Source organism: Baekduia sp. (assembly GCF_035996765.1).
Classification (GTDB): Bacteria; Actinomycetota; Thermoleophilia; order Solirubrobacterales; family Solirubrobacteraceae; genus Baekduia.
In genome coordinates, this window is record NZ_DASYJG010000041.1 from 1 (window position 1) to 112,593 (window position 112,593).

The 112,593-nt window shown below is 70.7% G+C and carries 110 protein-coding genes and 1 riboswitch (1 of these 111 only partly in view); of the genes, 46 read left to right on the forward strand and 64 right to left on the reverse strand.

The features are described 5' to 3' along the window. Positions 1-156: 156 nt before the first annotated feature. From VGO10_RS09475 to VGO10_RS09485, 3 genes are read right to left on the reverse strand one after another with little or no spacing between them, the layout of a single operon-like run. On the reverse strand, positions 157-450 hold the full coding sequence (locus VGO10_RS09475; RefSeq protein ID WP_327467559.1) for a hypothetical protein: 294 nt from the start codon (positions 448-450) through the stop codon (positions 157-159). A 12-nt stretch (positions 451-462) separates the two neighbouring features. Continuing rightward, complete coding sequence (locus tag VGO10_RS09480) at positions 463-1,080, reverse strand: sterol desaturase family protein (protein WP_327467561.1); 618 nt, start codon at positions 1,078-1,080, stop codon at positions 463-465. Between the two features lie 60 nt (positions 1,081-1,140). Beyond that, positions 1,141-2,262 (reverse strand): hypothetical protein, encoded by a 1,122-nt coding sequence (locus VGO10_RS09485; protein ID WP_327467563.1) that lies wholly within the window; start codon positions 2,260-2,262, stop codon positions 1,141-1,143. A gap of 45 nt (positions 2,263-2,307) precedes the next feature. Here VGO10_RS09485 and VGO10_RS09490 point away from each other — a divergent pair, with 45 nt between their 5' ends. Further along, positions 2,308-3,612, forward strand: coding sequence for an aminotransferase class I/II-fold pyridoxal phosphate-dependent enzyme (locus VGO10_RS09490; protein ID WP_327467565.1), 1,305 nt, complete (start codon positions 2,308-2,310; stop codon positions 3,610-3,612). Between the two features lie 386 nt (positions 3,613-3,998). Continuing rightward, complete coding sequence (locus VGO10_RS09495) at positions 3,999-4,322, forward strand: hypothetical protein (RefSeq protein ID WP_327467567.1); 324 nt, start codon at positions 3,999-4,001, stop codon at positions 4,320-4,322. Positions 4,323-4,405: 83 nt separating this feature from the next. Here VGO10_RS09495 and VGO10_RS09500 read toward each other — a convergent pair whose 3' ends face one another. The 15 genes from VGO10_RS09500 to VGO10_RS09570 all read right to left on the reverse strand — a co-directional run bounded on the left by VGO10_RS09500 (position 4,406) and on the right by VGO10_RS09570 (position 21,697). Then, positions 4,406-4,864, reverse strand: a complete 459-nt coding sequence (locus VGO10_RS09500) for a VOC family protein (RefSeq protein ID WP_327467569.1) — start codon at positions 4,862-4,864, stop codon at positions 4,406-4,408. Further along, positions 4,861-5,358: a hypothetical protein gene (locus VGO10_RS09505; RefSeq protein WP_327467571.1), complete on the reverse strand. Its 498-nt coding sequence runs from the start codon at positions 5,356-5,358 to the stop codon at positions 4,861-4,863. Before VGO10_RS09505 ends, VGO10_RS09500 begins: the two co-directional genes overlap by 4 nt. 32 nt (positions 5,359-5,390) lie before the next feature. Then, positions 5,391-5,921, reverse strand: a complete 531-nt coding sequence (locus tag VGO10_RS09510) for a hypothetical protein (protein ID WP_327467573.1) — start codon at positions 5,919-5,921, stop codon at positions 5,391-5,393. Positions 5,922-5,978: 57 nt separating this feature from the next. Next, positions 5,979-6,671: a hypothetical protein gene (locus VGO10_RS09515; protein ID WP_327467575.1), complete on the reverse strand. Its 693-nt coding sequence runs from the start codon at positions 6,669-6,671 to the stop codon at positions 5,979-5,981. Further along, complete coding sequence (locus VGO10_RS09520) at positions 6,668-7,396, reverse strand: TlpA disulfide reductase family protein (RefSeq protein WP_327467577.1); 729 nt, start codon at positions 7,394-7,396, stop codon at positions 6,668-6,670. Before VGO10_RS09520 ends, VGO10_RS09515 begins: the two co-directional genes overlap by 4 nt. Further along, entirely contained in the window at positions 7,393-10,098 is a 2,706-nt protein-coding gene (locus VGO10_RS09525) for an efflux RND transporter permease subunit (protein WP_327467579.1), read from the reverse strand. The genes VGO10_RS09520 and VGO10_RS09525 overlap by 4 nt, the downstream gene beginning before the upstream one ends. A gap of 78 nt (positions 10,099-10,176) precedes the next feature. Then, a complete protein-coding gene (locus VGO10_RS09530) occupies positions 10,177-11,694 on the reverse strand; it encodes an MlaD family protein (protein ID WP_327467581.1) in 1,518 nt (505 codons plus the stop codon). 1 nt (position 11,695) lies between these two features. Beyond that, positions 11,696-13,045 (reverse strand): MlaD family protein, encoded by a 1,350-nt coding sequence (locus VGO10_RS09535; protein WP_327467583.1) that lies wholly within the window; start codon positions 13,043-13,045, stop codon positions 11,696-11,698. Then, entirely contained in the window at positions 13,042-14,706 is a 1,665-nt protein-coding gene (locus VGO10_RS09540) for an MlaD family protein (RefSeq protein WP_327467585.1), read from the reverse strand. Before VGO10_RS09540 ends, VGO10_RS09535 begins: the two co-directional genes overlap by 4 nt. Next, positions 14,703-16,127: an MlaD family protein gene (locus VGO10_RS09545; RefSeq protein ID WP_327467587.1), complete on the reverse strand. Its 1,425-nt coding sequence runs from the start codon at positions 16,125-16,127 to the stop codon at positions 14,703-14,705. The genes VGO10_RS09540 and VGO10_RS09545 overlap by 4 nt, the downstream gene beginning before the upstream one ends. Then, complete coding sequence (locus VGO10_RS09550) at positions 16,127-17,704, reverse strand: MlaD family protein (RefSeq protein WP_327467589.1); 1,578 nt, start codon at positions 17,702-17,704, stop codon at positions 16,127-16,129. Before VGO10_RS09550 ends, VGO10_RS09545 begins: the two co-directional genes overlap by 1 nt. Beyond that, on the reverse strand, positions 17,701-19,035 hold the full coding sequence (locus VGO10_RS09555) for an MlaD family protein (protein WP_327467591.1): 1,335 nt from the start codon (positions 19,033-19,035) through the stop codon (positions 17,701-17,703). Before VGO10_RS09555 ends, VGO10_RS09550 begins: the two co-directional genes overlap by 4 nt. A 154-nt stretch (positions 19,036-19,189) precedes the next feature. Then, positions 19,190-20,152: an ABC transporter ATP-binding protein gene (locus VGO10_RS09560; protein ID WP_327467593.1), complete on the reverse strand. Its 963-nt coding sequence runs from the start codon at positions 20,150-20,152 to the stop codon at positions 19,190-19,192. 7 nt (positions 20,153-20,159) lie between these two features. After that, the gene (locus tag VGO10_RS09565) at positions 20,160-20,957 is read right to left on the reverse strand and encodes an ABC transporter permease (protein ID WP_327467595.1); all 798 of its coding nucleotides are present in this window, start codon (positions 20,955-20,957) and stop codon (positions 20,160-20,162) included. Beyond that, positions 20,957-21,697: an ABC transporter permease gene (locus VGO10_RS09570; protein WP_327467597.1), complete on the reverse strand. Its 741-nt coding sequence runs from the start codon at positions 21,695-21,697 to the stop codon at positions 20,957-20,959. Before VGO10_RS09570 ends, VGO10_RS09565 begins: the two co-directional genes overlap by 1 nt. 258 nt (positions 21,698-21,955) lie before the next feature. On the opposite strand from VGO10_RS09570, the gene VGO10_RS09575 reads away from it, so the two are divergent. Next, complete coding sequence (locus tag VGO10_RS09575; RefSeq protein ID WP_327467599.1) at positions 21,956-22,546, forward strand: hypothetical protein; 591 nt, start codon at positions 21,956-21,958, stop codon at positions 22,544-22,546. Between the two features lie 135 nt (positions 22,547-22,681). On the opposite strand, the gene VGO10_RS09580 is transcribed toward VGO10_RS09575, so the two are convergent. From VGO10_RS09580 to VGO10_RS09590, 3 genes are read right to left on the reverse strand one after another with little or no spacing between them, the layout of a single operon-like run. Next, positions 22,682-23,932, reverse strand: coding sequence for a helix-turn-helix domain-containing protein (locus VGO10_RS09580; protein WP_327467601.1), 1,251 nt, complete (start codon positions 23,930-23,932; stop codon positions 22,682-22,684). Between the two features lie 15 nt (positions 23,933-23,947). Further along, positions 23,948-24,316 (reverse strand): P-II family nitrogen regulator, encoded by a 369-nt coding sequence (locus tag VGO10_RS09585; RefSeq protein ID WP_327467603.1) that lies wholly within the window; start codon positions 24,314-24,316, stop codon positions 23,948-23,950. Continuing rightward, positions 24,313-25,887: an ammonium transporter gene (locus VGO10_RS09590; RefSeq protein WP_327467605.1), complete on the reverse strand. Its 1,575-nt coding sequence runs from the start codon at positions 25,885-25,887 to the stop codon at positions 24,313-24,315. Before VGO10_RS09590 ends, VGO10_RS09585 begins: the two co-directional genes overlap by 4 nt. Before the next feature lie 152 nt (positions 25,888-26,039). On the opposite strand from VGO10_RS09590, the gene VGO10_RS09595 reads away from it, so the two are divergent. The 7 genes from VGO10_RS09595 to VGO10_RS09625 all read left to right on the forward strand — a co-directional run bounded on the left by VGO10_RS09595 (position 26,040) and on the right by VGO10_RS09625 (position 35,003). After that, a complete protein-coding gene (locus VGO10_RS09595; protein ID WP_327467607.1) occupies positions 26,040-28,184 on the forward strand; it encodes a glutamine synthetase III in 2,145 nt (714 codons plus the stop codon). A gap of 357 nt (positions 28,185-28,541) precedes the next feature. Further along, positions 28,542-28,901 (forward strand): hypothetical protein, encoded by a 360-nt coding sequence (locus tag VGO10_RS09600; RefSeq protein WP_327467609.1) that lies wholly within the window; start codon positions 28,542-28,544, stop codon positions 28,899-28,901. Between the two features lie 31 nt (positions 28,902-28,932). Next, a complete protein-coding gene (locus tag VGO10_RS09605) occupies positions 28,933-29,517 on the forward strand; it encodes a hypothetical protein (RefSeq protein ID WP_327467611.1) in 585 nt (194 codons plus the stop codon). A gap of 87 nt (positions 29,518-29,604) precedes the next feature. Next, positions 29,605-30,168, forward strand: coding sequence for an RNA polymerase sigma factor (locus tag VGO10_RS09610; protein WP_327467613.1), 564 nt, complete (start codon positions 29,605-29,607; stop codon positions 30,166-30,168). Then, entirely contained in the window at positions 30,165-30,941 is a 777-nt protein-coding gene (locus tag VGO10_RS09615; protein ID WP_327467615.1) for a hypothetical protein, read from the forward strand. Before VGO10_RS09610 ends, VGO10_RS09615 begins: the two co-directional genes overlap by 4 nt. A 53-nt stretch (positions 30,942-30,994) precedes the next feature. After that, a complete protein-coding gene (locus VGO10_RS09620) occupies positions 30,995-31,351 on the forward strand; it encodes a hypothetical protein (protein WP_327467617.1) in 357 nt (118 codons plus the stop codon). A gap of 61 nt (positions 31,352-31,412) precedes the next feature. Continuing rightward, positions 31,413-35,003 (forward strand): homocysteine S-methyltransferase family protein, encoded by a 3,591-nt coding sequence (locus VGO10_RS09625; RefSeq protein ID WP_327467619.1) that lies wholly within the window; start codon positions 31,413-31,415, stop codon positions 35,001-35,003. A 41-nt stretch (positions 35,004-35,044) separates the two neighbouring features. Here the strand turns inward: VGO10_RS09625 and VGO10_RS09630 are convergent, their stop codons facing one another. After that, positions 35,045-35,944 (reverse strand): aldose 1-epimerase, encoded by a 900-nt coding sequence (locus VGO10_RS09630; protein WP_327467622.1) that lies wholly within the window; start codon positions 35,942-35,944, stop codon positions 35,045-35,047. A gap of 105 nt (positions 35,945-36,049) precedes the next feature. Between VGO10_RS09630 and VGO10_RS09635 the strand changes: the two genes are divergently transcribed. From VGO10_RS09635 to VGO10_RS09655, 5 genes are all read left to right on the forward strand, one after another. Next, positions 36,050-37,291 (forward strand): S1C family serine protease, encoded by a 1,242-nt coding sequence (locus VGO10_RS09635; RefSeq protein ID WP_327467624.1) that lies wholly within the window; start codon positions 36,050-36,052, stop codon positions 37,289-37,291. Positions 37,292-37,376: 85 nt separating this feature from the next. After that, a complete protein-coding gene (locus tag VGO10_RS09640) occupies positions 37,377-38,348 on the forward strand; it encodes a VWA domain-containing protein (RefSeq protein ID WP_327467626.1) in 972 nt (323 codons plus the stop codon). A gap of 45 nt (positions 38,349-38,393) precedes the next feature. Continuing rightward, positions 38,394-39,422, forward strand: a complete 1,029-nt coding sequence (locus VGO10_RS09645; protein ID WP_327467628.1) for an AAA family ATPase — start codon at positions 38,394-38,396, stop codon at positions 39,420-39,422. Positions 39,423-39,484: 62 nt separating this feature from the next. Next, positions 39,485-40,342: a DUF58 domain-containing protein gene (locus tag VGO10_RS09650; RefSeq protein ID WP_327467630.1), complete on the forward strand. Its 858-nt coding sequence runs from the start codon at positions 39,485-39,487 to the stop codon at positions 40,340-40,342. Continuing rightward, on the forward strand, positions 40,339-41,313 hold the full coding sequence (locus VGO10_RS09655) for a VWA domain-containing protein (protein WP_327467632.1): 975 nt from the start codon (positions 40,339-40,341) through the stop codon (positions 41,311-41,313). The genes VGO10_RS09650 and VGO10_RS09655 overlap by 4 nt, the downstream gene beginning before the upstream one ends. A 399-nt stretch (positions 41,314-41,712) precedes the next feature. On the opposite strand, the gene VGO10_RS09660 is transcribed toward VGO10_RS09655, so the two are convergent. After that, positions 41,713-42,003, reverse strand: coding sequence for a DUF4333 domain-containing protein (locus tag VGO10_RS09660; protein WP_327467634.1), 291 nt, complete (start codon positions 42,001-42,003; stop codon positions 41,713-41,715). After that, positions 42,000-44,363 (reverse strand): lysylphosphatidylglycerol synthase domain-containing protein, encoded by a 2,364-nt coding sequence (locus tag VGO10_RS09665; protein WP_327467636.1) that lies wholly within the window; start codon positions 44,361-44,363, stop codon positions 42,000-42,002. The genes VGO10_RS09660 and VGO10_RS09665 overlap by 4 nt, the downstream gene beginning before the upstream one ends. Positions 44,364-44,438: 75 nt before the next feature. Between VGO10_RS09665 and VGO10_RS09670 the strand changes: the two genes are divergently transcribed. Next, complete coding sequence (locus VGO10_RS09670; RefSeq protein WP_327467638.1) at positions 44,439-45,128, forward strand: chlorite dismutase family protein; 690 nt, start codon at positions 44,439-44,441, stop codon at positions 45,126-45,128. Positions 45,129-45,142: 14 nt separating this feature from the next. On the opposite strand, the gene VGO10_RS09675 is transcribed toward VGO10_RS09670, so the two are convergent. Continuing rightward, positions 45,143-46,153, reverse strand: coding sequence for a hypothetical protein (locus VGO10_RS09675; protein WP_327467640.1), 1,011 nt, complete (start codon positions 46,151-46,153; stop codon positions 45,143-45,145). 260 nt (positions 46,154-46,413) lie between these two features. Beyond that, on the reverse strand, positions 46,414-46,800 hold the full coding sequence (locus VGO10_RS09680; protein ID WP_327467642.1) for an iron-sulfur cluster assembly accessory protein: 387 nt from the start codon (positions 46,798-46,800) through the stop codon (positions 46,414-46,416). 35 nt (positions 46,801-46,835) lie between these two features. Between VGO10_RS09680 and VGO10_RS09685 the strand changes: the two genes are divergently transcribed. Further along, on the forward strand, positions 46,836-47,075 hold the full coding sequence (locus VGO10_RS09685; RefSeq protein ID WP_327467644.1) for a BolA family transcriptional regulator: 240 nt from the start codon (positions 46,836-46,838) through the stop codon (positions 47,073-47,075). After that, complete coding sequence (grxD, locus tag VGO10_RS09690; RefSeq protein ID WP_327467646.1) at positions 47,072-47,470, forward strand: Grx4 family monothiol glutaredoxin; 399 nt, start codon at positions 47,072-47,074, stop codon at positions 47,468-47,470. Before VGO10_RS09685 ends, grxD begins: the two co-directional genes overlap by 4 nt. A 12-nt stretch (positions 47,471-47,482) precedes the next feature. On the opposite strand, the gene VGO10_RS09695 is transcribed toward grxD, so the two are convergent. Next, on the reverse strand, positions 47,483-49,222 hold the full coding sequence (locus VGO10_RS09695; protein ID WP_327467648.1) for a hypothetical protein: 1,740 nt from the start codon (positions 49,220-49,222) through the stop codon (positions 47,483-47,485). A 57-nt stretch (positions 49,223-49,279) separates the two neighbouring features. Here VGO10_RS09695 and mtnA point away from each other — a divergent pair, with 57 nt between their 5' ends. Then, positions 49,280-50,293 (forward strand): S-methyl-5-thioribose-1-phosphate isomerase, encoded by a 1,014-nt coding sequence (gene mtnA, locus VGO10_RS09700; RefSeq protein WP_327467650.1) that lies wholly within the window; start codon positions 49,280-49,282, stop codon positions 50,291-50,293. A 516-nt stretch (positions 50,294-50,809) separates the two neighbouring features. On the opposite strand, the gene VGO10_RS09705 is transcribed toward mtnA, so the two are convergent. Beyond that, complete coding sequence (locus tag VGO10_RS09705; protein WP_327467652.1) at positions 50,810-51,874, reverse strand: NAD-dependent epimerase/dehydratase family protein; 1,065 nt, start codon at positions 51,872-51,874, stop codon at positions 50,810-50,812. Between the two features lie 46 nt (positions 51,875-51,920). Here VGO10_RS09705 and VGO10_RS09710 point away from each other — a divergent pair, with 46 nt between their 5' ends. Continuing rightward, a complete protein-coding gene (locus VGO10_RS09710) occupies positions 51,921-52,796 on the forward strand; it encodes a DegV family protein (protein WP_327467654.1) in 876 nt (291 codons plus the stop codon). Between the two features lie 65 nt (positions 52,797-52,861). Here the strand turns inward: VGO10_RS09710 and VGO10_RS09715 are convergent, their stop codons facing one another. The 7 genes from VGO10_RS09715 to VGO10_RS09745 form a co-directional block, all read right to left on the reverse strand. Beyond that, on the reverse strand, positions 52,862-54,019 hold the full coding sequence (locus tag VGO10_RS09715; protein WP_327467657.1) for an AI-2E family transporter: 1,158 nt from the start codon (positions 54,017-54,019) through the stop codon (positions 52,862-52,864). 54 nt (positions 54,020-54,073) lie between these two features. Next, positions 54,074-54,307, reverse strand: a complete 234-nt coding sequence (locus tag VGO10_RS09720) for a DUF3618 domain-containing protein (RefSeq protein WP_327467659.1) — start codon at positions 54,305-54,307, stop codon at positions 54,074-54,076. Continuing rightward, positions 54,307-54,729, reverse strand: a complete 423-nt coding sequence (locus tag VGO10_RS09725) for a phage holin family protein (RefSeq protein WP_327467661.1) — start codon at positions 54,727-54,729, stop codon at positions 54,307-54,309. The genes VGO10_RS09720 and VGO10_RS09725 overlap by 1 nt, the downstream gene beginning before the upstream one ends. Then, entirely contained in the window at positions 54,726-54,974 is a 249-nt protein-coding gene (locus VGO10_RS09730; protein ID WP_327467663.1) for a hypothetical protein, read from the reverse strand. Before VGO10_RS09730 ends, VGO10_RS09725 begins: the two co-directional genes overlap by 4 nt. Further along, positions 54,971-55,108 carry a hypothetical protein gene (locus tag VGO10_RS09735; RefSeq protein WP_327467665.1) on the reverse strand — a complete coding sequence of 46 codons (138 nt, stop codon included), beginning with the start codon at positions 55,106-55,108 and terminating at the stop codon, positions 54,971-54,973. Before VGO10_RS09735 ends, VGO10_RS09730 begins: the two co-directional genes overlap by 4 nt. A gap of 95 nt (positions 55,109-55,203) precedes the next feature. After that, on the reverse strand, positions 55,204-55,818 hold the full coding sequence (locus VGO10_RS09740; protein WP_327467667.1) for a TetR/AcrR family transcriptional regulator: 615 nt from the start codon (positions 55,816-55,818) through the stop codon (positions 55,204-55,206). Then, on the reverse strand, positions 55,818-56,642 hold the full coding sequence (locus VGO10_RS09745) for a carbon-nitrogen hydrolase family protein (protein WP_327467669.1): 825 nt from the start codon (positions 56,640-56,642) through the stop codon (positions 55,818-55,820). The genes VGO10_RS09740 and VGO10_RS09745 overlap by 1 nt, the downstream gene beginning before the upstream one ends. Positions 56,643-56,703: 61 nt before the next feature. On the opposite strand from VGO10_RS09745, the gene VGO10_RS09750 reads away from it, so the two are divergent. Together VGO10_RS09750 and pepT are read left to right on the forward strand one after the other, a co-directional pair. Beyond that, a complete protein-coding gene (locus VGO10_RS09750) occupies positions 56,704-57,507 on the forward strand; it encodes a DUF2804 domain-containing protein (protein WP_327467671.1) in 804 nt (267 codons plus the stop codon). A 27-nt stretch (positions 57,508-57,534) separates the two neighbouring features. Then, complete coding sequence (gene pepT / locus VGO10_RS09755) at positions 57,535-58,848, forward strand: peptidase T (protein ID WP_327467673.1); 1,314 nt, start codon at positions 57,535-57,537, stop codon at positions 58,846-58,848. A 34-nt stretch (positions 58,849-58,882) separates the two neighbouring features. Here the strand turns inward: pepT and VGO10_RS09760 are convergent, their stop codons facing one another. Further along, a complete protein-coding gene (locus VGO10_RS09760; RefSeq protein ID WP_327467675.1) occupies positions 58,883-59,773 on the reverse strand; it encodes a DNA-3-methyladenine glycosylase family protein in 891 nt (296 codons plus the stop codon). A gap of 70 nt (positions 59,774-59,843) precedes the next feature. Here VGO10_RS09760 and VGO10_RS09765 point away from each other — a divergent pair, with 70 nt between their 5' ends. From VGO10_RS09765 to VGO10_RS09775, 3 genes are all read left to right on the forward strand, one after another. Continuing rightward, a complete protein-coding gene (locus VGO10_RS09765) occupies positions 59,844-60,956 on the forward strand; it encodes a glycosyltransferase family 4 protein (protein WP_327467677.1) in 1,113 nt (370 codons plus the stop codon). Between the two features lie 84 nt (positions 60,957-61,040). Then, on the forward strand, positions 61,041-61,403 hold the full coding sequence (locus VGO10_RS09770) for a TA system antitoxin ParD family protein (RefSeq protein ID WP_327467679.1): 363 nt from the start codon (positions 61,041-61,043) through the stop codon (positions 61,401-61,403). After that, on the forward strand, positions 61,400-61,975 hold the full coding sequence (locus tag VGO10_RS09775) for a zeta toxin family protein (protein WP_327467681.1): 576 nt from the start codon (positions 61,400-61,402) through the stop codon (positions 61,973-61,975). The genes VGO10_RS09770 and VGO10_RS09775 overlap by 4 nt, the downstream gene beginning before the upstream one ends. A gap of 17 nt (positions 61,976-61,992) precedes the next feature. On the opposite strand, the gene VGO10_RS09780 is transcribed toward VGO10_RS09775, so the two are convergent. Then, the gene (locus VGO10_RS09780) at positions 61,993-64,176 is read right to left on the reverse strand and encodes a glycosyltransferase (protein WP_327467683.1); all 2,184 of its coding nucleotides are present in this window, start codon (positions 64,174-64,176) and stop codon (positions 61,993-61,995) included. Between the two features lie 42 nt (positions 64,177-64,218). On the opposite strand from VGO10_RS09780, the gene VGO10_RS09785 reads away from it, so the two are divergent. The 3 genes from VGO10_RS09785 to VGO10_RS09795 are packed head-to-tail and all read left to right on the forward strand — an operon-like array spanning position 64,219 to position 67,626. Further along, positions 64,219-65,355 carry a glycosyltransferase gene (locus VGO10_RS09785; protein ID WP_327467685.1) on the forward strand — a complete coding sequence of 379 codons (1,137 nt, stop codon included), beginning with the start codon at positions 64,219-64,221 and terminating at the stop codon, positions 65,353-65,355. Continuing rightward, on the forward strand, positions 65,352-66,395 hold the full coding sequence (locus VGO10_RS09790) for a hypothetical protein (RefSeq protein WP_327467687.1): 1,044 nt from the start codon (positions 65,352-65,354) through the stop codon (positions 66,393-66,395). Before VGO10_RS09785 ends, VGO10_RS09790 begins: the two co-directional genes overlap by 4 nt. A gap of 46 nt (positions 66,396-66,441) precedes the next feature. Further along, entirely contained in the window at positions 66,442-67,626 is a 1,185-nt protein-coding gene (locus VGO10_RS09795) for a glycosyltransferase (protein ID WP_327467689.1), read from the forward strand. Here the strand turns inward: VGO10_RS09795 and VGO10_RS09800 are convergent. Then, positions 67,623-68,399 carry a tyrosine-protein phosphatase gene (locus VGO10_RS09800; protein ID WP_327467691.1) on the reverse strand — a complete coding sequence of 259 codons (777 nt, stop codon included), beginning with the start codon at positions 68,397-68,399 and terminating at the stop codon, positions 67,623-67,625. The genes VGO10_RS09795 and VGO10_RS09800 overlap by 4 nt on opposite strands. Positions 68,400-68,554: 155 nt before the next feature. Then, a riboswitch (cyclic di-GMP riboswitch) is annotated at positions 68,555-68,629 on the forward strand. 43 nt (positions 68,630-68,672) lie between these two features. On the opposite strand from VGO10_RS09800, the gene VGO10_RS09805 reads away from it, so the two are divergent. Beyond that, complete coding sequence (locus tag VGO10_RS09805; protein WP_327467693.1) at positions 68,673-70,295, forward strand: hypothetical protein; 1,623 nt, start codon at positions 68,673-68,675, stop codon at positions 70,293-70,295. Here VGO10_RS09805 and VGO10_RS09810 read toward each other — a convergent pair. The 4 genes from VGO10_RS09810 to VGO10_RS09825 are packed head-to-tail and all read right to left on the reverse strand — an operon-like array spanning position 70,259 to position 75,601. After that, a complete protein-coding gene (locus VGO10_RS09810) occupies positions 70,259-71,710 on the reverse strand; it encodes an O-antigen ligase family protein (RefSeq protein ID WP_327467695.1) in 1,452 nt (483 codons plus the stop codon). The genes VGO10_RS09805 and VGO10_RS09810 overlap by 37 nt on opposite strands. A 9-nt stretch (positions 71,711-71,719) precedes the next feature. Next, positions 71,720-73,336, reverse strand: coding sequence for a polysaccharide biosynthesis tyrosine autokinase (locus VGO10_RS09815; RefSeq protein WP_327467697.1), 1,617 nt, complete (start codon positions 73,334-73,336; stop codon positions 71,720-71,722). Further along, positions 73,333-74,469: a glycosyltransferase gene (locus VGO10_RS09820; RefSeq protein ID WP_327467699.1), complete on the reverse strand. Its 1,137-nt coding sequence runs from the start codon at positions 74,467-74,469 to the stop codon at positions 73,333-73,335. Before VGO10_RS09820 ends, VGO10_RS09815 begins: the two co-directional genes overlap by 4 nt. Positions 74,470-74,521: 52 nt before the next feature. Beyond that, complete coding sequence (locus VGO10_RS09825) at positions 74,522-75,601, reverse strand: glycosyl hydrolase (protein ID WP_327467701.1); 1,080 nt, start codon at positions 75,599-75,601, stop codon at positions 74,522-74,524. 57 nt (positions 75,602-75,658) lie between these two features. Between VGO10_RS09825 and VGO10_RS09830 the strand changes: the two genes are divergently transcribed. Then, entirely contained in the window at positions 75,659-76,777 is a 1,119-nt protein-coding gene (locus VGO10_RS09830; RefSeq protein ID WP_327467703.1) for a glycosyltransferase family 4 protein, read from the forward strand. Here the strand turns inward: VGO10_RS09830 and VGO10_RS09835 are convergent. Genes VGO10_RS09835 through VGO10_RS09845 form a run of 3 tightly spaced genes read right to left on the reverse strand, consistent with a single transcriptional unit; the run spans position 76,723 to position 80,380 of the window. Next, on the reverse strand, positions 76,723-77,982 hold the full coding sequence (locus tag VGO10_RS09835) for a glycosyltransferase (protein ID WP_327467705.1): 1,260 nt from the start codon (positions 77,980-77,982) through the stop codon (positions 76,723-76,725). The two genes, VGO10_RS09830 and VGO10_RS09835, sit on opposite strands and share 55 nt — an antisense overlap. A gap of 22 nt (positions 77,983-78,004) precedes the next feature. Continuing rightward, on the reverse strand, positions 78,005-78,895 hold the full coding sequence (locus VGO10_RS09840) for a beta-1,6-N-acetylglucosaminyltransferase (RefSeq protein ID WP_327467707.1): 891 nt from the start codon (positions 78,893-78,895) through the stop codon (positions 78,005-78,007). A 3-nt stretch (positions 78,896-78,898) separates the two neighbouring features. Then, a complete protein-coding gene (locus VGO10_RS09845; RefSeq protein ID WP_327467709.1) occupies positions 78,899-80,380 on the reverse strand; it encodes a glycosyltransferase family 39 protein in 1,482 nt (493 codons plus the stop codon). Positions 80,381-80,506: 126 nt separating this feature from the next. Between VGO10_RS09845 and VGO10_RS09850 the strand changes: the two genes are divergently transcribed. Then, positions 80,507-81,136, forward strand: a complete 630-nt coding sequence (locus tag VGO10_RS09850) for a serine O-acetyltransferase (RefSeq protein WP_327467711.1) — start codon at positions 80,507-80,509, stop codon at positions 81,134-81,136. Positions 81,137-81,151: 15 nt separating this feature from the next. Here VGO10_RS09850 and VGO10_RS09855 read toward each other — a convergent pair whose 3' ends face one another. From VGO10_RS09855 to VGO10_RS09885, 7 genes are all read right to left on the reverse strand, one after another. Further along, on the reverse strand, positions 81,152-82,645 hold the full coding sequence (locus VGO10_RS09855; protein WP_327467713.1) for a flippase: 1,494 nt from the start codon (positions 82,643-82,645) through the stop codon (positions 81,152-81,154). Then, entirely contained in the window at positions 82,642-84,474 is a 1,833-nt protein-coding gene (locus tag VGO10_RS09860) for a hypothetical protein (RefSeq protein WP_327467715.1), read from the reverse strand. Before VGO10_RS09860 ends, VGO10_RS09855 begins: the two co-directional genes overlap by 4 nt. 78 nt (positions 84,475-84,552) lie before the next feature. Continuing rightward, the gene (locus VGO10_RS09865) at positions 84,553-85,866 is read right to left on the reverse strand and encodes a cellulase family glycosylhydrolase (protein ID WP_327467717.1); all 1,314 of its coding nucleotides are present in this window, start codon (positions 85,864-85,866) and stop codon (positions 84,553-84,555) included. 34 nt (positions 85,867-85,900) lie between these two features. Then, positions 85,901-87,070 carry a Fic family protein gene (locus tag VGO10_RS09870; protein WP_327467719.1) on the reverse strand — a complete coding sequence of 390 codons (1,170 nt, stop codon included), beginning with the start codon at positions 87,068-87,070 and terminating at the stop codon, positions 85,901-85,903. 80 nt (positions 87,071-87,150) lie between these two features. After that, on the reverse strand, positions 87,151-87,858 hold the full coding sequence (locus tag VGO10_RS09875; protein ID WP_327467721.1) for a MerR family transcriptional regulator: 708 nt from the start codon (positions 87,856-87,858) through the stop codon (positions 87,151-87,153). Next, complete coding sequence (locus tag VGO10_RS09880) at positions 87,855-89,090, reverse strand: CaiB/BaiF CoA-transferase family protein (RefSeq protein WP_327467723.1); 1,236 nt, start codon at positions 89,088-89,090, stop codon at positions 87,855-87,857. Before VGO10_RS09880 ends, VGO10_RS09875 begins: the two co-directional genes overlap by 4 nt. Then, the gene (locus VGO10_RS09885; RefSeq protein WP_327467725.1) at positions 89,087-89,989 is read right to left on the reverse strand and encodes a 3-keto-5-aminohexanoate cleavage protein; all 903 of its coding nucleotides are present in this window, start codon (positions 89,987-89,989) and stop codon (positions 89,087-89,089) included. The genes VGO10_RS09880 and VGO10_RS09885 overlap by 4 nt, the downstream gene beginning before the upstream one ends. 351 nt (positions 89,990-90,340) lie before the next feature. On the opposite strand from VGO10_RS09885, the gene VGO10_RS09890 reads away from it, so the two are divergent. Continuing rightward, on the forward strand, positions 90,341-90,637 hold the full coding sequence (locus tag VGO10_RS09890) for a hypothetical protein (protein ID WP_327467727.1): 297 nt from the start codon (positions 90,341-90,343) through the stop codon (positions 90,635-90,637). Between the two features lies 1 nt (position 90,638). Here VGO10_RS09890 and VGO10_RS09895 read toward each other — a convergent pair whose 3' ends face one another. The 8 genes from VGO10_RS09895 to VGO10_RS09930 all read right to left on the reverse strand — a co-directional run bounded on the left by VGO10_RS09895 (position 90,639) and on the right by VGO10_RS09930 (position 97,323). Then, positions 90,639-91,004, reverse strand: a complete 366-nt coding sequence (locus tag VGO10_RS09895; RefSeq protein ID WP_327467729.1) for a hypothetical protein — start codon at positions 91,002-91,004, stop codon at positions 90,639-90,641. A gap of 222 nt (positions 91,005-91,226) precedes the next feature. Beyond that, positions 91,227-91,664: a hypothetical protein gene (locus VGO10_RS09900; RefSeq protein WP_327467731.1), complete on the reverse strand. Its 438-nt coding sequence runs from the start codon at positions 91,662-91,664 to the stop codon at positions 91,227-91,229. Positions 91,665-91,782: 118 nt separating this feature from the next. After that, positions 91,783-92,460, reverse strand: a complete 678-nt coding sequence (locus tag VGO10_RS09905; protein ID WP_327467733.1) for a zinc metallopeptidase — start codon at positions 92,458-92,460, stop codon at positions 91,783-91,785. Between the two features lie 41 nt (positions 92,461-92,501). Next, positions 92,502-94,088: an acyl-CoA carboxylase subunit beta gene (locus tag VGO10_RS09910; protein WP_327467735.1), complete on the reverse strand. Its 1,587-nt coding sequence runs from the start codon at positions 94,086-94,088 to the stop codon at positions 92,502-92,504. Positions 94,089-94,135: 47 nt separating this feature from the next. After that, positions 94,136-95,092 carry a Kiwa anti-phage protein KwaB-like domain-containing protein gene (locus tag VGO10_RS09915; protein WP_327467736.1) on the reverse strand — a complete coding sequence of 319 codons (957 nt, stop codon included), beginning with the start codon at positions 95,090-95,092 and terminating at the stop codon, positions 94,136-94,138. Further along, positions 95,046-95,537 (reverse strand): hypothetical protein, encoded by a 492-nt coding sequence (locus VGO10_RS09920; RefSeq protein ID WP_327467738.1) that lies wholly within the window; start codon positions 95,535-95,537, stop codon positions 95,046-95,048. Before VGO10_RS09920 ends, VGO10_RS09915 begins: the two co-directional genes overlap by 47 nt. 165 nt (positions 95,538-95,702) lie before the next feature. Beyond that, positions 95,703-96,488, reverse strand: a complete 786-nt coding sequence (locus tag VGO10_RS09925; protein ID WP_327467740.1) for an arginase family protein — start codon at positions 96,486-96,488, stop codon at positions 95,703-95,705. Between the two features lie 49 nt (positions 96,489-96,537). Beyond that, positions 96,538-97,323 (reverse strand): enoyl-CoA hydratase/isomerase family protein, encoded by a 786-nt coding sequence (locus VGO10_RS09930; protein WP_327467742.1) that lies wholly within the window; start codon positions 97,321-97,323, stop codon positions 96,538-96,540. A gap of 191 nt (positions 97,324-97,514) precedes the next feature. On the opposite strand from VGO10_RS09930, the gene VGO10_RS09935 reads away from it, so the two are divergent. The 5 genes from VGO10_RS09935 (at position 97,515) to VGO10_RS09955 (ending at position 102,768) form a co-directional block, all read left to right on the forward strand. Next, positions 97,515-98,111, forward strand: a complete 597-nt coding sequence (locus VGO10_RS09935; RefSeq protein ID WP_327467744.1) for a TetR/AcrR family transcriptional regulator — start codon at positions 97,515-97,517, stop codon at positions 98,109-98,111. Between the two features lie 53 nt (positions 98,112-98,164). After that, positions 98,165-99,361 (forward strand): acyl-CoA dehydrogenase family protein, encoded by a 1,197-nt coding sequence (locus tag VGO10_RS09940; RefSeq protein WP_327467746.1) that lies wholly within the window; start codon positions 98,165-98,167, stop codon positions 99,359-99,361. 6 nt (positions 99,362-99,367) lie between these two features. Next, positions 99,368-100,516: an acyl-CoA dehydrogenase family protein gene (locus VGO10_RS09945; RefSeq protein ID WP_327467748.1), complete on the forward strand. Its 1,149-nt coding sequence runs from the start codon at positions 99,368-99,370 to the stop codon at positions 100,514-100,516. Positions 100,517-100,611: 95 nt separating this feature from the next. After that, complete coding sequence (locus tag VGO10_RS09950) at positions 100,612-101,865, forward strand: MFS transporter (RefSeq protein ID WP_327467750.1); 1,254 nt, start codon at positions 100,612-100,614, stop codon at positions 101,863-101,865. A 117-nt stretch (positions 101,866-101,982) separates the two neighbouring features. After that, positions 101,983-102,768: an SGNH/GDSL hydrolase family protein gene (locus tag VGO10_RS09955; RefSeq protein ID WP_327467752.1), complete on the forward strand. Its 786-nt coding sequence runs from the start codon at positions 101,983-101,985 to the stop codon at positions 102,766-102,768. Here VGO10_RS09955 and VGO10_RS09960 read toward each other — a convergent pair. Beyond that, the gene (locus tag VGO10_RS09960) at positions 102,765-103,955 is read right to left on the reverse strand and encodes a helix-turn-helix domain-containing protein (RefSeq protein ID WP_327467754.1); all 1,191 of its coding nucleotides are present in this window, start codon (positions 103,953-103,955) and stop codon (positions 102,765-102,767) included. The genes VGO10_RS09955 and VGO10_RS09960 overlap by 4 nt on opposite strands. Before the next feature lie 86 nt (positions 103,956-104,041). Here VGO10_RS09960 and VGO10_RS09965 point away from each other — a divergent pair, with 86 nt between their 5' ends. From VGO10_RS09965 to VGO10_RS09990, 6 genes are all read left to right on the forward strand, one after another. Beyond that, positions 104,042-104,869 carry an SDR family NAD(P)-dependent oxidoreductase gene (locus VGO10_RS09965; RefSeq protein ID WP_327467756.1) on the forward strand — a complete coding sequence of 276 codons (828 nt, stop codon included), beginning with the start codon at positions 104,042-104,044 and terminating at the stop codon, positions 104,867-104,869. Positions 104,870-104,949: 80 nt separating this feature from the next. Further along, positions 104,950-105,423, forward strand: coding sequence for a GNAT family N-acetyltransferase (locus VGO10_RS09970; protein WP_327467758.1), 474 nt, complete (start codon positions 104,950-104,952; stop codon positions 105,421-105,423). Then, positions 105,420-105,797 (forward strand): cupin domain-containing protein, encoded by a 378-nt coding sequence (locus VGO10_RS09975; RefSeq protein ID WP_327467760.1) that lies wholly within the window; start codon positions 105,420-105,422, stop codon positions 105,795-105,797. Before VGO10_RS09970 ends, VGO10_RS09975 begins: the two co-directional genes overlap by 4 nt. Continuing rightward, on the forward strand, positions 105,794-106,183 hold the full coding sequence (locus VGO10_RS09980) for an ACT domain-containing protein (RefSeq protein WP_327467762.1): 390 nt from the start codon (positions 105,794-105,796) through the stop codon (positions 106,181-106,183). The genes VGO10_RS09975 and VGO10_RS09980 overlap by 4 nt, the downstream gene beginning before the upstream one ends. Before the next feature lie 83 nt (positions 106,184-106,266). Next, positions 106,267-106,929, forward strand: a complete 663-nt coding sequence (locus VGO10_RS09985) for a hypothetical protein (RefSeq protein ID WP_327467764.1) — start codon at positions 106,267-106,269, stop codon at positions 106,927-106,929. Then, entirely contained in the window at positions 106,926-107,573 is a 648-nt protein-coding gene (locus tag VGO10_RS09990) for an RES family NAD+ phosphorylase (protein ID WP_327467766.1), read from the forward strand. Before VGO10_RS09985 ends, VGO10_RS09990 begins: the two co-directional genes overlap by 4 nt. A gap of 15 nt (positions 107,574-107,588) precedes the next feature. On the opposite strand, the gene VGO10_RS09995 is transcribed toward VGO10_RS09990, so the two are convergent. Then, positions 107,589-108,524 (reverse strand): VOC family protein, encoded by a 936-nt coding sequence (locus VGO10_RS09995; RefSeq protein WP_327467768.1) that lies wholly within the window; start codon positions 108,522-108,524, stop codon positions 107,589-107,591. Between the two features lie 50 nt (positions 108,525-108,574). Beyond that, the gene (locus tag VGO10_RS10000) at positions 108,575-109,144 is read right to left on the reverse strand and encodes a hypothetical protein (protein ID WP_327467770.1); all 570 of its coding nucleotides are present in this window, start codon (positions 109,142-109,144) and stop codon (positions 108,575-108,577) included. Positions 109,145-109,174: 30 nt separating this feature from the next. Here VGO10_RS10000 and VGO10_RS10005 point away from each other — a divergent pair, with 30 nt between their 5' ends. Next, complete coding sequence (locus tag VGO10_RS10005) at positions 109,175-110,071, forward strand: N-acyl homoserine lactonase family protein (RefSeq protein ID WP_327467772.1); 897 nt, start codon at positions 109,175-109,177, stop codon at positions 110,069-110,071. A 252-nt stretch (positions 110,072-110,323) separates the two neighbouring features. After that, complete coding sequence (locus tag VGO10_RS10010; RefSeq protein WP_327467774.1) at positions 110,324-110,761, forward strand: hypothetical protein; 438 nt, start codon at positions 110,324-110,326, stop codon at positions 110,759-110,761. A 51-nt stretch (positions 110,762-110,812) separates the two neighbouring features. On the opposite strand, the gene VGO10_RS10015 is transcribed toward VGO10_RS10010, so the two are convergent. Then, positions 110,813-111,400: an NAD(P)H-dependent oxidoreductase gene (locus VGO10_RS10015; RefSeq protein WP_327467776.1), complete on the reverse strand. Its 588-nt coding sequence runs from the start codon at positions 111,398-111,400 to the stop codon at positions 110,813-110,815. A gap of 162 nt (positions 111,401-111,562) precedes the next feature. Here VGO10_RS10015 and VGO10_RS10020 point away from each other — a divergent pair, with 162 nt between their 5' ends. Further along, positions 111,563-112,593: the 5' portion of a hypothetical protein gene (locus tag VGO10_RS10020; RefSeq protein ID WP_327467778.1), read on the forward strand. The gene runs 583 nt beyond the window's last position; only the first 1,031 of its 1,614 coding nucleotides appear in the window; it begins with the start codon at positions 111,563-111,565; its stop codon lies off the right edge, out of view.

The window sequence follows — 112,593 nt, forward strand, 5'->3', positions numbered from 1 at the left end:
GCGACGGCTGCGCGACGGCCACCACGACCTGTGCGTACTCGACGTGCAGCAGCCGGATCAGCCCGTCGCCACGGCGCCGCAGCAGCCCATCCATCGACGCCCGCCCGAGCCGGAACGGCCCGTTCGGCCGCACGACCTCCCGCGCGAGGACGGTGTTCAATCTCGGCGCAGGAGGTGGACGTCGACGAGGAACGAGTTCGAGGACACGATCTCCCCGAGCGCGCCGACCTTCTTGCGCCGCCGCTGAGCGGCCTTGCGGTGGCGCCGGCGCGTGACCACGGCGGCGGTCGTCACCCCGACCGCGAACCCGGTCGCCGCCAGTGCCGCGGCCTGCACGGCGGGCACGGGCAGGCGGGCCTCAGGCGCGGCCGTGACCGCTCCAGGCTGCTCCGCTACGACCGGTAGGCCGTCGACGATCTCGGCGTCGACTTCAGCGTCGTCATCAACCACGAAGGACAGACGTTACCGGCTGCGCCGGACGTGCATGGTGCCGAACACGCGATCCCAGTACGGGGCGCTGATGCCGAAGCCGCGCTCGTCGTCCTGGAAGTGATGGCGCATGTGCAACTCGCGCAGCTTGTGCCCCAGCGCCGTGCGTGGCGTGTGGTGGTGCACGTGGTAGTGGAGCATGTCATAGGCCAAGTAGCCCACGAAAAAGCCGCCGCCGAAGACCAGCGCCGCGTCGTAGCCCAGCACCAGCCAGAACGCGCCGAGCACCACCGCGCCCAGCGGCACGCTCACCGACGGCGGCATGACCAGGCGCAACGGGTCGTTGGGGTGGTCGTGGTGGACGCCGTGGATCATCCAGTGCAGCCGCATGCCCAGCGGGCTGGAGTACGGCTCGAAGTGAAAGACCACGCGGTGCAGCCAGTACTCGAACAGCGTCCAGAAGACGTAGCCGGCGACCAGCAGCAGGACGCCCGCCAGCGCGCTCATCCGGCCCAGGCCGGTCACGAGCAGGACCGCGATGACCGGGCCGAAGATCAGCGGCGGCACCGACGGGTGGACCCGCGTGAAGCGATCCAGCAGCCGACTCTCGAACATCGGCGGTGAGGCCTTGAGCTCGTCGGACCGTGCCATTAGGTCAACCTTATCGCGCGCGGCAACCTGATTGCACGCGCAACCTGAAGTTCAGCCGCGCTAGAGCTCGCGCCCGTAGACGCGGTACTTCTTGACGATCCGGCCGTTCATGGCCTCCATCCCGCGGTTCATGGCGCGGTTGGTCTCCAGGATCCAGCCCATCTCGCCGCCCTTGATCCGGGCGTGGCGCGCTGAGGTGTCGAAGTGCTCCACGTACAGCGCGGCGGCCGCGCCCGTGTGCTGGAACTTGGGCTTGACCCCCAGGAAGCCGACGCGCACCCGCGTCATGCTCTTGGAGCGGCGCAAGAAGCGCCACCAGCCCAACGGCAGCAGCCGGCCGTTCATCCGGCGCAGCACCTGGTTGAGATCGGGGATCGTGATGGCGATCGCGACCGGCTCCTCGCCGACCTCGGCGATCATGAACCAGTCCTTGTCGAACGCGAGCTGGAGCTCCAGGCCGTACTGGTCGAGGTCCTCCTTCTCGTAGGGCACGAACCCGAAGTTGCGCCGCCAGGCCCGGTTGTAGATCTCGGCGAAGACATCGAGATCCTTGCGCAGCCGCAGCCGCGACATGCGGCGGATCGTGACGCCGTGCTTCTCGCGGGCGTCGGCGGCGAGCTCGGGCAGGATCGGGAGCATCTGCTCGCGGTCAGAGATGTCCAAGGCCCACATGAACAGGTCGACGACCTTCTCGAACCCGGCGCGCTCCAGCAGTGGCTGGTAGTAAGGCGGGTGCCAGGGCTGGCGGATCATCGGCTCGAGCTCGTGGCCCTCGATGACCAGGCCCGACTCGTCGTTCATGGTGAAGTCGGCGGGACCGTCCATCCGCTCCATCCCCCGCTCGCGCAGCCAGGCGCCGGCGGCCTCCAGCAGCGCGGCCGCCGCTTCCGAATCGTCCTCGCACTCGAAGAAGCCGAACCACCCGCGGCGCTCGTCGTGATGGCGGTTGTATGCGTGATCGATGTGCGCGCTCACGCGGCCGACCGTGCGCCCGTCGCGCTCGGCGATGAGCAGCTCGTAGTCGACGCGCTTCGCGTAGGTCCCGAAGCGGCGGCTGAGGAACAGGCGCCGCTCCAGCTTCAGCGGCGGGACCCACGGCGTGCCGGCGTGCAGACGGAACGGGAGGTCGATGAACGCTCCGACATCGCGAAACGATCGGGCGGGGCGCACGTCCACAGGCATCGGCGCATCAACCTAGCGGGCGGACGGTGCCGATAGGCTCATCGCGTGACGGCCAAAGCGCAAACCGACGTCTTCGGGAAGGCTCGCAACCACGAGCGCCTCGAGATCCTGAAGGCGGCCCGTGCGGTCGACATGGTGCCCTACTTCCGGGTGATGGAGAGCCCGGCGCGGCCCGTGGTCGAGATGGAGGGTCAGCCGCGGATCATGCTCGGCGGCAACAACTACCTCGGGCTCACCGAGGACGAGCGCGTCATCGCCGGCGCGCGCGACGCGCTGGACACCTACGGGACCGGCATGACCGGCTCGCGGCTGCTCAACGGCACGACGCGGATGCACCTCGAGCTCGAGTCCGAGATCGCCGACTTCATGGGCACCGAGGACGCCATCGTCTTCACGACCGGCAACCAGGCCAACGTCGGGACGCTCGGCACGATCCTGGCGCCAGGCGACACGGTGATCGTCGACTCCGGCGACCACGCGTCGATCCTCGACGGCTGCATCCTGTCGCGCGCCAAGCTGCGTCCCTTCCGCCACAACCGGCTCGACAAGCTCGAGAAGATGCTGCAGCGTGCGGCCGAGGACGGTGGCGGCGTCCTGGTCGTCGTCGACGGCGTCTTCTCGATGGAGGGCGACATCGCCCCGCTGCCGGCCATCTGCGACCTCTGCGAGGCCTACGGCGCCCGCCTGATGGTCGACGAGGCCCACGGCACCGGCGTGCTCGGCCATCGGGGCGCAGGGGCCAGCGAGCTCTTCGGCGTCGAGGATCGCGTCGACCTGCGGATGGGCACCTTCTCCAAGTCGCTGGCCTCCTGCGGCGGCTTCGTCGCCGGCAGCGCCGACGTCATCGAGTTCCTGCGCATCCAGTCGCGGACGTTCCTGTTCACCGCGTCGGCCGTCCCCGCCGCGACGGGCGCTGCGCTGGCCGCGCTGCGCGTCCTGCGCACCGATGAAGGCCGTACACTGTTAGGACAGGTCCAGGACAACGCACGCTACTTCCGCGACGGCCTGGAGGAACGGGGATTCGCGGTCGTCGCGCCCCAGGGGCTGCCGGCCGGCCACCCCTACGGCGCGGACATCGTCACGCCGATCATCCCCGTCCTGATCGGCGACGACTGGCAGGCGGGCCTGATGTGGAAGGGCCTCTACGAGGCCGGCATCTTCGTCAACACCGCGCTGCACCCCGCGGTGCCACCGGGCGGCGCGCTGCTGCGCACGAGCGTCATGGCGACCCACGACCGGCCGACGCTGGATCGCGCGCTCGAGGCGTTCACGACGGTCAAGGCCGGCTTCGAGGCCGAGCATGGGCCGCTGCCCGGGCCAGGCGAGCACGGTCGTCGCCGCGCCGCCTGAGCGGCCGCCCACCATTCACCGCTCAGGTCGATTTAAGCAACGCTCCGTAGCACGTCGCCGGCGTTCGGTGACGGCTGCTCAACGGCTCGGCAGGGCCGCGGACATCGAGCCGATCCGACCAGAAGAAAAAAGGCGCTCTGAGCGTATGTTGCGCTCGTTCACACCTTGAACGAACCTGCCGCCCTGGCATACGTTCGACACGCGTTGGAGGCAGACGCACCGTGGGCAGGATGTCCCGGATCGAGGAGTGGAGTCGTTTGAGGAGACGCCCACCCGTCGCCCCGTGGCACGTGGTCGACCACGGTGACGGCTGCCGCAACGCTTTTCCACGCACCAACACAACGATTTGCCGTCTCACGCTGAGGGTGAGCCGGTAGGGAGGACAGATGAACGCAGCAGCGACGATCGCCCCTGCGCCACAGCACCTGCGCGCATTGGCTCGAGCGAACGAGGTCCGCCTCGCCCGCGCAGAGCTCAAGCGTCAGGTGGCGGAGGGCGAGATCATTGCCGCGCACGTCATCCTCGAATGCCCGTGGGAGGCCGCCTCGATGACGGTCTCCGACCTCCTGACGAGCCAGCGGCGGTGGGGAAGCACCCGGTGCCGCAAGCTCCTGCAGTCGATCCCCATGTCCGAGAACAAGACCGTGGGATCGATGACCGAGCGCCAGCGTACGGCGCTCGCCGGCCTGTTGGAGGGTCTTCCGGCCTAGAAGGACGATGCGCAGCGCGCGGCGGACGTCCGAGCGGGACGTTCGCCGCGTCGCGGCCCACGAGGGCCGCAGCGACTGCAGGCCTAGACCGTCGCGACCTCGAGCAGGTTGCCGTCCGGGTCGCGGAAGTAGATCGACCGGAAGCGACCGCGCTCGAAGACCTCCGAGCACGGCACCCCGCGCGCCCGCAGGTAGTCGCGCCAGGCGACCTGCTCGTCGGCCGAGCCGACGCCGAAGGCGAAGTGATGGACCCCGCCGCGCCCCTCGCGGGCCTCGTCCAACTGCGGGTACTCCATGAACGAGACGAGCGTGCCGGGCGTGCCGAGCGCGTCGCCGAACCAGAAGTGGCGCGAGCCCGGGTCGTCGGCGTTGTCGGCCTCCTCGGTGAGGGCCAGGCCGAGCACGTCGCGGTAGAAGGCGGTGGTGCGGTCCAGGTCGGCGACGATCGCCGTCACGTGGTGCAGACCGCGCAGCTGCATGCGGCGCTCGGGGTCGGGCGCCGGCGCGGCAGGCGGCTCGGGCGGGGACGCGTCGTCGGTCACGCGCGGAACCCTACGCCGCCACTACGACGCATGAACGCGCGGCGGAAGCCGAGCAGGCCCAGCACGTAGACGACGATGCCGACGACCAGGACGATCTCCTGCGGGATCGGCGCCAGCCAGAAGGGCACCGCGGCGATGATGGCGCAGATCCCCGCCAGCAGCGATGAGTGCGAGCGGTAGCCGGCAAAGTGCTCGCGCACCGACAGCTCGCCGGCCGCGAGCGTCACCAGGACGAAGCCGCCGCCGAGCAGGACGCCGCGGCGCTCGCCGCCGGCGAAGAAGAAGCCGATGGCGAGCAGGACGATCGACAGCAGGATGCAGAGCTCGGTCAGCGGGAACGGCGCCCACGGCGGCTGCGGCGCGTCTTCGCGGCGCGACTTGTAGGTCGCCGTGCGCGGCGCGGCCGGCATGGGCGCCACGGGACGATCGACGTCCGCGCGCGGCTCAGGCGGCGCGACCGGCGTGCTGGCGCGCTTGCGGCTGCGGCGACCCATCGACGTTGGATCCTAGTGTTCGCGGGCCGGCCTCACGCCGGGGCGGGTTTTGGACAGCCCGAGGAGAGCTTGATGTGCCACCAGCCCATCAGCATCCCGATGATGCCGAGGCGCGGGCGCACCTGGTAGGCGCCGCAGCCGGGCTCGCCGAGATCGGCGACGGGCAGGCGGACCCGCTTGTAGCGCGCCGGCTCGCGGAGCATCTCTTCCAGCAGCGCGCGCGAGTCGGCTTCGAGCTCTGCGCGATCGGCCACGACGACGCGCGCGCGGCGGATGCGCTCGGCAAGGTCGTCGCGGACGCGCTCGAGCTCGCCGAGGCCGAGCAGGCGCGGGCCGGTGCCAGAGCTCAGCGGTCCGGCGATGCGGAACGGGGCGCGCTCGTTGAACGCCACCGTGTCGGCATCGTGGACATGCGGGAAGGCGGCGGCGATGGTCTCCCCCAGCTCGCGCTCCAGACGGGCGATCTGCGCCCGCAAGGTCCGGCGCGCGCCGCGCTCGTCCACACCGCCCGCATGGCGGACGTCAAGGGGTGCGTCAGGGCTGAGCTGATCGATCAGGACCACAGCAGTTCCTCTCCTACGCAGGCGAGGATAGCTCCGGATCGCGCCACAGTCGAATGCCTATGCGCCGTCCTGCGCCAGAGCGCCGGCGGCCAGCCACAGCGCCTCGTCGACGTGGGCGCTCGGCACCCCCGGAACCTGGACGGCGACGAGCCGCACGCGCGAGCATCCGCGCTCGGCGGCATGGCGGTCGGAGACCCGGCCGAAGAGGATGGCGACGGGGCCTCGGTCGTCGGCGAGCACGAGCCGGCCGCGGGGCACGTCGTGGGCGTAGGCGCCGGCGGGCAACTGCTCCCCGGGCCCCGCCGCGCGCAGGATGACCTCGCCGGCGAGCGTCGCATCGTCGAAGGCCACGACCGGCACGCCGGTCTCCATCACGGCGAGGATCAGCGCGTCGGAGACGCGATCGCCGGTGTAGAGCTCGCCGTGCACGAGGCGCTCGACCGCCACCTGCTCGACCGGGGTGCGATCGACGTCGGGGTCGAGGCCGACCTGGCGGAAGAAGACGCGATAGGCGCGCGGCACCGGGCGCGTGCGCAGCGCGATCGCGTTGGCGCCGCGGAAGCGGTTGCTGACGTCCTCCAGCCGCTGGCGCAGCGCGCGCGGCGTGCGACCGGCGGCGCCGTCGACGGTCGTGACGCGCAGCCGCAGGCCGGGCAGCTCGGCGGCGAGCTCGGGCGCGACGACGCCGTCGACGGGGTCATCGCCCGGGTCGGGTGGGTCCGGCTCCCTCGGGGCGGCCGGGTCGCTCACCCCAGCCTCCGCGCCTTGGCCACCAGCGCCGCCGGCGCCAGCGCGCCGAAGGTCGTCTCCACCACCCGGCCGCCGCGGCGCGCGAACGTCAGCTGCGGGCAGACCTGTACGTGGTAGGCGTTCGACAGCGCGCCGTCACGGTCGTAGCCGACCGGGAAGCTCCAGCCGTGGCGACGCACGAGCGTGCGCAGGTCGCCACGGTCGCCACGGATCGCGATCGCGGCCAACTGCACGCCGGGCAGCTGCGCGCGCACCCGCTGCATCGCGTCGAGCTGGGCGATGCACTCGCGGCTGCGGATCGCGAAGAAGGCCAGGACGACCGGCCCGGCCTCGCGCAGCGCGCAGCCGTTGAGGATCTCGGGCCCGCGGACGGTGCAAGCGGCGCGCTTGCCCGCCTGCCCCTCGCCGGCGTGGGTGGCGATGTTGGCGTCGGCGTCGATCGGCCCCAGCGCCGTCGGCACCGCGAACGGCGGCATGCGCTGTCCGGCCGGAACGCCACGCGCGCCGCGCTCGGTGCCGTGGCGCAGCGTCGTCACCAAGAGCAGCAGCACCAACACGATGGCGGCCGCGCCGACGACCCAGAGGTAGCGCGCCCCATCGCCGGGACTCGATCGCGGTGGTGGGGCGGTCGTGGGCACGCGATCGGCCGGCCGCGCGCCGACGGCCGCCGAACGCCGCGGCGGCGCCTCGCCGTCGGCGTCGTCGAAGTCGAGCGGGCCGCTCACGCGACGGGCTTCTCGCTGCGCCGCGGCAAGCTTGGCCGCGGCAACCGCACCCGCGGACGGCGCACCCGGACGTCGGCCGGCCGCCAGCGCTCACCAAGCACCAGCGCCGAGGGCAGCACTAGCAGCACACCGAGCAGCGACACGGTGAGGTCGATGACCGTCACCGCGCCGAAGTCGCGCAGCATCCGGATGTCGCTCAGCGTCAGGACCGCGAAGCCGGCGATCGCGGTGACGCCCGAGGCCAGCACCGCGGCACCCGTCGAGCGGTAGGTCCGCTCCAGCGCCGCCGCCGGATCCAGCCCGCCGCGGCGCTCGGTCCGGTAGCGCTCGGCCAACAGCACGCTGAACTCGGTCGAGATCGCGATGACCAACGCGCCGAGCGTGACCGACATGGGGTTCAACGGCACGCGCGTCGCGAAGAGCACGAGCGCCGACCAGCCGGTGGCCAGCGCGATCGGCACCAGCGGCGTGAGCGCGCGGCGCCAGGAGCGGAAGGCCACCAACAACACCGCGCCGACCGCCAGCAGGCCGAGCACGAGCGTCAGCAACCGCCGCCACGGCGAGGAGACCGCGGCGTTGGCGTCGGCCGCCAGCACCGGCAGACCGGCGAGCTGCGCCGAGACGCCCTTGGGCGGGTGGAGCTCGGAGCGCATGATGTCCAGGACCTGCTTCTGGCGATCCAGCGGCATCAGCCGGATGCCGAACGCCATCGTCGCCGTCTTGCGATCGTGCGTGATGACGCTCTGGGAGAAGTACGGCGGCACGACGTCGAGCAGCTCGTTGACCTGCGCCTGCGAGGTGATCTTGCCCTTGCCGTCATCGCCGCCGAAGAGGTCAGGCAGCGAGAACGCCGGACACAGCTCGGCCTTGCCGCAGCCGCGCTTGTCGCTGTAGCCGAAGCGCTTGAGCAGCCGCAGTTGGTAGGCCGACATCCAGTTCAGCGTCGCCGGCGTCGTGAGCTTGTCGCTGCGGACCAAGACGTCGATCTGGCCACCGACGCTCGTGGACTTCTGCAGCGCCTGCAGGTCGGCCAGCGCCGGCAGGCTCTGGGGCACGAGCTTGGTGACGTCGGACTCCACCTTGGTCTGCGTGTCGGCGACCCAGCCGACGACGGCGATCGCCAGGCCGATCGCCAGGACCCGCTCCGGACGGCGCACGGCCGCGCCCAGGGCCGCCGAGCGGAGCGTGCGACCGCGACCGCTGACGCCGCGGGCAACCGGGTTGTCAGTCAACAGCTCACCGGCGCCGCGCCCTGCGGACGCGACGATCTCGCCGGCAGCGACCACGGCGCCGGGCAGGCGAAGAGAAGACGGTTTCCCAACCGTCCCGACCAGCGCGGCCGTGCCGAGCGTGATCGCCGTCGCCAAGGCGATGAAGATGCCCGCGACCAGCAGCAGGCCGAAGCCGCGGACCATCGGCACCGGTGAGACGCCGAGGACCAGGAAGCCCGCCGCGGTCGCAGCGGCGGCGACCGCCACCGCGGGCGCGCCCGTCCGCGCCACGTGCCCGACCGCGGAGACCACCTCGGCACGGGTGGCCCGCGGCCCGGCGCGCTCCTCGATGCGCGCCTGCAGCTGGATGGCGTAGTCCACCGCCAGGCCGATTAGCACCGGCACCACCCCCACCGACGCCATCGTCAGCGACGCGCCGATCGCCGACAGCGCCCCGAAGGTGATCGCCACGGCGGCCAGCGCAACCGCGAGCGGCAGCAGGCGCCGGCGCGCGCGGAAGACCACCGCGAGGACCAGCGCCATCACGAGGATCGACGCGATCAGCAGCGTCACAATCGCGTCGGTGATCTTGGTGGTCAGATCCGACAGCACGACCGGCGCGCCCGTCACGACGAAGCGCCCGCCGTTGAGCAGCTGCAACTCCTTCACCTTGGTCGCGGCGCGGATCTGCGTGATCGCGTCCTTGCGCGCCGCATCCGACAGCCCCGGCTTGAGCCGCACCTGGATCAGCGAGCTGTCGGCGTTGGGGAAGAGATAGGCGAAGCGGGCCTTCGGCGTGCCCGCCGCCTTGCCGCCCGCGAACACGAGCTGGGAGACGAAGCCGGGGTCGTTGACCTGCGGCGCCTTCAACAACCCGTACTTGAGCGCGAGCTGGACAGACTGGCTCAGCGCCTGGTAGCTGGCGAGGTCGGCGGCCTTCTGGGCCAGCGCCTTGGCGCGGGCGACCGAGTAGTGCTTGCCCCGCGCCAGTTGGTAGGCCGCGTTGTACTGCTTCTGCGCGTCGGCCTTGATGCCCGCCAGCTGGGAGTTGTACTGGTCGCCGATCTGGCGGACCGACTCGTTGATGAACGTGCCGGGACCGAAGACGACCTTGGCCGGCTTGGTCTTGCCCAGCCGCCCGCACGGGCCCGACCAGCCGCCGACGGGCGTCGCGCCCTTGGGCACGTTGCCGCCGAGGCAGCCCTCCAGCGCGATCAGCCGCTCCAAGTCAGAGGTCAGCACCAGCTTGGAGACCGCTCCGCGCACCAGCACGTAGACCGCGTCCTCACCGAACAGCTGATGCTCACGCTCGGTCGCTTGGTAGGACGCGCTGGAGGAGCCGACCAGCGTCTTGGAAGCCGTCGTCGGCGAGAGGCGCAGCGCGAGCGCGGCGCCCGCCAACGCGAGCACCGTCACCAGTAGTCCGACCGCCAGCGGGCGGCGGGCGGCCGTTCCCATGGCGGCGCCCAGGATGCGCGGCAGCCGACCCATCAGGGCGCTGAGGCTACCGGGCCTACGGCGCGGGCGCGCCGGGCACCGGCAGGAAAGACCGCCGGGGTTTCACCGGCTTCACGGCGCCGGCGCGCCGGCTTGCACGCCCTTGACGTTCGCCCGCAGTTGCGGGAACTGCGTCAGCGTGCCGCCGAGGTTGAAGCGGTCCTGCTGCCGGCAGGGCGGCGCGACGATGTTGCCGTTGTTGAGGGCGAACTTCAGGATGCCGTCGCGCAGCGTGTCCGACAGCACGCCGGGGACCGCCGGGCCCAGCGCGGGCGTCAGCGTCTGGCCGGTGCACTGACGCGTCTCGAAGGAGGCCAGCCCGCTCTTGAGGCTCAGGCCGTCGCCCGGGAACGGGTACGGGTTGGTGCGGTTGGTCGACAGCCGCTTCGGATACTGCGCCAGCATCTCGGGGTTCAACGGGTTGGAGGTGCGCAGGTAGTGCGCGGGCTCGCCGCCGCCGAAGGAGGCCGCTGTGGCCTGCGTCGCCGCCGTGGTGTTGGCAAAGAACGCGGTCAGCTCGCTCTTGTAGAGGCTGGCACCGTCGAGGATCGGGTTGAGCTGCTTGAGCGGCCCGTCGAAGTTCGCCAGCAGCGGATGGAGCTGGTCGAGGAACTCGGTCGTCGCCGGCAGGCCCTGCTTGGACGCGGCGACCAGCGGGTCGATCGAGCGGAAGAGCGCCTTGAGGTCGGGCGCGATCGCCGAGAGCTCCTGCAGCGTCGGACTCAGCTGCTTTGCCGCTGGCCGCAGCTCGGTGACGACCGGGTTCGCGTTGGCCGAGAACTTCGACAGGCGCTTGAGCGTCGTCTGCGACTCCTGCTCGAAGGTCGGCAGCGCCCTGAAGGTGGCCTGCAGCTCCTGGTCGCGCGCCGCGGTCGTCGCGAAGACCTTGTTGGAGTTGGTGATGAGGCCGGCGAGCTGGCCGTCGCGCTCCGACAGCGCGTCAAAGACCTCACCGGTGTTGCGCACGAGCTGGCGCACGCCGGCCTTCTGCGAGTTCAGGATCTCCAGGACCTTGGTGGTGTCCTGCGCGAACGGCGCGAGGTTGCCGAGCGCGGCGTTGAGGTCCTGGCCGCGACCGTTGAGCGCCTGGGCTTGGGTCTGGATCCAGTTCTGGAAGGCGGCGCGCGTCTGCGGGTCGAAGGCCCGCAGGATCTCGTCGAGCTCGACGGTGTCGGCGACCTGGCCCGTCGCCAAGCGCCCGTTGTCGGGCACCTTCTTGGCCGTCGGACTGCCCGGCGTCAGCTCCACGTAGGTCTCGCCCAGCAGCGTCTTCTGGCGCAGGATCGCGTGGGCGTCGATCGGGATCGGCGCGTACTCGGGCTTGAGCTCGATCGTCGCGTCAGAGCGGCCGGTCTGCTTGTTGGCGACGATCGCCTTGACCTTGCCGACAGGCACGCCGGAGATGCGGACGTCGGCCTCGTGGGCGAGCTGGGTCGCCTCCCCGAAGGAGACCTCGAAGCGATACCCCTTGGGCTTGAACGGCGTCGCGCCGCCGAAGGCGAGCCACAGGTACAGCAGCAAGCCGAAGCAGGACAGCGCGAAGCCGACCATGATGAGGATCTTGCCGAGGCTGGGGACCTGCTTGTTCACCTCAGCCTCCCGCGTTCGTGTTCGGGGCCTGGGCGCTCGAGGCGCAAACGTCGGCCTTGGTCGGCGCGTTGGTCAGGCCGATGATCGTGCCGAGCTGCGGGTTGACCGTCTTGAGCGTGTCCAGCAGGCCGAGGCCGTCGCAGCTGAAGAAGAGCGCGCCTCGCCGGATCGGGCCGTGCGCGTCCTGCGTGCTGAAGACCGTCGGGCCGATGTGGTTCAGCCAGGAGATCCAGAAGAGGTAGCCCTCGTCAGCGCCCGGCGGGTTGTAGGCCGCGGTGTTGAGCAGGTAGTTGGCGGTCTTCAGGACCGAGGTGAAGTCCGGCGTCAGGTCGGCGAGGTCGCGCGCGGCCGGGCGCAGGATCTTGACCGTCGGCAGCGCGTCGCGCGCGAACGGGCGCAGCTGCTTCTGGATGACCGGCGTCGTGGTCTTGAAGAACGGGCGGCTCTGCTTCAGCGACGGGCCCAGCGCGCGGGCACCGGGGCGCAGGGCGCCGAGCGTCGGGCCCAGCGCCTTGCCGAGCTTGTCGGCCTTCTGGACGGCGACGTTGGTCGTCTTGAGCGTGTCGGGCAGCAGGCTCAGCGTCTGGCGCAGCTTGGCGTCCTGGTTGGCGAAGGACTTGAAGACGGCGTTGGAGGCGTCGACCAGGCTGGAGAGCTGCTGGTCCTTGTCGCCGACGGCGGCCGTCAGCTCCTTGAAGTTGTGGATCGAGCGCGCGATGTTGTCGCGGCGGACCGCCAGCGCCGTGGTGATCTTCTCGATGTCGCGGTTGGTCGGCTCGAAGCGGCGGAAGGTCGCCGACAGGTTCTTGCCGTTGCCGCCCAGCGCCTCGCCGCCGCCGGCGATGAGCAGTTGCAGGTAGCTGCGCGTGTCGCCGTCGAGCGCCGCCAGGAACTCGTCGGTGTTGACGTTGGGCAGCGTCTGGGTGATCGGGATGATCTGCTTGGCGTGGTCGATCTCCCCCGCCCGCCGCGTGCCCGGCGTCAGCTCCACGATCATGTCGTTGAGGCCGGTCTTCGGGCGCAGCAGCGCGGTCGCGTCCTTGTAGACGTGCGCGTACTTGCGGCGGATCTTCATCGTGATGATCGCGCGGCCATCCTTGAGCTGCACGTTGGAGAGCTCACCGACCGGCACGCCGGCGATGTTCACCGTCTGGCCCTGGCCCGGCGTGACCGACTGCGCGGTGGTGAACTCGGCCTTGTAGGAGACGAAGTCGGTGCCCACGACCGGAACCCACTTGGGCAGGTAGAAGCGCTGGTGGCCGAGGATGAAACTGCCGACGACCAGCGCGACCAGGAAGATGCCGATCACGGCCAGGAAGTCCCAGCGATGCTTGCGGATCGCCGTCCTCATGGCTTGCCGCCTGACGCGCGGAAGGGGTTGAGACGGTCGACGAGCTGCGCCGTGAGGCTGTCCTTGCTCGAGGAGCCGGCCGCCAGCGCCGGAAGCGGCGTGGTCGTCGACGGGATCGTGCCGACCGGCGTCGAGACCGCCGGCGTCGTCGCGGCGGGCGCCGGCGTGACCGTCCCGCCACCGTCGGCACCGCCGGTCTTCGCGCCGTTGAGGTCGGGCAACCGCTGGTCCTTGCAGCGCGCCGTGTTGTTATAGGGCGGACGCTTGCCGGGATAGGCGGGCCGGGTGCCCAGCGGTGGGTCGTTGACCCGGCCGTAGAGCTTGCTTCCGGCGTTGCCGCCGTACTTGCCGGTGGAGATCGTCTGGTCGCCGCCGCCGACCGCGAAGCGCACGTAGTGGCCGTTGCCATCGAAGTTCTGGGCCTCGCCGGCGAGGCCGACCATGGAGTACCAGAACTCCTTGTAGTTCTCCTCGTTGGAGGTGAACTGGCCGTCGGCGATCTTGACGTCGCCGGTTGGCAGGATCGTGTGCGTCACGCACTGGGCGACAAGATCGGCTTGGGGCAGCGCGGTCAGCGAGCCGTTGACGAGCTTGGCGAGGTCGACGGTCGTCGGCTTGAGCTCCCGGGTCAGGCCGCCGAGCTCAGCGGGCGAAACGAGCTTGCGCGCCTGGGCGATCCACGGCAGCGCGGCGTCGATCGTCGCCGGCGTCTCCTTGACGCCGGGCAGGATCTCCTTGGCGAAGGCGCGCGTGTTCGGGAAGGAGGCGTTGAGGTGCGTCAGCGCGCTGTCGGTGTGCTGCAGCGTCGGGCCGAGCAGCGCGATCGTCTGCTTGAGGTTGGACTGCTCGGCGGCCAGCGCGCCCAGCGTCGTGTTGAAGTTGGTGACGACGTCCTTAAGCGACTGCTCGTTGCTGGAGAGGGCCTTGGTCACCTTGCCGGCGTTGAGCACCAACCCCGACAGGTCATGTCGCTGCAGGCCGAGGAAGGCGTTGTTGACGATCGCCACGTTCTTCAGCGCGCCGGGCGCGTAGTCGATGGAGCGGTTGAGCGACTGGGCGGCCGATTTGCCCTTGACGGCGGGGTCCTGCCCGACGTCGTCGGCGGCGGTGGGCTCGTAGGTCAGCGCCGTGCCGTAGCCCTCCAGCAGCCGCTTGAGATCCTCGCGCGTGTCGCTTTGGAGTGCGGTGAGGATCTGGTCGAACTGCACCGGGGCGGCGGTCTGGGTGGCGGGCAGCGTGTCGCCGTCGTCGATCGTCGGCGCCGACGGCGTCCCGGGCGACAGGTCGACGAACTCGTTGCCCTCCAAGAAGATGCGCGGGCGGACCTTCAACGTCGCGTCCTTGTGGATCGGCAGCCCGGCCTTGTCGATCTCCATCGTGACCAGCGACATGTTGCCGTCGCCGCCCTTGTAGGCCGTGACCTTCTTGACCTTGCCGATGTTCACGCCCGCGATGCGCACCGGCGAGTTGGGCCGGATGTTGTTGGCATTGACGAAGACGGCCTTGACGCGGAAGCCGTGGGTGAACGGCACGTGCTTGGAGAAGCCGGCGTAGACCACGATCGCGCAGACGCCGAGCACGAGCAGGCCGACCGTCAGCGGGTTCATCCCGTGACGGTCCTTGCGCAGGATGCGCTTGCGCTTGTCGGAGTCCGAGCTCATGGGGTCGGGGTGTCGCTGGAGGTGACCGTCTTCTGCGTGGTCTTGCCCTGGTTGCCCGGGTCGTTGCCGATGACCTGCTTGCCCGCCTTGTAGACCTCGTTGCCCGCCTCGCACTCCTGCGTCTGGCCCGGCGCGGCCGTGTTCGGGTAGGGGTTGCTGTGCAGGTAGTTGTCGGCGGTCGGGCCGTTGGCCGGCGCTGAGGACGGACTGCCCTCGTTGTTGGGGCCCTGGGGCGCGGCGACGATCATGAACCGCTGCCCGGTGCCGTTGTTGTCGCCCTCGCTGAGCAGCGAGGCGACGTTGCGGAAGAGCAGGGTCCAGTAGTTGCAGACCGTCTGGGTCGGCGCGAGCGTGGCCAACAGCGGATTGGCGATCTGCGCGGTGCTCCCCAGATCCTGGACGCCGAGCGCGACCAACGGGTCCTCCGCAAAGCGCTGCAACGCGGTGAAGGTCGGCACCAGGCGCTTGTTGAACGCGACGGAGTGGCGCAGCGCCGGCTCGCCGACGGTGAAGGCGTCGGCGAGGTCGGATGCGGCGCCCGACAGCGCCTTGACGCCCGGGCGCAGGTCGTGGAAGAGGCCCTCGCTGTTGGCGAGGAACGGACGCTGCTTGGGCAGCTCCTCGATCGCGGTCTGCAGCGCCGGCGGGCCGCCGCTGATGCTGTCTTGCAGGTAGGGGCGCGCGATCGCGGCGAAGGCGCCGAAGGTGGTGTCGAGGTTGCGGAAGAGCGCGGCCTGGGACTCGGCGACCGGGGCGACGATCGCCGACGTGCGGCCGAGCGCTTCGGACAGGCGGCCGAGCTTGGTGCGGTCGTCGGCGAGGTTGGCCATCGCCGGGCCGAGCGCGAGCAGCAGCGGGTTGAGCGACTGGATCGCCTGGTTGAGATCCTGGCCGCGCCCGGCCAGCGCGTTGCCGAAGCCCTCGAGCTGCTTCTGGGCGCCGATGCGCGTCTTCTCGTCAAACGTGCTGAGGAACTCGTCGAACTCGACCGGCGTCGGCGTCGCTGCCTTCAGCGGCAGCGTGGCGCCCTCGGCATAGCCCTTGGTCGACGTGCCCTTGGTGAGCTCGACGTACTTCAGGCCCAGCGCCGAGCGCGACCGGACGAGGATCGTCGAGTCGACCGGCAGCGGCCGGACGGCGGTCTCGAGCTTGAGATGCAGCCGGGCGATGACCTTGCCCGAGGCCAGGCGCTTGGGGGTGATCTGGTCGACGACGCCGATGCGCGTGCCGCCGATGCGGACCTCGTTGCCCTTGACCAGGTTCGCGGCGCTCGGGACGTCGGCGTTCAGCGAGTAGGTCGGGACGAACGGCAGGCCGTTGTTGGCGTTGTAGGCCAGGAAGACCGCGACGAGGACCACGAGCGTGGTCGCCGCGCCGATCAGCACGGGGTTGGCGGCGATCGATGGCGATCCGCGCCGCATCAGCCACCCAGGAGGTAGTCGAGGAGGGTCTGGGACGCACCGCTGGACGGCGGCGTCGTGCTCGTCGCGCCGCTTGACGGTGTGGTCGTCGAGGCGCCGGTGGGCGCGTCGGTGGCCGGCGCGGCGCTGCTGGGCTGCTGCTGCGTGGTGCCACCGCCGGCCGCGGGCGTGGTAGTCGCCGGCGCTGCGCCGGACGCCGGCGCGCTTGGCGCGGCCGGCTGGCCCGGGAAGAGGCTGGCCGGCAGGTCGACCTTGGCGGCCGGCGCGCTGCGCTTGGCGCGTTTGGCGCGCTTGGACGTGGCACGCGCGCTCGCGGCCGACGCCGACGCGGCCGGCTTGGCGAAGTTCGCCGCGCAGCCCGGCGTCGGCGTGGTCGCGTAGGTCGTGCAGGACGTCAGGACGAAGACGGCGCGCAGGTAATGGCCGAGCGAGTCATAGCCGTTGGTCGACGTGCCCGAGAAGTACAGGAAGTCCATCAGCCGCTCGATGCCGCCGGTGGACTTCAGGCTGGTCAACAGCGCGTCGAGGTTCTGGACCGTCGGCTTGGCCTGGCCGGCGAAGTCGCGCAGATCGCCGGCGATCGGCTTGGCCTTGATCAGCGCCTGGTCGCCGACATCGGCCGCGTCGCCCAGCGACGTCAGCGCGGGCGTGCCTGCCGCGCTGAACGGCCCCAGCTGCTTGATGAACTGGTTGATCTGCGGCGCGGCGGCGTGCAGATCGGTCAGCACCGGCGTCATCTGGTCGGCCAGCCCACCGAGGCGCTGCATCGTCGGCTTGAGCTCCTGCAGGAAGGCGGGAAGCTTCTGCAGGCTCGCCTCGATGTCGCTGCGGCGCTCGGCGCTGGCGACCGCCGTCTTGTCGGCCTTGACGATGAAGTCGGCGACGTGGGCCTTGTCGCGGGCCAGCGGGCGCAGGACCTCGTCGCCGTTCTTGGCCAGCTGTGCGAGCGTCTTGTTCTGGTCGGCGAGGATCGCCAGGACCCTGTCGGTCTGCTGGAGGGCCGGGTCAGCCTGCTTGACCGCCTGGCGCAGCTGCGCGCCGTTGGCCGCCAGCCCGGTGCCGAGCTCGTTGATGATGATCGAGAGGCGCTGGCGGTAGGGCAACCGCATGATGTTGCCCACCAGGTCGAGGTCAACTGGCTTGATCGTCTGCGACGCGGGCAGCAGGTACTCGCCCTTGCCCGCCCCGTGCTTGATCTGGTTGAGCTCGGGCGCCTGGGCGTCCCCGTCGGCGCGCGGCTGCGTCGGGGTGCACTCGACGAAGCGCTCGCCGATCAGCGACTGCGGGCGGATCGTGCAGGTCGCATCCTTGCGGAAGTCCTTGAACCCGGCCTCGGTGATGTCCAGGACGACCGCGGCCTTGTTGTCGGGCGTCACATCGAGCGCGGAGATCTTGCCGACCTTGACGCCGGAGATCTTGACGTCCTCGCCGGGGATGACCGTGAAGGCGTTGGTGAAGATCGCGCGGACCTTGTAGTCGCCCTTGTGGTCATCGCCCGCGCCCGTGCCGAAGACGACGAGCACGAGGACGGCGGCTGCGATGGCTGCGACCGCGGCGATGAGGCGCGCGCGCATCATGGGCCGGGCGGGACGATGCTCGGATCGCAGTCCGAGCCCTCGGGGGCGTAGGGGTTGGAGCCGTCGGCGGCGGCCTGGGTCGCCGCGCCCGGACAGCGGCGGATCTTGCCGGACTGCAGGCCGACCTGGCGATCAGCGGGCGCCAGCGCCGTCAGCGTGCCGCCGGCCGGCGTGTCGGTGAACTGGAAGGCGTTGACGATCGGCGAGATGCGGGCGAAGTGGCCGTTGGCGTCGTAGTTGGCCGTGGACTGGCCGAAGTCGCGAAACCAGCCGATGAGGTCCGGCGCGTAGGGCCGGATGAACTGCAGCACGGGCGTGCTCTGCTGCAGGCCCTTGATCGTGTGCTGGAACGCCGGCGTCGCGACCTTGGTCAGCTGCGGCTGCTGGCGCAGCAGGTCGGTCAGGTCGTTGCCCGCGCCCGGGCGGCTGATCAGCGTGCTCAGGTCCCTGATGGTCGGGCGCGCGTCGCGCAGCAGCGGACGCAGCTGGGCGAAGAACGGAGCGAGGCGGGGCGCGACCGGCTTGGAGGCGTTGACCAGCGGGTCGAGGTCGTCGAGCGTGGCGCGCAGGTTGACGAAGGTCGTGTTGGCCTGACGCAGGGTTCGCGGCAGCGCGGTCAGCGCCTGATCCAGCGACGCGCTCTCGGATGCGATGGCCCCGGAGGCCGTGTTCGCATTCCCCACCAGGCTGGAGAGGTCATCGCGGCGTGAGGCCAGCGCGGTCGTCGCGCGCGCCGTGTAGATGATGAAGTCCTGCAGCGACTGCTGGTCGCGGTCGAGCTCGTTGACCAGCCGCGAGGTCGTGCTCAGCGCCGGGTTGAAGTACTTCAGAGCCTCGTTGGCCTGGGCGCCCTTGCCGTCGTACTGCGTCGACGAGCCCTTGATGACCTTCTGCAGGTTCGCGCGCGTCTCGGGGTCGAGCGTGTCGAAGAGCTGGTCGAGGTCGACCGAGGTGGTGGTCCGGTCGAGGCCGAGCGTCGCACCGTCGTCGAGCTTGGGCGCCGAGTTCGGCCCGGGCGAGAGCGAGATGTAGCGGTTGGCCACCCCCGAAAGCGAGCCGGAGCGGATCGTCGCCGTCGTACCGAGGTGCAGCGGCGCGTAGGGCTCATCGACCTGGATCCGGACCTCGGCGAGGTTCTTGTCGGAGAGCTTGATGTCGGCGACGCGGCCGATGCGGCGGCCGCCCACCTGGACGTCGTTGTCCTTGACGAGCTGGCCCGCGCTCTGGAAGACGAGCGTGTACTCGTGCTTGCTGGAGCCGGTCACCAGCAGCACCGCCACGACGACGGCCACGACCAGCGCGCCGGCGGCGAGCCCGCGCGTGAGCGTCATGCGGCGACCGCGCTACGCGCGACGACGACGAAAGGACAGGACGAAAGGTGTGACAGGACCGTGTGGGGTTCGGTACTCGCCGGAGACCCGGCCGATGTTCTTGCGGAAGTGGTGAGATGCTGGCCCCGCCGAGCGTGCCCGGCAGGGCCTTGCGCTACTCCATACCCAGTGGCCCCTGTGATTCGCCGCTGAGGAACTGCCGGACGAACGCGTTCTCGGAGTTAAAGAGCTCCTCGGCCGGTCCGGACTCCACGATCCGCCCCTTCCACAACACGCTGATGAACTCCGCCACGCGGCGCGCGCTCATGATGTCGTGGGTGATGACCGTGTAGGCCCCGCCGTTCTCCTCGTGGATCTCCTGGATCAACTCGCACAGCAGCGCCGTGCGAACCGGGTCCAGGCCAGAGTCCGGCTCGTCGAAGAGGACGATGTTGGGGTCCAACACCAATGCCCGCGCGAACCCGGCGCGCTTGCGCATCCCCCCGGAGAGCTCGTTGGGCATCTTGTCGTAGGCGTCGCCGAGACCGACCTCGTCAAGCCGCTTGCGGACGATCTCGAGGATCTCGTCCTCGGACTTGTCGGTGTGCTGGCGCAGCGGGAACGCGACGTTGTCGATCAGGTTCATCGAGCCGAAGAGCGCGCCGTCCTGAAACAGGACGCCGAACTTCTTGCGCATGGCAAAGAGCTCGTCGTCGGTCATGTTCGGGACCGACTCGCCGTGGACCAGGACGTCACCCTCGTCCGGGTACAGCAAGCCGACCATGTGCTTGATGCAGACCGACTTCCCCGTGCCCGAGGGGCCGAGGATCATCGAGATCTTGCCCTCGGGCAGGCCCATGTTCAGGCCCTTGAGGATCTTGTTGCGGCCGAAGGCCTTGTGGACGTCGACGAACTCGACGGCATCCGGCACGCCGGTGGGCCGGTTCAGGCCCGTGTGCCACTGGTACTCATCGTCGTCGTCGCCGCCGGCCGGCGGGGCCTCGCGCACCACGGAGGCGCGCGTCGGCGGGGCGTCGGCGGCCAGGCGGTCAGCAGCGGGCGCCGCCGGCGCCGGCGTCTCCTCGAGGCCGTCGCCCTCGTAGCCGTCGGCGTAGGGATCGCGGGGGGTCTCGCTCATGTCTTGGTCAGCCTCCGATTGGGGCCCGGGGATTGGCGCCCCAGAACACCTGTGTTCCCAACATCCCGATGAGATGCACCAAAACGATGTTCATAACCATCGATTTTGCGGTGGCTGTCCCCACGCCGACCGGTCCGCCGCCCGCGTGGTAGCCGTAGTAACACCCCACAAGGACGATGGCCGTCGCCATCACCATGCCCTTGATCACGCTGTAGAGCAGATCGGGAGGGTTCTGGAACATCCAGAAGATGAGGGAGAAGCCGCCTGAGCTCACCTCCCCGATCTGCTGCACGACGGCGAGGTAGCTGGCGAAGAAGCCGGCACCGACCGCCGCCATGTACATGAACGGCAGCACCAGCCACGAGGCCAGCAGGCGCGTCGCGCAGAGGAAGAGCACGGAGTCGATGCCCATGACCTCGAGGGCGTCGATCTCGTCGGAGATCCGCATCGAGCCGAGCTCGGCCACGATGCCGGTGCCGACCTTGGCGGCCATCATGTAGCCGAAGCCGTAGGGCACGATCTCGCGCAGGTCGCACCAGGCGGCGAAGACACCGCTGTAAGCCGGGGCGCCTTGAGCGCGCGTGAAGTAGGCGCCCTCGATGCCGCACTGCAGGCCGACGATGAAGACCAGGCCCCAGATGACGATCGTGGAGCCGAGGATGAGCACGCCGCACTGGCGCAGCGTCTCGCCGAAGAACCGCAGGACCCGCAGGCTGTAGACCTGCCCGAGGATCTTGCCGCTGAACTTCGCGATCTCACCGAAGGACGAGATCCACTCGCGCGGAAGGGCGAACCAGCCGGCCACTAGCGGATCACCGTGATCTCAGGATGGGTTGCGAGCAAGGTCTGGGTGAACACGTAGTTGAAGGCAAACACGCCCAGGAACGTAATCACGACCGCTTGGTTGACCGCCTTGCCGACCCCTTCGGCACCACCGCTGGCCGTCATCCCCTTGTAGCAGCAGACGATCGCGGTGATCGCCCCGAACATCGTGCATTTCAACAACGAACCCCAGAGGTCCGTCGTCGAGGCGTTCGTGAAGAAGGTCGCCCAGAACGGGCCGAGCGGCGCGCCGTTGACCATCGTCGCGATCAGGCCGCCGGTGATGCCGAAGATGATGGCGAAGATGTCGAACAGGCCCGTGACGAGCATCAGGGCCAAGAAGCGCGGGACGACGAGGTTCTTGACCGGGTCGACGCCGAGGACCTGCAGCGCGTCGAGCTCCTCGCGGATCTTGCGCGCGCCGAGGTCGGCGGTGATCGCGGTGCCCGCCACGCCGGCCACGATGATCGCGCAGACGAACGGCGCGAACTCGCGGATGACGGCCAGGACGAAGAACCCGCCGAGGCGGTCCAGCGCGCCGAAGAGGATGAGGAAGTTCGCGGCCTGCAGGCCCGGCGCGCCGTAGGAGACGGCGACGGTGGAGATCAACAGCGGCAGCCAGCAGAGGCGCAGCGCAAAGAGGAACTGCCCGACGAACTCACTGCCGTACGGGTACGGCGGACGGAGGGCAGACACCATCGTCTTCCCCGTCAAGATCATCATGTCGCCTACTTCTTCGAGCAGGCTCTTCGCCGGGGCGAATGCCCGATCGGCAACCGTGCTGACCACGCGTTCTCGGACCTCTCCTCTAGCAACCCTCGGGTGCACCCGCACACGCAGGCCACCCGCACGGCCGGCAGTCTATGTGACCGCCGTCACCCCTGCCAACCAGGAACCCGACGTGCTCTTGAGTTTCCACCTGCGCTACGTGACACCTCCCTCTGGTACGTTCCCGCCGCAGTGGAGGGGTGCAGAAGAGCGTTGTGGGCGACGAGCGTCGCCGCGATCGTCGCGGCCGGCTTCGTCGCGGGCTGCGGCGGTGGCGAGCGCCAAGACGCCAACGAGCCGTCGGGCACCTTCAAGGTCAAGGTCCTCAAGGCCTCGTTCCCGCCACATCAGCGGCTCGCCAACTCGGCCGTGATGCGGGTGGTCGTGCGCAACGACTCCGGCAAGACGATCCCCAACGTCGCCGTCACCATCACCTCCGATGACGACGCCAAGGGCGGCGCCGGCTTCACCACCCGCTCCACGAGCCCCGACCTCGCCGATCCGACGCGCCAGCTGTGGATCGTCGACCAAGGCCCGCACGGTGGCGACACCGCCTACGTCAGCACCTGGGCCCTCGGCCCACTGGCCGCCGGGCGCACGCAGAGCTTCGAGTGGCACGTCACGCCGGTCGTCGCCGGAACGCACCTGCTGCGCTGGCACGTCGCGGCCGGACTCAACGGCAAGGCCGTCGCCCGCACCGCCAATGGTCAGGATCCTGCCGGCATCTTCCGCGTCCGTGTCGCCAGCAAGCCCCCGGCGGTGACCGTTGATCCGAAGACCGGCGACATCGTCAACGCCAGCTAACCCGCGCCAGTAGGCGCGGTTTGCGGCCCGAACGGTCGTGGCTGAGGGTCGACGGTGCAGTGCCGGCGGGCGCCAGCCCGTCAAGCGCGCCGGCGGCCCTCAGGCGCGAGCGGGCGGCCCGCAAACCGCGACTGCCTACTTGGGTAGGCGCGGGGCGATGATGCGATAGGCCTTCAGGCCGAGGCCGAGGCGCTCGCGATCCTCGGAGAGCATCGGATCGAGCGTCGTCAGCTCCTTCACGCGCTCGAGGCGATAGGCCACGGTGTGGCGGTGCGCGTAGATCGCCGAGGCGGTCGCGTTCATGTTGCAGTTCTGCTCGAGGTAGGCCTCGAGGGTCCCGACGAGGTCGGTCCGGTACTGGTCGTCGTAGCGGACGATCGGCGCGACGGTGTCCTCGTAGAAGCTCCGCACCTCCTCCGGATGCGACGCGAGCACGCGGAAGAGCAGCCGGTAGGTGCCTGTGCCGATGTCCTGGACGCCGTCCCAGCCGCCGCCTTCGCCCTGTTTGAGGACGTCGAGGACCAGCTCGGCCTCCTGGATCGCGCGCGGGAGCTCAGCGGGATCGGAGTAGAAGCTCGAGACGCCGACGGTCCCGTGGCGGCGCAGTCGCGTTGCCAACGCACGACCGCGCGCCGTGGTGGTGTCTGGCGCATCATCGCCGCCGGTGCCCGGCAGGATCGCGTAGACGCGCCCGTCGAGGTGCTCGGCCAGCGCGCCGGGCTCGTCACCGGTGATCGTCGCGATCACGTGGCGCGGGCGGTCGGTCGTCAGCTCGGCGCAGAGCACGACGGCACCGCGCGCCAAGTCGCAGCCGAGCCGTGCGGCGCGCCGCACGACCTCGCGCGGCTCAAGATCGGGCCGCGAGCGCAAGTCCTCCAAGAAGGAGCCGCGCAGGTTCTGCTCGACCTCCTCTTTGGCCTCCTCGACGGCCACCTCGGTCAGGCATGCGACCGCCGCAAGGTGCAAGAAATCTGCGGCTTCCGGGTGCGGACCGGGCTTGGCGGGGTCCGGATCGCGCAGCAGCACGACCGCCCCGACGACATCGTCGCCCGACTGGATCGGCACCTCGGCCGCCAGCGCCTCGGGGACCTGCGACGGCCGGTCGCGGACGCGGTCGGCGACATAGCGCCGGACCTCTTCGAGGACCTGCTCGCGCACGCCCCCCTCCCCGCCGGCCGCAGCCGCCGCGTCCAGCCGCGGGACCACGATCGCCACTGGGGCGCCCGCAGCCTCCGCGGCCAGCGCCGCGACTTGTTGGAGGCCATCGCCGCCCAGCACGGCGTCGACCATCTTGAGGTGGACCGACCGCAGCCGCTCCACCAACGAACCGGCCGGGGAGGCGGCAGACTGGGATGCAGGGTCCATGTTGCCTGCCGCCTCGCCCATGGGTTTCTCGATCTCCTAAGCGGCCGGCGCGGCGTCGGGGTGGGCCTGGAGGATCTCCTCGCCCGCCTCCCCCGTCCGCACGCGGTAGGCCTCTTCGATCGGCATGACGAACACCTTGCCGTCACCGACGGCACCGGTGCGAGCGTGCTTGAGGATCGTGTCCACGATCGTCTGCACGTCACCCGAGGCCACGACGCACTCCAGCTTGACCTTCGGCCGGAGGTAGTTCGTGAGCTCGGCGCCGCGATAGCGCTCGGTGATGCCCTTCTGACGCCCCGAGCCCTTCACCTCGCTGATGGACAGCGAGGGGAACCCGAGGTCGAGGAGCTCCGTGCGAATCGGCTCGAACGCCTCGTGGCGGATGTATGCCACCACCATCTTCATGTTGCGGGAACCTCCGTCGGGGTTGCGATGGGCCCGGCGCCTGCTGCGGCGGTCCCTTGGGGGGCCGCACCGTAGCCGACGAGCTCCGGAGCCGGAATGAACTGCTCCGGGTACCCGTACATGCCGTGCTCGGAGATGTCCAGACCGGCCAGCTCCTCCTCCTCGGAGACGCGCATCCCGTAGGTCGCCTTGATGATGCCGAAGGCGATGTAGCTCAACGTGAACACGAACGCGAACACCACGACCACGCCCAGGGCCTGGCGGCCGAGCTGGTTGAAGCTGCCCGTGTAGATCAAGCCACCGCTACCGACCGTGTTGAACGCGGCCAATGTCGGGTGCGTGAAGATGCCGCAGGCGAGTGTGCCCCAGATACCGGCCATGCCGTGTGCCGAGAGCGCACCCACCGGATCATCGATGTACTTGTCGACGAAGTAGACGCCGAGCACCACGATGACACCGGCAACCATGCCGATGACGAGCGCGGCCCAGGGAAGCACGTAGCCCGACGGCGCCGTGATCGCGACCAGCGCGGCGATCGCGCCGTTGCCGGCCATGCCGATGTCGATCGACTTGGTCTTCCAGTAGGCCGTGAGGACCGCGGTGAGCACGCCGCCGGCGGCGGCGATGTTCGTGGTCAGCACAACCTCAGGGAAGCGACCATCCAGGGCATTGAGCGTCGAGCCCGGGTTGAACCCGAACCAGCCCAACCACAGGATGAAAATGCCCAAGCCGAACAAGGGCATGTTGTGGCCGGGGATCGCCCGTGGCTTGCCGTCAGGGCCGTACTTGCCCTTGCGCGGTCCCAGATGCAGCAGGGCCGCGAGCGCGCCGGTGGCGCCGATGAGGTGGACCGCCGTGGATCCGGCGAAGTCCTGCATGTGGACGTTGACCTGCAGCCAGCCACCGCCGAACACCCAGCCCGAGGCGATCGGGTAGATGATCGCCGAGAAGACGATCGCGTACAGGGCATAGACCCCGAACTTGACGCGCTCCAGCGTGGTTCCCCAGACGATCGCCAGCGACACCGCGCAGAAGACGAACTGGAAGAAGAACTTCGATTCGATCGTTGCGTCCGAGAACCCCATGATCGGGAATGCCGTCAGCGGATCGCCATAGTCGCGTAGGAAAAACCCGTGCGTGCCGATGATGAGGTTGCCGCCATCACCGTGGCCGAAGGCAAACGCGAAGCCGACGGCCCAATACAGGATTGCCGCGATCGAGAAGTTCACGAGGATCTTCGCGACGATGGTGCCTGCGTTCTTGCCTCGAGAGAAACCGATCTCCAGGAACGCGAACCCGGCCTGCATGAACATCACCAGCACACCGGCGGTGATGACCCAGATCGAGTTGATGCCGACACTTTGGGGCAAGCCCTTGCCGGCGGCGTCAAAAATGTCTGCGGATGCCGTTGCCGGCACCAATAGGGCGGCGAGCGTGCCAAACATCAGCGCGCGGGCCGTCAGGGAACGTCTCATGTGACCTCCTAGTCGAGCGTGCCTCGGCAGTCTCTTGCTCAGGAGGTCGAGGGTCCTTAGCCCGATGTCGAAAGATCGTCCACCGTCCTTCGCCATCTGGTCGAGATGGTCTGGGCGGGCGGGCCTACTTCAGGGCGAAGCGCCTTCATCGGAGTTTGGACATCGGTACAAGGTGTCCTACGCGCGCGAGAAATAGGCTCGGCGTGCCCGCCGGGCCCCGAATACGCACAGGAGGAAGTTCCCGCCCCATGAGTTCCCGTCAGCAGAACGTCACGGCCGCCCAGTGGTCGGTCAACGGCGGCGCCCTCGGCACCACCGATCTGACCGCCCCCGGCGCCAACGCCTTCGGCGCCAACGTCTTCACGATCGACGAGCAGCGCGCTCGCCTGCCGAAGCATGTCTACAAGCAGTTGCTCGCCACGCTGGAGTCCGGCACGCCGCTGGACCCCACGCTCGCCGACGCGGTCGCCCAGGCGATGCGCGAGTGGGCGATGGAGAAGGGCGCCTCGCACTACACGCACTGGTTCCAGCCGCTGACCGGCCTGACGGCCGAGAAGCACGACTCCTTCTACAACCCGACCGGTGATGGCCACGCGATCGCGGAGTTCTCGGGCAAGGAGCTCGTCCAGGGCGAGCCCGACGCGTCGTCGTTTCCGACCGGCGGCATCCGCGCGACCTTCGAGGCCCGCGGCTACACCGCGTGGGACCCGACGTCGCCGGCGTTCATCCTCGACAACCCCAACGGCACGTTCCTGTGCATCCCGACCGCCTTCGTGTCGTGGACGGGTGAGGCGCTGGACCACAAGATCCCGCTGCTGCGCTCGATGGACGCGCTGTCCAAGAGCGGTCTGAAGGCGCTGAAGCTGTTCGGCGAGACCGACGCGCAGCGGATCTTCACGACGGTCGGGCCCGAGCAGGAGTACTTCCTCATCGACGAGCAGTACTACTTCGAGCGCCCCGACCTGTACACGACGGGCCGCACGCTCTTCGGCGCCAAGCCGCCCAAGGGCCATGAGCTCGACGAGCACTACTTCGGCTCGATTCCCGAGCGCGTCCTCGCGTTCATGATGGAGTCCGAAGAGGAGCTGCGCAAGCTCGGCGTGCCGGTCAAGACCCGCCACAACGAGGTCGCCCCCGCGCAGTACGAGCTGGCGCCGATCTTCGAGAACTCCAACGTCGGCTCTGATCACCAGCAGCTGACGATGCAGGTCATGCAGAACGTCGCACGCCGTTACGGCTTCGTCTGCCTCCTGCACGAGAAGCCGTTTGCCGGCGTCAACGGCTCGGGCAAGCACAACAACTGGTCGATGGGCACCGATACCGGCCACAACCTGCTCAACCCGGGCGATACGCCGGACGAGAACGCGCAGTTCCTGTTCTTCTGCGCCGCGGTGATCAAGGCGGTCAACAAGCACCAGGCGCTGCTGCGCGCGTCGGTCGCCAACGTCGGCCAGGACCATCGCCTCGGGGCCAATGAGGCGCCGCCGGCGATCATCTCGATCTTCCTGGGCGCCGAGCTCGAGCAGGCGTTCACGATGATCGCGACCGGCAAGGGCCGCCGCGTCAAGAAGGGCCTCATGGGCCTGGGCGCCGAGGTGCTGCCGCACCTGCCGCGCGACGGCGGCGACCGCAACCGCACCTCGCCGTTCGCGTTCACCGGCAACAAGTTCGAGTTCCGCGCCCTGGGCTCCAGCATGTCGCTGGGCTTCGTCAACACGGTGCTCAACACGATCGTCGCGGAGTCGATCGACGAGCTGACCAAGCAGTTGGAGAAGGAGCTCAAGGCCGCCAAGGGCGACCTCGGCGTCGCCGTACCGGCGGTCGTCCGCGGCGTCTGGGAGTCCGACAGCGCGATCATCTTCAACGGCGACGGCTACTCGGAGGAGTGGCACGCAGAGGCCAAGGAGCGCGGCCTCTACAACCTGCCGACGACGCCCGACGCGCTGCCGTGGATCGTCAACAAGCAGACGGTGAAGGCCTTTGAGGCCTACAACGTCCTCTCCTCGAGGGAGCTCGAGTCGCGCTACGACGTCTTCGTCGAGCAGTACGCGACCAAGCTCAACATCGAGGCCGAGACCGCGGCCTCGATGGCCCGGACGCTGATCCTGCCCGCCGCCGTGCGCCATCTGACCGAGCTCAAGGCCAGCGGCGTCGCCGGCCTGGCCGAAGAGGTCGAGCCGCTCGTCGAGGACCTGTACGCGGCCATCCTGGCGCTCGAGCAGGCCAACGACCACGAGGGCCCCGACGGCGGCATCAAGCACGCCAAGTACATGCGCGACACGGTCATCCCCGCGATGACGGCCGTCCGCACCGTCGCCGACAAGCTCGAGCGCATCGTCGCCGACGACCTGTGGCCGCTGCCGAAGTACTCGGAGATGCTGTTCATCAAGTAGCCCCGTCGGCGCAGCGCGCAGACGTTGTTCAGAGGCCCCGTGGCGCACGCGCCACGGGGCCTCTGTCGTTCCTGACGGCGTCAGGAGCTTGGCGCCCGGGCGTCGTTCCTAGGTTCCTGCCAGCTGGCAGGGTCGACGGACGCGCAAGCGTGCGCTTCGCCTTCGAGAACCTCCATAAATTCCGCTGTGCGGTCCCACGCGGGTGGCATCCGGTATTGATTCTAACTCCTGAGCGCTTTTAAACCGCTCAGCGCGATTATCATCACCTACACCTTCGGCCATCGGGCCGGAAGGGAGTCAAACATGGAAGTTCTTGTCTCAGCCTCGCGCGCCCCGAGGACGAGGGTCCGGCGCGGGATGATGGTCTGTGCGGTGATCGCCGTCGCGCTGCTCAGCGCGGTGGCCACGGCACTGGCAGGCGCCGACCACTGGTTCAGCGGCACGCTGGTCCAGGGCTACGGCTACGCCAGCGTGGACGCCCACTCGATCAGCTACATCGAGGCGACCGGCAACCACAACGGGTTCTGCGTCGCAAAGGACACCGGAACCACCGGCTACGCCTCGGCGACCAAGACCACGGCGGGGACGCGCGCCTGCTCGACCAGCGGCGGCTTCGCCGCGCGCGTCGAGAACAGCGCCTGCTGCTACCACGGCTGGGTCGACAACTCGACCGGCAGCGACATCATCTTCGACACGTCCACCCACTACTCGTACTAAGGAGCGCAGCAAAATGAGAATCTCTAAGCGTATGGCTGCGGCTCTTGCGATCGCCACGGTCGGCGGGGTCGGCGGCCCTGTAGCCCTCAACCTGGCGCAAGCCGACGATCCCCCACCCGCCCCGCCCACCAGCACTGAGGCGGTGCCGGCCACGGAGGCCCAGAAGACTGCGTTCGCGGTGCTCGACCAAGCGCCGAGCACTGCTGACACTGCCAACGGCCTCGTCACGCAGCTCGCCGATGCGGCCCAGCGCGGCTTCGCCCCCACCGACGCCCGCGTCGTCGGGTCCACCGCCACTGGCCCGATCTGGCTGGTGCCGGCCAACGGCGCGCTCTGCCTCGCGCTCGAGGACACCAGCGACGGCTCGCTGGGCGCCTCCTGCGAGCCGAGCGATGCCGTCATCACTCGTGGCATCACCGTCGGCGACGGCACGGAGGTCTACGGGCTCGTGCCCGATGGCGTCACGACGGTCGACGTCACCGACGCCACTAGCGCGACGACGACTGTCGGCCTCCCCTCGGGCACCAGCGTCTACACGCTCGACACTGGCGATGTCACGGTCGCCCTCAACGGTCCGGGCGGCTGGAAGTCGTTCGCCGTGGCCCAGGGCGGCTGACTCGCGGCCACCGGCGGCGCACCCGGAGACTCGTCCGGGCGCGCCGCCGATCGGTCACACTCCGGGCGCAACCGGATTCATAAGGACATGGGGCCACGGGCCAACGCCACCGACGCCGAGCTACTGGGCCAGACCAAGGACGATGCCGAGGCCTTCGCCGTCTTCTACGAGCGCTGGGAAGGGCCGATTCTCGCCTACCTGCTGCGCCGGACCCGGAACCCTGAGGTCGCCGTCGACCTCAGCGGCGAGGTCTTCGCCTCGGCGCTCGGCGCCGCTCATCGGTTCATCGGCGATGCGCGTGGCTCAGCCGCCGCGTGGATCTTCACGATCGCCCGCAACACGCTGCTGACCAGCATCCGGCGCGGAAAGGTCGAGGAGCAGGCCCGGCGGCGTCTCGCCTACTGGGAGCCCGTGGCGCTGGTCGACGTCGACCTCGACGCGATCGCCGCGTTGGAATCCGACGGCCCGGCCCTCATGGCGGCGCTGGCGCAGCTGCCCGTCCGGCAGCGCGACGCCATCCGCGCACGCGTGCTCGAAGAGCGCCCCTACGACGAGATCGCCGAGCAGCTGCAGTGCTCCGAGCTCGTCGTGCGCAAGACCGTCAGCCGCGGGCTCAAGGCCTTGCGCAACACCGTGGAGCCGAGCGAATGACCTACGTGCCACAGCAGAAGACCAACTTGGTCATCGCAGCGGCCGCCATGCCGCAGACGGCGCCATCAGGCAGCGCCAACGGGCGGCCGGCCGTGACCGCGCAGCCCCAGGCCCCGGCCCGCCCGGCCCCGCGCTGGCGCCGCGTGCGCCGACGCACGCTGGTGCTCGCCCTCGTCGCCGCCGCCGTCCCGGTCACCGTCACCGCTGCCGTCGTCGAGCTGACCGGTGACCCCCCACCGCCCCAGGCGCCGCTGCCGACGCTCGGTGTCGGTCCTGGTGGCCACGTCGTTCCCCGTGAGGCGCTGCCGGCGCTCCCGACTGCGCTCGGCGACGCCTACGCACGGCTCGGCAGGCCCGCGACCGCCGACGATCGCGACAACGCCGTCGTGCGCAAAGCCGCTGCCCATGCGCGACAGTTCGGCCTCTCCCCTGATCAGGCCCGCGTGATGGCGACCGTCAACGGCCACCGCGTCTGGCTGATGCCGGGCAACGGCTTTGTCTGTGTCGGCCCCCAGGCGATCGGCGACGACGCGATGGACACCGGCTGCGAGACCGAAGCCGTCGCGCGCAAGTACGGCGTCAGCGTCTCCGACGGCGACAACATCTACGGCGTGCTGCCCGACGGCGTGCACCAGATCGAGGTCACCGACGACAACGGCTTCCACCACGTCGAGTCGGTCAACGACAACGTCTACGTGCTGCCGCCGGTCAGCGCGACGATCCGCTACCGCACCGCGACCGGCGACACGGTGGCCTTCCGGGTCATCGCCTGATCCCCCTCGTCCGGCTAGGCACCGTCGCGACGGTCTGCGCGACCCTGAAGGCGATGAAGCGAATCTCGGGAGTCGTCGTGGTGATGGTCGCGCTGGCGGGGCTCGCCGTCGGGGCCTCGGGCGCCAGCGGCAAGTCGTCGAAATGCCAGGCGGGCTTCACCGAGTCGCGCAGCCCGGCGCAGCTCACGGTCTCTGGCGACACCTGCGCCAACGCCCGCAAGGTCGCCGAGCGCGCCGGGGCCAAGGCGCCGGTCGGCTGCATCAAGCTCCTGGACCGCAAGGGCCATATCGGCTTCCGCAAGCCGTGCTTCCAGCTCGGCTACAGCTGCGCGGCCGTCCAGCGCAACCAGCGCCGCGCGCTGCGGGTGACCTGCACGCGCGGAGCGCGGCAGATCCGCTTCACCTACTGAGGCCCTCGCCGCACGCCATACCCTGACACAACTGTGTCAAGGTTGCGCTACCCTTCCGGGCATGCGCGATTTCCTGGCCGCCGCCCGTGACCATGTCGTCGTCTTCGACGGCTCGATGGGCGCGACGCTGGAGGAGTTCGAGCTCTCCCAGGCCGACTACGGCGGGCTGGAGGGCAAGTGCCACGAGGCGCTTGTCCTGCACCGGCCCGACGTCATCCAGGAGCTCCACGAGTCGATGGTGCGCGCCGGCGCCGAGGTCGTCGAGACCGACACCTTCCAGGCCTCCCGCCTCAAGCTCGAGGAGTGGGGCCTCGGCGAGCACACCTTCGAGATCAACCAGAAGGCCGCCGAGATCGCCCGGCGCGCGGTCGGCGAGGACCGCTTTGTCGCGGGCTCGATCGGGCCGACCGGGCACCTGCCCGCCTCCGACGACCCGACGCTCGGCGCCATCACGTTCGCCGAGCTCGTCGAGATCTTCACCCAGCAGGCCCAGGGCCTGGTCCGTGGCGGCGCCGACCTCATCATCATCGAGACCGCTCAGGACATCCTGGAGGTCAAGGCCGCGGTCTTCGGCGCGCGCGAGGCGTTCAAGCTGGAGAACCGGGTCCTCCCGATCCAGACGTCGGTCTCGCTGCTGCCCAACGGCGGCAAGATGCTGCTGGGCACCGACATCTCCGCCGTGCTCGCCACGCTGGAGGCGCTCAAGGTCGACGTCATCGGCCTGAACTGCTCCACCGGCCCCAACGACATGCGCGACGCGATCCGCTTCCTCGGCGAGTTCTCCGCGACGCCCATCCACTGCATCCCCAACGCCGGGCTGCCCCAGCAGGGTCGCAACGGCGAGACGATCTTCCCCGAGGGCCCCGACGAGCTGGCGGCCGTCCTGGGCGAGTTCGTCGAGCAGCACGGTGTGTCGATCGTCGGCGGCTGCTGCGGGACGACCGTCGACCACATCACCGCGATCGCCGAGCGGGTCAAGGACCATAAGCCGGGCGTGCGCCCCGCGCCGCGCCAGCCGCACCTCTCCTCGATGATCGCGGCCACGCCGCTGGTCCAGGAGCCGGCCCCGACGCTCGTCGGCGAGCGCGTCAACTCCCAGGGCTCGCGCAAGGCCAAGGAGATGCTGCTGGCCGACGACTACGACGGCCTCGTGCAGATCGCCGAGGACCAGGTCGAGGGTGGCGCGCACGTGCTCGACCTCTGCGTCGCGCTGACCGAGCGCGTCGATGAGGACGAGCAGATGCGGATGGTCGCCAAGCGCGTCTCGCTCTCGCAGCCCGCACCGCTGCAGATCGACTCGACCGAGCCCGACGTCATCAAGCTCGCGCTCGAGCAGACGCCCGGCCGCGCGATCGTCAACTCCATCAACTTGGAGGCCGGCCGCGAGAAGGCCGACACCGTCATCCCGCTCGCGATCCAGCACGGCGCCGCGATCATCGCGCTGACGATCGACGAGGTCGGCATGGCCAAGACGGCCGAGCGCAAGGTCGAGATCGCCACGCGCATCAAGGAGATCGCCTGCGACGAACACGGCCTCGACCCCGAGCTGCTGATCTTCGACGTCCTGACGTTCACGCTGACGACGGGCGACGACGAGTGGAAGCCGTCGGCGATCGAGACGATCAAGGGCATCACCGCCGTCAAGACGGCGCTGCCGGGCGTCAAGACGTCGCTCGGCGTCTCCAACGTCTCCTTCGGCGTCGGCCAGCCGGCCCGCGCCGTCCTGAACTCCGTCTTCCTGCATCACTGCGTCGAGGCCGGCCTGGACCTCGCGATGGTCAACCCCAATCACATCACGCCGTACGGGGAGATCAGCGAGGAGGAGCGGGAGCTCGCCGACGACCTGGTGTACAACCGCCGCGAGGACGCGCTGCAGCGCTTCATCGAGCACTTCGAGTCAGCCGGCGGCGAGGCCGAGGTCGAGGTCGCCAACCCCACCGCGGGGATGGAGCCCGAGGAGGCGCTGCACTGGCACATCCTGCGCCGCAAGAAGGACGGCGTGGAGGCCCAGATCGACGCGGCCGTGCAGAAGCTCGGCGCCGTGCCGGTGCTCAACGACGTGCTGTTGCCCGCCATGAAGGAGGTCGGCGACAAGTTCGGCGCCGGCGAGTTGATCCTGCCCTTCGTGCTGCAGAGCGCCGAGGTCATGAAGCGCTCGGTCGCCCAGCTGGAGAAGTACCTCGACCGCATCGAGGGCTACACCAAGGGCACCGTCGTCCTGGCGACCGTCTTCGGCGACGTGCACGACATCGGCAAGTCGTTGGTCAACACCATCCTCACCAACAACGGCTACACGGTCGTCGACCTCGGCAAGCAGGTCCCCGTGTCGACGATCATCGAGGCGGCCAAGGAGCACGAGGCGACGGCGATCGGGCTCTCCGCGCTGCTGGTCTCGACGTCGAAGCAGATGCCGCTGGCCGTCAAGGAGCTGGAGCGCGCGGGCCTCGAGTACCCCGTGTTGATCGGCGGCGCGGCGATCAACCGCGCCTTCGGCTACCGCGCGCTGCATGTCAATGGCCTTGACGACAGCGCGTTGTATGGCCCCGGCGTCTTCTACTGCAAGGACGCGTTCGAGGGCCTGCACGTGATGGACAAGATCGTGGAGGCCGAGCCGCGCGCCGAGTTGCTGGCCAAGCTCAAGGTCGACGCCGACGCCTTCCGCGAGAAGGGCGAGGAGATCGAGGTTCTGATCACGACCGGCACCGACCGCTCCGCCGCGGCCACCGATGTCCCGGTCCCCGAGCCCCCGTTCTGGGGCGTGCGCGAGATTCCCGTCGACCTCGATGAGGTCTACCCGCACCTCGACACGCACGTGCTCTTCAAGCTGCACTGGGGCGGCAAGGGTGTGAAGGGCGACGCTTGGAAGCAGCTGCTAGAAGGCACCGACGAGGACGAGGGCTTCCGCCCGCGCCTGGAGCGCATGTGGCGGGAACAGACCTACCTGCATCCGCGCGCGTTGTTGGGGTACTTCCCCTGCTACAGCGAAGGCAATGACATTGTGGTGCTCGACCCGAGCGACCGCGAGACGATCCTGCAGCGCTTCGTCAACCCGCGCCAGCCGGGCAACGACCACGTGTGCCTTTCGGACTTCTTCCGTCCGAAGGAGAGCGGCCAACTTGATGTAGTTGCCTTGCAGACCGTCACCGTCGGCGACGAGGTCACCGAGCTGATGGCCCAGCTGGAGAAGGACGGCGAGTTCGCCGAGCAGCTGTTCGTGCACGGCCTCGGCGTCCAGACCGCCGAGGGCCTGGCCGAGTGGCTGCACAGCAGGGTCCGCGAGGATCTCGGCATCCCCGCCGTCCAGGGCCGCCGTTACTCCTGGGGCTACCCGGCCGTGCCCGACCAGTCCGAGCACGAGAAGGTCGACGCGCTGCTCGACCTCTCCCAGATCGGCATGGAGCTCTCAGACGGCTACGCGCCGGTGCCCGAGCAGTCCACGCTCGCGCTCGTCGCCCACCACCCGCAGGCGTTCTACTTCGGGATGAAGCAGGGCAAGCTCAAGCCACTTGACGCGGTCTCGCCCGACGACATCATCAAGGGCTCAAAGCGCGACCCCTCGCTCTTCGCCGAGGCCGATGCGCAGGAGCTCGACTCCGATCCGCTCGACGGCGGCGTAGCCGAAGAGGACGCGCGGGTCGCCGCGCAGGCGTAGCGGGCCGTCTCGACGCGATTCGGGCCGCTACGCCTACGCGGTCAGGCCGCTTCGACGAGGTCGAGCTCGAAGACCGCGCGGAACGGCTCGGTCACCAGCCGCAGGCCGTCGCCGGAGCGCAGCGCGTCGGTGGGCGCGGTCATCGGCTCGATCGCCACGGCGGGGCTTCCGGGTGGTGTGAAGAGCTGCAGGTGCGTGTAGCCCTCGAGGAAGCGCATGGTCAGCTCGTGGCCGCCGCCGGCGAGCGTGAATTCGGGGGCTGGGCCCAGATCGCAGAAGTGGTCATCGAGCTCGGTGTCACCGATCGCGCCACGGCGCGCAGCCACCGACGCGCGCTCGCCGGTCGGGATGCCGCGACCGTCGGTCAGGATCCGCGTCATCGCCGGCGCGCGCAGGACCAGACGCTCGCGCGGCACGCCCGGCAGCGTCAGGTAGGGATGAAAGCCGAAGCTCACCGGCACGGGTTGGTCGCTGGTCGGCGTCAGCGTCGTCGCCACGGAGAGGCGGCGCGCGGTCTGCTCGATTTCCAGCGTGAGCCGGTGGGGGAACGGGAACGCGCCCAGCAACTCGGGGTCGGCGCCGAAGTCGAGCTCGGCCACCAGCGTCTGCGCGCCCACCTCGCGGACCTCCCAGCCCTTGTAGGCGGCCAGCACACCATGGATGGGGAGCCCGTGGTCGTCGACGTGCAGCCGTTTCGTGGCCGCGTCCAGCACCACGTCCCGCCCGGCAGCGGCATAGGCGAAGCCGCTCAGCCGGTTGGCCCACGGGTGCAGCAGCGGAATGCCGAACGAGGATCCGCGCGCCGCATAGGCGTCGAGCCCGCCGAGCTGACCGAGCAGTTCCCGACCTGCGCCAAAGAGGGACACTCCGACCATGCCCACCGACGGCACCCACCGCGAGGTCCACGCACCGTCCCGCAAGGTCACGACGTCGCTTGCCATCGCGTCATCCTCTCTTACCCAGCCTTTATCCGCTCAACAGCCCAGCATCAGGAACCTGTCTAACTCTGTCGACATGCGCACGAGCCGGTCCGAGGAGTCATCGTCATGACGCCCAAGCACATCTGGAGTGGCGGGTGGGAAGCCGAGTCCGAGGAGGACGCCCGCCGGCGCGCAGAGGCCGAGGCTGAGCGCCTCGCCCATCCCGAGCGCTACGAGGCGCCGACCACCGTCCACCCGACGGCGACCGGCGCCGACGAGGAGCGATCCGGCCTCGGCCGCAACCGCATCATCGCGCTGGCAGCCGTGACCGTCCTGGCCGTCGGCGGTGGCGCCTTCGCCGCCGGCGCGCTGCTCGACAACAACGACTCGTCCTCCAAGGGCATCGCGCGGCCCGCTGCGCTGCCGGCCGTCTCCTCCAAGCCGATCACGCCGACGCGTGGCCAAACCCGCGCGGGCACGATCTACGCGCAGGACAGCCCGGCCGTCGTCTCGATCAGGACCAGCAGCGGCAGCGGCACCGGCTTCCTCATCGACGGCGACGGCACGCTGGTCACCAACGACCACGTCGTCGAGAGCGCCACGAGCGTGCAGGTCAAGTTCGGCACCGACGGCCGCACGCTGCGCGGCGACGTCAAAGGCGTCGACCCGTCCAGCGACCTCGCGGTCGTGCACATCGACCCGTCGGCGGTCCCGTCGGGCGTCAAGCCGCTGCAGTTCGCCGACTCCACCGGCGTCAGCGTCGGCGACGTCGCGATCGCGATCGGCAACCCCTTCGGCCTCGATCGCACGGTGACCGAGGGCATCGTCTCCAGCCTCGGCCGCACGCTGACAGCGCCCAACGGCTTCCAGATCGACGGCGTCATCCAGACCGATGCGGCGATCAACCCCGGCAACTCCGGCGGGCCGCTGCTCGACGACGGCGGCAAGGTGATCGGCGTCAACTCGCAGATCGCGACCAACGGCCTCTCGGCCGGCAACGTCGGCATCGGCTTCGCCGTCCCGTCCAACACCGTGCGCCAGGTGCTGCCCGGGCTCAGGCTCGGCAAGACCGTCAGCCACGCGTGGCTCGGTGTCCACATCGAAGCTCCGAGCGGCCTCAGCCCGTCGACGCCGTCGGGCGCGGCGATCACGTCGGTCACCACCGGCGGTCCCGCCGATGATGCGGGCCTGCAGGCCGGCGACATCGTCACCGCCGTCGACGGCCAGCCCATGGACGACTCGACGGACCTGTCGACCTACATCAACTCCAAGGCGCCGGGCGACAAGATCACGATGACCGTCAAGCGCAACGGCCAGACCCAGAAGATCGATGCCGTGCTCGCCGACCAGCCTCCGAAGGTGCCGTGACCTTGCGCAAGACCTCGCCCAGAGGGCTCGGCTTGCGTGCGCGAGCTCGCCAGAGGCTCCCTCGCGCGGCCGGGGAGGCCCGACCGTGAGTTTTGGAGCCCCACTCGTCCTCCTCGCGCTCGTCGCCGTCCCGGCGCTGGCGGCCGGTTACGTCGCCCTGCACCGCGACCGCGGCCGTGCGGCTGCGGCCTTCGCCGCCCCCGCGCTGGCGGCCTCCGTGGCCCCGCGCCGCCCGCGCTGGCGCCGCCACGTCCCGCTGCTGGCGTTCCTGGCGGCGGTCGCGATCCTGATCGTCGCCGCGGCCAAGCCGCAGCGCACGGTGGCGGTGCCGGTCGAGCACGCCCAGATCATGTTGCTGACCGATGTGTCGGGCTCGATGCTGGCGACCGACGTCAAGCCCAACCGGCTCGTCGCCGCGCGGCGTGCGGGCAAGCGCTTCATCGACCGCGTGCCCAAGCAGGTCAACGTCGGCGTCGAGGCCTTCAACCAGACGCCGCAGGTGCTGGCCAACCCGACGACCGACCGCGACGCGCTGGCGCTGGCCCTCGGCCGCCTGAGCTCCAGCGGCGGCACGGCGACCGGCGAGGCGATCCAGACCGCCACGCGCGTGCTGCGCCAGACGCCATCGCTGAACGGCAAGAAGCCGCCGTCGGCGATCGTGCTGCTCTCCGACGGCGCCTCGACCAAGGGCGTCGACCCTGTCGCCGCCGCCCAGGCCGCGGCCAAGGTCAAGATCCCCGTCTACACCGTCACGCTCGGCACTGCCAGCGGCACGATCACCGTGCCGCGCTCAGAGTCCAACCCGGCGGCCGGGACGATCGTCAAGCCGGTCCCGCCCGACGAGGCCTCGCTGCAGGCGATCGCACGCGCCTCGGGCGGCAAGTCCTTCACCGCCGAGTCGGCCGACGATCTCTCTGCCGTCTACGAGCGGCTCGGCTCCCAGCTCGGCACCAAGAAGGAGCCGCGCCAGATCACCGCCGGCTTCGCGGGCGCGGGCCTCGTGCTCCTCGCCCTTGGCGCGGCGCTATCGCTGCGCTGGTTCGGCCGCTTGATCTGATGACCCCTCACCCCACGCCGCAGAACTTGTTATAGGAGAACACTGATGGACGAGACCACCGAGATCCCCCACGACATCCACGACGACCCGCGCCGCGCGCTGGGCGAGGCGCTGCACGAGATCAAGCGCGTCATCGTCGGCCAGGACGCGATGCTCGAGCGGCTGCTGGTCAGCTTGCTCGCCGGCGGCCACGTGCTGCTGGAAGGCGTGCCCGGCCTGGCCAAGACGCTGACGGTCCGCACGCTGGCCGATGTGGTCGGCGGCACGTTCAAGCGCGTGCAGTTCACGCCCGACCTCGTCCCGGCCGACCTGGTCGGCACGCGCATCTGGCGCCCGGACACGGGGCGCTTTGACATCGAGCTGGGCCCGGTCTTCGGCAACGTCCTGCTCGCCGACGAGATCAACCGCGCGCCGGCCAAGGTGCAGTCGGCGTTGTTGGAGGTCATGCAGGAGCACCAGGTGACGATCGGCGGCCAGACCTTCCCGGTCCCGCGTCCGTTCCTGGTGCTCGCGACGCAGAACCCGATCGAGTCCGAGGGCACCTACCCGCTCCCCGAGGCGCAGGTCGACCGCTTCTTGATGAAGTTGGTCGTGGACTACCCGACGGCGGGCGAAGAGGCCGCGGTCGTGGGCCGGTCGCTGGGCGCCGCGGCGGTCGTGCGCCAGCGCCTTGAGCTGCCCGACCTCGAGCGCTATGCGGCGGCGACCCACACGATCATGGTCGATCGCGACATCATCGCCTACGCCGTCGCGCTGGCCGACGCCACGCGCCACCCGCAGGCCCACGGCCTCGGCGACCTCGCCGGCATGGTCGAGTTCGGCGCCTCGCCGCGCGGGCCGATCGGCCTCGTCCACGCCGCCCGCGCGCTGGCGATGCTACGCGGCCGCGGGTACGTCAACGCGACCGACGTGCGCGACCTGGCGCCCGACGTCCTGCGCCACCGGCTCGTGCTCTCCTACGACGCGCTGAGCGAAGGCGTCACCGCCGACGCGATCCTCGGGCGCGTGCTCGACGCCGTGCCCGAGCCCGACGACCGCTACCTGCACCGGACCACGCGGAGCGCCGCTGCGTAATGAGCGACGGCGGTCGACAGATCCCGTTGGCGCCGCCCGCCGCCCGGCAGGGTCCGGGCCCGATGCCGCCCGCGCTGCTAGACGCGCTGGCGATCGCCGTGACCCAGCGGGTCGCCGGCGCGCTGCCGGGTGACCGGCGCGCCGCCGGCGTCGGCGCCGGCACCGAGCTCGCGCAGATCCGGCCCTACGTGTTCGGCGACGATGTGCGCCGCATCGACGCGGCGGCGTCCGCACGGACCGGCGAGCCACATGTCCGCCTCGAGGTGCCCGAGCGCACGCTGACGACGTGGCTGGCGATCGACGTCTCCTCCTCGATGGCCTTCGGCACGGCCACCCGCCTGAAGGCCGACGTCGCCGAGGGCGTCGCGCTCGCGCTCGGCCGGCTGGCCCTGCGCCATGCAGGCCGCGTGGGCATCCTCACCTTCGGCGCGGGCGAGCCGCGCCTGCTGCCGCCGCGCGGCTCCAAGGCCGGGCTGGTCGCGCTGCGCCGTGCGCTGGCCGACGGCGTCGCGGTCGACGGCGGCCACGACCCGCACGCGCTGGCCGACGCGCTGGGCCGCGTCGGGCGCATCGCGCGACAGCCGGGGCTGGTCGTCGTCATCTCCGACTTCCGCGAGCAGCACGACTGGGCGCGCGCGCTCGGCGCGCTGCGCGCTCGCCACGCCGTGCTCGCCGTCGAGGTCCACGACCCGCGCGAGGCCGATATCCCGTCCGTGGGCCGGATCGCCGTCGTCGACCCCGAGACCGGACAGCGGATGGAGGTCGACACGTCGCGGCCACGGGTGCGTGAGCGCTTCGCCGCGCTGGAGGCCGAGCGCCGCGGGACGCTGGCCGCCGAGCTACGCCGCTTGCGCGTCGACCACGCGCCGCTGAGCACCGGCGAGGACTGGCTGCTGCACCTGGGGCGGCGACTGCGATGACCGCCACGCCGCTTGCGCTGAGCTTCGGCGCGCCGCTCGGGCTGTTGGCGCTGCTTGCCGTACCGGCGGCGCTGCTGCTGCTCTTGGCCGCGCGCCGGCGCCGGACCACGTACGCGATCCGCTTTCCCGCGGCCGCGACGCTGGCACGCGCCGCCGGCGCCGTGTCACCCTGGCGCCGCCACGTGCCGACCGCGCTGGCGCTGGCCGCGATCGCCGCGCTGGCGCTCGCGCTGGCCAAGCCCCAGCGCACGGTCGCGGTGCCGGTCGAGGGCGCGTCGGTCGTCCTGGTCACCGACCACTCCGGCTCGATGTCGGCGACCGACGTCGAGCCAGACCGGCTGTCGGCCGCCGAGGCCGCCGCCGAGACGTTCTTGAACAAGCTGCCCAAGCCGACGCGCGTCGGCGTCGTCGCCTACTCCGACGGGCCGGACGGCACGCTGGCGCCGACGACCGACCGCGACCGCGTGCGCGCGACGATCGAGGCCCAGAGCGCCGCCGGCGCGACGGCCACCGGCGACGCGTTGCAGGTCGCGCTCACCACGCTTGCGCCCAACGGACGCAAGGCCGCACGGCCCGCCTCGGCGATCGTCCTGCTCTCCGACGGCAAGACGACCACGGGCCGCGACCCGGTCGAGGTCGCCCGCATCGCCAAGCGCCTGCACGTCCCGATCTACACCGTGGCGCTCGGCACCGACGACGCGACGATCCCCAACCCCGTCAGCCCGCAGAGCCCGCCGATCTCCGTCCCGCCCGACCCCGAGACGCTCAAGGAGATCGCCGACGTCTCCGGCGGCCGCGCGTTCACGAGCGACGACGCCAACCAGCTGCGCTCGATCTACTCCACGCTGGGTTCGCGGCTCGCGACCAAGCACGAGCAGCGCGAGATCACCGCGGGCTTCGCCGGCGCCGGCCTCATCCTGCTGCTGGCCGCGGGGCTGCTGTCGCTCCCGCGCGTGGGCCGGCTGCCGTAGGGAAGGCCGCGCGGCGTCACGGTCGCGGGGCGTTCGTGGTGGGTAAGCAGTGCGAGGCGCTGGTCGTGGTGCGCCGCGTGGTGTGTCGGCACCGAGGGAGCGAGCGGAGCGGGGCTTCGCGGCGTTGGTCGGTCGTCCGCGGGGGTGCGGGGGAGTCGGTCTCGACCTATGCACCGTATAGGTGCTTTGCTCGAGATCGAGTGGCATCCGTGTCGAGCAACGGTTGTCATAGACCCTTTGCTCGACACGGACCGGCGGCCCGGGCGTCAACGGACGACCGGGGACGCCTCGAAGCGCCAACCCGACTCGCTCTCCTCGGTGACGACATGCCAGGCAGCGCGCCACGACCGGCGCCCCGCACTGCTCACCCCAGCGCCCGCGCCACCAGAAGCCCTCCACCTAGGGGTTCTGCAGCCGCGTCTGGGTGATGCGGAACTTGCCCTTGGCGGTGAAGAGGATGTCGATGTCGGTGTTCGCTCCCGACAGGACGGTCGTGCAGCGCACCCGGGTGCCCTTATCGGGCTTGACGCCGTTGGGGCAGTGGACGGTGATCGTCGTCCCGGTCTGGCGATGAACGAAGTCGGCGATCTTCGTCTCGAGGTCCTGGCGATCGACCTTCCCGCCGCAGGCCCCCAGCGCGACGGCCGACAGCGCTCCGCAGAGCACCAGCGGCGCCGCGCGTGCTGTCACGCGTCGACCTCGACGGCGGCGTCGCCGCGGCGAGACGGCAACGGCGGCAGCTCGACCGGCGAGGCGTGCATGGCACGCAGGCGGACGTCGCGCCAGCTGACGCCCTCCTTGAGCAGCGCGGGCGCGCCCATGACGAAGGCGGTGGCGATCTCGACGGCTTGCAGGATGATCCCGTAGCCGAGCGCATCCTCGACGCTGATCCCGTAGCCCTTGTGCAGCACGAAGACGCACGCGGCCTGGAAGACGCCGAGGTTCGACGGCGTCGCCGGCAGCACGGCAGAGACGTTGACGGCGAAGAGGATCGCGGCAGCGGCACCGATGCCCGCGCGGTCGTCGAGGCCGAAGGCCACCAACAACACGTAGCACGACAGCCACTGGATGACCCAGGCAAGCAGCTGCGCCGTGACGGCGACGCTGCCCAGCCGCGGATGGCGGAAGACCTCCAGGCCGGCGCGCACCTGCGCGGTGGCTCGGCGTGCCTGGCGTGCCCAGGTGCGCACGCGGGCCGAGCGCGAGCGGCCGCCGCCGCGCAGCAGCGCGGGTGCGCCGAGGATCACCGCGAGGATCAGCAGCGGCAGCGTCGCGAACGCGACCAGCCCGCTCTGATGGCTGTGGAAGACCGGCACCGAGGCGAACATCACGCAGCCGAGGATCACCAGCGCGAGGATGTTCAACAGCGTCTGAGAGACGATCGTGCCGAGCACCACCGGAAGACGAGAAGAGGCCCGCCCACCCCCGCCGATACGCCGCGCGACGATCATCGCGCGCGCCGGCTCGCCGAGGCGGGCGGGCAGCGTCGCCGACATCAGCACGCCGATCATCGTCCCTTGGAGGGCGTCGCCCAGCCGCGGGCGCGGTGCGGTCGGCATCGCGGCGCGCAGGATCGCCGTCCAGGCGACGGCGCGCACGACCATCGAAGCGCACATCAGCCCAAGCGCGACGAGCACCCACGGCGGCGTGGCGTGCAGCAGCGAGTGGCCGATGCGGTCCAGCCCGATGCGCTGCAGTGCGAAAAAGGAGCCGGCGAGGATCGCGACGGCGACGATCGCCATCAGCGCGCGGCGGGCGAGGGCGAAGACCGGGCGTGGCGCGCGCTCGCGCGACGGGCGCGGCGGCTCGATGCTCGGCAGGCGCCGCGCCGGACGGCGCGGCTGCAGATCGGCCGACAGCGCGCCGACGCGGACGCCCAAGCGCTGGCCGGCGCCTTCGGGCGCGCCAACTGCGATCGCGTCCTCATAGGCCTCCAGGACCTGTGCGGCGACGCGCGGCCAGGCGTACTGATGCGCGGTCTCCAGCGCAGTGGCCGACAGCGCGTCGCGCCGGGCGGGGTCGAGCGCCAGCGCGCGCAGCGCCTCGCCGAGCGCGGCGGCATTCCCGCGCTCCACGAGGACGCCGTTACCGCCGTCATGGACGACGTCGCGGTAGCCGGCGATGTCGGAGGCGACCACCGGCGTGCCGGCCGCAAACGCCTCGGTCAGCACCATGCCGAAGCTCTCACCGCCCAGCGACGGAGCGGCCAGGACGTCGGCCTCACGCAGAATCTGAACCTTGGTCGCGTCGTCGACCTTGCCTAGCACCGTGACGCCGTCGCGGCCGTCGAGCAGCAGCGGCTCGACCTCCTCGGGCGTCGCGCCGACGATCTTCAGCTCGGCGGGCACGTGCTCGCGCAGCGCCTCGAAGGCGCGCAGCAGCACAGGAAGGCCCTTGCGCTCCACGGCCTGGCCGACGAACGCGATCTGCAGCGGGCGCTCGGGGGTGACCGCTTGGGCCGGCGTCAGCTCCAGCGCGTCGGGCACCGTGACGCCGTTGGGAATCACGCGGTAGCGGCCGCCGTAGAAGCGCTCGCCCGTCCAGGCAGCGGCCTCGGAGACGGCGATGCGGACCTTCAGGCGGTTGAGGCGGCGGCGGGCGCCGATGGCCACCGCGATCCCGTTGCTGACCGCGTTGGCCGAATAGCAGTGGAAGGTGCCGACCATCGGCACGCCGCAGGTCATCAGCGTGTCCCAGCCCACGCAGGGGACGACCGGCTCGTGAAGATGGACGACGTCGTAGCCGCCGGTGCGCAGCTCCTCGCGCAGGGCGTGGACGTTGGGCCCGTACGGCATCGTCAGATTGGACACCGCGCCGTTGGCCGGAAAGCCCATCGTCCGGCCCAGCGAGACGAGCCAGCCCGGCAGCTCACGCTCCTGCGGGACCGCGCCGCGATGCCGCCGCACCGAGCGGCGGTCGGGCGGATCAACAGGGGCCAGGACTCGCACATCGTGGCCGAGCGAGGAGAGCTCCTCCCGCAGTGCCTCGATATGCCGCGTGACGCCCCCGGGGTAGGTCCACGAATAGGGGCTGACGAGCGCGATGCGCATCGCGTCAATCGTATCGGTCGCCACCCCGGAACGGCCGTGGGGGTAACCCCCGTTCACATTACAATCAGGTAGCTCATGGCCGACCGTCACTTTGTGAAGTACACGTTCCTGCAGCTCGATCCTGCCTGGCGCCGACTGCCGGAGTCCGAGCGCGCACTCCACAAGCAGGAGTTCCTGGCCGCCTGCGAGGACTTCGGGACCGACCACCTGCTGCAGGGCTTCTCGCTCGTGGGCACCCGCGCGGATGCCGAGCTGATGCTGGTCATGGAGGCCGAGAACCTCGACCGCATCCACGAGTTCCACGTCGTGCTGTCCCAGTCGGGCCTGATGAAATGGGCGACGCAGCCCTACTCGTTCCTGGGACTGCGCAAGGCCTCGGAGTACAGCGACGAGGAGCGCCAGATCCCGCGCCGCTTCAAGGGCAAGTACCTCTTCGTCTACCCGTTCGTCAAGACGCGCGAGTGGTACGGCCTGGAGGCCGGCGAGCGCTGGCGCATCATGCAGGAGCACATCGCTGTGGGCCGCGAGTACCCGACCGTCGACAACCACACGACCTACTCGTTCGGCCTCGACGACCAGGAGTTCGTGGTCGCCTTCGACACCAACGACGCGGGCGCGTTCCTGGATCTCGTGCAGCGGCTGCGGACGACCGAGGCGTCGGCCTGGACCAAGCGCGACACGCCGTCGTTCACCTGCATCAACACGTCGGTCGAGCGGGCGTTGATCGCGCTCGACGGCCAGGCGCTGCACGTCCCGGCGCTCTAGCGGTCGTTCGGGGCTTAGGCGCAGGACTGCGGGAGCGCGGGCGCCGGGGCGCTCGGCGCGCGGTCGCCCCAGGCAGCCCAGAGGTCGTACGTCGGATAGACGCGGGTGAGACCTGCGTCGGCCAGCCCGACGGGATAGGCCGTGTCCTCACGGAAGGTGTATTGGAACGCCGCGTCGACGCGGGGATCGTCGGCCCAGCGGCGCAGCGCGCCGGCCTGCGCGCGGCATTGCGCGCGCAGCGACGCGTCGTCGATCGGCCGCTGGGCGCCGGGGTTGTCGCCGCCGACGCCGGTCTCCGTTACCCAGATGTGCGCGCCCTTCGTGCACGGTCGGGCATCGAGCGCCTGCTCGAGCGTGGTGATCGGGTCGGGCTTGCCCGTATCGGGCGTGACCTGCGCGTAGTCGTGCTGGGACCACGTCCGGCTCGCGCACGCGACCGCATCGGGCAGCGCGGCGACCATCTCCTGGATCGTCGAGCGCCGCGCCGAGGCGACGGTCGTGCCGGCCATCTCGCCGAGGATCAGCTGCTGATCGCCGGGCACCGCGTCCAGCGCGGCCTTGGCGGCGAGCACGAGCTGCGCGTACACGGCAGGTGCCAGCGACGGCGAGGTCGAGCTGCACGCCGCACGCTGCGGGCTGACGAACGCGGGGTGGTTGGGCTCGTTCCAGGGGCTCCACCAGCGAACCGTCGCACCCTGCTGGGCCGCCAGCGCGGCGACCTGGGTGATCAGCGCCTGGTAGGCCTCCAACCCTGCGGCGTTGATCGGCCGCGAGGTCGGCGTGGCGTCCTTGCGCTCGCAGCCTGACGCCGGGTTGGCGGCCCAGTCGGGCACGTTGGCGATGACGATCTCGACCTGCGGAACGCCGAGGCCGGCGCGCTGCAGCGCGGCGATCGCGGCCAGCTCGTCGGCGATCCCACTGAAGGCGCCGCACGGCGGCCGGCCGCGCAGGCAGCCGTCGGCGGGATGGTGCAGGTCGGCCGGCTGGGCGGGGTCGGGCTGCAGCTGGTTCCAGTAGATCGGCACGCGCAGGAAGCGCGGGTGCAGTGCGAGGAGGCGGTCGCGCCAGAGGTCGAAGCCGGGTGCGACCGCGTGGTCGGCGGCCGGCCAGAGCAGCTGCGGGTTGGACTCGGTCAGGCCGGTGGCCAGGACCGTCGGCTTGGGCTTCGGCTTTGGTGCGGGCGCGCGCTGTGCGGCAGCCGGCGCGCGCCCAGGGGCGGTTTGCCCCTCGCCGCAGCCGGCGAGGAGCAGCGCGGCGCAGACCGCCGCCGCGCGCAGTGCGACCGTCAGACCGCCGAAACCTGCTCTTCGTCTTCGACGCGGAACGAGGAGCCACAGCCGCAGGCCGCAACGACGTTCGGGTTGTTGACCTGGAACCCGGCGCCCTGGAGCGAGTCGACGTAATCGATGTGCGAGCCGTCGACGTACGGCAGGCTCTGGGCGTCAACGAGGATGCGGAGGCCGTGGTCTTCGAAGACGACGTCACCCTCCTTCTGGTCATCGAACGCGAGCTGGTACTGAAAGCCCGAGCAGCCGCCGCCGCGCACACCGACGCGCAGGCCGGCGGAGGTGACGTCGGCGCCCTGGGAATCCAGGAACTCGCGGACCTTCTCGGCGCCCTTCTCGGTGAAGAGGACGCCCTTGGCGTTGAATGTGACGGTCGTTCCGGTCATCGCTATACAAAGGATAGCGATACCCTCAAGCACCAATGCCGACGACCGACGAGATCAAGCGCCGCATCGAGGCGGCGATCCCGGAGAGCACCGCCGAGGTGGAGGACTGGACCGGCACCGGAGACCATCTCCGCGCCACCATCGTCTCCCCCGCCTTCGCCGGTCTGACCCGCATCGCGCAGCATCGGCTCGTCTACGACGTCTTCGGCGCAGAGATCGGTGGCCCGATCCACGCGCTGTCCCTCACCACCCGAGTCCCGGAGCAGCAGGCATGAGCGACATCAATCCCATCCGTGACGCGATCGCCGAGGCGATCCGCGACAACAAGACGATCCTCTTCATGAAGGGCACGCCGGACGCTCCGGCGTGTGGCTTCAGCGCCCGCACGGTCGCGGCGCTGCAGGCGCTGGACGCGCCGTTCGCCGCCGTCGACATCCTCCCGGATCCGCGGATCCGTCAGGAGCTGTCGGCCATCAGCAACTGGCCGACGATCCCGCAGCTCTTCTTCGGGGGCGAGTTGGTCGGCGGCTGCGACATCGTGATGGAGATGTTCGAATCCGGCGAGTTGGCCGAGACGCTGGGCGTCGAGCAGACCGAGGACGCGGATGCCGTCACGGCTCAGCAGGCCAGCGGTCCGGCGCCGCTCGGCATCGAGAACCGCCTGAGCTAGCTCGGCCCGCCCTTACGGCCGGACCACGACCCGCAGCCGTGTGCTGCCGCTGATGCGCAGCTGCGGGTCGCGCAGGACCTCGATCTCGCTCGTGGCCGAGTCGCCGCTGCTGTCGCCCGGGTCGCGGAAGCTCGCCGTCACGCCGTCCTCACGGTGCAGACCGGCGACCGCTTGGGCCAGCTCGTCGAGGTCGCGCGGGCCCGGATCGTCGTTGGACGAGTCGCTCTGGTCGCCCAAGGTGATGGTGAACGTCGAGCTGAGATCTTGGGCGTCGCCCTGGCCGGCGACCGCATCGGCGGCCGCGCCGGTGAGGCTCAGGATGTGCGTGCCCTTCTTCAGATAGCGCGGGACGTGCACCTTGACGGTTCTCGTGAAGCGCGCGCCGCGCACGCGCTGGGCGAGGATCCGGACCTTGAGGTCGTGGCCACGGCGGACGTGGGTCGGGGCCGCGGCGGCAAGCAGGAAGGCCTGATGCAGATCGCGCCGGAGCTTGAGGTTGACGGCCGCGCTGGTGACGTGCAGCGTGCCGAAGTTGTAGGCATCGAGCAGGCCGGTGGCGGCGGCGAAGTCGGCGACCAGCGGCGCGGCCGGGGAGCTCGGCGAGCCGCCGACGTAGGTGTTGCAGAACCGCAACGGCGCCTTGCGCTCGCGGACGGTGATCCGCACGCACATCTCGCCGCTCTGACGGGCGGGCGAGCCGCGCAGGATGTCGTAGGCCGCCTGGGCGACGGCGACGGGGCCGACCTGGGTCAACGACGAGCTGCCGGTCGGCTGGCCGACGGCGGTCTCGTCGGCGATCTCGACGTTCTCGTGGACCACCCGTCCGGAATCCAAGTCGGTGGCCGAGACGCGCAGCGGGAAGCGGTCGGGCAGTGCGCCGAGGCGGCCGACGACCGCCGACGGCGCGTCGTTGGTCAGCGTGCCGAGATCGTGACCGGGCGCGGCAAGCTTGTAGCTCGTCTGCTGGTCGGAGTCGACCGGGTTGTTGACGACCGTGTAGACGTAGGCGTCCTGGAGCAGCAGCGAGCGGCGCCCGGCAGCGTCGAGCGGATGGCCGAAGGCCCAGACGCTGCTGCCGTCGACATAGGTGACGGTGCCCACGGCGCCGGCCTCGATGTCGCCGCCGGCCAGGCCGACCGCGACCGAGCTGCCGGGCTGCAGCGTCTGCACCGGGAAGGCGGCGGCGCGTGGCGTGGCAGGGGCGGCGTAGAGCGCCCGGCCGAGCTTCTTGCCGGCTGCCTGCAGCGCGGTGGCGACGGGGCCCGAGACCCCGGAGAAGCTCAGCGGCGTCGCCAGCGCGCGTACCTTGCGCTTGAGCGCGGCCGGCATCGGCTTGGCGCTCGCGGGCGGGTCGACCTGCTCGCCGAGCATCGTCTCGATCGGGGTCACGAGCACGAGCTTGTTGCCGTAGTCGCCCGTGCCCTGGGCGATCGCGCCGATCGTCTTGGCGACGCCGTCGGCGGGGTCGACGCACTTGACCGGCGAGCCGGAGAAGCCCTCGGCGATGCCCGTGGTGTCGACGGCGGGACCGCTGACGGTCACGAGGATCTGGGCGTCGGGCCCGCTGAGCACGTCGAGGACGTCGACGTCGAAGGACGAGATGTCGGTGCCGCGGATCACGCTGTAGCCGGTGCAGTGCATGCCGCTCTGGACGCTGGCGAGCGGCATGATCGGATCGCCCGCGTGGGCGGCGGTCGGGATCAGCAGGGACAGGAGCGCGGCGAGACCCACCGCGAGGCGCGTTTTGAGCACGGGTCGCGCGAACAGTAGAGAACCCTGCGCGCCAGGTGCGCAATAGGGTCTTGTGACGTGGCTGCGATTCAGGCGCTGAGGTGGGACGGGCGGCGGCTGTCGGTCGTCGATCAGACGCTGCTGCCGGGCGCCGAGACGTGGCTGGCGCTCACCGGCGCGGCCGACACGGCGGCGGCGATCGCGCGGCTGGCAGTGCGGGGCGCGCCGAACATCGGGATCGCGGCGGCCTACGGACTGGCCATGGAGCTGTCGGCGCGACCGTCGCTCGGCGCGCTGGAGGAGGGGGCGGAGATCCTGATGGCCTCGCGGCCGACGGCGGTGAACCTCGCCTGGGCGGTGGAGCGCGTGCGCACGGCGGCGTTGGGCGCCGGGCCGTCGACGATCGCGAGCGCCGCGCGGAGCGAGGCGCAGAAGATCCACGCGGCCGAAGACGCGGCGAGCGCGGCGCTGTCGGGGTTCGGTGCTGATCTGCTGTCGTCGGCTCGGACGGTCTTGACCCACTGCAACACGGGCGCGCTGGCGACCGGCGGCCGCGGCTCGGCACTCGGTGTCTGCATCGAGCTGGCCGAGCGCCACGAGGGCGTCCGCGTGATCGCGTGCGAGACGCGGCCGCTGCTGCAGGGCGCGCGGCTGACGGCGTGGGAGCTGCAGCGGCTTGGCATCCCGTTCTCGCTGATCGTGGATGGCGCGGCGGCGGGGTTGGTGCGCCGGGGTGTGGTCGATGGCGTGGTGGTCGGGTGCGATCGGGTGGCCGCCAACGGCGATGTCGCCAACAAGGTCGGGACCTATGCGCACGCGCTGGCGGCGCGGGCGGCGGGGGTGGCGTTCGTGGTGGCGGGGCCGACGTCGACGATTGATGTTGGGACGCCGGATGGGGATGCGATCGAGATCGAGGAGCGCGGTGCCGAAGAGGTGCTGCAGTTCGGTGGCGTCCTCGTCGCCCCATCTGGCACATCGGTGATCAACCCGGCCTTTGATGTGACGCCGGCGTCGCTGATCTCCGCGCTGGTGACGGAGAAGGGCGTGGCGTCACCGTTGGACGCCGCGTCGGTTGCTTCCTTGCTCGCCTGACCGCGTGATGGCGTGGGCGCCTGTTTATGACGCGTGGACGGCTCCTCGACGTGGTTGGCTGGCGTGATCGGAGTGTCGTTGTTGGTGGTGTTCCGCTCAGGCGTGGGTCTCGCTGCCTGCTGTGGACCGTTTCTCACCGAAGGGAGTGAGCAGCTTGGGTGCTGCGGCCGTCAGTGGCCGTCCGATGCGCTCGTGGAGGTTCGGGGGCGTCCTGGGTCCCTCTGTGGGACACCAGGCGACCCGGACCTTGCGCGCCGAGGTCCGTGGCGTCTCACCCCTCATATGCGAGGGGTAGCCGACATGCATCCCCCAGACGATGGCGGATGACCCCAGGCGCCTGCACCACCAACAGCCCTCACTCCCCTCGGTGAGGAACGGTCCACAGCAGGCACTCCGACAAACGTCTGGGCGGAACGCCAGCCACACAGAGCACCCCGACCCACGCCAGCCAACCGCACGCCCGCAACACCAGAGACGTGTCGCGCACAAGCGCCCCCGCTAACGAGGCGAACGAACTCAATCCCCCAACAGCCGCGCCGCGCCCAAGACGCGGCCGACCCCGAACCCGACCGCCCGCAACGCCAGCGGCTGCCGCGTCCCAACCCGTCCCACGGCCTCCGGTTCCCGCTCGCGATACCACTCGATCGTGTCGATCAGCGGCTGCTCGTGATGCCCCGGCGACCACCCCAGCTCACGCTTGGCCTTCGTCGACCGAAACGCCCACTGCTGCGACAGCGCTCGGATCTCCTCGACCGTGATCGGCGGGCGCCCTGGCAGCGCCTCAAACCCCCGCGCCAGCGCCAGCGCCGCATGCAGCGGCAGCTTGACCGCCGGCGGCTCCACACCCGACAACCGCCCCAGGTCGGCAAACAACCGATCGTTGGTGAAGTTCCGCCCACCCAGGATGTAGCGCTCACCAACACTTCCGCGCTCCTCGGCCAGCAGGTGACCACGAGCGACGTCCTCGGCGCCCACGATGCACAGCGCACCATCGACATACAGCGGAATCTCCCGGCGCAGAAACCGCCGCACCAGCTCGGTCGACGATCGATGCACGTCGCCACGACCCAGCACGTGCGCGGGATTGACGATGACCACCGGCAGTCCTTGAGCGCAAACGCGCAGCGCCTCACGCTCGGCCTCGGCCTTCGCGTTGGCATAGGCCAACCCGATCCGCGCGGCGTTGAAGACCTGCGTCTCATCGGCGGTCGAGCGGCCGTCTGCCGGACCGATCGCCGCGATCGTGCTCGTGTGCACGGTGCGCTGGACGCCGGCGCGCAGCGCCTCCTCCAACGCGATCCGCGTGCCGATGACGTTGGCCTGGTAGAGGTCGCCCCAGCCGGCGCGCAGCATCGTCGCATCGGACACGTGAAAGAAACGATCGACACCGCGAAGCGCCCGACGCATCTCGCCGCGGTTGGTCGCGTCGGCGACGACAACCTCGACGTCGAGGTCGGCGATCGCGTCCATCGTCGCGTGCTCGGGCACCGTCACGCGGACGTTGTCGCCACGCGCCAGCAGCGCCCGCGCGACGTGTGAGCCGACGAGCCCGGTGGCGCCGGTGACGAGCGTGATGGCCATATCCGCGCCCATCCTCCCACGACGCAAGACCCCGTAGGCTCCGGGCATGTCCCAGGTCGCCGTGGTCACCGACACCACGCACTACGCCCCGCGCGCACTGCTTCAGGCCCACGACATCCACGAGGTGTCGCTGTACGTCAACCTCGGCGACCGCCACGAGCGCGAGTCCGACATGCCGGACTTCACCGCCTTCTACAACCAATTGCGCCAGCTCGACCAGCTGCCGACGACCTCGCAGCCGTCGATCGGCGACTTCCTGGAGGTCTACGAGCCGCTGGCCGCCCAGGGGCGCGACATCGTCTCGGTCCACATCGCCGGCGGAATCTCGGGCACCGTCGAGAGCGCACGCCAGGCCGCGGCCGAGATCTCCACCACCTACCCGGGCCGCCGCGTCGAGGTCATCGACTCGCGCACCGCCTGTGGCGGCATCGGCCTCTGCGCGCTGGCCGGCGCGGCCGCCGCCAGCTCAGGCGCCGACGTCGATGCCGTCGCCCAGCGCGTCAACGACGCGACCGACGCCATGAAGATCTGGTTCGCAGTCGACACGCTCGAGTTCCTCAAGCGCGGCGGCCGCATCGGCACCGCGCAGGCGTGGCTCGGCGGCGCGCTGAAGATCAAGCCGATCCTCACCATCAACCGCGAGATCACACCGGTCGAGCGCGTCCGCACCTCCGGCCGCGCGTTCGAGCGGATGGTCGACTACCTCAAGGCCCGCCACGAGGACGGCGCCGACGGCTGGGTCGTCCAGCACATCCAGGCCCACGAGCAGGCCGCCAAGCTGGTCGAGCGCGGCCGCGAGATCTACGGCACCGAGCCGGTCTTCGTCTCGGAGATCGGGCCCGTCATCGGCACCCACGTCGGCCCCGGCCTGCTCGGCGCAGGTGGTCTGCCGCGCGCGCTGCTGGCCGAGCTCGGCGTCTGAGCCATCGAGGGACGACTGAACCGGCATATAACGGTTCAGTCGTCCCTCGACGCCGCTGGGTGAGGTTAGGTGGCGGGGAGGATCGTGCCGCCGGGACCGGGGCCTTCGTCGGGGCCGCCGCCCACGCCCGGTGGCCCGGGCGGCTGCGGGCCGGCCGGGTCGATGATCGCGGCCTCGCGAGCTTCTGCCCGCCACTCCCACCACTCGCGCACGAGGATCTGGATCGAGGCCGCCAGCGGGATCGCGACGATCGCGCCGAGGACGCCGAGCAGCGTGCTGCCGAAGAGCACGGCGATGAGGACGATGATCGGCTGCACCTGGACCGTGCGCCGCTGGACCTGCGGCTGGATGATGTTGTTCTCCAGCTGCTGGTAGACGATCGCCCAGATCGCCCAGATGATGGTGTCGCTGGGGAAGTCGTTGAACAACGTGACCAGCCCGATGACGATCGCCGCAGCCGTCGCGCCGACGAGCGGAATCAGCGACGCCAGCCCGGCCAGCACCGCCAGCGGCGCCGCGAACGGGACGCCGAGGATCTCCAGGACGATGAACGCCTGGACGCCCGCGATCACCGCGATCGTGAGCGCGCCCTGGACGTAGCCGCCGACCGCCGCGGCCGTGCTGTCGAGGATGCGGCGCATGCGATCGCGCTCGGCCTCGGGTCTCAGCCGCAGCGCCGCGTCGGTCCAGCTGCGACCGCCCGCCACGATGAAGATGCTCAAGATGAGGATGTTGACCAGCGCGAAGACCGAGTTGACCAGGCCGAGGCCGATGTCGCTCAGCACCTTGGCTGCATCGCCGATCTTGGCCGGCAGCTGGTTGGCCTGCTTCTGAAGCTGGCCGGTCAGGTCGTATTTGTCGTCGAGCTTGCGCAGCCGCTCGTTCTTGTTGACGTAGTCCTGGATGTCGTGCGCGTAGCTGGGCAGGTCCCCCGCGAGGTTGGTGCCTTGGGTGACCAGCGGCGGGACGACGAGCGCGGTCAGCCCGACCGGGACGAGGACCAGCCCGAGGTAGACGATCGTGATCGCAAAGCCGCGCCGCATGTGCTGGTTGAGCCGGTTGACTGGCCCGGAGACCGCGATCGCGACGAACGTCGCCGTCAGCACCCAGCCGATCGGCTTGCGCAGCAGGTAGACGAGGTACAGCGAGATCGCCGCCAGGACGACGATCGCGACCACGCGGATGATCGTGCGAACGGGAAGCTCGTTGGCGCGGGACTGCATCCGCCTCGAACCGTAGGCGCGCTGCCGGACGGTCCGAGACGGAGGAAGCGACTGCTACCAGCGGCGCTTCTTGCGGCGCAGCAGGCCGCCGATGGCAGCGATCCCGCCACCGATGACAAAGCCCGCGACGGCGGCGCCGATCAGCACCTCCTGCTGGTGCTCGCGCAGCTGCTTGCGCCAGTCGGTGACCTCGGCCACCTCGCCGCGCAGCCGCTCCATCGAGACGGCCAGCTCGGCGCGGTTGGACTCGATGGACTGGCGGATTTGCTCGGGAGAGCGCTGAGGCATCAGACGGTCCCTCCGGGGTGCTCGGCCGTCATGGTCTCCTTGATCAGCTTGGCCTCTTCGATGGCCATCGTCGGCGTCGGCGACGAGCCGGCCTTCAGCGCGCGGAACGCGACGTAGCCGGCCAGCGCGGCGAGCACGAGCAGGATGGCGGCGACGGTGAAGTAGCCCCAGAACGGCTGGTTGCCGGGGAACGGAATCGCCCAGTAAGCGAGTTCGGCCAGCCCGAACAGGATCATGATCGAGGCGGCGAGCACGAAGATGCCGGCGGCGGCCGCGACGGCCGCGCCCTTGCCGAGCTTGGTGACCTTCTCGGTCACCTCGGCCTTGGCCAGTTCGATCTCCTCGCGGACCAGCAGCGAGGCCTTCTCGCTGACCTCCTGGATCGCGGTGACGAGGTTGGTCGGCTGCTGTTGATCGCTCATCGGTGCCTCCGCTTGGCCAGGCCCTTGAGGAAGACGGCGGCCACGAGGCCGCCGGCGAACGCCGCTCCCACGAGCTTCTCGGGGTGCGGATCGACCGGCTGGGCGTCGAGCAGGGCGCTGCCGGCCGGTTGGCTGAAGGTCGCCTCGGCGGCGCCGACGGTCGGCGACGGCTCGACCGGCGTGGCGGACTCCGGCGCCGGTCCCGCCTCGGTCGGGGCGAACGGGTCGGGGGCGTCCTCACTCACTCGGGCGGGTCCTCGTCGAAGATCCGGCGGTAGGCGATGGCCGCGACGCGCGAGGCGGCGATGGAGGCGAGTGCCCCGAAGGCCGCCAGCAGCCCTGACCAGGCAAGGCGCTTGGTGATGTCGTTGTGCTGCATCTGGGCCGGACTCTACCCGCCGGACCTGCTGGCGAGACGATTGATGCGAGATGATCGCCGCCGTACGAGCACAGCCGTAGGCTCGCACCAATGGTCTAGCGATCGAGCCCGCTGCAGATCGTCTCGACGATCAGGCGCTTGGCCTCGTCGAAACCGCCGGCCGATTGGGGCAGCGAGTCGAAGATCCAGCCGGTGAGCACCTGCTCGATGGCGCCGTAGAACGCCATCGCGGCGAACTGCGGCGAGATGTCGGAGCGAAACTCGCCCGCGACCTGCGCCTTCTCGACCACAGCGCCGATCAGGTTGTAGGCCTCGGTGATCTTCGCCAGGTGCGTCTGCCCGAAGGAGTTGGCGGCGCGCGTGACCTCGACGATGATGACCTTCATCAAGTCCGGGTCGTGGCGGTAGGAGTCGACGATGAAGCCGGCGATCGCCTCGAGCTTGCGGCGAGCCGTGATGTCCTGGGTGTCGACCTCGCGGATCGCGTCGAGCATGACGTTCCAGCGCTCCAGGAACAGGGTGTCGAGCACCTCGTCCTTGGAGCGGAAGTAGTGGTACACCAACCCGTAGGCGACGCCCGCCTCGTCGGCGATGTCGCTGACACGGCAGGTGTGAAAGCCCTGACGAGCGAAGACGCGGACGGCGGCGTCGAGGATCAGCCGGCGCTTCTCGGCGGCGGCCTGAGGCGATCGTCCCACCCGGCCGGCCATCAGCCGTAGACCTCCGGACGGCGATTGGCCAGCGACGGGAGGTCGGCGCGGATGCGCGCGAGCCGGTCGAGGTCGAGCTCGGCGACGATGTGGCACTCCACGTCGGGCGCCTGAGCGAGGACGATCCCCCACGGGTCGACGATCATCGAGCGGCCGCCGGTCCGCAGGCCCGGCGCGTGGCGCCCGACCTGGTTGGCGGCTACGACGAAGGCCTGGTTCTCGATGGCGCGAGCGCGCAACAGGATCTCCCAGTGGTCACGGGTTGTGGGCTCGGTGAAGGCGGCGGGAACGGCGAGCACGCGCGCCCCATCGACCGCCAGGCGGCGGTAGAGCTCGGGGAAGCGCAAGTCGTAGCAGATGGTCAGACCGAGTTGGAGGCCATCGGCGAGCGTGCTGAGGACGACCTCATCGCCCGGTGCCTCGCCGTCGGACTCGCGGTAGTCGCGGCCACCGACGAGCACGTCGAACATGTGCAGCTTGCGGTAGATCGCGCGGTCGCTGCCGTCGGGGCCGAGGTGGACGGAGGTGTTGTACCCGCGACCGAGGATGTCCGGCGACGGATCACGCGGCGATTCGGCGATCGATCCGGCCACCAGATCGATCTCCAGCTCGCGCGCGATCGCTCGCGCCCAGCTCAGCGCGGGTCCGTCGAGCGGCTCGGCGCCGGCGCGTTGATCCTCCGGCGTTCCGTAGACCGACCACTTCTCGGGCAGGACGACCAGCGACGCGCCATCGCGAGCAGCGGCCCGCACGAGACGGTCGGCGGTCTCGAGATTTGTAGCCTTGTCGGCGGTCGCGGTGAGTTGGACAGCGGCGGCGCGCACGGTCTCTCCGAATTAACGATTGACTGGTCAGTCAACCGATCTCTGGGAGCATACCCCGGACGTGCCGAGCCTGGACGACCTCCCGCTGCGCAATCGCCCGTCCGGACTGCCGGTGCCGCCAGCGCACATGGCGCTGCTGCGCGATCGTCGGCCGCTGAAGCGCTGGCGCTACCTCGGCCTCTACGGCGAGGAGCTCATGCTGTGCGCGGCCAACGTGCGCGTCGGGGTGCTGCCGCAGGCGTTCTGGGCGACGTGGGACCGGAAGCAGTTGCGCGAGAAGACGGTCTTCCGGCCCGGCGGCGTAGTGCTGGCCGATAGCCGCGCGCGGTTCGGCGGCGCCGAGCTGGCGCTGACGCCCGACGGCGACGCGATGGAGGTCACCTCGCGCCACGGCGACTCCTACATCTGGACGCGCAAGCAGCCGGTGCGCGCGACGGGCACCGTGGACGGGCGGGCTGTGGAGCTGCGCGGGCTGCTCGACGACTCCGCCGGCTACCACGCACGGCGCACGAACTGGCGCTGGTGCGCGGGTGTCGGCGAGACGCCCGCGGGCAACGCCTTGGCCTTCAACATCGTGGTCGGCGTGCACGACGCGCCGGTTGGCAGCGAGCGCACGCTCTGGATCGACGGCGTCGCACAGGAGCTGCCGCCCGCGCGCTTCGACGAGGACTTGAGCACCGTGACGTTCGACGACAACTCGGTCTTGACCTTCGCTGAGGAGGCGCGCCGGGCGCGCGCCGACGACTTCAAGCTCTTTGCCAGCGACTACGTCCAGCCGTTCGGCGCGTTCTCGGGGACGCTCCCCGGCGGGACGATCGTCGCCCGCGGCTGGGGCGTGATGGAGGCCCACGCGGTCCGCTGGTAGACGCCGATCGGCGGCTAGGCTCAAGCGATGCCGACCCCGTATTCCTCCGAGCTCGCCCGGGAGCTCGCCCCCGGCCTGCTGGAGCGCTTCGAGCGCTACGTCCGGATCGAGTCGACCGCCGCGCGGGTGCGCACGCAGAGCCCGAGCACGCCGGGCCAACTGGAGATGGGGCGGCTGCTGGTCGACGAGCTGCAGGCCGCCGGCCTCGACGACGCCGCGCTGGACGACAACGGCTACGTGACCGCGACGTTGCCGGCGACGGTGGACGGCGCGCCGACCATCGGGCTCATCGCCCACGTCGACACCAGCCCGGACGCGCCCGGGGCCGGCGTGCAGCCGCTCGTGCACCGCGACTACGACGGCGCGATCATCGCGCTGCCGCGCGGCGGGACGGTCCTCGATCCCGCGACCGTCTCCGGCCTCGCCGCCAAGGTCGGCCACGACCTCCTCACCTCGTCGGGCGACACGCTGCTGGGCGCCGACGACAAGGCCGGCGTCGCCGAGATCGTCACCGCGGTGAGCTACCTGGCCACACATCCCGAGCTCCCCCGCCCCACGCTGCGCGTCTGCTTCACGCCCGACGAGGAGATCGGCGAGGGCGCGACGCTCTTCGACGTTGAGCGCTTCGGTGCGTTTTGCGCCTACACCATGGACGGCAGCGAGATCGGCGAGCTGCAGGACGAGACGTTCACCGCCGCCGAGGTCAAGCTGACGATCCACGGCGTCGACATCCACCCCGGCTTTGCCAAGGGCATCCTCGTCAACGCAACGCGGCTGGCGGCGCAGATCGTCGCCGCGCTGCCGGCCGATCGCCTGACGCCGGAGACGACCGACGAGCGCGAGGGCTACATCCACCCCTACGCGATCGCCGGTGACGCGCAGTGCTCGACGGTGACCGCGATCGTCCGGGACTTCGACGATGACTTGCTCGAGCAGCACATCACCTTGATCCGCACGACCGCCGAGCAGGTCGTGGGCGCCGAGCCACGCGCGCGGCTGGAGGTCGACGTCCACCACCAGTACCCCAATATGCGCTCGCATCTCGAGCCGTTCCCGGAGGTCGTGAGCGCCGCCGAACGCGCGATCGCGGCCGAGGGCCTGGAGCCGCGGCGCACGGTGATCCGCGGCGGCACCGACGGCTCGCGGCTGAGCGCCATGGGGTTGCCGACGCCGAACGTCTTCACCGGCGGCCACGAGTTTCACTCCGTGCGCGAGTGGGCCTCGCTGCACGACATGGCGTCGGCCGCGGCGGTGATCGTCCGACTCGCCGAGGTCTGGACGCAGGACGACCTGCGCGCGGCCGCCGGCGCGCCGCGAGCCGCGACGCCCGCGTCGCCCTAGGAGAAACGCTCGACGTTTTGTGACGTACAGAGCGTCACGAAACGTCGAGCGTTCGCTCCTGAGCCGCCGCGGCGGGTCCGGCCAGGCTGGCCCAGAGGTGCAGTACGGCGAAGCTCCGCCAGGGTGACCAGGACGGCGCGGCGGCGGGGTCGGCACCGAGTTCGCGCAGCGCCTTTTGGACCGCGACGTCGCCGTCGAGGAAGATGTCGGGGTCGCCGAGGCGCATCGCGACATAGCCGGCGGTCCAGGGGCCGATGCCCCAGAGCTCTTGGAGCGCAGCGGCGTCGGTGGGCTCGGCGAGCGGTGGGTCGGCGGCGGCGAGCTCGCGCAGCGTGCGGGCGCGCGAGCGCGGCATCGTGAAGGTCTCGTCGGGCGCGGAGGCGACCTGGGCCGGGGTCGGGAAGAGATGGGTCAGCGTGTCGACGTCCGGGGTCGCGGAGTCGGGTGTCTGCGCGCGGGCGTCCGGGAGCTTTGGCGCCAGCGGCGTCGCCACGGCCGCCGTGATCCGGGACGCGAGCGTGCGCGCGGCCGCGACCGTGATCTGCTGGCCGAGGACCGCGCGTGCCGCGATCTCCCAGCCGTCGACGACGCCCGGCACGCGCAGACCGGGACGCGCGCGGACGAGCGGACCGAGGTGCGGATCGGCGCCGAGGTGCGCGGCGACCGCCGCCGGGTCGGCGTCGAGGCCGAAGAGCGCACGGGCGCGGCGGATCGCCTCGGGCTCGTCGGCGCCGTCGGTGAGCGTGAAGCGCGCGGTGATGCCGCGCGCGTCCGGCGTCAGCGCCAGGATCGCGGGGCCACCGGGCAGCGCCAGCGTCCGGCGGTACGTGCCATCACGCACCTCCTCGACGCCCGTGATCGCGCGGGCGGCGAGGAAGTCCAGGACGGCGGTGCCGTCGAAGGGCTGGGCGGTGGGCAAGTGCATCGTGTCGGGGCGCAACGGGTGGGGCGGCCGGAACGTGAGACGGCCAGAGTGCCCACTATGGTGCCCCGGCGTGAAGATCGTGAGCGTCATGACCACCGCCGCGCGCGGTGGCGGAGAGTACGCCGCGGTCGACCTGCTCGACGCGCTGGGCAAGCGCGGCCACGACGTGGTGATGCTGAGCAACGTGCCGGAGATCGCCGACGGCACGTCGGTACCGGTGCGGCCGATCGACCTCGGGCCCAAGCTCTCGCGGTCCAGCGCGGTCTCGCTGACCCTGCGCGCGCCGCTGGTCCTGCGGGCGCTGCGCACCGCGCTGGAGCGCGAGGCGCCCTACGACGTGCTGCTCGTCCACTATAAGAAGGAGCAGCTGCTGGCGCCGTGGCTGCCGCGGCGGCTGCGGCCGACGCTGGCCTGGGCCGAGTGGGGACCGGTGCCGCGCCAGTTGCGCAGCGGCGCGCCGAACGTGCTGTACCGGCGCGCCGCGCGCGACGTCGACGCCGTGCTGGCGGTCTCGACCGGGACCAAGGACTCGCTCGTGGAGGCCGGGATCGACGCCGGGATCATCGAGGTCGTTCCCAATGTCATGGACTTGGACGCGGTGCGTTTCGACGCGGGTGCCCGCGCACGCGTGCGCGATGAGCTGGGGATCCCGGAGGGCGCCTTCACCGTTGGCTGCGTGTCGCGGTTGCACCCCAAGAAGCCGATCGACGTGCTGATCCGCGCCGCAGCGGCGCTGGGTCCCGACGTCCACCTGCTGATCGCCGGCGACGGCGACGCCGAGAGTGACCTGAAGGCCTTGGCCACCTCGCTGCTCGGCGACCGCGCGCACTTCCTGCCGACACCCCATCGCGCGATCGGCGACGTCCTATCCGCCCTCGACGTCTCGGTCTTCTGCCCGAGCCCGACCGAGGGCGCCCCGCGCGCGGTCATCTATGCGATGGAGGCAAGCCGGCCCGTGGTGTCGACCGGGCCTGAGGGCGTCGCCGACATGATCGAGCCGGGGATGGGCGCGATCGCGCTGCCCGAGCACGACGTCGCCGCGACGACCGCGGTCCTGGCGGCCTATCGCGACGATCCGGAGCGCGTGGCACGGGAGGGCGCGCGCGGGCGCGCGCTGGCCGAGGAGCGCTACGACGGCGCAAAGATCGCGGCGCGGATCGACGCGCTGCTCGCGCGCTCGTAACGGTTGGCGTGGATCGCGGCAGCTCGGCGGCATGTGTCACCCCAGCCAAGCAGGCGCTGCGTAGCAGACTGCTACACTCTTGACATGGCGACGATGCCCACACGGATCGATCGGGCGCTGTTCGAGGCGGCCAAGGCGGCGGGAGAACTCCACAGTCGCAGCGCCGCTCAGCAGCTAGATCACTGGGCGCGCGTCGGGCGGGAGTTTGAAGCCTCCCCCGCCGTCACCCACGACGAGATCGCGCGGGTGCTGGCGGGTCAGGCGTCCTACGACGCGCTCACCGACCGGGCGCAAGCATTCGTTCGCGTCTCCTGGAACCAGCAGACGGCCGAGCGCATCGACACACTCGACTTCGCAGATCAGCTGCGCGCCACCGGGCAACCGTGGATCGAGGCCGATGCCGACGGCGTGGTCGTCGTGCACGAGCCCGGCTCGGCTGGTGCGTGAGCACACCGGTCCTCCACATCCTCGCCGGACCCAACGGCTCCGGGAAGTCCACGTTCGTCCGCGAGGTGCTCGGGCCGGTCACGCACCTGCCGTTCATCAACGCCGATGAGATCGCCGAACAGCGCTGGCCGGGACGAGCAGAGGAACACGCCTACGACGCGTCCGCCGCAGCGGTCACCGCCCGCGACCAAGCCATCGCACATCGTCGGTCGGTCATCACCGAGACCGTGTTCAGCCACCCGAGCAAGGTGGACCTGGTCAAACAGGGCCTCGAGGCCGGGTACCTCGTCGAGCTGCACGTCATGCTCGTGCCCGAGGACCTCGCAGTTGCGCGCGTCGCGCACCGCGTCGCGCTCGGCGGCCACACCGTGCCAGAAGACAAGGTGCGTCAGCGCTACCGCCGCCTTTGGGGCCTCGTCGCCCAGGCGCGGCAGATCGTCGACCGCGCCACGTTCTACGACAACACGAGCAGCAAACCGTTCAGGCCCGTGGCGGTCTACGAACGCGGCCGACCGGTTGGCACGCCCGCTTGGCCGGCGTGGGCATCACCGGAGATCACAACCGGCGATTAGCACGCCGCGGCGCCGTCTCACTCGCGCGCAGCGCGGACCGGCGCCAAGAGCTGCTCCCAGTGCGCCGCCGCCGGCGCGATCTGGGCGACCAAGGCCTCCAACTCGGTCCAGCCGTCGTCGGACTCCCAGCCCCAGTGCAGCGTGATCGGCGCCCAGATCGGCTTGTTGGTGTTCATGAGCGCGGCGGCCGCGGGCAGGACCTCGCGGGCGTGACCGTAGAGCGGCCAGTAGGACGGGAGGAAGAGCGCGCCGTCGCGCCACTGCGGCGTGGCGTGGAAGCCCATCGTCGCGATGGTCTCTGGCCCCGAGCAGACGATGGCGAAGCGCTCGGAGAGCATGGCGTACTGGTCGGCGTCGAAGCGGTTGTAGGGCGGGACGAAGATGTCAGGGCGCGGGAGGCCGGCGGCGGCCAGCTCGGCCAGCGCGCCGTCCAGCAGCGCGGCGGTCGCATCCGCGTCAAGGCCCGTCAGCTCGCTGCGCCGCCGCGGCGAGGCGTGGCGCGTGCGGTGGTCGCGGCCGTGCAGCGCAAGCGTGACGCCCTCGCGCTCGATCCGCTGCAGCGTGGCGATCTCGCGATCGTCGAGCGCCCGCGACTCTGTCCCGGCCGGATCGAGCGGACGGCGGCTCACGCGCGGCGGCACCGCGATGCAGTACGGCACGCCGGCCTCAGTCAAGATGGTGTGGAACCGCTCGAAGCCATCGGTGCCGAAGCGCGCCGGCTCGTCCCACGCCTGGTAGTGGGGGAACTCGTCCACGCGGACGAGGAAGCGTGGCGGGCCCGGCGCGTCGTCGCCGAGCACCTCGTGGCGCAGGGCGTCGAGCGGCGCGGCAACGGCTGAGGCGAAGTCCAGCTCGCCACGGCGGCGGCGCACGAGCTGGGCGAGCCGCACGGGCGCGGGCGGAACCGACGCGGTCCGCACCGCGTCCAGGACGGCGGGCTCCGTGATCTCCGCGACGGTCGCGGCCCCGGACTCCAGCTCGCGGGCGAAGACGATCCGCGCGGTCTTCCGCGCATCCGCATCGCCCGGGCGCAGCGCGTCGGCGTAGACCTCGCGTGTGCGCTGCGCGATCTCGTCCCACGCAAAGCGTGTCTCGGCGAGACGCCGCCCCGCCACGCCGCGCCGCGCACACTCCTCCGGCCCCACCGCCACGACGTCGCCCAGCGCGTCGGCCAGCGCCTCAGGATCGGGGCGCGCGCAGACCCAGCCGGTCTCGCCGTCCTCCACCGCCTCGGCCAGCCCACCGACGGGATAGGCGACGACTGCGCGCGCGAAGCCGTAGGCCAACAACAACACGCCGCTCTGGCTGGCGCGCGGGTAGGGAAGGACGACGGCGTCGGCCGCCGCGAAGAGCCCGGCGGCATCGGCCATCGGGATGAACTCCGCCCGTAGATGGACGCGGCCCGCCAGCTCGGGGGTCGCGAGCTGGGCGGCCTCGGCCGCCGGCGCGCCGAGATCCTCGCCGGCGATGATCACGTGCAGCTCGGGCACGGCCCGGGCGGCGCGCAGCAGGTCGCCGAGGCCCTTGTCGGCGCGCAGCTGCCCGAAGAGCAGGACCGCGGGCGCGCCCTCTGGGATGCCCAGCGCGGCGCGGACGGTGGCCCGATCCCCCTCGCCGCCCGTGCGTGCGAGGCCGCCGTACTCGCCGTGCGGGATCACGACCGCGTGCCCGCGCTGCGCCGCGTAGGCGCGCGGGAGATCGGCCTGCGCGTGGACGATCGTCCTGGCCGTCAGCCGCGCGAGCATGCGCCGCGTGCGCTCCAGCGACGCGTCGCGCTCGAAGGTGTTGTGCTCGGTCTGGACGATCGTCGCCCCGGTGGCGCGCAGGGCGGCGACGGCCAGGACGCCGAGGCGGAGGTCTTCCCAACCCTCGGTGTGGACGACGTCGGCACCGCGGGCGAGCGCGATCAGCCGCGGGATCGCGGCGAGAAAGAGCACGCCGTTGCCGACGCGGCCGAGGCGGGCGCGGCGCAGCGCGCGGCCGGCCGGCGAGCCGTCACGCAGATAGCGGAAGCTGCGGTGGACGGTGACGCCGGGCGCGTCGGGATAGCGGTGGTCGCGCGCGGTGGCGAGATCGACGGCGGTGCCTTGCGCGGCAAGGGCCGCGACGAGCGCAGCGGTGTAGTCGGCGACGCCGCCCCGTCCGCCCTGCTCGATCACCAGCACCCGTCCGGGGCCACCCGCTCGGTTGCTCGCAACCACGGCTGCGAGCGTACAGGCCGCACGCTGGGATGATGGCCGCGAATGGCCGACCACGATCTGTTCGTCGCGGTGCAGACGCCGGTGCTCGGCAGCGGGCAGGCGCAGCGCGTCGCGACGCTGCTGCGCGCCCTCGCCGCGACCGGCCCCGGCGTCCACGTCCTGTACGTGCGCTTCGGCGCCGACGAGCCGGCGCCCGCGCTGCAGGCCGTCGACGGGCTGAACTTCGAGGCAGTCGAGCCCTCACGCGGCGCGCGGCGCGCGCTGGCCTATACCTCTGCGCGCGCCCGACGCATTCCGGCCGGGTGGGCGCGGGCGATCTCGCCCGAGCTGGTCAGCGCCGCCAGCCGCCGCGCCGCGGAGCCCGGCGTGCGCCGCGTGATCGCCGACGGCCCTGGCGCCGCCGCCGCGCTGCTGGGCCTCGCCCGTCGCCGCCCCGTCATCTACAACGCCCATAATTTGGAATCGGCCTACCGCCACGAGCTCGCCTCCGACGACCTCGGCTCGCCGGCGCTGCTGCGCGCCGCCGAGCGCCGGCTGCTGGCGACGTCCTCCGAGTCGTGGATGGTCAGCGAGGCCGACCTCGCGGGTGCGCGGGAGCTCTGCCCGGAGGCGGTGCTGCGCCTCGTTCCCAATGTGGTGGACATCGACGCGATCACCGTGGTGGCGGCGCGCCCCGCTGCCCCTCGCGTGCTGATGGTCGCCGACTACACCTATGAACCCAATGCCAATGGGTTGCGCTTCCTGCTGGATGAGGTGATGCCGCGCGTGTGGGCGACCCGGCCCGAGACCGTCCTGCGCCTCGTGGGTCGCGGTCTCGACGATCCGGCGCCCGGCGAGGCGCGCGTGCAGGCCGCGGGCTTCGTCGAGGACCTCGACGCCGAATACGCCGCCGCGAGCTGCGCGGTCGTGCCGCTGCTGGAGGGCGGCGGGACGCCGTTCAAGTTCTTGGAGGCCTTGGCCCACGGTCTGCCGGTCGTCGCCACCCCGCGCGCCGCCGCCGGACTCGCCGTGCGCGCGGGCGAGCACTACCGCGAGGGCGCCGACGGAGCGGCCTTCGCGGACGCGATCCTGACGCTCACCGGCGCCGACGCCGACGCTGCTGCGCTCGCCGCCCGGGGACGCGCCGTGGTCGCCGAGCGCTACTCGCTGGCGGCCCTGAAACGAGCCGTCGCCGCATGACCGTCGTGCCTGCGCCGGTCGTCGTCCAGTACCTCTACCTCCACGCGCCGGGCGACGACTTCACCTACCCGTCGGCGCGGGCGGGCAGCGATGCCGGACGGCTGGCGGCGCGCTACCTGGAGTGCGTCGCCGTGCAGGCGGCATCGCTGCGCTTCAGCGGCGTCGACTGCGAGTTGATGCTCGTGCTCAACCTCGAGGACCCGCGCGCGGTCCTCGACGAACACGGCATCGCGCTGCTGGGGGTGATCGAGGAGCTTGGCGTCCGGCGGGTCACCGCGCCCTACGACCACGCGCCCGATCCCGACGTCACGATGTTCTACTCGTCGCGATACGTCTTTGATGCGATCCTCGCCACCGCGCCGGCCGATGAGCCAGACCGTCAGCTGTGGCTGGTCGACGTCGACTGCGTCTGGCGCGACCCGGGCCGCGCCTTCGCCACGCTGGGCGCCGAGGGCGACGCGCTGGCCTGCGTGACGATCGGCTATCCGCCCGACTGGGACGTGTCGGGCTCTACCCGCGCCTCGATCGGCACGCTGCCCGGAAGCACGGAACCGGTCCCGCCGTGGATCGGCGGCGAGCTGCTGGCCGGCCGCGCCGGCGCGCTGCGTGGGCTCGTCGCCACCTGCGAGGACCTCGACGCCGAGCTGGCCGCTGCCGGCGTCCGCCTGCCGACCGAGGAGCAGTTGCTCACCGCTGCCGGAGCCCTGGACCGCGCGCGCTTCGTCGACCGCTCCGACCTCGCTGGGCGGATCTGGACCGGCCCACGCCATCAGGCGGCCAACCCGGAGGACCCGGCGTCGCTCGCGCTCTGGCACCTGCCGAGCGAGAAAGGCTTGTCGTTTCGCCGCGCGGCCGCCGCCCTCGTCCGCCGCCGCGCCGGCGCGCTGCGCCGCGACCTCGGCGAGACCGACCGCGCGCTCAAGCGCTTCAACATCACGGGCGCGACGTCGACGCGCCTGCGCAACGACGCCTGGCTGATGACACAGAAGCTCCGCACCCTTCTCCCCACCCGCCATCGAGGGACGACTCATGGCCGCTGAGCGACCGGAATTCGTCCCTCGACGCGCCGTGGGGGGAAGCGACGGCGTGGGGTTAGTCGGCCGCGACATCGTCTGCGTCGGCTTCGCCGACTGGGACACCGAGCTGCCGACCAACCAACATCACTTGATGTCGCGGCTGGCGGCCGACAACCGCGTGTTGTTCATCGAGTCGCTCGGGCTCCGCCGCCCGCAGCTGGCGGGCCGAGACCTCAAGCGCATCGCCAGGCGGCTGCGCCGGGGCCTGGCCCCGGCGCGGCAGGTGCCCGAGGGGCTCCACGTGCTCTCGCCGCTGGTCCTGCCGCTACACGCGAACGCCGTGGTGCGCAAGCTCAACGCCCGTCTCCTGCCCGCGCTGGTCCAGCGCTCGATCAAGCACCTCAACTTCAAGGACCCCATCCTCTGGGCCTACGTCCCGCAGGCCGAGGCGCTGCTCGACACGTTGCAACCCTCGCTCGTCGTCTACCACTGCGTCGACGACATCGCCGCCCAGCCGGGCGTCGACGCCGCGAGCTTCCGCGCCGCCGAGGCCCGCTTCGCCGCCCGCGCCGACCTCGTCCTGGCCAGCGCGCCCGCACTCGCAGCACGCATGCGCACGCTCAACGACAACGTCCTCTACGCGCCCAACGTCGCCGACACCGCCGCCTTCGCCACCGCGCTGACACCAGGACCCGTCGACCCCGCCATCGCCGCGCTGCCGCGCCCGCGCATCGTCTTCACCGGCGCCGTCGTCGCCACCAAGCTCGACGTGCCGTTGCTCGTCGACGTCGCCCGCGCGCGCCCCGACTGGTCCTTCGCGCTCGTGGGCCCGACCGGCATGGGCGACCCGAGCACCGACGTCTCCGCGCTGCGCGACGTCCCCAACATCCACGTGCTCGGCGGCCGTCACCACACCGCGCTGCCCGACGTCCTGCGCGGCGCCGACGCCGGGATCATCCCCTATGCATCGAATCAGCTCACCGCCTCCATCTTCCCGATGAAGGTGTATGAGTACCTCGCGGCGGGTCTGCCGGTCGTCGCGACCGAGCTGCCCGCGCTGGAGCGCGTCGACGCGATCACGACCGCCCGCGGAGCGCCGGCCTTCGCCACCGCCCTCGACGCCGCGCTCACCCGCACCAGCGACGCCGACCGCGCCGCGCGGTCACAGGCAGCGGCAGCCCACTCCTGGGATGCGCGCCTCGCACAGATCGCCGCGGCGATCGCCGCGCTGCCCCCCGCCGCGCAAGCGCGCTAGTCCGCGCGTCCACCGCGCGCCCGCCGCAGCCGCGCCCAGCCACCGGCCGCCGGCGCCGTCGGGCGCGGCGGCAGCTCGGTGCCGGCGAGGATCGCCGCCGGCGCCTCGCGGGTCAGCCACGCCGCCGTCCAGCCGTAGCCGGCCTGCTCGAGCGCCTCGGCCAGCACGGGAGGGCGCTTGACGGTGTCGTGGGCGTCGCTGGACACGTCGTGGGCTAGCTCCTCGTCGACAGCCCACGTGGCGTAGCGCTGCGCCGTGCGGCCAAAGCGCCCGGCAAACGACGACCCGGTCAACGACGCCATCGCACCAGCGGCCACCAGCCGGCGCAGCAGCTCGGGCTCGCGCAGGAAGACGGGCGAGCGCTCGGGATGGGCCAGCAGCACGCGATGGCCCATGGCGTGCAGGCCCGCCACCAACTGCTCGAACTGCGGCATGACCGCCGAGAACGGGCACTCGACGAGCAGCGGGCCGTCCGGGCCGAGCGCCAGCCGCCCGAGCTCCTCCGCGTCCAGGCCCTGCGTGTACAGGAGATCCAGCTCGGCGCCCTTGAGCACCTCCAGCGGCACGTGAGCCCGGCCCAGGGCGGCGACGAGCTCCAGCCACGCGACGTGGATCCGCTCGGCGTCGTTCGGATAGTTCGGACCCACGTGGGGCGTGGTGACCACCCGCGTCACCCCGGCCGCGACGAGCGCCTCCCCCAGCGCCACGGCCTCCGCGCTCGTTGCCGGACCGTCGTCGATGCCGGCGAGCAGGTGGCAGTGCAGATCGATCACCCGCCCCATGATGCCCCGTCCGGTGGCACATCGTCCGCGACAGGACGTTCTTTAGGACAGGCGTCCACATCTGCGCGATCTGCACACGGGATCTCCCCGAAGGCCCGATGAGAGCAGAGACGGACCGCAGATTTTGCCGCCTGCATCGTCAACGCCCCCGTAAAAGGCACCCCCACCGCGAGGTGGGTCCGCAAAGCCAGGGGTCTCTCCGAGACAGCCCAGCTCCCAAAAAGGACCTTGATGAACCCCTGTTCCCCGCAGGGCGGCCGCCGCATGGTCGCACCCAGCCTGATTGTCGCCGCGCTCTTGAGCGCGACCAGCTTCCTGCCGAGCCCCGCGTCGGCCGCCACCGCGACCGCAGCAACGGCCGGCGCCTACCACCGTGCCGACGTCGCCGTCGTTGATGCCGCCACGCACGTCGTCCGCTGCAACCGCGTCCACGCCGGCGCCGCCGGGCGCTGCGTGCGCCTGCGCAACCACCTGCAGGCCGCTGGCATCAAGCTCTCCCGCCTGCAGGACGCGGTCTCGGCCCACGCGGCGAAGGCCACGCGGCTGAGCGCCCGCCAGCGGGCGCCGAAGCTCACGGTCTCGGGCACCACGCTGAAGTGGGCCAAGGTCGCCGACGTCACCTCCTACGTCCTGGTCAGCAAGGTCGCCGGCAAGCCCGACCGCTACTCGGTCGTCACGGGCACCTCTGCCACCCCGGCTCCGCAGCCCGGCAAGACCGTCACCTTCGGCCTGCGCACCGCGGTCGTCGGCTCCGCCTGGGCCACCGAGGTCAAGATCACCTACCCGTCTGCCGCCAGCTCCGCCGCCCCAACGACGACCACCACGGCCAAGACGACGGCCTCGACGGTGACGACGAGCGCGGGCTCGACCGGCTCCAGCGCCGGCAAGTCCGACCCGAGCACGCCCGCCGCCGGAGCGGCCGGACCGAGCACCTCTGCCACCTTCCAGGCCGGCCTCGTCTCCAACGCCGCCTACGCGGTAGAGCTGCCCTTCATCACCGCGCTCGGTGCCAAGACCGCGCGCGTGGAGTTCGACATCAACACGCCGGCCGCCGACCTGGCGCCGTTCATGGACTCCTACGCCAAGGCCGGCGTCAAGCCGCTGCTGCTGGCGGGCTTCCAGGGCCGCTCGCCGTCGGCCACCGACGCGCGCAACCTGGCGACCTGGGCCGCCGCCTACGGCCCGGGCGGCACGTTCTGGCAGGGCAAGAGCTACCCCGCCGGCACGACCGTGACGAACATCGAGTTCGGCAACGAGTCCAACCAGCCCTACCAGTACGCCTCGCTGTCCTCCAACCCCGACTGGCCCAGCAGCGCCGCCTACGCCGACCTCGCCACCAAGTACGCGCTCGGCTTCCAGCAGGCCGCCCAGGCCGTCGCCGCCGTCAACGGCAAGGTCGGCCTGCTGGCCATCGGCGACACACCCGGCAACTGGACCAGCTGGATGGACAACGTCTACAAGGCCGTCCCGCACTTCGACAGCTATGTCGGCGGCTGGGTCATGCACCCCTACGGACCGTCGTCGCGCTGGCAGCCCAACATGGACACCTCGCTGGAGATCGTCGCCTCCCACGGCGCGCCGAGCACGATCCCGATCTTCATCACCGAGTACGGCATCGCCACCGACAACGGCCGCTGCCTCAGCGACAACTACGGCTGGGACAAGTGCATGACCTACGACGCGGCCGGCGCGGCGCTGTCGAGCACGGTCGCGGCGATGCGCGCCCGCTACGGCTCCCGCCTCGCGGCGATGTACGTCTACCAGGCCAACGACCAGCAGCCCTCAGCCTCGACGACCAACCGCGAGGCCTACTTCGGCGGCCTCACGATCGACGGCACCGCCAAGGGCGGCTACACCGCCGCGGTCAAGTCGTTGCTGGCCGGCTGATCGGCCCGCCGCCACAAGACGGCAAGCAGCGCCAACTGGCCGGCGAACGCGATGGTGAAGCGCGCGTCGGTCCCGGAGAAGGTCGCGGTGGTCTCGATCACGACGAGCCCGACGATCGAGCACAGCGAGCCGAGACCGAAGGCCCGGACGATCGGCTCGCGGCTGTGCTTCCAGACGCGAAGCGACATCAACGCAGCGCTCATCAGCATCGCGACGTAAGCGAGCATGCCCAGCACGCCAAGCTTCAGCCACCAATAGAGGACGGCGAAGTGCACGTACTGGTGATCCGGGTTGACCTCCACGGGCAGCGGGCGCGCGGATGCCTCCCATGGGATGCCGACGCCCAGGCCGGCGATCGGGTGGTCCTTGATGGCGGCCACGACGTTGGCGCGCTCGTCGAGGCGATAGCGGTCGTCGGGCTTGGCCTGGATGTTGGAGGCCGACAGGCTCTGCACCCGCTGACCGAGCGGCGTGTCGGACTGCACGGCGATGCCGCCCAGCGCCCAGATGGCCACCCCGACCAGCACGACGCTCGGCAGCAGGACCTTGCGTCCGCCGGCCGAGAGCCCGAGCAGGACGACGAGCGCGATCCCGAGCAGGTCCGCGATCCAGAACGAGCGCCGGTAAGAGAGCACGAGCGCCAGCAGCCACACCGGCGCCGAGCCCAACACCCACAACGGCAGCGGCGCTCGCGCCAGCACGCCCGCGATGGTCGACAGCAGCGCGACGGTCATCAGCCAGTTGGCGACCGGCTCGTAGTAGGTCAGCACCGACGAGTCGATGGCCAGCCCCTTGCCGGTCGCGACCACCAGCAGCCCGAGCAGCGCCTTGGCCAGCGCCAGCGCCGCGCCGCCCGCCAGCAGCCGCCGCAGGTCGCGATCGCTGATGCGCAGGTTCACCGCGACCAGCGGCACCAGCACGAAGTAGACGAAGGTGTGGATCTTCAGCAGCGAGTCGGTGACGCCGTTGCCCGCCTCGCGTCCGACCAAGATGCCGCCGAGGAGTGCGAGGACGAGCAGCGCGAGCGGGAAGACCAGCGCCGCCGGCGGCAGCCGCACGGGCCGGCGATCCTGGATCAGCTGCGCGGCGGTCCCGAGCAGGGAGATCGCCAGGATCGCGTCGATCGGCATGAAGCCCTTGATCAGGTCGCTGTAGAGCTTGGCCGTCTGCGGGAAGATCCCGAAGTCGCCGTTCTCGCAGACGATCACCGCCACGACCGCGAGCACGAGCATCGGCCCCGGGACGCGCAGCAGCAGGATGGCGGCGATCACCCCGCTCGGCAGCGCCAGCCCGCCGAGGCCGAGCTTGAACGCCGCGGCCACGGTGACGAGCGTCCCGACGACGACGATCGCGCCGATCGTCGCGGACTCCCGCGTGGGGAGCTGCAGGCGCCGCGCGGCGACGGGCGGGCGCACGATCGACCCCTAGGAGTCGGTCCGCCGCGGTGCGCTCGTGGCCGTCGTCCGCGTGCGGGGACGGTCCTCGACGGCGGGCGTCGTCGGGCCGGCGACGTCGCTCAGCGGCTCGTAGCCGTAGCGCTTGGGCGCATCGCGCACGCCCGCGACGATCAGGCCGAGCGGCCGGAGCAGATGGCGGTCGAGGATCCCGCGCGCGCGGCGGATCTCGTCGCGCGTCGTCTTGCCCGAGCGCGTGACGACCAGGACGGTGTCGATCGCCGGGTTGTTGAGCAGCACCTGGGTGTCGGCGACCGGGAGCAGCGGCGGCGCGTCGATGATGATCATGCGGCCCTCGCCCTCGCCGCGGTACGTCAGCTGCGTCAACAGCTCCTCCAGCTCGTGGGAGGCCAGCAGCTCCGACGGGTTGGGCGGCAGCGTGCCCGACGGCAGCACCACGAGGTTCGGCAGATCCTGGAACGGACGGACGAGCGCCTCGGACGCCGTCATCCGACCCGCCAGCAGCGAGGTCACGCCGCGGCGCGGATCAAGTTGAAGGTGTCGCGAGAACGTCGGGCGCCGCAGGTCGAGCTCGACCAGGGTGACCGAGCGGCCGGTGAGGGCGACGGCCTGGGCGAGGTCGACGGCCGCGGTGGTCTTGCCCTCGCCGGGCACCGCGCTGGTGACCAGGATCGTGAAGACGTTGCGGTCGATCGCCGAGATGTCCAGGACGCTGCGCAGGATCCGGTAGGGCTCCAGGTCGTCGCGCCGGTCGATGGCCTTGGGCTCGCGGAAGGCCGACTGCGGGACGGCGGTGAGCGCGGGCAGCCGGTACTCGCTCTCGAGGTCCTCGATCCGCGTCAGGCGACGGTCGACGGCCTCCAGGACGAAGATGATGGCCAACCCGAGCGCGGTGCCGATCAGGATCGCCAGCGCGAGCGTGAGCTTCAGCCCTGCGCCGGTCAGGCTGCCCGGCCCGGCGCGGCTGATGATGCGCGCGTTGCCGTTGGCCACGGCGCGCAGCTGGGCGAGGCGCTGGATCGAGCTGCTGACCACCGCGGCGCGCTGCGAGCCCGGCGGCAGCGAGGAGAGCTGGGCCTGCAGCTCGGCCTCGGCCTGCTCGATGCCCTGGACCTGCGACTTGGCCTCGAACGCGATGTACTGGCGCGCGAACGAGTTGGCGATCGCCTGGGCCTGGGCCGGCGTCGACTTCTCGGCCGAGATGTCGAGCACGTCGGCGTTGGCCGCGGCCGAGACGCTGACGCCGCTGAGGACGTCGGAGGGCGATCCGGCCGTGCGCAGCTCCTTGGCGACGGCCGCGCCCACCTCGCTGGAACGGGCGATCAGGACGTTGGTCGCCGCAGCGCGCGCGGGGTCATCGGCGCTGGTGTTGACCCCGAGCGCGGTGTCCGACAGGTTGGCGACATTGAACGCGACGCTCGCGGTGGCCTCGTAGGTGTCGGCGCGACGCTGGTGCAGGACGACCGCGATCAGGACGCAGGCCAGGATGGCGGCGGCGAGCACCGCCCAGCGGCGGCGCAGCACGGCGAGCATGTTGGCCACCGTGTCGGAGCGGTCGACGTCGCCGTCGCTAGGGCGCACGGGGCCGTCGAACGGTGCGACGGTACGCGTCGGGTGGTCGGTCATGGTGTGGCTCCTGCCTCATCACGGTGGCGGCGGACGAGGTCGACGAACTCCGCGCGGAAGCGCTCGGGCCCGAAGCGGCGCGCGTTGGCGCGGATCGCGGCCTCGTCGAAGTCGATCTGCTCGAAGGCGAGGATCGCGTCGGCCAGCGCGTCGGCGGTCTGGGTGTCGAAGAAGACGCCGGTGACGCCGTCGACGACGCTGTCGCGGATGCCTCCGGAACCGTAGGCGATGACCGGCACGCCGGCGGCCTGGGCCTCGACGGGCACGATGCCGAAGTCCTCCTCGCCGGGGAAGAGCACGGCGCGCGCGCCGGCCAGCAACGGCCCGAGCTCCTCGTCGGGCACGTAGCCCAGCAGCTCGGCATCCGGCCCGGCGTAGGCCGCGACGGCATCCAGCGCCCGGCCCGCGCCGACGACCTTGACCGGCCGGCCGAGCTTCGCGCAGGCGGCGAGGGCGAGGTCGACGCGCTTGTAGGGGACGACGCGGCCCATGACGAGGTAGTAGTCGCCCGGATCGCGCGGCGAGGCCAGGTGGCGCTCGATCTCGATCGGCGGGGCGATGACCTCGGCCTCGCGCCGGTAGTACTTGGCGATGCGCCCGGCGACGTGGTGGGAGTTGGCGACGAAGACGTCGGGCCGGGCGGCGCCGGCCAGGTCGCGGCGGCGCAGGCCGGGCATCAGCGCGCGGGCCGCCACGGTGGCGACGGTCCCGAGCTGCTCGCCCTCCAGGAAGCGCGGCTCCCAGGCGTGGCGCATGGGCGTGTGGCAATAACAGACGTGCAGCGTCTGCGGCGTGGTCAGCACGTTCTTCGCGCAGGAGTGGCTGGAAGACACCACGAGGTCGTAGTCAGCGAGGTCGAAGGACTCGAATGCCGCGTTCATCAGCGGCAGCAGCTTGGGGTAGTTGCGCCTGGCGCCGGGGATGCGATCCAGGAACGACGGGTGGACGGTGCGGCCGGCCAGCAGCTCCGACCATTCGGAGGGATCGTAGACCGAGGTGAAGACGTCGGCGGGGCCAAGAAGGTCGAGGATCTCGAGCACGACCTTCTCCGAGCCGCCCGGGATCGTGAGCCAGTCGTGCACGAGCGCGGCACGCGAGAAGTCGTTTGAGAGCAGGGCGGCATCGCCGGTCATCGGGTCACTTCGGGATATCGACGGTGCGCCGGGCATTCTTGAAGCGTGCCACTCAGCGTGCCGCGGTTCGTCGCACGCCGTCCGCGAACCGGTGGTAGACGCTCCAGGCCGGCTTTCGTGAGCCATCGATGCGCAGCAGGCCGTAGTCGCCGAAGCGCTGATCGCCCACCCGCACCCGCCAGCTGGCGAAGTGGTAGACGAAGACCGCATCGGCGCGACGGCCCGTGCGCACGCCGCTGAGGAAGCGCCGCAGGTCGGCGGCCTGCGCCTGCTCGGTGACGCAGCCCGCCGAGCGCGCGCACGTGCTCCACCCGATCTCGGTCACCCAGATCGGCAGCCGCGAGCCCTGCGCGGTCAGCGCCTGGCGCAGGTGGTCCAGCGAGCGCAGCGAGGCGGCGCCGTCCTGGGCGTAGGGATGGGCGGCGACGCCGTCGGCCGCGGCGAGCAGGCCGGGCTGCGCGGCGGCGAGCTGCGCCAGCCAGGCGCGATCCAGGCTCGCGTCGCCCGCCGTCGCGGGATCGACCGCGATCAGGAACCGCGCACGCGGGTCGGCGCGGCGGCCTGCGGTGATCGCCGCTTGAGCCAGCGCCGCGTAGCGCGCGGCGGTGATCGCGCTGTGGTCGGGGCGCGCGAAGTACGGCTCGTTCCACAGCTCGAACCACACGGGGGCAACCGAGACGTCGAGGCGCGGGTGGTCGCGCCAGAAGCGGCCCGACGGGCCGTAGCGCGCGACGACGTCACGGACGTAAGCGGCGTAGGCGCGAGAGTCGGTCGGCAGCGCGCCGTCGCGCCCGCGCGCCCACGAGGGCGCCTCGTTGAGCACCGGCAGGACGTGCAGCCCCCGATGGGCGGCGGCGACGAAGAGACGGTCGATCCGGCCCCAGTGGCGCTCCCCGCGCCGCGGGACGACCTCGGCCCACTGCAGCTCCTCGCGCAGCCAGCCCGCGCCCGCGCCAGCCGCGCGCGTCTGCTCGGGTCCGACGTGGTCGCCCCAGCCGATCGTGTTGGCCACGAGGCCGAGGCGCAGTCGCGCCGCGGGAGCGGGGTGCGCGACGGTCCGCTCGCGCGCGATCGCGATCCCGGCGACGGTCGTCGCGAGAGCGAGCAGGCAGAGCACGACGCGGACGCGCACGTCCCGCATGGTAGGTCGACCGCGCCGCGCCGGATCGTCCTCTACGGTTGCCCGCTCGTGCGGCTCCTGTTCTTCAACGAGGGCAACCTCGGCAGCTACGTGCTCGGGCAGGCGCAGGTCGAGGCGACGCTGCGCCGCTACACCCAGGACCTGCCCGAGATCGAGACGCGCTTCCTCGGGCTTGCGACCCAGGGCCGCTGGGCCCACGCCGCCGCGACGTGGTCGACGCCGGCACTCATGCGCGCCGACCTGGACCTGCGCCTGGTGCGCTGGCATCTCGTGCAGTCGCTGCGCGGCCGCCGGACCCTGACGCGCGCGGTGGCGCAGTGGCGCCCCGACGTCGTCCACGTCCACAGCCACTCGATGGCGCTCGGGCTCGGCGCGCTGATGGAGCGCGTGCCGACGGCGGTCTCGGTCGACGTGACGCTCGGCGACTGGGCGGCGATGCCGGCCCAGCGGCGCACGGGCCGCCTCGCCGAGGCCGAGCTGGTGCCGGCGCGCCGTGCCGAGCGCCGGGCCTTTCGCGGTGCGGCGCTGGTCCTGGCCTGGACGGATTGGGTCCGCGACGCGGTGCTCGCGCTGGAGCCGCGCGCGACCGTCGCGGTCCACCATCCCGGCCTGGACCTCGACGTCTTCCGCCCCGCTGCGCGCCGGCCGCGCACGCTGCCGCGGATCCTGTTCGTGGGCGGGCGCTTTGCCGACAAGGGCGGCGACGACCTGCTCGCCGCCCTCGGCGACGACCTCGGCACGACCGTGGAGCTCGACGCCGTGACGCCAGCCGACGTCGCCCCACGACCGGGCCTGCGCGTCCACCGCCTCGGCCCGGGCGACCCGGAGCTGATGGACCTGCGCCAGCAGGCCGACCTGCTCGTCCTGCCGTCGGGCGCCGACGCCGTCCCGTGGGCGGTCCTCGAGGCGATGGCGTGTGGCGTGCCGGTCGTGGGTTCGACGGTCGGCGCGATCGGCGACCTCGTCGGCGACGAGGCCGGCGTCCTCGTGAACTTCGGCGATCGCGCCGCGCTGCGCGAGGCGGTGCTCGGCCTGCTCGCCGACCAGCCGCGGCGCGCGGCGCTGGGCGCCGCGGCCCGCGCCCGCTGCGAGGCGCGCTTTGACGCCGCGGTTCAGACGCCGGCGCTGGTCGCGCTGCTGGCCGGCTTGGCCCGCAGCGCCGCGTAGGCGTCGAGCACGAACTGCGCTTGGGCCTCGAGGTAGGGCTCGAGGCGGAACTCCTGGGCGCGCACGTAGGCGCGCTCGACCCGCGCGGCCGTCTCCTCGGTCTCGCGCAGCGTGCGCGCCAGCGCCCGCGCCGCCGCTGCCGGGTCCTGTGCCGGGTACAGCAGCGCGTGCTCCTCGTCGTGCATCCCCTCGCCGATGCCCCCGACGTCGGCGGCCACGAGCGGCACGCGGGCGAAGGCGCCCTCGATCGTCACCAGCGGGAACGGCTCCTGCCAGGTCGACGGCACGAGCAGCGCGTGCGTGCGGGCCAGGACCGCGGCAACGCCATCAGGATCGACGGAACCGAGCCACTCGATCAGATCGGCGACGCCGCGCTCGCGCGCCAGCTCGCGCATCTCGGTGCCGTGGGACTCGTCCTCGGGGCCGACGACCGTCAGCCGGACCGCCAGCCCATGCTCGTCGCGCAGCAGCGCCAGCGCCGCGATCGCGATGTCGAGTCCCTTGTAGGGCGTCACGCGGCCGATGAAGGCGATCTCCGGCGCGGCCGCGGGCGCCCGGACGACCTTCTCGTAACGGGCGCCGGCGCGCGGCACGGAGTGGCCGATGCGCTCCAGGACGGGCTCGACGACCCCCGGGACGCCCGCCATGGCGCGGATGGCTTCGGAGTTCCACGAGATCGCCGCCTCGAAGCGGCGCAGCGGATCGAGGCGCAGCGACGGCACGGCGCGGTTGAACGCGCGACAGCCCAGCGCCCAGGCTGCGCGTGGCAGGCTGCGCCGCGCGGGCGCCAGCTCGCGCAGGAACTGATCGACGGTGAAGAGCCGCCCGAACCAGTGCTCGCAGACGCGGAAGGCCATCGGCACGCCGGAGTCGGCCAGCACGCGCAGCGCGGCCTGCGGGATCGCCGTGCCGTTCCAGGCGTAGATGAGGTCGGGGCGGAAGTCCTCCAGCGCGTGGCGGGCGCTGTGGACGGCCGTCACCGATGCGAACGGCGCCCGCAGCGATCCGCGCTCGTCCTGGGAGAGCAGCAGCAGCTCGCGGCGCACGCCCTCCTCCCCCGGCGCCACGTGGTCGCGCTCGCGGTCGCCGGTGAGCACGAGGACCTCATGGTCGGCCTGCAGCCGTTCGACGACGATGGCGCACTCGCGCTCGTACCCACCCACGGCGATCGGCGGGTAGAGCGTGGAGGTCACAAGGATCCGCACCGGCGCGGACCATAGCGGGCCCTCAGCCGCCGGCAGAGGCCAGCCGGTCGAGCTCGTCGAGCGGCTCCGGCGCCGCGGCGAGGTCGAACTTGCGGGCAAAGAGCTTGGCCGAGGCGCGCATCGCCGGCACGTCGTCGAGCACGATCGTCGGCGGGCTGTTGTTGTCCCAGTGCATGAAGCGCAGATCCTCGTTGACCAGCGTGTCGCGCAGCGGCGAGCTGAGCAACAGCATGTGGAACACGTTCTCGTCGGCGGCGAAGACGAAGCGGAAGTGCGCGGCGATGCTCGGGTGGCGCTGCAGGGAGCGCACGCAGTAGGCCACCGCCTCGGGCGTGAGGTTCCACCATGCCGAGCCCTGGTAAGGCGTGCGCAGCGCGCGCGGCAGCCGGCGCGGCAGCGCGTAGGGCACGCGCTCGCTCGGGAAGTTCCAGCGGCGCCCGCGGATCGAGACCTGCCAGCTGAGCATGCGCGAGAGGTCGCCGGTCCAGCGCCAGGTCGCGTTGCCGCGACGGTCGGCGTCGGAGTAGCCGTGGCCGTCACCAGCCGACCACGACAAGAACGACTCGCCCTCGTGCGCGGCGAAGAAGGCTTGCGTCTCGACCACCGAGCGGATCGGGTAGTCGGCGCCGCTGAGCAGGACGAGGTGCGACCAGGCTCGCGGCAGCGCCAGCGCCTCGCGCATGCCGATCACCGTCGCCTGCACGATGCCCCAGCCGCCCCAGTACACCGGCACGCGCTTGCGCGTGAGGATCGGCGCGATCGGCAGCCGCGCGAAGGCCTCCGTGAACGGCGCCAACTCGGCCTTGCGATCGACGTGGACGATGACCGTGTCCTGCGGATCGCTGATCCGGCCGACCAGGCGCGCGGCCTGCTCGGGGGCGCCATGAGCGAGAACGAGGTAGACGATGGACAACGGTCAGCGGTGCTCGTAGCGCTTGACGATGAAGCCGCCGAAGGGCCGGCGCTGCACCAGGCGGAAGTCACGAGCCAGGATCGCCGGCGCAACCGCGGTCGTGGTCTCGGGCGTCGGATGCCAGCCGGCGTCAAAGCCGTAGCCCAGCACCCAGAGCCGGCGCGCGGCCCGCAGCCGCACGGCGATCTCCGCCTCCGGCAGCTCACGCGCGAAGAGGTCGCCGCGGGCCACAGCGGTCTGGCGCGGATCGAGCGCGAGGTCGCGCGGTGCCCGACCGCCGTCCTTGTTGAGGTAGTACTGCAGACCGACGCGCGCGAAGGCCGGCGCGTAGATCAGCTGGTCGCCCGGCTGGGCCTGCCCTGAGACAAAGGCCGCGGCACCGCGCAGGTCCTCCCCCATCGAGGCCGGGTGCGACTCGCCCGCGGTGGCACGCAGCGCACCGAGCGCCAGGACCGTCGCCAGCGCGACGGCGGCGACGACGCCAGCCCGCGCGCGCAGAACCGACACCGCGACGCCGGCGAGGACGCCGAAAGCCGGCACGATGCCGATCAGATAGCGATCGACCCAGGTCTGCTGCGCGAGGCAGATGATGCCGAGCAGGATCGGCGGGATCGCGACCCAGCACAGCGGCAGCGCCAGGCGCCACGCCTCCTCACTGCGGGCGCGGTCGCGGCGCAGCGTGACGACGAGCGCGCCGAAGACGATCGCCGCCGCGACGACCAACAGCAAGAACATGGCCAGGTTGCCCGCCAGCGCCTCGATCGACTGGCGCAGCAGGTCGCGCCCCAGCGGCGGCACCCAGCTCGTGCGGTTGTGGTCGCCGATCTTCAGGAAGATCGCGATCGGCAGCCACAGCACACCGGCGCCGACCAGGCTCGCGGCCAGCGGCCGAACCGGCAGCCGGCGCCACGGATAGAGCGCCAGCGAGGCGCTCTGCGCGACGACGATCAGCACGCCGAGCACGTGCGTGTAGGGCAGCGCGACGATCGTCAGCGCCCAGAGCGCCCAGTCACGCCGGCGCCCAAGCTCCAGCGCGCGCAGCAGCGTGAGCGCCGCGAGCGCGGCGAGCAGCATCATCAGCGCGTAGCCGCGGACCTGCTGGCCGTAGATCGCCACAAAGCCGTTGAGCGCGACGACCAGCCCGGCTACCGCTGCCGCGACGTCGCCGCCGATGCGCCGCGCGACGAGCATCGTCACCGGCACCGTCGCGATGGCAAAGAGCGCGCTCGGCAACCGCAGGAAGCCATCGCCACCGCCGAGCCACTCCCATGGATGCAAGACGAGGTCGAACAGCGCCATGTTGGACTCGTGGTGGACGATCACGTGCCACATCGACGACCACGAGCGGTCGGTGATCGTCACGCTGGCCACCTCGTCGCGCCAGAGCGACTCGTGGCCGATGCCCCACAGGACCAGCACCGCGGCGACGACGGTCGGCACGGCCAGCAGGGCGAGCGTGGCCTGACGCGAACGGCTCCTTTGCACGGCGTCGCTGAGCATAGCCCGGTGGTCGGCCGCCCCTCGCACGGTCAGACAGCCCCTCGACGAAACGCCGACCCACAGCGGCGCCCGGACCGGGCACGGGCGGGTCGCCGCTCTACGATGGGCGCCATGAACGCCCGGAAGCTTGCGACGGGGCTACGCCACGCCGCCGTGCTGCCGCTGCTGGCGGTCCTGCGCCGTGCGCCCAGCGCCGCGGCCCTGCACCGCGACGCGCGCCGGCTGCATCAGTCGCGCCTCGATCTCGCGCTGCCCGAAGAGCTCAGCACCGCCGAAGCGCTCGACGCGCTCTCGCGCCGCGAGTTCCGCTCGGTCCTCTACCTGCGCCTCGAGCACGATGGCGGCGCCTGGGCGCTCCTCGCGCTGGTCCTGCGCCGCATCTGGGGCGGCCAGGTGGCGCTGGAGATCAGCTGCGACGCCGTCGGCCCAGGCCTCTACGTCTCCCACGGCTTCGCGACGATCGTGATCGCCGGCCGCCTCGGGGCCGACTGCCTGATCTCCCAGCAGGTGACGGTCGGCTACAGCGACCGTGGCGGACCGCCGACGTTCGGCGACCGCGTGCGGATCGGCGCCGGGGCCATGGTCCTGGGACCAGTCCACGTCGGCAGTGACGCCGTCATCGGCGCGGGCGCGGTCGTGGTCGCCGACGTCCCGGCCGGCAAGGTCGTCGCCGGCGTCCCCGCACGCGTCATCGAGCACGCCGAGGATCGCTTCTCGGCGCGCAATCGCGCCGCCGGCTGACCGCGGCGTCGCGGCTCAGACGGCCTCGGCCGGCTGCTCTGGGCGCTTGAGCAGCAACACCTTGAGCTCCTGGGGCGCGACCGCACGCAGTCCCAGCAGCAGCGCCGGATACAGGAGCGCCGAGGCGAGCGCGAGCACGACCAGCCCGCCACCCATCGCGTCCAGCGCCAGCAGCACAACGAGCAGGACCGCGGCCGCGGCCACCACGCGCGGCAGTCGGCCGACCGAGACCATGCGCAGCCCGCCCAGCTCCTTGACCACGAAGTACCCGCCGGTGCCGACGACGACCACCTCGGTCGCCAGCGTCATCCACGCGGCGGCCAAGAACCCGTACTTGGGCACGAGGATGAGGTTGCCGATCACGTTGACCACCAGGCCGGCGATGCCGACGATGATCTGGCGGTGCGCGAGGCCCAGCACCAGCAGCAGGTTGCCGGTGAGGTACCCGTAGCAGATGAAGACGAACGCGCCGCCGAGGATCGGCAGCGCCGGCGCGGCCGGGACGAACTCCTCGCCAAAGAACAGCCGCATCAGCGGCTCGGCGGCGACCGAGGCGAACGCCAGCGCGCCCAGCGCGCCAATGGCCAGGAACTCCGCCGCGAGCGTCACGATGCGCAGCATTCGTGCACGATCGGTGACGTAAAGCGTCGTGATGATCGGCGCCAGCGTCGTCAGCACCGAGATCGGGATGAAGTGCGCCTGCTCGAGCACGCGGTAGACCGCGCCGTAGTAGCCGGCGGCCTGCGAGCCGGCCTTCTCGAAGACGATGATCTGGTCGACGCGCGCGTAGGCGTTGACCAGCAGCCCGGCGACGCCGAGCGGCGCGCCGACGCGCAGCAGCCGGATGATCGCCGCACGCGACGGCCGCAGGCGAAAGCGCAGGAGCTTGAAGGCCGCGAAGGCCTGCATCATCGCCGTCGCGGTCGTGACCAAGGTCATCGACAGCGCCAGGGCGACCAGTCCCCCGCCGCTGAGGTAGATGACGAGCACACACGCGCCCCACAGGACGCTGTTGAGCGTCAGCACGATCATCGGCAGCGTGTTGTGCACGCGGAGCTGATGCACGACGGCCAGCGACGAGCCCACGCCGAACGGGAACTCGACGAGCAGGATGATCCCCGCGATGAACATCGTGTGCCCCTGGGAGATCAGCGTCAGCGCGCCGAGCCCCACGACCATCACCGGCAACGTCAGCGCCAGGCGCGTGACGACCAGCGCGCCGACCCAGTCCTCGGCGTGGCGCGGGTCGGCCGCCGCCTCGCGCACCGCCACCTGCTCCAGCCCCAGGCTGGTGAAGAAGCCGACGAGCTGGAAGGTCGTCAGGATCGTCATCCACTGGCCGTAGCCGCTGTCGCCAAGCGTGCGGACGACCAGCGCGGTGACGACGATCCCGAGCGCGAGGTTCAGCACGCGCGTCATGACCTGGACGAAGACGTCGCGGAACGCACGCTCGCGCGAGGGCGTCAGCGGCAAGGCCTCCAGCGGCTCGGCAGCCGGCATGTCGGTCATGTGCGTGCGAGCTGCTCAGCGAGGAACGTGTCGAGCGCCCGGTGCACGGCCGGCTGCATGCGAACGACCTGCAGCGTGTGCGCGTCGGCCGGCCCCGGGAGCGGGCGGACGGCGACGTTGGGCCAGCGCGCCAGGCGCGCGAGGTGGCCGCTGCGCGCCAGCTCCTCCTGCAGCGGCTCGCCGTCGGTGAAACGCAGGCTGACCGCGGTGCCCTGGTCGCGCAGCGTGTCGAGCGCGAGATCGAGCGGATCGCCGCCACCGCTCTTGGCCCGCAGCCGGTCGACGAGCAGTTGCGGCGCCCGCGCGACCATCACGGCGATCGCGCGCAGCATCCGCTGCACACGCGCCCACGTCAGCTTGCCGGCAAGCACGTCGCGCCAGACCTCGCGACCGCTGAGACGGCGCAGGTGGCGGACCTCGGCGGCGCTGCCTCGCGTCTCGTCGAAGAGCAGCATCCGCGTGTTGAGCAGCTCCAGCGCGACGATCCGCGGATCCTGACGGGCACGCGCGAAGGCCCAGTAGGCGCCGGAGCACATGCCGATCAGCAGGAAGCGCGGCGCCAGCCCGTAGCCGGGCAGCGCGTCGAGCGCGATCTCGACCTGTGCCACGAGCGCGTCGTCGTAGAGCGCGTACTCGCCGTTCCACGGCGTGGCGGGGCCGCCGCCCTCGCCGATGCCGATCAGGTCCAGGCGCACTGACGGCACGCCTCGGGCGGCCCAGCGGCGCGCGGCCTCGACCCACATGCGGTTGGCGCCGATGCGGCGCTCGGCGCCGACGTTGAGGAAGACGACGGTCAGCGGCGCGAGCTCGCCCGTCGGCGCCGGCGTGGCGACGATCCCGAAGAGGGCGCCGCCGTGGCCCGGGGCGTCGATGGCGATCGGCGCCTCGTGCACGGTGGCGCCGTCAACGGTCAGCGTGGCGGTCTCGGTGGCGGCCGGCACGGTGACGGCGCTCGCATCCGTTGCGCCACCAGGCGTCGCGTCCCGGGTCTGCGCCAGCCACTCCCTGACGATCGCAAACGTCTCCTCGGGCGCCAGCGAGCGATGTGGCTCGTCCATCAGCTCCGTGTAACCCGGCCCGTCGGCGGCGGCCACGGCCACACCAGCCTCGGTCAGCGCCCGCTGCAGCTTGGCGTCGACGCTGATGCCCTCGCGGCCGAGCAGCAGCACATGGCGGCGCTGGGCATCCGGCCACGGCGCCGCGGCCAAGTCCAGGCCCTGCAGCCAGGCGACGGTCTCGGGGCTGAGGAGGAAGCCGCCGCTCTCCAGCGAGCCGTCGGGCAGCGGCGGCATCGTCTCGTCCCACGCGAACGTGTCGGCCTCGGTGATGCCCAGCCGCGCGAAGGCGCGCAGCTCGCGGACGAGCGCCTTGCCGCGCGACGGCGCGCCCCACAGGACGAGGTCGTCGATGTCGGCGCCCTCGACCACGGCCTGGCCGGCGACGAGCCCCCCGAGCCCCAGACCAATCGCAACAACTTGCCGCGCAGCGGTCTCAGCGCGCAGCCACGTCGCCGCGGCGGCCACGGCCTGCGGCCAGGACGGCGCGCGACCGGGGTCGCGCGGGCCGCCGCCGCTGTCCCCCGCACCCGGCAGGTCGATCCGCAACGACGCGACGCCCTGGGCCGACAGCGCCAGCGCCCACATCCGCAGGCCGCGGTAAGCGCAGACGTCGTCGTAGCCGAAGGGCGGCAGGAACAGCACGGCGGCGTCGGCGTCGGCGACGTCGTGAAAGACGCCGAAGACCGGCTCGCCCACGGCGTCGGCGTGCAGGTACAGCGGCCGTGGCGCGGGAACGGATCCCGGCACGGGAACGGGAACGGGACCGGTCACGGGCACTGTCACTCTGCCACACCCATCGGCCCGCTCCGATCGCGCTTCAGCGCCGACGGACGCTTGGTGGAGCGTCGCTCAGCGGCGCCGCGTGACGCTGCCGGTCCAGGTGCCCGACAGCCGGACCCGCAGCTGCGACGTGCCGATGACGGCCGGCAGCACGAGGCGATAGGCGCCAAACCGGTCAGTTCGCAGCGTGGCGCGATAGGCGAGCCGACCCGCGCGCCAGACGCGCAGCGTGAACAGCTCGGTCTGGGACGCCGTGCCCTTGACCGTGACGCGGCCGCGGCGCGCGGTCAGCGGCGCCATCTTCGGCTTGGCCACGCGGACCTTCTTGCCGGCAAAGATGTTGCGCACGGCGGCGAAGGCCGGCTTGGGAAGCCCCAAGGCGGTGAGCAATCCGAACTGGTACGCGTCAGACTGGTCGTTGATCATGTAGACGAACGCCGCCTTGACCCAGCTCACGCTGGCGACCTTGCGCAGGGTGTCGGTGAGGTTCTGCGCCTGGCCCTTGCGGGTGTTGCAGGCGTGGTCGATCTTGAACGCCGGGCCACCCTTGGCGTAGCAGCTGGTAAAGCCGAACTCGGTCAGCCACAGCGGCTTGCGATCGCCGTTGCGCTTCTGCACGGCGCGCGTGGTCGTCAGCGACGAGAGCGGCAGATCGTAGAAGTGCACGGCGAGGCCGTCGTAGCTGCCCTTCAACCCGGCGTCGTACAGCGCCTGCAGCCACTTGCCGTTGCCGCCGACGAACGAGCCGGCGAGCACCGGGACGCGCGGGGCGACCTGCTTGAGCGCCGGGTAGACGGCCTTGGCCAAAGCGACGTAGCCACGGACCTTGTTCGGGCCGGCCCAATAGATCTCGTTGACCTGGTCGGGCTCGTTCCAGACCTCGAAGGCAGCGAGGTTGGCGGCGTACCGCGCGACGAGGAAGGTCGAGAGGTCGACGTAGCCCGCCGGATTGGCCGGGGGGTAACGCGTGACCTCGAAAACGTTGGGGTCGGCGCCGGCGCACGAGCCACGGTCGGGCGACGAGGAAGCCCAGCACGGCGTCGAGTCGATCATCAGCTCGGTCTTCATCCCGCGCGCGGCGGCGCCGTTGACGACGCGGTCGACCGCGGCCAGCTCGCTCGCGTCACGGACGCCCGCGGCGGTCGGCTCCAGCTTGGACCACAGCACCTCCACGCGGATGACCTTGGCGTTGGCCTTCTTGGCCGCGTCGAGCGCGGTGTCGACCTGCGCCTGGGAGGCGGCCGCGTAGGCGGGGACGCCCTGCAGCCCATAGAGCGGCTTGGCGCCCGCCGCGGTCGCGAAGGCCGCGACCAGGGCAACGCAAAGCGCGGCGATTACGGGCAGGCGGAAGCGGAGGGCGAAGCGTGGGGAGACGTCGAGCACGCGCCCAGTGTGACACGAGTTTTTGGGAAGTCGATCAGCGATCGTCCCCGCCCAGGTTGTCTGCGGTCACCACGTCCATCAGTTCGCGCGCAACGTATCGCCGTTGACCGCGTGCGCCTTGAGCGGCTTCCTCCAGCAATCCGGCATCGGCGAGCTGGCGCAGGAGCCGAAGCGCGGTCGGTCGTGCGACGCCGAGGCGGGCTTCGACGAGTCGGGTCGTCACGATCGGGTTCTCGCACATGAGGTCGACGAGTTGCAGGGCGTTGACGCTGCCGAGCTCTGTCGCTTGCCTGCGGTAGCGCTCGCGGAGCTCGACGATCTTCTCGGCTCGCCTCACGGCGTCGATGGATTGTGACCGCACGGCCTCGAGGAAGAGCTCGATCCAGGGCAGGGCGTCGCCCTCGGTACGGGTCGCGCGAAGCGCGGCGTAGTAGCGCTCGCGCTGGTGCTCGATGCCGGCGCTGAGATAGAGCAACGGTGCCGTCAGCCGGCCACGGACGATGAGGAACAGAACCAGCATCAGGCGTCCGAGCCGACCGTTGCCGTCGAGGAACGGGTGGATGGTCTCGAACTGGACGTGCAGCAGCGCGTCCTGGACGAGCAGCGGCATATCCGGTTCCTCGTTGGCGAAGCGCTCCCAATCAGCCAGCGCCTCGGCGAGCGCGTCGGGTGGGGGCGGTACGAAGCTCGCGTTCTGCAGTGTCGAGCCCGGGGGGCCGATCCAGTTCTGCGTCGTCCGGAACTCCCCAGGGCGGCGCTCGGCGCCGCGCACGCCGCTCAGCAGCCGCCGGTGTGTCTCGAGCAACATGCGGTTGCTCAACGGCAGTCGCGGCGCCTCGGTGACCGCCCACTCCATCGCGTCGACATAGGCAAGGACCTCCTCGACGTCCGCGTTCGGCTGCTCGCCAGCGGCGCCGAGCTCGAAGATCTCGGCGAGCGACGCCTGCGTCCCCTCGATCATCGTCGAGGCCACAGCCTCACGAAGGAGGTACGGCCGGATCAGCAGGTGCGGGTTGGGCAGGACCTGGCCGACCCCCGCAAGTCGGCCAAGAGCCGCTTCGGCGTCCGCAAGCAGAGGCACGAGCCGGGCAGGGAGCTCGAAGGACCGTGGCAGCGGCGCCGGGAAGTACGCGATATAGGCGTGCGGTCCGATGGTCTGTCGCGCCTCACCGAACGTGGTGCAGGGGAAGTCAGCGGATTCCACGAGCACGCAACCTACATGACTCTAACGAAATCCGCAATATGCGTTAGAGACGCTGCAGGACTGAAACGTGCGTGTTCGAGTCAGCGATCGCCGGCTTGCCGGCGCAACTCGGCCAACATCAGCTTGGAATGCATGGCGCCCAGCAGCTCGCGCAGGGGCTCGGTGCCCGAGGCGATGATGTCGGCCGCGCGGTCGGGCTCGACCTCGCCGGCGAGGCGCCCGAGCATCGTCGCGATCTCCTCCTCGACCAGCGGCTGCAAGGCCTCGCGGTAGCGCAGCGTGTCGTAGACCGTGAAGCCCAGGGTCTCGTCGTAACCCCCGGCTCGGAAGCGCACCATCGCCTCGATGATCGCCACGTCGTCGGCGTCGTAGCCGCGGCCGTTGGGCGTCAGCACGCCGATCTCGACGAGGCGGTCCAGGACGACCTTGGGCAAGTCATAGCGCTTGCGGATCTCGGCTGAGCTCACGCGCGCCGACTCGCGCCGCTCCAGCGCGCGCTCGATGATCTTGTCCTCCAACTCGACCAGCGCCAGCGCGCGGTCGGGGTCTTCGTCGAGCATGCCCTTGATGACCTTCAGGGGCATGAAGCGGTCTTCCTGCAGGCGCTTGATGAGCGTGATGCGCTCGACGTAGGCCGGCGGGTAGTAGGCCATGTTGCGCGAGGTGCGCACCACGCCTTCGCCCTCGCCGTCGAGCAGCCCCTCGCGCAGGTAGTGCTTGATCGTGCCGGCCGACACGCCGCTGCGCTGGGCCAGCTCGCTCATCTTCAGCAGGCCGTCGTCGTTCATGACGCCAGGAAGGGACTGGCGGTCACGCTCGACCCGGCGGCGCTAGCGACGGCACCGTCGGCCAGGAGTTGGGCGATCTCCTCTTCAGAGAAGCCGGACTCGCGCAGCACCTGCTCGGTGTGCTCGCCGAGCGACGGGCCCCCGCTGCGGACCCGGCCGGGCGTACGCGAGAGCTTGACCGGCATCCCCAGCCCCTTGACCATGCCGGCGCCCGGCTGCTCGAACGCGATCACCATCTCCCGCGCGCGAACGAGCTCGGACTCCAGCGCCTCTTCGACCTCGAGGACGGGCTCCAGGCAGCAGTCGTGCTGCTGGGCGAAGTCCGCCCACTCGGCGCGGGTGCGGCCGGCGAAGATCGCCTCGACCTCGGCGTGCGCTGCGCTGCCGGGCTGCTCGAACTGATGCTCGAGCAAGTCCTCGCGGTCGACTCCATGGCAGAAGGCGGCAAAGAACTTCGGCTCCAGCGCGCCGAGCGTGACCCAGCCGTCGGCGCACTGGTACGGGCGGTAGCAGAGCAGCGAGCCGCTGAGCATCTCCGCACCGCGGCGCGGCTGCTCGCCGGCGGCGAAGACGCGCGCGGCGACCATCGCCAGCCACGAGAGCGCGCCGTCGAACATCGAGACGTCGACGAGCTGGCCCTCGCCGCTGCGGTCGCGCTCGCGCAGCGCGGCGAGGATGCCGAACGCGCCCATCAGCGCGCCGCCGCCGAGGTCGGCGATCTGCGCACCGGCCTGGGTCGGCGGGCCGTCGGCATCGCCGCTGAGCGCCAGGACGCCGTTGAGGCCCAAGTAGTTCATGTCGTGGCCCGAGCGCTGGACGTTGGGCCCCGTGAGGCCGTAGCCGGTGATGGCGCAGTAGACCAGGCGCGGGTTCTCCTGCTTGAGGCGCTCGTAGCCGACGCCGAGGCGGTCGAGCACGCCTGGGCGAAAGGACTCGAGGAGGACGTCGGCGTCGCGGGCCAGCTTGAGCAGCACGTCGCGGCCGGCCTCGCTCTTGAGGTCGATCCGGACCGAGCGCTTGCCGCGATTGAGCGACAGGAACAGCGCGCTCTTGGCCGTCTCCTCGGCGCCCTCGAACGCGGGCGGCGACCAGCGGATGTAGTCGCCCATGCCGGTGTCCTCGACCTTGATGACGTCGGCGCCGAAGTCGGCGAGCAGCAGCGAGCAGAAGCCGCCGGGCAACAGGCGGGAGAGGTCGAGGACCTTGAGGCCCTCGAACGGCAGTCCGCTCATGCGGCTGCTCCGGCGCGAGCCTTCAGCCCGAGCAGCGCCCGCGCCTCCTCGACCGTCGCCGGCCGGCGCCCCGCGTCGATCGTCATCTCCCGCGCCTTGGCAATCAGGTCGCCGTTGGAGCGCGCCATCTCCCCGTCGGGCAGATAGAGGTTGTCTTCGAGGCCAACACGGATCGAGCCGCCGAGCGAGAGCGCCGCGGCGAGCATCGTCCACTGCACACGCGAGATGCCAATCACGCCCCAGTGATGTTGATCCCCACCCCCCACCGGGCCCTCCGGCAAGTTGTCGGCCATCGCGGCAAGGTTGCGCGCGGTCGGGCGGATGCCGCCGGTGACGCCCATCACGAAGTCGGCGTGCAGCGGCGCGTGCAACACCCCCATGTCGATCAAGGGCCACAGCGAGCCGACGTGGCCGAGGTCGAAGCACTCGTGCTCAGGCTTGATCCCGAGCTCGTTCATGGCCTTCAACAGCTCGATGATCTCGTCGAACGGGTTGGGGAAGACCGTGGAGAAGACGAAGTCCTTGCGCCGCGACGAGTACTTGGCGTAGTTCATGGACCCCATGTTGAGCGCGGCCACCTCGGGCGGACAGGCGCGCAGGTACGCGATGCGCTTCTCGACCGAGACGCCGATCGTGCCGGTGGAGAAGTTCAGGATCGCGGCGTCGCCGACCTCAGCCCGGATCGCATCGTGGATCGCGGTGAAGTCCTCGATCTCATAGCTCGGCGTCCCGTCAGGCTTGCGCGCGTGGATGTGGATGTGCACGCCACCCTCGTCGACGACCCGCCGCGCCTCGGCGGCGTACTCTTGCGGCGTGTAGGGGATCGCCGGGCACTGGTCGCGGTTGGCCAGCGCGCCGGAGATGGCGCAGGTGATGACGACGGGGTGCTCGAGACTCAAGGCTCGCTCGCTCCAAGGTGGAAAGTGGGACGTGCCACTTCCCACTCTTTCGCACTTCGGCGGTCGGTGCAAGCTGTCTTGCCGCTGTACCTCCCGGCACACACGTGTACGTGCTGAAGGCACGACTTGCCTGGTAGTCGTCGGCGACCATGCGCGGACGTTGCGGCGGCGTTCCGTCCGCTACCACTGCCACGATCCTGCCGTCGTTGTGACGTTGAAGCTCTGCGTTGAGCCGCTCGGTGGGCACCGGGCGGCTCTTCGTGTCTGTCCTGTCCGGTGAGCGGACTAGACTCGCCGCCGCTTCAATGTCCATCCGCCGGGTTGCCCATCCGGCTCGATCAACGACACGTCATGACTCCACCTGCTGCGGCTGGAGGTCAGCCGCCCGAACATCCCAAACGCGTCGCCAATCCCAACGGCCAGCGACCGCGTGCGCCGAAGAAGGACTACGACAAGCTCGTCAAAGCGGCCTGGGACGCCAAGTGGTGGTGCGAGCGCCGCAGCGACGGCTACATCGTGTGTCACCCACCGCCGGGACATCCGCATCCGCCGGGGCCAGACTTCGTGCTCGTGCCTTGCACGCCGAGCAAGCAGGGCACACTCAACCGCGTCACGCGGAACTTCCGCAAGCGCGGCCTGAAGGTCTAGTTCAGGCGCACGCGAGAGCGGGCTCGGGATCTGCCCGCTGCACATGCTGATCGCTGCTGACAACGCTGATCGGGCACTCGCGCTCGATCACCGAGACAACCGCGGCGATCACGGCATGCAGTTCGGTCAGGCTAGCGGCGACGACGTCCAGCCCGATCACGACGGTCGGCGGCGAGAGCACCCCGCTCACGTCCACCCCTGCGATCTCGTCGCCGGTGTGGTTGTCGATGGCGTCGTTCATCTGCATCGCCAACTCAACGAGCGTGTCCTCGTCGAGATGGTCCTCCAGAACCATGCGCAGCGCGACGTCGAACGTCTCAGGGTGTGCCTGATCGCCGCGTGCGCGCTGGTGTGGGAGGGAAGCCATGCCTGTCTTAGGTTGTCGTCCCCCGCGCATAAGCCTTGCGCGGTTGTGGACGGTCGTCGTAGCCCTGGGGGTCGCGGTTGGCCGACGGACTCGTGGGAAAGTGTACCCAGCAGGCAGGGGTAGCCGTCAAGGCAACCCCAAATGCAGATGACCCTGCTCGCGAGCTGGCGCCGGTCGCGATTCCGTTGCGGGGTCTGACCCCCGCAACGGAAGTGCGGCGGCCTATGCCGTGATCGTGTCGGCGTAGGCGTCGAAGACGCGGTTCAGCGCTTCGGTGGCGTGGCGGTTGGCGTGGATCTCGGACATGACGATGGCGTTGGCGTCGTTGTCGGCGCCGATGTTGTCGAGGAGGTCGAGGTTGGTGTCGAGCAGGTCGCAGCGGCGGCGGTGCAGCTGTTGGACGTGACCGGGGGTCAGCGCGACCTCGACGCTTTCGCGCTGCGGGACGGTGTCGGGGTCCCAGCCCAATGCGTCGATGACGGCCGTCGCATCGCGGAAGATGTCGGCCAGCACCAACTGCTTGGCGGGGACGTAGTCGATGAAGTCCTCGAAGGGCTCGTGGTTGAACATGAAGACCTTCTTGGCCTCGATGCGCAACACGTCGGCCGTCGACGGATCGACGCTGATACGGCAGGCGGAGCTACCCTGATGGGCACTCATGGAGCTTCACTCTCCTTGGGTCATGCCCCCGGGCCGTTCTCGCGGTCGCGGGGGTTTGATGTTGATTATGTCGCTGCGGGATTCTACCGGAGGGGGCGGCGGAAGCCGCGGTCGCTGCTCAGCGCCGCGAGGCGAGGAAGAAGTAGATGAGCTGTGAGAGCGACGCGACGAGGGCGGCGACGTAGGTCAGCGCGGCGGCGCTCAGCACCGACTTCGCGCCGTCGAGCTCGTCAGCCTCCAGCAGACGGCCATCCTGCAGCGCGACCAGCGCGCGCTTGGAGGCATCGAACTCGACCGGCAGCGTGATCAGCTGGAAGAGCACGATCGCTGTGAAGAGCGCGAGGCCGACGTTGGTCAGGCCCGTCGCCCCGATCAGCAGGCCGATGAAGATGATGGGGATCGCGAACGACGAGCCGATCGACGCGACCGGCACGAAGGACTGACGCACGCGCATCGGGAAGTAGTTGCGCGCATCCTGGACGGCGTGGCCGGCCTCGTGGGCGGCAACGCCCAGCGCGGCGACCGATGAGGCCTGGCCCACGTCGGGGCTCAGGTTCAGCATGCGGTTGCGCGGGTCGTAGTGGTCGGTCAGCCGGCCCTCGACCTCCCTGATCTCGACACCGGTCAGGCCCGAGGAGCGGATCACCTCGGCCGCCGCCTGCGCACCGGTCATCCCGGAGCGCACGGGCACCTTGCTGTACTGCTCGAACGTGGTCTTGACCTTGCGCTGCGCCCACAGGCCGAGGCCCAGGGGCACGATCATGGTCAGCAGCCACACCATCGTCAGCGATGACATGGCGTCATGGTAATGACACTGCCTTAGGGCTCCCTAAGCGTCTATACCGGCACAACCCCATTGCGCTTCCACGGGCGGGCCACCCGCTTGCCCTCCGCCATCTCCAGCCCGCGGCAGATGACCGGGCGCGTCTCCCGCGGATCGATGACGTCGTCGATCATCGCGTTGCGTGCCGGGATGTAGGGGTCGATGATCTTCTTGTAGGCGTCGATCAGCTCCTGCTTCTTGGCGGCCGGGTCGTCGGCCGCCTCGACCTGCTTGCGGAAGACGATCTCCACGGCGCCCTCGGCCCCCATGACGCTGATCTCGGCGCTCGGCCACGCGACGATCAGATCAGGCTCATAGGCCCGGCCGTTCATCACGTAGTAGCCCGCGCCGTAGCCCTTGCGGATGACGACGGTGATCTTCGGCACGGTCGCGTTGGCGACCGCGTAGAGCATCTTGGCGCCGTGGCGGATGATGCCGCCGGCCTCGACCTTGGACCCCACCATGAAACCGGGCACGTCCATCAGGAAGACGAGCGGGATGCCGAAGGCGTTGCAGAGGTTGACGAAGCGGGCGGCCTTGTCGGCCGAGTCGTTGTCGAGGATGCCGCCGAGCTGCTTGGGCTGGTTGGCGACGATGCCCGCCGGCCGGCCGCCGAAGCGCGCGAAGCCCGTGATGATGGTCTTGGCGAACTGGGGCTTCATGTCGAAGAACTCGCCATCGTCGGTGATCCGCCGGATCACCTCGTACATGTCATAGGGCTTGCGGTTGGACTCCGGCAGGACGTCGAGCAAGTCCTCGTCCATGCGGTCGATCGGATCGGAATCGGGCCCACCCACCCTGATCGGCGGCGCCTGCTCGTTGTGGGAGGGCAAGAACGACAAGTAGGCCTTGATCTTGGCGATGCACTCCTGGTCGTCGGCGACCTCGAGGTCACCGACGCCCGACTTGCGGCAGTGCACGCGCGAGCCGCCGAGTTCCTCCTGGGTGACGTCCTCGCCCACCGCGGCGCGCACCAGATGCGGGCCGGCCAGCGCCATCGAGCCGCGCCCCTTGACCATCGGGACGAAGTCGGCCAGCCCCGGGATGTACGCGGTGCCCGCGGCGCACGGCCCCATCAGCGCGGCGACCTGCGGGATGACGCCGCTGGCCACGACCTCTTCGCGGAACAGGTGGCCGGAGCCGGCGAAGAGCGACCCGACCGCCTCCTGGATCCGGGCGCCGGCGGAGTCCAGCAGCCAGACCATCGGCATCCGCTTGGACAGCGCGAGCTCGCGCAGCCGCGCGACCTTGATCTCCCCCGTCATGCCCATCGACCCGGCCATGACGGTGAAGTCATAGGCCGCGATCGCGACCAGCCGGCAGTCGACCTTGCCGTAGCCGGTGACGACACCATCGGCCGGCGCGTTCTTGTCCTCCAACCCGCGCACCGAGAAGTGGATGCCGCCATGCAGCCCCAGCTCGCAGAACGTCCCCTCGTCCACCAACAGCGCGATCCGCTCCCGCGCCGTCAGCTTGTCGGCAGCGTGCTGGCGCGCGATCCGCTCCTCCCCACCACCGAGCAGCGCAGCAGCACGCCGCTCCAGCAGATCATCGACAAGTGGGCGCAGCAGCGAGGTCGGGGCGTTCGTGGTGTCCGTCATGAGAAGTAGGAAGTCCTACTTCCCACTTCGGGATCCGTCAAGCAGACTCAGCGCGGAAGGCGACGGAAGTAGGCGACCTTTCGGGACGAGCTTTCGAACCGCGGCTGGTAGTAGAGGTCCGCCGCGATCTCAATCAACTTGGTCGCATGATCCGGCGTGACCGCCTGCAGAGGCCCAGATGCACCGAAGTCCCCTAACTGCAGGCCCGCGTCTGGCAACGCAGCACGCACACCCGCGGCCGTAACGTTAGGAAGGACCCCGCTCCTCACGAGCTTCTCAACTCTACGCCCGACGTTGGCGTTGTGAGAAATCACAGCTTGGATCGCGTCAAGCGTCGGATTTGTGACTCGCGCGGCGAGCGCAGCGCCAAAACTCGCTGTCGTTCGATCTGCCCGCGCCTTGATCGCGTCAGCGTCTACGAACAAGCGCTCGACTGCGCCTGGGTTGAGAACGTGGACGGTGTCGTCCACAACGATCAGATCCGCCGTACGATCGAACGCAAGAAGGGGCTCCGTCACAGGCTGGAGTTGCGTCCCAACAAGGGATGCGAAGAACTTATTGCTGGTGAGCCCCCAGGTCGGACTCTTTGCCCGAACCACGATGATGTCCATGTTTTCAATGGGGACCCGAATCGCGTAGAAACCCCAGCGGCCGTGCCTAATCCCCTCCTCGTCAAGTACGTCCGGCAGGCCGGGGTTTCTTAGTTCGTCGACGACGCGTTCCAGACTCCATGGCGCTTGAGCCTGGTACCAATCGTCAAACCCCCTCAGCGGGGCCGTAAGAATCTCTCCATCCTCCGCGCGATCATCGGGATTGAAATCAATCTCGGTGAGGCCTTCAATCTGCCTGACCGCATCGTCAACGACGTCCTCAAGTCCCTCGCGGCCCGCCCTGGTCACGTCGACGTGACCGAACGCCGCCTGACCAACCGTTTCAGGACGACGTGCCAGCAGCAGTTCAACCGGACTTGGTGGCATTTTTGCTCCCATTCTCTGACTCATCATCGAGCACACGTATGACACCAGCCGCCCGCACAAGGACGACCGGATCACCACGAGAAGGAACCAAACGGACCAGCATTATCGCCAGCCGCCCATCGACCTCAGCCCTCACGACGCGGAGGCCGAGAAGGTAGATCACAGGGTTGACGGAACCGAGATCGGCCGCATAGCCGACAATCAAGATGAGTACGGCGCACACCACGTAGGCACCGAGATCTCCAGCGTCTGGGTTGCCCACGGCAACGAGGGGCAAAAGCAACGACGCGACATAGGCGGTCACCTCGCCGTCGATCGGCTCGACCTCACCAAGCACGACCTCCCGAGGCTGCGACCTTGATGGGAACCAACAGAGGAACGCTAGCCACACTGCAATGCCCGCGCCACCGAACGTCACTGCAATCCATCCCCCACGATGAGGCAGTACGCGAAGCCCGACGATGATCGCCACGGGCGCGTATGCGCTTCCGAGCAGGAGCATCCGGCCTAGAAACGGTCCTTGATTGGGAGATGAAGTCGAACTACGCATGGGAACACATGTTCGCATCCCCTCCGGCTAGACGTTGCAGCGCACGATGACCCAACGCTAAGCGACCTCGGTCGTCCTCGCGAGCGGCTACGACAACAGCGGCTCCACGACGCTCGCGATCAGCTCGGCCAGCGTCGGGTCGTGGAAGCCGGCGATCTCGCAGCCGAGGAGGTCGCATGCGCCCGCGACCTCGGTCAGCAGCGTGCGCAGGCCGCCGTCGCTGAGGCCGCCAGAGACCGGAAAGGGCGAGGTGATGACGGAGGGATCGAGGACGTCGAGGTCCAGATGGACGAAGACGTCGCGGCCGGCGAGCGCCTCGGCCAGCAGCCCGGGGCGGCTGATGCGCACGACGCCGTTGGTCTCCAACAGCACGCTTTCGGCGCCGTCGAGATCGCGCAGGCCGCAGGTGACGACGGCGGTCGGGTCGACCGCCGGCAGGTCAAAGCCGCCGGCCCAGAGCCCGCAGGCCGCCGCGAGGCACATGCCGCCGAGGTAGCCGGAGACCGTCGTGTCGGGCGTGTTGAAGTCGGCGTGAGCATCCAGCCACAGCACCGTGGCGCCCGGGTGGTGGCGGATGACCGTCGGCAGCGTCGTCATGCTGACCGAGCAGTCGGGCGCGACGAGGACCGGGTAGCGGCCGTCGCTCAGCGCGTCGTCGACCTGCCCGCCGGCCTCCAGCAAGCAGCCGCGCGAGCCGCGCAGGTCTTCCTCCCAGCCGACGACCTTCATCGGGCTCGGGCGGCCGATCAGCCGCACATCCACCGCGCAGCGCTCGGCCAGCTCGCGGGCGAGCGCCTCGGTCCCGGCGGCTGCTCCCTCGACGCGCTCCGAGGAGCGGCACAGCATCCCGACGACGGCGGGTTCCGGGCTCATCGCCCCTTCCACTCGGGCTCCCGCTTCTCGAAGAACGCCACCGCTTTCGTCATCTGCCCTTCCACTCCGGCGCGCGCTTCTGGAAGAACGCGGCCACGCCCTCCTGGATGTCCTCCGTCGAGAACGCCAACGTGAGGTTGTGGTGCAACAACTCCAACGCGTCGACGAAGGCTAGATCCTGCTGGCGGTACATCGCGTCCTTGCCCAGGCGCATCAACACGGGGGACTTGCTCGCGAGCTTGACCGCCCACTCCTGCACCGCCGCCTCGAAGTCGTCTGGCGCGACCACCTTGTTGACGATCCCGATCCGCTCGGCCTCGGCCGCATCGATGCGCTCGCCGAGCAGCAGCAGCTCGTTGGTCTTCTTGCGCCCGACGTTGCGGTAGATCAGCGCCATGATCATGAACGGGAACACGCCGACGTTGATCTCCGGCGTCCCGAAGGTCACGCCATCGCGCGCGACGATCAGGTCGCAGGCCAGCGCGAGGCCGAGGCCGCCGGCCAGCACATGCCCGTTGGCCGCGCAGATCGATGGCTTGCCCAGCTCGCCGATCAGCTGAAAGAGCGCCGGGAAGCGGTTGGTGCCGAAGTGCTTGTGAATGAGCGGCACGCCCTCGGCGAATCCCGCGAGGTTGCCACCGCTGCTGAACACTTTCTCGTGGGTGGAGGTCAGCACCACGCAGCGGACCGCATCGTCGTCGCGGGCCGCCGTGAAGGCTGCCAGTAGGTCGTCCAGCACCTGATCGGACAACGCGTTGCGCGTCTCGGGATGGTCGAGGGCGATCGTCGCGACTCCTGTGTCGGCAACGTCGTAACGGACGGTCTCGTAGGCCATGAGATCTGCAAGCAAAGCATGGAGTCGGCCTGCGGGGCATCCGGAAGCCCTCTGTGCCACCTCGGCAACACGAGCGTCTACGCGCCACATAGAACGCCTGAGCGGCTACCGAACAGTATGAGGCTGAGCCAATCCGGAAGAGTGCCTTCCCACGCCGTGATCCGCTACGGCATCATTGGGGGAGGGACACCATGACCGACGCGACATCCGACGCCCGACTGCGGTCCGACGCACGCCGAAATCGGCGCACCGTGCTCGCCGCGGCCGTAGCGCTCCTGGCGCAGCGCCCCCAGGCGACGATGCAGGAGGTCGCCGACGCCTCCGGGCTCGGCCGGACAACGGTGTACCGCCACTTCCCGCGGCGTCAGGATCTGATCGACGCGCTCTTCGCCGAGGTCATCCGCGACGCCGCCGAAACGATCGAGGAAGCGCTGCGCTCCGCACACTCGGCGCGGGAGCTGCTCTGTGAGCTCGGCCCGCGCTTCATCGCGATCGGCGATCGCTACCGCTTCATCGACGCGCACCCCGACCTCCGCGTGCGGGCGTTGCACCCGATCGACGCGATCACCACCCCGCTCGAGGCCTATTTCACCGAGGCCCAGGAGCGCGGCGAGCTGCGCGACGACGTGCCCATCATGTGGATCCTCACGACGCTGCGCGGCCTCGGCGTCGTCGCGATGGTCGAGGTCAACGCCGGCCGCATGACCGTCGACGAGGCGGGCCGCCACGTCGGCGAGACCTGCGCCCTGGCCTTCACCGCTCCCTCGACCCGACCTGCCGCCAGCTGAAAGTAGGACGTGCCACTGTTTACTTCTGACGGCGGGGCCGTTACCGTCCAGCCATGGCCACCGCAGAGAACGACGTCCTGAAGCCCGACTTCGGGGCAAGCCGCAAGCACTTCATCTTCACCGACGAGCACGAGCAGCTGCGCGAGTCGATCCGCGCCTTCGCGCAGAAGGAGCTGGCGCCCCACGCCGAGGAGTGGGAGGCGACCACCTTCCCCGACTCCGTCTTCACCCGGATGGGCGAGCTCGGCTTCCTCGGCCTCGACAAGCCCGAGCAGTACGGCGGCCAGGGCGGCGACTACTACACGTCGCTCGTGCTCGCCGAGGAGATCACGCACGCACGCTCCGGCGGTCTGGCCATGGGCGTCGCCGTCCACACCGACATGGCGATGCCGCCGATCCTCGCGTTCGGCACCGAGGAGCAAAAGCAGGAGTGGGTCGTCCCCGCGATCAAGGGCGAGAAGATCCTCTGCCTCGGCATCACCGAGCCCGACGCGGGCTCCGACGTCGCCGGCATCAAGACCCGCGCGGTCCACGACCCCGCGACCGACGAGTACATCATCAACGGGTCCAAGACCTACATCACCAACGGCCACCGCGCCGACGTGATCGTGCTCGTCACCAAGACCGATCCGGACGCAGGCCACGGCGGCATCACGCTCTTCCTCGTCCCGATGGACGCCCCCGGCGTCATCCGCGAGCAGCGCCTCAGCAAGCTCGGCATGCACTCCTCCGACACGGCGCTGCTGGCGTTCCAGGACGTGCGCGTCCCCGCCTCCGCGATCCTCGGCCAGAAGGGCAAGGGCTTCTACCACATCAGCTGGGAGCTCCAGGGCGAGCGGCTGATCGGCGCCGCCGGCTGCGTCGCCGGCGCGCAGCACTGCTTCGACATGACGCTGCAGTTCGCCAAGGAGCGCCAGGCCTTCGGCCGCTCGATCGGCAAGTTCCAGGTCATCCGCCACAAGTTCGCCGAGATGGCCACCAAGATCGAGACGGCCCGGCAGTTGACCTACATGACGGCCTGGCGCTTCAACAACGGCGAGTACCCCGTCCGCGAGATCTCGATGGCCAAGCTGCACGCCGCGCGGATCGCCGTCGAGGTCGCCGACGAGTGCATCCAGATCCACGGCGGCGCGGGCTACATGACCGAGTACGGCGTCGAGCGCGTCTGGCGCGACATGCGCCTCAACCGCATCGGCGCGGGGACCGACGAGATCATGCTCGAGGTCATCGGCCGCTCGTACGGCTTGTAGGCCGAGGTGGCCATCCCAGAGCCGCCGTTCAGCCAAGAGCACGAGGCGCTGCGGGAGTCCGTCCGCCGCTTCGTGCTCGCCGAGTTGCGCCCGCACGCGACCGAGTGGGAAGCAGCGCGCTGGTTCCCGGACTCCGTCTTCGGCGCGTTCGCCCAGCACGGCTTCCTCGGGCTGAAGTACGAGGAGCGCTACGGCGGCCAAGGCGGCGACTACCTCCACGAGGCGGTCCTCGCCGAGGAGCTGGCCCACTGCGGCTCGGGCGGCGTGGCCGCCGGCGTCGGCGCGCACATCAACATCGCCACGCCGCCGATCGCCAAGTTCGGCACCGAAGAGCAGAAGGAGCGCTACCTCGCCCCCGCGATCGCCGGTGAGAAGATCGGCGCGCTGGCGATCACCGAGCCTGATGCGGGCTCCGACGTCGCCGGCATCAAGAGCCACGCCAAGCGCGTCGACGGCGGCTGGGTGATCAACGGCTCGAAGATGTTCATCACCAACGGCGTGCGCGCGCACTTCTGGGTCACCGCGGTCAAGACGACCGGCGAGGGCGGCCACCACGGCCTGAGCTTCTTCATCATCGACCGCCAGGACGGCGTGAGCGCGTCGAAGATCGAGAAGATGGGCTGGCACGCGTCCGACACGGCGTTGATGTCGTTTGACGACGTCTTCGTGCCCGAGGAGAACCTCCTCGGCCGCGAGAACGAGGGCTTCTACCTGATCATGGCCAACTTCCAGTGGGAGCGGTTGGTCATGGCCTTGGGTGCGGTCGGTGCGATGCAGGTCGCCTACGACAAGACGGTGGCCTTCGCCAAGGAGCGCCGCGCGTTCGGCAAGGCGCTGACCGGCCACCAGGTCCTGCGCCACAAGCTGGCCGAGATCGCGACGACCGTCCACGTCTCCCGCGTGGTGACCTACGACGCGCTGCGGCGCTTCGTCAGCACCGAGGGCGACGCGGTCAAGGAGGTCACGATGGCCAAGCTCGCCACCCAGCGCGCGTGCTTTGACGTCATGGACACCTGCCTGCAGATCCACGGCGGCGCGGGCTACATGGAGGAGTACGAGATCGAGCGGATGGCGCGCGACGCGCGCCTGGGGCCGATCGGCGGTGGCACGGACGAGATCATGCGCGAGATCCTGGCCAAGGTGCTGGCGCTCTAAGCAGAGGTCACGAGGAACCGGGCGTATTGGTCCAGAGCGCGTCGCTCTAGTTCCTGGCGCTGGAGAACCGCGCCGCCGGGGTAAGCCTCGGCGCAGTGGCCACCTCCAGCGACCAGCAGCGCGACCGCGGGCTCCAGCCCGGCGAGTGGCAGCTGTTGGCCGTCCTCGGCCTTCCCACCTTCGCCTACGCGCTGGCGACGACGATCGCCACGACCTACCTGCCGGTGCTGGCGCAGGACTTCACGCACTCGAGCACCGTCGTCGGCCTGCTGATCGCGGTGGAAGGCATCATGGCCCTGCTGATCGCGGTGCCCGCCGGCGCGCTCTCTGACCGGCGCACGAGCCGACTGCCGTTCGTGCGCTGGGGCTCACCGGTGCTGGTCGTCGCGCTGGCGGCGATGGGCTTTGCGACGAGCCTGCCGTACGCGCTGGTGGCCGTGGTCGTCTTCTTCGCCGCCTACTTCGTGGCCTACGAGCCCTACCGCGCGCTCTATCCCGACCTCATCGACCCCGAGATCGCGGGGCGTGGCCAGAGCACGCAGGCCCTCTGGCGCGGGCTGGGGACGATCATCGCGATCGCCACCGGCGGCGTCCTGCTGACGCTCGGCAAGCCGGTGCCGTTCCTGGTCGGCGCGGCGCTGACCGCGACGGCGGTCGGCATCTTCCTGGCCCTCCTGCCACGCCGGCGCACCGACACCGACCACGCCGCCGGAAGCTCGACCGGGCTGCGCGAGGACCTGCAGCGGCTGCGCGACCTCGTCGTCCGGCGCCCGGATCTGCGCGCGTTCATGGTGGCCAACGGACTGTGGGAGCTCTCGCTGGGGGCGACCAAGACCTTCATCATCCTGTACCTCACCAAGGGCCTGGGCGTGGGCACGGGGCTCGCGGGCCTCGCGGTGGCAGGGACCGCCGTCTTCATCGCCGCCGCGACGCCGATCAGCGGCCGGCTGGCCGATCGCTTCGGCACCGTGCGCGTCATGCGCGTGTCGCTGCTGATCTACGGCGCCGGCCTGCTCGTGCCCTTCATCGTCAACAACGCGATCGTCGTCGGCGCGGTCACGCCGCTGGTCGGCTTCGGCGGCGGCGTCGTGATGACGCTGCCCTACGCGCTGCTGATCCCGCTGATGAAAGACGACGACCACGGGCTGACGACCGGTCTCTACAGCGTCAGCCGCGGCGTCGGCACGGCCCTCGGGCCGCTCCTGGCCGGCATCGCGATCGGCGTGCTCGACGGACCGTTCTCCGGAACCGACGGCTACCAGGCGATGTGGGGCGTCTGCGCGGCCGCGATCTTGCTCTCCGTCCCGATTTTGGGCCGATTGCGGGACGAAACCTCACAAAATCGCTGAGTGGTTGTGCAATAGCACAAGCGCACACCTTCAAGGTGTGGCGAGCGGACGAGGACGCGGGCCGGGCGGCAGGGGTACGGTCGCGCCGGGTCTAACCAATCGAGGAGTGTCTGCCCAATGAAGCGTTTTTGTCGTATTTCCGCACCGATCCTCGGTGCGCTCCTGCTCGTCTTGTCGCTCACGGCCAGCGCGTTCGCCGCCGACAAGTACGTCGCCCTCGGCGACAGCTACTCGGCCGGCAACGGAGCCAACAGCACCAACCTGGACGCCAACTGCAACCGCAACACCTTCGCCTACCCGTACCTGCTCTCCCAGCAGAAGGGCTACGCCCTGACGTTCGTCGCCTGCGCCGGCGCGGTCACGGGTGACGTCATCAACAGCCAGGTCAACTCGGTGACGTCGGACACGAAGCTCGTGACGATCACGATCGGCGGCAACGACATCGGGTTCACGAACCTGATCATCGCCTGCACGACGCTGGGCTGCTCGTCGCAGATCGCCACGTCGCAGAACCAGATCAACACGCAGCTGCCGGCCAAGCTCGACGCGACCTACAACGCGATCCGCGCCAAGTCGGCCACGGCGCGCGTCGTCGTCCTCGGATACGGCCGGCCGTTCGCCAGCCCGCCACACACCTGCCTGGCGGCCACGGGCGTGTCGTCCTCGGAGGAGACGTCGCTGACGGCGCTCGTCGACAGCCTCAACACCACCATCAAGACGCGGGCGCTCGCCCACGGCTTCGACTACGCCGACGTCAACCCCTACTGGGCCGGCCACGACGTCTGCGCGAGCAACCCGTTCACGAACGGACTGACGATTTTCCACACGGCAGACAGTTACCACCCGACGCGCAACGGCTACGCCAACGGCGACGTGCCGGCCATTCGCGCGATCGTGGGCTAGGTCGCAGGACCGGAAGCGGGCGTGAAAGGAGGGCCAGGAGCCGCGAGGCTTCTGGCCCTTAGCGCCAGCTCGAGCTCCAGCCGCCCTTCGGCAGTGCCCATGCGGTCGCCCAGCAGCTCGCGCAGCTGCGCCACGCGGTAGCGCACGGTCTGCGTGTGCACGTGCAGCTGCTGCGCGGTCGGCCGGACCTCGCCCTGGTGCTCGAGCCACGCGCCCAACGTCTCGACGAGACGCTCGCGCGTCGCGTCCGGTGCCAAGGCCAGCGGGCCGAGGATGTCGTCGACCAGCCCTTGCGCCACCCCGGGGTCGCCGAGCAGGAGGAGATCGACGCGCCGGTCGTCGGCCCAGACCGGGCCGGGCGCGCCGAGCGCCAACGCGAGCGAGCGCTCGGCCAGCCGCGCCGACTCCGCGGCGGCGACCGCCGCGACGGCCGGCCCGACGCCGGCGCGCACGCCCGTCAAGCCCTGCTGCACGGTCGCGCGACGACCGGGACCGTCGGGGTCGCCGACGATCGCCCAGCCCGTGCCATCGACGCGCGCCACTAGCGCGTCGGGCGGCAGCCGTGACGCGACCCGCGCCACGCGCTCGTCGCGAAAGGCCACGACCGCCAGCCGTGCGGGCAGCCGCCAGCCGGCGTCGGCGGCCGCGCCGGCGAGCTCCGGCGCCGAGAGCCCTCGCCCGTCCTGCCGGACGGCGAGCTCGACCAGCCGCCGCCGCGCGTCGACGCGCTCGACCGCTGCCATCGACTGCTCATAGGCGTAGCCCTCGACCGTGGCCGCGCAGAGCTGGTCGATGTAGGCGAAGATCGCGTCGGCCAGCCCGTAGAGCGCACGCGGCTCGATACCCGCGTCGTGGCCGGTGTCGGCCATCCCGCGCCACGCCGCCTGCGCGGCGACCCGGTAGGCGGCCAGGACCGAGCCGACCGAGCGGCCCGCACGCAGCTCGCCGCGGCCGAAGTCGAAGAAGACGTCGTGGCCCGGCAGCCGATCTTCCGCGCCCGACTCCAACCGCTCCAAGAACCCACGGATGCCCTGCTCGACGCCGTCGCGGACATCGAAGCTCCCGCCCCACCATTCCTCGAAGGGCGGCACGGCCTCGACGACGCTTGCGAGAACCTCGTCGGTCAGGCGGCCGATCGTGGGACGCAACACGCCCACGATCGCCGTCCTGACCTCGTGTGACTCCACGACCCAGCTCCTCCTGCAGACCCGGAACGACCGTATCCCAGATGTACGCGCACGTGGGAAGAATGTCGCGCCACTAGGATCGCGCGATGGGAATTCTCGATGACAAGGTGGCCATCGTCACCGGCTCGGCCCGCGGCATCGGCCGGGCCACCGCGGAGCTGCTCAGCGCGCAAGGCGCCAAGGTCGTGATCAACGATCTCGACGGCGACGCCGCCCAGCAGACCGCGTCGGAGATCGGCGGCGAGACCGCCGTCTTCGCCGGAGACCTGACCAAGGGCGACGCGCCGGACAAGCTGGTCCAGACCGCGATCGACAGCTGGGGCAAGCTCGACATCATCGTCAACAACGCCGGTTACACGCTCGACGCACCGATCCACAAGATGAGCGACGACTGGTGGCAGCGGATGCTCGACATCCACGTCACGGTCCCGTTCAAGGTCGTGCGCGCCGCCGCGCCGCACCTGCGCGAGCCGGCCAAGGCGGAGAAGGCCGAGGGCGTCGAGGTCTTCCGCAAAATCGTCAACATCTCCTCGATCTCGGGCACGATGGGCAACGCGGGCCAGGCCAACTACAGCGCGGGCAAGAGCGCGGTGGTCGGTCTGACCAAGACACTGGCCAAGGAGTGGGGCCAGTTCAAGATCAACGTCAACGCGGTGGCCTTCGGCTGGATCGAGACGCGGCTGACGGCCTCCAAGGTCGACGAGAACCAGATGGAGATCGACGGCGAGAAGGTCCAGCTCGGCATCCCCGAGCAGATGCGGGGCATGGCCTCCATGGTGATCCCGCTCGGCCGGCCCGGAACGCCGGAGGAGGCCGCGGGCGGCGTCTTCTTCCTCTGCTCACCGTGGAGCGACTTCGTCCATGGGCAGGTGCTCAACGTCACCGGCGGGCAGTTCACCGGCATGACAAGCTGACATGGACGAACGGCGAACCGGTCTCCGCACTCCTGAAGGCAGAGCCATGAGGACGGTAGGGCGAAGCCCGGTCTCCTGAGATGACCACTCCAGCTCAAGTTCACCTCGTCGGCGAGCAGGATCTCGACGACCTCCTCCCGCTGATGCGGGCTTACTGCGACTTCTACGAGGTGGCGCCGAGCGATGCGGCCCTGCTGGCGCTGAGCAGGGCGCTCATTGCGGATCCGCAGCGCGACGGGATCCAGCTGATCGCCCGCGACGGAAGCGGTAGGGCCGTAGGGTTCGCCACGATCTACTGGACCTGGCAGACGCTGCGGGCGGCGCGCGCGGCGGTGATGAACGACCTCTTCGTCGCCGAGAGCGCACGTGGCGGGGGGGTCGCCGAGGCGCTGATCGCCGCCTGCGCCGACGCGGCACGCGCCCACGGCGCACCGCATCTGCTCTGGCAGACGGCGAAGGACAACCACCGTGCCCAAGCGGTCTACGACCGCGTCGGGGGACGGAAGTCCGAGTGGCTGGACTACGACCTGCCGACCGACCCACCCGGCCCATGAAGGTCATCCGCCCCGGCGCCGCACCTCACGAGGAGCCGCGTGGCGTCGTCGGCGGCCACGAGATCTCGCGCGAGACGGCGGGCAGCGAGCACCTGTTCATGGGGATCTTCCGGCTGCCGGCCGGCGCGCGCTCGCGGCCGCACTTCCACGCCGACTGCGAGAGCGCGTGCTACATGCTCAGCGGCCAGATGCTGATCCGCTGGGGCGACAGGCTCGAGCATGTTGTCGCACTTGAGCGCGGCGACATGTTGTACGTGCCACCGCGCGAGACGCACGTGCTGGAGAACCCGTCGGCGAGCGAGGACGCCGAGTACGTCGTCGCGCGCAACTCGCCGACCGAGGACGCCGTCGAAGTCCCGTGGGCGCCGCGATGAGGCTGCGCGTCCTCGACGGCGAGTACGCGGTCTGTCGACTGGCCGACACCGACGACGCCCCCGCCGTCCCGCCGCGCGGGACGGGCTTCTGGTCGCTCACCGAGGTCGGCGAGGAGCGCTCGCTGGTCTGCCTGGAGGATCTCGCACCGGCGCCAGACCCGGACGGCGGCACGACCGTCGTGCCCGGCTGGCGCATCCTCGAGGTCATCGGCCCGCTCGACCTCGCACTGACCGGCGTCATGGCCGCGCTCTCCGGCCCACTCGCCCGCGCCAACGTCCCGATCTTCCCGATCGCCACGCACGACACCGACTGGATCCTCGTGCCCGGCACCCAGCTCGACGCCGCCCTCGGCGCGCTGCGCCGTGCGGGGCACGACCTAGTCTGAGCCCACAAGCCCCACTTGCAGCCACGACGGTGATGGCCGATACTGTGAGTGAGATGAGCAACGCTGCTGAACTCATGCCACTCATGAACGACGACGAGATCGTCGCGGCAGATGCCGATGAGCTGCGGCGGCTGCACAAGCTCTTCCTGGCGGCAGCACCGACCCTCGCGGTAGCCGGCCGATTTGCCGAGGCCATCGAAAAGGCGCTCGCGACGCAGCGCGAGCTCGTCCTCGTGGTCGACACGAGCGACCGCGCCACCGCCAAGCGCCAAGCGGTCCACGATCGCCTCGAGACGCTGGTCGAGCAGATGACGCCGCCCGTCGACCTCGTATCCGAGGCGGCCGCGGTTCTCAGCCAGCGCAACGGACAGCGCCGCGCCGAGCTGCTGAGCGAGTTCGGCGCACTGACCGGCGAGCAAATCGCCCACGAGCGGTCGCGCGCGCGCAATCGCCACGCGCTCGCCGCCCGCTGGCGCAAGGAAGGCCGGCTCTTCGGCGTGACCTACGAGGGGCAGACCGTCTACCCGGCGTTCCAGTTCGATGACGAAGGCGAGCTGAGGACGGTCGTCGCCGACGTCCTGGAGCGATTGCCGGTCGACCGCATGTCCCCGTGGGAGGTCGCGCTGTGGTGGACGACAAGCAACGGCTGGCTGCGCGGACGGCGACCCCTCGACCTCCTGGACGAGGAAGACGACAGCACGTTGCTGGACGCGGCGCAGCGGTTGGCTGAGCCGTCGCCGCTGTGAGCGAGCGCCCCGACGTCCCCGCTCCCGCGAAGCTCGACCCGCTGCTGGAGGAGGTCCCGGCGGGCACCGAGCTGGTCCGCGTGTACGACCGGCGCTGGGGCCCGCTGGACTTCAACCCGACGTCGAGCTCGGCGCGCTTTCGTCCGATCGACGACCGCCACGGCACCGTCGTCCCGTCAGCCTACGTGGCCTCGGACGTCGAGACGGCCCTGGCCGAAGCCGTGCTTCGCGGCGTGACCGCGCTGCGCGGCGGCGCCGCCCGTCCACGGCTCTACGGGCTCCAGGTCGAACCGCTAGACCTCTGCGTCATCCGGCTCACCCGCACCATCCGGGTCGCCCGTCTCCACGGCGCGGGACTGACGCGCCTGGGCCTCCTCCGCGAGCACGTCATCGACTGCGATGAGGCGGACTACCCGTACACCTCCCGCTGGGCCCAAGCCCTCTGGGGCTCGCGATCACGGCCGCACGGCATCGCCTGGACCTCGCGGCAGAACGACTCCGGCCGCGCGTATGTCCTGTGGGCAGGCCGGGTCAGACCGAGAGCGATCATCGCGCCGCGGCACGCCATCCGGCTCGACCGCGATCCCGGCAGGGATCTCGTTCGGCGGGCGTGCGCCGCGGCGCGCGTGGACTTCGAGGGCTGAGCGCCGCTTCGTGCCCTACGTCGTCGTCGCCCAGCCCGCGCGGGGGTCGGGCAGGGGCGTCAGCCGCGCTTCGAGCTGCGCTCGCCGGGGCTCGAACTGCGGCGGCAGGATGATCTTGCGGCCGAGCTCCTCGACGGATGAGTCGATGGTGAAGCCGGGTGCGTCGTCGGCGATCTCGAAGAGGACGCCGGAGGGCTCGCGGAAGTAAATGGACTTGAAGTACGTGCGGTCGATGATGCCGCTCGTCGGCAGGCCCGCTTCCTCGAAGCGCTGCTGCCAGCGCGGGTGCTCGGCGACGTTGGTGCCCCAGGCGACGTGGTGGACGCTGCCGCCGGACTGGCGGCCGCGCTCGGCCGGCGCCGGGTCGTAGGCGATCCAGCCCCCGCGCGCGTCGCCGCGCAGCGTCCAGACATCGTCGGCGGTCTTCTCGGCGCCGAGCACTTGTTCGAGCAGCGCACCACTGAGCGCCGGGTCGGTCGCGTAGGCGCGGACGCCGTCGAAGCCCTGCAACGCGTGGGCCGGCGGGATCTCCGGATGCTCGGCGGCCAGCGGCGCGTCGCCGGTGGCGTTGACCACCAACTCGTGATCGAGGCCCTCAGGGTCGGAGAAGCGGACCGAGCCGGCTGCCTCGTCGCGCGTAACGGGCACCTCGAGCAGGCCGAGCCGTTCAAACCAGAAGTCCAGCGCCGCGAGCGTTCCGACGCGCCAGACGATCCGGTGCACCATGCCGGCGCCCGGGCGCCCGGGGATTGCGTGCGGGTACTCGAAGAACGTCAGCTCCGAGCCGGGGTGACCCTGCTCGTCGGCGTAGAAGAGGTGGTAGACCGACGGGTCGTCCTGGTTGACGGTCTTGGCGACCAACCGCAGGCCGAGGACCCGCGTGTAGAAGTCGAGGTTGCGCTGGGCGTCGCCCGTGATCGCGCTGATGTGATGGATGCCTTGGAGCTGCATGGAGACCTCCGCGAGGCGTGGGTGGTGGCGAGAACTAGTTGCGCGCGCAACTATAGCGCAGCGCCGGGGTAGAACGAGCACCCCGTGAAGTAGTCCCCGGCCGGCGAGGCCAAGAACGCCACGAGCTCGGCGCGCTCGTCATCAGACGCACCCTCGCGTGGCCGCACCGCGGTGATCCGGACGCCGAAGCGCGCCCACTCGACCGACAGCGTCCGGGCGGCGTTCTCCAGCGCGGCGCCGACCGCGTTGGCATGCTCGCCGGCATCGGCGGCCGGGGCGAGGAAGACCACCTTGCCACCGCTCGGTGTGCCGCCCTCCTCGGTGACCCACGACGCGTTGACCACCGCGCGCACGACGTTCCAGCCATCGTCGACCGCGCGCCGCAGTCCGGCCATCCCGCCGCCGGCGGCGACGAACGCCGAGGCGGCATCAACCACCAGCACATCGATGCGGCCGAGCGCCCCGACGGCGACCGAGACGGCATCCTCATCGGCGAGGTCGCCATCCACCGTCACCACGCGCGCGCCGAGCGCGGCGGCGCGCTCTCGCTCCCCCGCACCGTCGCCGACGACGCAGAGCGTCAGGTCATCCAGAACTCCGGGGCGCAGCACGTCGAGCACGGAGCGGACCCTACATCTAGGGTCTGCGCGATGAAGCCCCCGTCACCGCGCCCCGTCGACCTCCCGCTGACCGGCGGCCGAACGGGCGGAGCGTCGACCGAGGGCGTGCGCGTCCACCCGCTGCGCACCGCGCAGATGAAGGCGATGCCGGCCTTCTACAAGCGCCCCGGCGGTCCGAAGCCGCTGGCGATGGCTAGGGGCTTCGGCCTCCACATTCCCCGCTCACGATGGGTTTGGCTGCCGATCCCGGCCTTCCTCGTCGAGCATCCGACGGCCGGGCCGTTCCTCATCGACACCGGTCTGCACGAGCAGGTCGCCACCGACATCGGCGCCGCATTGGGCCGCGCGGCGAAGGTCGCGTTCACCATCGAGATGGAGCCGTCGTGGGCCGTGCCCCACCAGCTGCGGGAACGCGGGTTCGACCCCGGCGCCATCGAGCTGATCGTCATGACGCACCTGCACTACGACCACGCCAGCGGGCTCAGCGCGTTCCCGGACGCGACCGTCGTCGTCGACGAGCGCGAGTGGGCGGGCGCGCATCGGCGCGGCGGAATGCTGGACGGCTTCCTGCCCCGCCTCTTCGCCACGCCCGGCCAGCAATGGCAGACGCTGTCGGGCAGCGCGGAGGAGGTCGACCTCTTCGGCGACGGCCTCGTCCGCCTCGTCTCCACGCCCGGCCACACCGCCGGCCACCGCTCGGTCATCCTGCGCCTGAGCGGCGACCGCGAGCTGCTGCTCACCGGCGACGCCGCCTACGCGCGCAAGACCATCGACAACAGCTTGCTTCCGCTGCTGACCTGGGATGACGATGCCTACAAGAAGTCGCTGGACTGGGTGTGTGACTGGGTTGCGGCCCATCCCGACGCGCCCGTGATCCCCGGCCACGACGCCGAGGCCTGGGCCGCGCTGGACGCCGTGTACGCCTAGCGTCGCGGCGAACATGTGATTCCCGCCCTAGTGCGCTCAGGAGCCGCGCGTCTCGCCCTGCATCGGGCTCGGCTTGATGGGCTGCGGCTGCGGGGGCTGATTCGGAGAGTTGGGCGCAGACGCGGTGATGTGCACAGTCTAGGACCACTCCGCCGCCCCCTCCGCTAAACTCCCATAGCGACATAATTAACATTTAGACCCCCGCGACCGCACTAACGGCCCGGGGGCATGACCCAAGGAGAAAGGACTCCTATGAGTGCCCACCAGGGTAGCTCTGCCTGCCGTATCACCGTCGATCCGTCGACCGCGGACGTGCTGCGCATCGAGGCCAAGAAGGTCTTCATGTTCAACCACGAGCCGCTCGAGGACTTCATCGACTACGTCCCCGCCAAGCAGTTGGCGCTGGCCGACATCTTCCGGGATGCGACCGCGGTCATCGACGCGCTCAGCTGGGACCCCGACACCGCCACGCATAGAGACACTGTCGTGGTGCCGTTGACCCCCGGCCACGTCCAACAGCTGCACCGCCGCCGCTACGACCTGCTCGACACCAACCTCGACCTGCTCGACAACATCGGCGCCGACAACGACGCCAACGCTCTCGTCATGTCCGAGATCTACAACAACCGCCACGGCGTCGAAGCGCTGAACCGCGTGTTCGACACCTACAGCGACACCATCAGCACATAGCCCGCCTGCACGCCTGTGGCGGGCCCAGGCCCGCCACGAAGGCGCGCATCCTTAAGACGCCTCGGCCTCGCGGATCGCCGCACGCCGTGGCGCCAGCATCGCCTCGGTCAGCACCAGCTCATCGAGCATCGCCGCGGCCGCCTTGACCATGACGTCGTTGGCCTCCATCGCGCCCTCGTCGTCGATGAACTGCGTGTGGAACGGGATGTTCACCGCCTCGAAGAGCGGGACCATCTTCAGCGTGGTGACGACCTGCTTGAGCATCTGGACCGCCCGCGTGCCCGCAGCGACGCCGCCGTAGCTGACGAAGCCGACGGGCTTGTGCTGCCACTCGAAGTGCAGGAAGTCGATCGCGTTCTTCAGCGGTGCGGTGAGGCCGTAGTTGTACTCCGGCGTCACGAAGACGAAGGCGTCAGCGCGGTCGACGCGCGCGCTCCATGCCTTGGTGTGCTCCTGCGTGTAGCGGCGCAGGCGCGGGTGGTTGGGCTCGTCCATGAACGGGAGCGCGACCTCGGCGAGGTCGACCAGCTCGACCTCAAACGCGCCATGGTCGATCGCGCGCTCGACGAACCAGTCGGCGATCGGCTCGCCGGCGCGACCGGGTCGGGTGCTGGCCAGGATGACGTGCAGCTTGGGCATGGCCTCGAACCTACCCCGGAGGCATCACGCTCAGCGGACACCAGACGCACCCGGGCCGACGGTCCGTGTCGAGCAAAGGGTCCATAGCACCCTTTGCTCGACACGGATCTCGCTCCACCCGACACCGGAACCTCCGGCCCCCTGTCAGGGTTAGGGGAGGCGATGCGTCGCACCCTTCTCCCCGTCCTGGCCCTGCTCCTCCTCGCCGCCGCGCCCGCCGCCCACGCGCGGGTGATGATCGTCGCGACCGGCACGGCGAGCGCCACGCTGCTCGACGTCCAGTCCGGCGCCTTGGTCGCCCGCGTGCCCGTGTCGGGCGCCAGCCGCGCCGTCGCCGTGGCGCCCGACGGCAGCCGCGGCTACGTCGCCGCCGGCGCCGGTGTCGCCGCGATCGACCTCAACGCCCGCGCCCGCGTCGGCGACATCCAGCTCACCGGCACGCCGACGGCGATCGCGATCAGCGCGAGCGGCCACCGACTGGTCGCCGTCCGCAAGGGCGCGCTGGACTCCATCGACCCGCTCGCGCTGACCGTCACGCGCTCGGTCAACCTCGGCGCCAAGGCGCGCAAGCCGGCCGCGGTGGCGATCTCGGCCGACGGCGCCAAGGCCGTCGTCGCGCTCGACGCCCAGCGGATCGCGATCGTCGACCTGCTCGGCGGCGGCGTCCGGCGCCTGCAGCTCGCGGGCGTGACCGGGATCGCCTTCGCGCCGACCGGTCGCAACGCGTACGCCGCGACCGCGACCAAGAAGGGCGCGACGCTGACCACCGTCGACACCGCGCACGGCCGCCTGGGCCGCGTGATGCGGACCGCACGCGGCCCGGGCGGCGGCGTCGCGGTCAGCGGCGACGGCCACCACGTGATCGTCGGGGCAGGCACCGGCTCGCGCGTGACGGCCGTCTTCGACCTCAAGCGCGGCCGGGTGACCACGCGCGTCGCCACCGGCACAGGCCCCGGCCGTCCCGCGGTCGCCCCCGACGGCGTCCGGCTCTACACCGCCGACGAGCGCGCCGGAACGATCTCGGTCCTCAGCGCGCTCTCCTTCCGGCGCCTGACCGTTCGCAAGCTGCCCGGCGGCGGCCATCCGCGCGGCCTGGCCGTCCAGCCCGGCGTCGGCCTGATCACCGGCACCGACGGCCCCGACAGGCTGACCGGCACGCGCCTCGGCGACCAGATCAACGCGCTGGGCGGCGA

Excerpts from the sequence above, each read along its gene's own strand:
- VGO10_RS09850 (WP_327467711.1), top strand. The coding sequence starts at position 80,507 with ATGAACGCCCGGAAGCTTGCGACGGGGCTACGCCACGCCGCCGTGCTG.
- VGO10_RS09525 (WP_327467579.1), bottom strand. The coding sequence starts at position 10,098 with ATGGGTCGGCTGCCGCGCATCCTGGGCGCCGCCATGGGAACGGCCGCC.
- VGO10_RS09560 (WP_327467593.1), bottom strand. The coding sequence starts at position 20,152 with ATGAGCGAGACCCCCCGCGATCCCTACGCCGACGGCTACGAGGGCGAC.
- VGO10_RS09635 (WP_327467624.1), top strand. The coding sequence starts at position 36,050 with ATGACGCCCAAGCACATCTGGAGTGGCGGGTGGGAAGCCGAGTCCGAG.
- VGO10_RS09955 (WP_327467752.1), top strand. The coding sequence starts at position 101,983 with ATGAAGCGTTTTTGTCGTATTTCCGCACCGATCCTCGGTGCGCTCCTG.
- VGO10_RS09550 (WP_327467589.1), bottom strand. The coding sequence starts at position 17,704 with ATGATGCGCGCGCGCCTCATCGCCGCGGTCGCAGCCATCGCAGCCGCC.
- VGO10_RS09725 (WP_327467661.1), bottom strand. The coding sequence starts at position 54,729 with ATGAGCGATCAACAGCAGCCGACCAACCTCGTCACCGCGATCCAGGAG.
- VGO10_RS09735 (WP_327467665.1), bottom strand. The coding sequence starts at position 55,108 with ATGCAGCACAACGACATCACCAAGCGCCTTGCCTGGTCAGGGCTGCTG.
- VGO10_RS09580 (WP_327467601.1), bottom strand. The coding sequence starts at position 23,932 with ATGGGCGAGGCGGCAGGCAACATGGACCCTGCATCCCAGTCTGCCGCC.
- pepT (WP_327467673.1), top strand. The coding sequence starts at position 57,535 with ATGCCGACCCCGTATTCCTCCGAGCTCGCCCGGGAGCTCGCCCCCGGC.
- VGO10_RS09630 (WP_327467622.1), bottom strand. The coding sequence starts at position 35,944 with ATGGCAAGCGACGTCGTGACCTTGCGGGACGGTGCGTGGACCTCGCGG.
- VGO10_RS09760 (WP_327467675.1), bottom strand. The coding sequence starts at position 59,773 with ATGCACTTGCCCACCGCCCAGCCCTTCGACGGCACCGCCGTCCTGGAC.
- VGO10_RS09980 (WP_327467762.1), top strand. The coding sequence starts at position 105,794 with ATGAGGCTGCGCGTCCTCGACGGCGAGTACGCGGTCTGTCGACTGGCC.
- VGO10_RS09665 (WP_327467636.1), bottom strand. The coding sequence starts at position 44,363 with ATGCGCATCGCGCTCGTCAGCCCCTATTCGTGGACCTACCCCGGGGGC.
- VGO10_RS09505 (WP_327467571.1), bottom strand. The coding sequence starts at position 5,358 with ATGGGTCGCCGCAGCCGCAAGCGCGCCAGCACGCCGGTCGCGCCGCCT.
- VGO10_RS09910 (WP_327467735.1), bottom strand. The coding sequence starts at position 94,088 with ATGACGGACACCACGAACGCCCCGACCTCGCTGCTGCGCCCACTTGTC.
- grxD (WP_327467646.1), top strand. The coding sequence starts at position 47,072 with ATGAGCGACATCAATCCCATCCGTGACGCGATCGCCGAGGCGATCCGC.
- VGO10_RS09585 (WP_327467603.1), bottom strand. The coding sequence starts at position 24,316 with ATGAAGATGGTGGTGGCATACATCCGCCACGAGGCGTTCGAGCCGATT.
- VGO10_RS09905 (WP_327467733.1), bottom strand. The coding sequence starts at position 92,460 with ATGTCATCGCTGACGATGGTGTGGCTGCTGACCATGATCGTGCCCCTG.
- VGO10_RS09545 (WP_327467587.1), bottom strand. The coding sequence starts at position 16,127 with ATGCGGCGCGGATCGCCATCGATCGCCGCCAACCCCGTGCTGATCGGC.
- VGO10_RS09600 (WP_327467609.1), top strand. The coding sequence starts at position 28,542 with ATGATGGTCTGTGCGGTGATCGCCGTCGCGCTGCTCAGCGCGGTGGCC.
- VGO10_RS09785 (WP_327467685.1), top strand. The coding sequence starts at position 64,219 with ATGGCCGACCACGATCTGTTCGTCGCGGTGCAGACGCCGGTGCTCGGC.
- VGO10_RS10015 (WP_327467776.1), bottom strand. The coding sequence starts at position 111,400 with ATGCCCAAGCTGCACGTCATCCTGGCCAGCACCCGACCCGGTCGCGCC.
- VGO10_RS09875 (WP_327467721.1), bottom strand. The coding sequence starts at position 87,858 with ATGAACGACGACGGCCTGCTGAAGATGAGCGAGCTGGCCCAGCGCAGC.
- VGO10_RS09615 (WP_327467615.1), top strand. The coding sequence starts at position 30,165 with ATGACCTACGTGCCACAGCAGAAGACCAACTTGGTCATCGCAGCGGCC.
- VGO10_RS09715 (WP_327467657.1), bottom strand. The coding sequence starts at position 54,019 with ATGCAGTCCCGCGCCAACGAGCTTCCCGTTCGCACGATCATCCGCGTG.
- VGO10_RS09605 (WP_327467611.1), top strand. The coding sequence starts at position 28,933 with ATGGCTGCGGCTCTTGCGATCGCCACGGTCGGCGGGGTCGGCGGCCCT.
- VGO10_RS09590 (WP_327467605.1), bottom strand. The coding sequence starts at position 25,887 with ATGGCGAAGGACGGTGGACGATCTTTCGACATCGGGCTAAGGACCCTC.
- VGO10_RS09965 (WP_327467756.1), top strand. The coding sequence starts at position 104,042 with ATGGGAATTCTCGATGACAAGGTGGCCATCGTCACCGGCTCGGCCCGC.
- VGO10_RS09890 (WP_327467727.1), top strand. The coding sequence starts at position 90,341 with ATGACTCCACCTGCTGCGGCTGGAGGTCAGCCGCCCGAACATCCCAAA.
- VGO10_RS09595 (WP_327467607.1), top strand. The coding sequence starts at position 26,040 with ATGAGTTCCCGTCAGCAGAACGTCACGGCCGCCCAGTGGTCGGTCAAC.
- VGO10_RS09925 (WP_327467740.1), bottom strand. The coding sequence starts at position 96,488 with ATGAGCCCGGAACCCGCCGTCGTCGGGATGCTGTGCCGCTCCTCGGAG.
- VGO10_RS09815 (WP_327467697.1), bottom strand. The coding sequence starts at position 73,336 with ATGACCGACCACCCGACGCGTACCGTCGCACCGTTCGACGGCCCCGTG.
- VGO10_RS09975 (WP_327467760.1), top strand. The coding sequence starts at position 105,420 with ATGAAGGTCATCCGCCCCGGCGCCGCACCTCACGAGGAGCCGCGTGGC.
- VGO10_RS09900 (WP_327467731.1), bottom strand. The coding sequence starts at position 91,664 with ATGAGTGCCCATCAGGGTAGCTCCGCCTGCCGTATCAGCGTCGATCCG.
- VGO10_RS09720 (WP_327467659.1), bottom strand. The coding sequence starts at position 54,307 with ATGCCTCAGCGCTCTCCCGAGCAAATCCGCCAGTCCATCGAGTCCAAC.
- VGO10_RS09655 (WP_327467632.1), top strand. The coding sequence starts at position 40,339 with ATGACCGCCACGCCGCTTGCGCTGAGCTTCGGCGCGCCGCTCGGGCTG.
- VGO10_RS09915 (WP_327467736.1), bottom strand. The coding sequence starts at position 95,092 with ATGATGAGTCAGAGAATGGGAGCAAAAATGCCACCAAGTCCGGTTGAA.
- VGO10_RS09650 (WP_327467630.1), top strand. The coding sequence starts at position 39,485 with ATGCCGCCCGCGCTGCTAGACGCGCTGGCGATCGCCGTGACCCAGCGG.
- VGO10_RS09940 (WP_327467746.1), top strand. The coding sequence starts at position 98,165 with ATGGCCACCGCAGAGAACGACGTCCTGAAGCCCGACTTCGGGGCAAGC.
- VGO10_RS09570 (WP_327467597.1), bottom strand. The coding sequence starts at position 21,697 with ATGATGATCTTGACGGGGAAGACGATGGTGTCTGCCCTCCGTCCGCCG.
- VGO10_RS09610 (WP_327467613.1), top strand. The coding sequence starts at position 29,605 with ATGGGGCCACGGGCCAACGCCACCGACGCCGAGCTACTGGGCCAGACC.
- VGO10_RS09710 (WP_327467654.1), top strand. The coding sequence starts at position 51,921 with ATGTCCCAGGTCGCCGTGGTCACCGACACCACGCACTACGCCCCGCGC.
- VGO10_RS09935 (WP_327467744.1), top strand. The coding sequence starts at position 97,515 with ATGACCGACGCGACATCCGACGCCCGACTGCGGTCCGACGCACGCCGA.
- VGO10_RS09970 (WP_327467758.1), top strand. The coding sequence starts at position 104,950 with ATGACCACTCCAGCTCAAGTTCACCTCGTCGGCGAGCAGGATCTCGAC.
- VGO10_RS09680 (WP_327467642.1), bottom strand. The coding sequence starts at position 46,800 with ATGACCGGAACGACCGTCACATTCAACGCCAAGGGCGTCCTCTTCACC.
- VGO10_RS09805 (WP_327467693.1), top strand. The coding sequence starts at position 68,673 with ATGGTCGCACCCAGCCTGATTGTCGCCGCGCTCTTGAGCGCGACCAGC.
- VGO10_RS09535 (WP_327467583.1), bottom strand. The coding sequence starts at position 13,045 with ATGAGGACGGCGATCCGCAAGCATCGCTGGGACTTCCTGGCCGTGATC.
- VGO10_RS09555 (WP_327467591.1), bottom strand. The coding sequence starts at position 19,035 with ATGACGCTCACGCGCGGGCTCGCCGCCGGCGCGCTGGTCGTGGCCGTC.
- VGO10_RS09790 (WP_327467687.1), top strand. The coding sequence starts at position 65,352 with ATGACCGTCGTGCCTGCGCCGGTCGTCGTCCAGTACCTCTACCTCCAC.
- VGO10_RS09895 (WP_327467729.1), bottom strand. The coding sequence starts at position 91,004 with ATGGCTTCCCTCCCACACCAGCGCGCACGCGGCGATCAGGCACACCCT.
- VGO10_RS09620 (WP_327467617.1), top strand. The coding sequence starts at position 30,995 with ATGAAGCGAATCTCGGGAGTCGTCGTGGTGATGGTCGCGCTGGCGGGG.
- VGO10_RS09685 (WP_327467644.1), top strand. The coding sequence starts at position 46,836 with ATGCCGACGACCGACGAGATCAAGCGCCGCATCGAGGCGGCGATCCCG.
- VGO10_RS09705 (WP_327467652.1), bottom strand. The coding sequence starts at position 51,874 with ATGGCCATCACGCTCGTCACCGGCGCCACCGGGCTCGTCGGCTCACAC.
- VGO10_RS09855 (WP_327467713.1), bottom strand. The coding sequence starts at position 82,645 with ATGACCGACATGCCGGCTGCCGAGCCGCTGGAGGCCTTGCCGCTGACG.
- VGO10_RS09670 (WP_327467638.1), top strand. The coding sequence starts at position 44,439 with ATGGCCGACCGTCACTTTGTGAAGTACACGTTCCTGCAGCTCGATCCT.
- VGO10_RS09770 (WP_327467679.1), top strand. The coding sequence starts at position 61,041 with ATGGCGACGATGCCCACACGGATCGATCGGGCGCTGTTCGAGGCGGCC.
- VGO10_RS09645 (WP_327467628.1), top strand. The coding sequence starts at position 38,394 with ATGGACGAGACCACCGAGATCCCCCACGACATCCACGACGACCCGCGC.
- VGO10_RS09480 (WP_327467561.1), bottom strand. The coding sequence starts at position 1,080 with ATGGCACGGTCCGACGAGCTCAAGGCCTCACCGCCGATGTTCGAGAGT.
- VGO10_RS10010 (WP_327467774.1), top strand. The coding sequence starts at position 110,324 with ATGAGTGCCCACCAGGGTAGCTCTGCCTGCCGTATCACCGTCGATCCG.
- VGO10_RS10005 (WP_327467772.1), top strand. The coding sequence starts at position 109,175 with ATGAAGCCCCCGTCACCGCGCCCCGTCGACCTCCCGCTGACCGGCGGC.
- VGO10_RS09985 (WP_327467764.1), top strand. The coding sequence starts at position 106,267 with ATGAACGACGACGAGATCGTCGCGGCAGATGCCGATGAGCTGCGGCGG.
- VGO10_RS09495 (WP_327467567.1), top strand. The coding sequence starts at position 3,999 with ATGAACGCAGCAGCGACGATCGCCCCTGCGCCACAGCACCTGCGCGCA.
- VGO10_RS09740 (WP_327467667.1), bottom strand. The coding sequence starts at position 55,818 with ATGGCCGGCCGGGTGGGACGATCGCCTCAGGCCGCCGCCGAGAAGCGC.
- VGO10_RS09485 (WP_327467563.1), bottom strand. The coding sequence starts at position 2,262 with ATGCCTGTGGACGTGCGCCCCGCCCGATCGTTTCGCGATGTCGGAGCG.
- VGO10_RS09625 (WP_327467619.1), top strand. The coding sequence starts at position 31,413 with ATGCGCGATTTCCTGGCCGCCGCCCGTGACCATGTCGTCGTCTTCGAC.
- VGO10_RS09995 (WP_327467768.1), bottom strand. The coding sequence starts at position 108,524 with ATGCAGCTCCAAGGCATCCATCACATCAGCGCGATCACGGGCGACGCC.
- VGO10_RS09880 (WP_327467723.1), bottom strand. The coding sequence starts at position 89,090 with ATGAGCGGACTGCCGTTCGAGGGCCTCAAGGTCCTCGACCTCTCCCGC.
- VGO10_RS09540 (WP_327467585.1), bottom strand. The coding sequence starts at position 14,706 with ATGAGCTCGGACTCCGACAAGCGCAAGCGCATCCTGCGCAAGGACCGT.
- VGO10_RS09930 (WP_327467742.1), bottom strand. The coding sequence starts at position 97,323 with ATGGCCTACGAGACCGTCCGTTACGACGTTGCCGACACAGGAGTCGCG.
- VGO10_RS09820 (WP_327467699.1), bottom strand. The coding sequence starts at position 74,469 with ATGACCGGCGATGCCGCCCTGCTCTCAAACGACTTCTCGCGTGCCGCG.